Origin of the sequence: Salegentibacter agarivorans, from assembly GCF_900113135.1 — a bacterium.
GTDB lineage: Bacteria > Bacteroidota > Bacteroidia > Flavobacteriales > Flavobacteriaceae > Salegentibacter > Salegentibacter agarivorans.
Window position 1 is genome coordinate 1 of record NZ_FOOH01000003.1, and the last position, 115,343, is coordinate 115,343.

At 37.3% G+C, this 115,343-nt stretch carries 106 protein-coding genes and 1 riboswitch (1 of these 107 running past the window's edge); of the genes, 62 read left to right on the top strand and 44 right to left on the bottom strand.

The genetic code is table 11. The features are described 5' to 3' along the window. Positions 1-480: 480 nt before the first annotated feature. From BM084_RS03330 to BM084_RS03340, 3 genes are all read right to left on the bottom strand, one after another. The gene (locus BM084_RS03330; RefSeq protein ID WP_177195646.1) at positions 481-1,824 is read right to left on the bottom strand and encodes a tyrosine-type recombinase/integrase; all 1,344 of its coding nucleotides are present in this window, start codon (positions 1,822-1,824) and stop codon (positions 481-483) included. Between the two features lie 737 nt (positions 1,825-2,561). Then, positions 2,562-3,824, bottom strand: a complete 1,263-nt coding sequence (locus BM084_RS03335) for a type II toxin-antitoxin system HipA family toxin (protein ID WP_075324861.1) — start codon at positions 3,822-3,824, stop codon at positions 2,562-2,564. 5 nt (positions 3,825-3,829) lie between these two features. Further along, positions 3,830-4,093, bottom strand: coding sequence for a helix-turn-helix domain-containing protein (locus BM084_RS03340; RefSeq protein ID WP_093302765.1), 264 nt, complete (start codon positions 4,091-4,093; stop codon positions 3,830-3,832). Positions 4,094-4,399: 306 nt separating this feature from the next. Here BM084_RS03340 and BM084_RS19655 point away from each other — a divergent pair, with 306 nt between their 5' ends. Then, entirely contained in the window at positions 4,400-4,786 is a 387-nt protein-coding gene (locus tag BM084_RS19655) for a group II intron maturase-specific domain-containing protein (protein ID WP_075327847.1), read from the top strand. Positions 4,787-4,903: 117 nt separating this feature from the next. On the opposite strand, the gene BM084_RS03350 is transcribed toward BM084_RS19655, so the two are convergent. Continuing rightward, a complete protein-coding gene (locus BM084_RS03350; RefSeq protein WP_093302768.1) occupies positions 4,904-6,670 on the bottom strand; it encodes a mechanosensitive ion channel family protein in 1,767 nt (588 codons plus the stop codon). A gap of 155 nt (positions 6,671-6,825) precedes the next feature. Between BM084_RS03350 and BM084_RS03355 the strand changes: the two genes are divergently transcribed. Next, positions 6,826-7,587 (top strand): sterol desaturase family protein, encoded by a 762-nt coding sequence (locus BM084_RS03355; protein ID WP_075324858.1) that lies wholly within the window; start codon positions 6,826-6,828, stop codon positions 7,585-7,587. Between the two features lie 188 nt (positions 7,588-7,775). Next, positions 7,776-10,229 (top strand): zinc-dependent metalloprotease, encoded by a 2,454-nt coding sequence (locus BM084_RS03360; protein WP_093302771.1) that lies wholly within the window; start codon positions 7,776-7,778, stop codon positions 10,227-10,229. Between the two features lie 105 nt (positions 10,230-10,334). Here BM084_RS03360 and BM084_RS03365 read toward each other — a convergent pair whose 3' ends face one another. Further along, positions 10,335-10,733: a hypothetical protein gene (locus tag BM084_RS03365; protein WP_075324856.1), complete on the bottom strand. Its 399-nt coding sequence runs from the start codon at positions 10,731-10,733 to the stop codon at positions 10,335-10,337. Positions 10,734-10,919: 186 nt separating this feature from the next. Here BM084_RS03365 and BM084_RS03370 point away from each other — a divergent pair, with 186 nt between their 5' ends. Next, positions 10,920-11,378, top strand: a complete 459-nt coding sequence (locus BM084_RS03370; RefSeq protein WP_177195647.1) for a response regulator — start codon at positions 10,920-10,922, stop codon at positions 11,376-11,378. Positions 11,379-11,402: 24 nt separating this feature from the next. On the opposite strand, the gene BM084_RS03375 is transcribed toward BM084_RS03370, so the two are convergent. After that, entirely contained in the window at positions 11,403-12,080 is a 678-nt protein-coding gene (locus BM084_RS03375; protein WP_093302776.1) for a M15 family metallopeptidase, read from the bottom strand. A 111-nt stretch (positions 12,081-12,191) separates the two neighbouring features. Here BM084_RS03375 and BM084_RS03380 point away from each other — a divergent pair, with 111 nt between their 5' ends. The 4 genes from BM084_RS03380 to BM084_RS03395 all read left to right on the top strand — a co-directional run bounded on the left by BM084_RS03380 (position 12,192) and on the right by BM084_RS03395 (position 17,023). Beyond that, a complete protein-coding gene (locus BM084_RS03380; protein ID WP_093302778.1) occupies positions 12,192-12,938 on the top strand; it encodes an SDR family NAD(P)-dependent oxidoreductase in 747 nt (248 codons plus the stop codon). Positions 12,939-13,132: 194 nt separating this feature from the next. Continuing rightward, on the top strand, positions 13,133-15,784 hold the full coding sequence (locus BM084_RS03385) for a PAS domain S-box protein (RefSeq protein ID WP_075324852.1): 2,652 nt from the start codon (positions 13,133-13,135) through the stop codon (positions 15,782-15,784). A gap of 9 nt (positions 15,785-15,793) precedes the next feature. Beyond that, positions 15,794-16,171, top strand: a complete 378-nt coding sequence (locus BM084_RS03390) for a response regulator (protein ID WP_093302781.1) — start codon at positions 15,794-15,796, stop codon at positions 16,169-16,171. Between the two features lie 78 nt (positions 16,172-16,249). Further along, complete coding sequence (locus BM084_RS03395; RefSeq protein ID WP_075324850.1) at positions 16,250-17,023, top strand: XRE family transcriptional regulator; 774 nt, start codon at positions 16,250-16,252, stop codon at positions 17,021-17,023. A 63-nt stretch (positions 17,024-17,086) separates the two neighbouring features. On the opposite strand, the gene BM084_RS19085 is transcribed toward BM084_RS03395, so the two are convergent. The 4 genes from BM084_RS19085 to BM084_RS03410 form a co-directional block, all read right to left on the bottom strand. Next, on the bottom strand, positions 17,087-17,248 hold the full coding sequence (locus tag BM084_RS19085) for a Vmc-like lipoprotein signal peptide domain-containing protein (RefSeq protein WP_177195648.1): 162 nt from the start codon (positions 17,246-17,248) through the stop codon (positions 17,087-17,089). Positions 17,249-17,278: 30 nt separating this feature from the next. After that, complete coding sequence (locus BM084_RS03400; RefSeq protein WP_093302783.1) at positions 17,279-17,590, bottom strand: hypothetical protein; 312 nt, start codon at positions 17,588-17,590, stop codon at positions 17,279-17,281. Between the two features lie 129 nt (positions 17,591-17,719). Continuing rightward, the gene (locus BM084_RS03405; protein WP_075324848.1) at positions 17,720-17,953 is read right to left on the bottom strand and encodes a hypothetical protein; all 234 of its coding nucleotides are present in this window, start codon (positions 17,951-17,953) and stop codon (positions 17,720-17,722) included. Between the two features lie 72 nt (positions 17,954-18,025). Beyond that, on the bottom strand, positions 18,026-19,273 hold the full coding sequence (locus BM084_RS03410) for a 3-deoxy-D-manno-octulosonic acid transferase (protein WP_093302789.1): 1,248 nt from the start codon (positions 19,271-19,273) through the stop codon (positions 18,026-18,028). Positions 19,274-19,462: 189 nt separating this feature from the next. Between BM084_RS03410 and BM084_RS03415 the strand changes: the two genes are divergently transcribed. Continuing rightward, entirely contained in the window at positions 19,463-20,596 is a 1,134-nt protein-coding gene (locus BM084_RS03415; protein ID WP_093302792.1) for a DegT/DnrJ/EryC1/StrS family aminotransferase, read from the top strand. A gap of 9 nt (positions 20,597-20,605) precedes the next feature. Then, positions 20,606-21,886, top strand: coding sequence for a metal-dependent hydrolase family protein (locus BM084_RS03420; RefSeq protein ID WP_093302794.1), 1,281 nt, complete (start codon positions 20,606-20,608; stop codon positions 21,884-21,886). 242 nt (positions 21,887-22,128) lie between these two features. Here BM084_RS03420 and fabD read toward each other — a convergent pair whose 3' ends face one another. From fabD to BM084_RS19370, 5 genes are all read right to left on the bottom strand, one after another. Beyond that, a complete protein-coding gene (gene fabD, locus BM084_RS03425; RefSeq protein ID WP_093302797.1) occupies positions 22,129-23,010 on the bottom strand; it encodes an ACP S-malonyltransferase in 882 nt (293 codons plus the stop codon). A 94-nt stretch (positions 23,011-23,104) separates the two neighbouring features. After that, entirely contained in the window at positions 23,105-23,608 is a 504-nt protein-coding gene (locus tag BM084_RS03430) for a pyridoxamine 5'-phosphate oxidase family protein (RefSeq protein ID WP_075324843.1), read from the bottom strand. A 103-nt stretch (positions 23,609-23,711) separates the two neighbouring features. Further along, on the bottom strand, positions 23,712-24,563 hold the full coding sequence (locus BM084_RS03435) for a fructosamine kinase family protein (RefSeq protein WP_093302799.1): 852 nt from the start codon (positions 24,561-24,563) through the stop codon (positions 23,712-23,714). After that, positions 24,550-25,032 carry a dihydrofolate reductase gene (locus BM084_RS19365; RefSeq protein WP_075324841.1) on the bottom strand — a complete coding sequence of 161 codons (483 nt, stop codon included), beginning with the start codon at positions 25,030-25,032 and terminating at the stop codon, positions 24,550-24,552. The genes BM084_RS03435 and BM084_RS19365 overlap by 14 nt, the downstream gene beginning before the upstream one ends. Before the next feature lie 3 nt (positions 25,033-25,035). Further along, positions 25,036-25,533, bottom strand: coding sequence for a 2TM domain-containing protein (locus BM084_RS19370; protein ID WP_075324840.1), 498 nt, complete (start codon positions 25,531-25,533; stop codon positions 25,036-25,038). Between the two features lie 63 nt (positions 25,534-25,596). Between BM084_RS19370 and BM084_RS03445 the strand changes: the two genes are divergently transcribed. After that, positions 25,597-26,682, top strand: a complete 1,086-nt coding sequence (locus BM084_RS03445; protein ID WP_093302801.1) for an aminotransferase class V-fold PLP-dependent enzyme — start codon at positions 25,597-25,599, stop codon at positions 26,680-26,682. A 5-nt stretch (positions 26,683-26,687) separates the two neighbouring features. Here the strand turns inward: BM084_RS03445 and egtD are convergent, their stop codons facing one another. The 9 genes from egtD to BM084_RS03490 all read right to left on the bottom strand — a co-directional run bounded on the left by egtD (position 26,688) and on the right by BM084_RS03490 (position 34,918). Continuing rightward, positions 26,688-27,656: an L-histidine N(alpha)-methyltransferase gene (egtD, locus tag BM084_RS03450; protein ID WP_093302803.1), complete on the bottom strand. Its 969-nt coding sequence runs from the start codon at positions 27,654-27,656 to the stop codon at positions 26,688-26,690. A gap of 13 nt (positions 27,657-27,669) precedes the next feature. Continuing rightward, positions 27,670-28,833: an ergothioneine biosynthesis protein EgtB gene (gene egtB, locus BM084_RS03455; protein WP_093302805.1), complete on the bottom strand. Its 1,164-nt coding sequence runs from the start codon at positions 28,831-28,833 to the stop codon at positions 27,670-27,672. Between the two features lie 102 nt (positions 28,834-28,935). Next, positions 28,936-29,346 (bottom strand): energy transducer TonB, encoded by a 411-nt coding sequence (locus BM084_RS03460; RefSeq protein ID WP_075324836.1) that lies wholly within the window; start codon positions 29,344-29,346, stop codon positions 28,936-28,938. A 33-nt stretch (positions 29,347-29,379) separates the two neighbouring features. Beyond that, complete coding sequence (locus tag BM084_RS03465; protein ID WP_075324835.1) at positions 29,380-29,757, bottom strand: energy transducer TonB; 378 nt, start codon at positions 29,755-29,757, stop codon at positions 29,380-29,382. Positions 29,758-29,789: 32 nt separating this feature from the next. Next, complete coding sequence (locus tag BM084_RS03470) at positions 29,790-30,614, bottom strand: thymidylate synthase (RefSeq protein WP_093302807.1); 825 nt, start codon at positions 30,612-30,614, stop codon at positions 29,790-29,792. A 79-nt stretch (positions 30,615-30,693) separates the two neighbouring features. Then, complete coding sequence (locus BM084_RS03475; RefSeq protein WP_075327846.1) at positions 30,694-32,394, bottom strand: NupC/NupG family nucleoside CNT transporter; 1,701 nt, start codon at positions 32,392-32,394, stop codon at positions 30,694-30,696. Between the two features lie 11 nt (positions 32,395-32,405). After that, on the bottom strand, positions 32,406-33,029 hold the full coding sequence (locus tag BM084_RS03480; protein ID WP_093302808.1) for a bifunctional nuclease family protein: 624 nt from the start codon (positions 33,027-33,029) through the stop codon (positions 32,406-32,408). Positions 33,030-33,112: 83 nt separating this feature from the next. After that, positions 33,113-34,075 carry an electron transfer flavoprotein subunit alpha/FixB family protein gene (locus tag BM084_RS03485; RefSeq protein WP_075324832.1) on the bottom strand — a complete coding sequence of 321 codons (963 nt, stop codon included), beginning with the start codon at positions 34,073-34,075 and terminating at the stop codon, positions 33,113-33,115. 96 nt (positions 34,076-34,171) lie between these two features. Then, a complete protein-coding gene (locus BM084_RS03490) occupies positions 34,172-34,918 on the bottom strand; it encodes an electron transfer flavoprotein subunit beta/FixA family protein (RefSeq protein WP_075324831.1) in 747 nt (248 codons plus the stop codon). Between the two features lie 309 nt (positions 34,919-35,227). Between BM084_RS03490 and BM084_RS03495 the strand changes: the two genes are divergently transcribed. From BM084_RS03495 to BM084_RS03510, 4 genes are all read left to right on the top strand, one after another. Beyond that, positions 35,228-36,208: a pyruvate dehydrogenase complex E1 component subunit beta gene (locus tag BM084_RS03495; protein WP_075324830.1), complete on the top strand. Its 981-nt coding sequence runs from the start codon at positions 35,228-35,230 to the stop codon at positions 36,206-36,208. A 170-nt stretch (positions 36,209-36,378) separates the two neighbouring features. Then, on the top strand, positions 36,379-38,874 hold the full coding sequence (locus BM084_RS03500) for a DUF5686 and carboxypeptidase-like regulatory domain-containing protein (protein ID WP_075324829.1): 2,496 nt from the start codon (positions 36,379-36,381) through the stop codon (positions 38,872-38,874). 65 nt (positions 38,875-38,939) lie between these two features. Further along, complete coding sequence (locus tag BM084_RS03505) at positions 38,940-39,458, top strand: inorganic diphosphatase (protein ID WP_075327845.1); 519 nt, start codon at positions 38,940-38,942, stop codon at positions 39,456-39,458. A gap of 113 nt (positions 39,459-39,571) precedes the next feature. Further along, a complete protein-coding gene (locus BM084_RS03510) occupies positions 39,572-41,995 on the top strand; it encodes a sodium-translocating pyrophosphatase (protein WP_075324828.1) in 2,424 nt (807 codons plus the stop codon). A 187-nt stretch (positions 41,996-42,182) separates the two neighbouring features. Here the strand turns inward: BM084_RS03510 and BM084_RS03515 are convergent, their stop codons facing one another. Beyond that, positions 42,183-42,665, bottom strand: coding sequence for a YciE/YciF ferroxidase family protein (locus BM084_RS03515; RefSeq protein ID WP_075324827.1), 483 nt, complete (start codon positions 42,663-42,665; stop codon positions 42,183-42,185). Between the two features lie 211 nt (positions 42,666-42,876). Between BM084_RS03515 and BM084_RS03520 the strand changes: the two genes are divergently transcribed. The 4 genes from BM084_RS03520 to BM084_RS03535 all read left to right on the top strand — a co-directional run bounded on the left by BM084_RS03520 (position 42,877) and on the right by BM084_RS03535 (position 47,558). After that, positions 42,877-43,125: a DUF7218 family protein gene (locus BM084_RS03520; RefSeq protein ID WP_075324826.1), complete on the top strand. Its 249-nt coding sequence runs from the start codon at positions 42,877-42,879 to the stop codon at positions 43,123-43,125. 1 nt (position 43,126) lies between these two features. Then, on the top strand, positions 43,127-43,903 hold the full coding sequence (gene ku / locus BM084_RS03525; RefSeq protein ID WP_075324825.1) for a non-homologous end joining protein Ku: 777 nt from the start codon (positions 43,127-43,129) through the stop codon (positions 43,901-43,903). A 3-nt stretch (positions 43,904-43,906) separates the two neighbouring features. Further along, positions 43,907-46,366 (top strand): DNA ligase D, encoded by a 2,460-nt coding sequence (gene ligD / locus BM084_RS03530; RefSeq protein ID WP_093302811.1) that lies wholly within the window; start codon positions 43,907-43,909, stop codon positions 46,364-46,366. 157 nt (positions 46,367-46,523) lie between these two features. Beyond that, positions 46,524-47,558, top strand: a complete 1,035-nt coding sequence (locus tag BM084_RS03535) for an App1 family protein (RefSeq protein WP_093302813.1) — start codon at positions 46,524-46,526, stop codon at positions 47,556-47,558. Between the two features lie 12 nt (positions 47,559-47,570). Here BM084_RS03535 and BM084_RS03540 read toward each other — a convergent pair whose 3' ends face one another. Continuing rightward, on the bottom strand, positions 47,571-48,236 hold the full coding sequence (locus BM084_RS03540) for a sterol desaturase family protein (protein WP_075324822.1): 666 nt from the start codon (positions 48,234-48,236) through the stop codon (positions 47,571-47,573). Between the two features lie 11 nt (positions 48,237-48,247). Next, on the bottom strand, positions 48,248-48,862 hold the full coding sequence (locus tag BM084_RS03545; protein WP_075324821.1) for a deoxynucleoside kinase: 615 nt from the start codon (positions 48,860-48,862) through the stop codon (positions 48,248-48,250). A 177-nt stretch (positions 48,863-49,039) separates the two neighbouring features. Here BM084_RS03545 and BM084_RS03550 point away from each other — a divergent pair, with 177 nt between their 5' ends. After that, on the top strand, positions 49,040-49,933 hold the full coding sequence (locus BM084_RS03550) for a DUF302 domain-containing protein (RefSeq protein ID WP_143083616.1): 894 nt from the start codon (positions 49,040-49,042) through the stop codon (positions 49,931-49,933). Here BM084_RS03550 and BM084_RS03555 read toward each other — a convergent pair. Further along, the gene (locus tag BM084_RS03555; protein WP_093302818.1) at positions 49,930-50,847 is read right to left on the bottom strand and encodes an AraC family transcriptional regulator; all 918 of its coding nucleotides are present in this window, start codon (positions 50,845-50,847) and stop codon (positions 49,930-49,932) included. The two genes, BM084_RS03550 and BM084_RS03555, sit on opposite strands and share 4 nt — an antisense overlap. Positions 50,848-50,958: 111 nt before the next feature. Between BM084_RS03555 and BM084_RS03560 the strand changes: the two genes are divergently transcribed. Both BM084_RS03560 and BM084_RS03565 read left to right on the top strand, forming a co-directional pair. After that, on the top strand, positions 50,959-52,458 hold the full coding sequence (locus tag BM084_RS03560; protein WP_093302820.1) for an aldehyde dehydrogenase family protein: 1,500 nt from the start codon (positions 50,959-50,961) through the stop codon (positions 52,456-52,458). Positions 52,459-52,460: 2 nt separating this feature from the next. Further along, entirely contained in the window at positions 52,461-52,820 is a 360-nt protein-coding gene (locus tag BM084_RS03565; protein ID WP_093302822.1) for a DUF779 domain-containing protein, read from the top strand. Positions 52,821-52,955: 135 nt separating this feature from the next. Here BM084_RS03565 and BM084_RS03570 read toward each other — a convergent pair whose 3' ends face one another. The 3 genes from BM084_RS03570 to BM084_RS03580 form a co-directional block, all read right to left on the bottom strand. Then, positions 52,956-53,324, bottom strand: a complete 369-nt coding sequence (locus BM084_RS03570) for a DUF6122 family protein (protein ID WP_075324817.1) — start codon at positions 53,322-53,324, stop codon at positions 52,956-52,958. 63 nt (positions 53,325-53,387) lie between these two features. Continuing rightward, complete coding sequence (locus tag BM084_RS03575; RefSeq protein WP_075324816.1) at positions 53,388-53,729, bottom strand: DUF202 domain-containing protein; 342 nt, start codon at positions 53,727-53,729, stop codon at positions 53,388-53,390. A gap of 115 nt (positions 53,730-53,844) precedes the next feature. After that, a complete protein-coding gene (locus BM084_RS03580; protein ID WP_093302824.1) occupies positions 53,845-57,138 on the bottom strand; it encodes an amidohydrolase family protein in 3,294 nt (1,097 codons plus the stop codon). Positions 57,139-57,287: 149 nt separating this feature from the next. Between BM084_RS03580 and BM084_RS03585 the strand changes: the two genes are divergently transcribed. Beyond that, positions 57,288-57,815 carry a DinB family protein gene (locus BM084_RS03585; RefSeq protein ID WP_093302827.1) on the top strand — a complete coding sequence of 176 codons (528 nt, stop codon included), beginning with the start codon at positions 57,288-57,290 and terminating at the stop codon, positions 57,813-57,815. A 325-nt stretch (positions 57,816-58,140) separates the two neighbouring features. Here the strand turns inward: BM084_RS03585 and BM084_RS03590 are convergent, their stop codons facing one another. The 5 genes from BM084_RS03590 to metK all read right to left on the bottom strand — a co-directional run bounded on the left by BM084_RS03590 (position 58,141) and on the right by metK (position 63,402). Next, positions 58,141-59,079 (bottom strand): pyridoxal-phosphate dependent enzyme, encoded by a 939-nt coding sequence (locus tag BM084_RS03590; RefSeq protein WP_093302829.1) that lies wholly within the window; start codon positions 59,077-59,079, stop codon positions 58,141-58,143. A 141-nt stretch (positions 59,080-59,220) separates the two neighbouring features. Next, positions 59,221-59,673, bottom strand: coding sequence for a universal stress protein (locus BM084_RS03595; protein WP_075324812.1), 453 nt, complete (start codon positions 59,671-59,673; stop codon positions 59,221-59,223). Between the two features lie 15 nt (positions 59,674-59,688). Continuing rightward, positions 59,689-60,618: a 2-hydroxyacid dehydrogenase gene (locus BM084_RS03600; protein WP_075324811.1), complete on the bottom strand. Its 930-nt coding sequence runs from the start codon at positions 60,616-60,618 to the stop codon at positions 59,689-59,691. Between the two features lie 29 nt (positions 60,619-60,647). Further along, the gene (locus tag BM084_RS03605) at positions 60,648-62,012 is read right to left on the bottom strand and encodes an acyl-CoA dehydrogenase family protein (RefSeq protein ID WP_075324810.1); all 1,365 of its coding nucleotides are present in this window, start codon (positions 62,010-62,012) and stop codon (positions 60,648-60,650) included. Positions 62,013-62,145: 133 nt separating this feature from the next. Next, positions 62,146-63,402 carry a methionine adenosyltransferase gene (gene metK, locus BM084_RS03610; RefSeq protein WP_075324809.1) on the bottom strand — a complete coding sequence of 419 codons (1,257 nt, stop codon included), beginning with the start codon at positions 63,400-63,402 and terminating at the stop codon, positions 62,146-62,148. Positions 63,403-64,324: 922 nt separating this feature from the next. Between metK and BM084_RS03615 the strand changes: the two genes are divergently transcribed. From BM084_RS03615 to BM084_RS03665, 11 genes are all read left to right on the top strand, one after another. Then, positions 64,325-65,617, top strand: a complete 1,293-nt coding sequence (locus tag BM084_RS03615) for an O-acetylhomoserine aminocarboxypropyltransferase/cysteine synthase family protein (RefSeq protein ID WP_075324808.1) — start codon at positions 64,325-64,327, stop codon at positions 65,615-65,617. Positions 65,618-65,702: 85 nt separating this feature from the next. After that, the gene (locus tag BM084_RS03620) at positions 65,703-66,716 is read left to right on the top strand and encodes an alpha/beta fold hydrolase (protein WP_075324807.1); all 1,014 of its coding nucleotides are present in this window, start codon (positions 65,703-65,705) and stop codon (positions 66,714-66,716) included. After that, positions 66,679-67,752 carry a homoserine dehydrogenase family protein gene (locus BM084_RS03625; RefSeq protein WP_075324806.1) on the top strand — a complete coding sequence of 358 codons (1,074 nt, stop codon included), beginning with the start codon at positions 66,679-66,681 and terminating at the stop codon, positions 67,750-67,752. The genes BM084_RS03620 and BM084_RS03625 overlap by 38 nt, the downstream gene beginning before the upstream one ends. A 22-nt stretch (positions 67,753-67,774) precedes the next feature. Beyond that, positions 67,775-68,938, top strand: coding sequence for a trans-sulfuration enzyme family protein (locus BM084_RS03630; protein ID WP_075327843.1), 1,164 nt, complete (start codon positions 67,775-67,777; stop codon positions 68,936-68,938). Positions 68,939-69,033: 95 nt separating this feature from the next. After that, complete coding sequence (locus BM084_RS03635; protein WP_075327842.1) at positions 69,034-69,450, top strand: RrF2 family transcriptional regulator; 417 nt, start codon at positions 69,034-69,036, stop codon at positions 69,448-69,450. Between the two features lie 128 nt (positions 69,451-69,578). Then, on the top strand, positions 69,579-69,830 hold the full coding sequence (locus BM084_RS03640; protein WP_075324805.1) for a DUF2061 domain-containing protein: 252 nt from the start codon (positions 69,579-69,581) through the stop codon (positions 69,828-69,830). A gap of 66 nt (positions 69,831-69,896) precedes the next feature. Beyond that, positions 69,897-70,526: a phosphoadenosine phosphosulfate reductase domain-containing protein gene (locus BM084_RS03645; RefSeq protein ID WP_075324804.1), complete on the top strand. Its 630-nt coding sequence runs from the start codon at positions 69,897-69,899 to the stop codon at positions 70,524-70,526. Positions 70,527-70,706: 180 nt separating this feature from the next. After that, positions 70,707-72,800: a HEPN domain-containing protein gene (locus BM084_RS03650; protein ID WP_075324803.1), complete on the top strand. Its 2,094-nt coding sequence runs from the start codon at positions 70,707-70,709 to the stop codon at positions 72,798-72,800. Then, on the top strand, positions 72,793-73,575 hold the full coding sequence (gene cobA / locus BM084_RS03655; protein ID WP_075324802.1) for a uroporphyrinogen-III C-methyltransferase: 783 nt from the start codon (positions 72,793-72,795) through the stop codon (positions 73,573-73,575). Before BM084_RS03650 ends, cobA begins: the two co-directional genes overlap by 8 nt. A 7-nt stretch (positions 73,576-73,582) precedes the next feature. Continuing rightward, positions 73,583-74,176 carry a precorrin-2 dehydrogenase/sirohydrochlorin ferrochelatase family protein gene (locus tag BM084_RS03660; protein ID WP_057480526.1) on the top strand — a complete coding sequence of 198 codons (594 nt, stop codon included), beginning with the start codon at positions 73,583-73,585 and terminating at the stop codon, positions 74,174-74,176. Continuing rightward, positions 74,169-75,233: an NAD(P)/FAD-dependent oxidoreductase gene (locus BM084_RS03665; protein WP_075324801.1), complete on the top strand. Its 1,065-nt coding sequence runs from the start codon at positions 74,169-74,171 to the stop codon at positions 75,231-75,233. The genes BM084_RS03660 and BM084_RS03665 overlap by 8 nt, the downstream gene beginning before the upstream one ends. A 358-nt stretch (positions 75,234-75,591) precedes the next feature. On the opposite strand, the gene BM084_RS03670 is transcribed toward BM084_RS03665, so the two are convergent. Together BM084_RS03670 and BM084_RS03675 are read right to left on the bottom strand one after the other, a co-directional pair. Beyond that, positions 75,592-76,014, bottom strand: coding sequence for a hypothetical protein (locus BM084_RS03670; protein WP_075324800.1), 423 nt, complete (start codon positions 76,012-76,014; stop codon positions 75,592-75,594). Positions 76,015-76,149: 135 nt separating this feature from the next. Next, a complete protein-coding gene (locus BM084_RS03675; protein ID WP_093302831.1) occupies positions 76,150-76,857 on the bottom strand; it encodes a hypothetical protein in 708 nt (235 codons plus the stop codon). A gap of 208 nt (positions 76,858-77,065) precedes the next feature. On the opposite strand from BM084_RS03675, the gene BM084_RS03680 reads away from it, so the two are divergent. The 9 genes from BM084_RS03680 (at position 77,066) to BM084_RS03720 (ending at position 86,979) form a co-directional block, all read left to right on the top strand. Further along, positions 77,066-77,488, top strand: a complete 423-nt coding sequence (locus BM084_RS03680; RefSeq protein WP_075324798.1) for an OsmC family protein — start codon at positions 77,066-77,068, stop codon at positions 77,486-77,488. Further along, positions 77,488-77,994, top strand: a complete 507-nt coding sequence (locus BM084_RS03685) for a hypothetical protein (RefSeq protein ID WP_093302833.1) — start codon at positions 77,488-77,490, stop codon at positions 77,992-77,994. Before BM084_RS03680 ends, BM084_RS03685 begins: the two co-directional genes overlap by 1 nt. Before the next feature lie 193 nt (positions 77,995-78,187). Further along, positions 78,188-78,298, top strand: a riboswitch (SAM riboswitch). A gap of 52 nt (positions 78,299-78,350) precedes the next feature. After that, entirely contained in the window at positions 78,351-79,367 is a 1,017-nt protein-coding gene (locus BM084_RS03690) for a homocysteine S-methyltransferase family protein (protein ID WP_093302836.1), read from the top strand. Beyond that, complete coding sequence (gene metH, locus BM084_RS03695; RefSeq protein ID WP_093302838.1) at positions 79,364-82,099, top strand: methionine synthase; 2,736 nt, start codon at positions 79,364-79,366, stop codon at positions 82,097-82,099. Before BM084_RS03690 ends, metH begins: the two co-directional genes overlap by 4 nt. A gap of 107 nt (positions 82,100-82,206) precedes the next feature. After that, positions 82,207-83,163 (top strand): methylenetetrahydrofolate reductase [NAD(P)H], encoded by a 957-nt coding sequence (gene metF / locus BM084_RS03700; RefSeq protein WP_075324795.1) that lies wholly within the window; start codon positions 82,207-82,209, stop codon positions 83,161-83,163. A gap of 24 nt (positions 83,164-83,187) precedes the next feature. Next, positions 83,188-84,288: an acyloxyacyl hydrolase gene (locus BM084_RS03705; RefSeq protein ID WP_075324794.1), complete on the top strand. Its 1,101-nt coding sequence runs from the start codon at positions 83,188-83,190 to the stop codon at positions 84,286-84,288. Between the two features lie 159 nt (positions 84,289-84,447). Further along, the gene (locus BM084_RS03710) at positions 84,448-85,641 is read left to right on the top strand and encodes an ImmA/IrrE family metallo-endopeptidase (protein ID WP_093302840.1); all 1,194 of its coding nucleotides are present in this window, start codon (positions 84,448-84,450) and stop codon (positions 85,639-85,641) included. Between the two features lie 8 nt (positions 85,642-85,649). Further along, a complete protein-coding gene (locus BM084_RS03715; RefSeq protein ID WP_075324792.1) occupies positions 85,650-86,213 on the top strand; it encodes a hypothetical protein in 564 nt (187 codons plus the stop codon). Beyond that, the gene (locus tag BM084_RS03720) at positions 86,206-86,979 is read left to right on the top strand and encodes a head GIN domain-containing protein (protein ID WP_245764327.1); all 774 of its coding nucleotides are present in this window, start codon (positions 86,206-86,208) and stop codon (positions 86,977-86,979) included. Before BM084_RS03715 ends, BM084_RS03720 begins: the two co-directional genes overlap by 8 nt. Positions 86,980-87,072: 93 nt before the next feature. Here BM084_RS03720 and gldA read toward each other — a convergent pair whose 3' ends face one another. Continuing rightward, positions 87,073-87,999 carry a gliding motility-associated ABC transporter ATP-binding subunit GldA gene (gene gldA / locus BM084_RS03725; RefSeq protein ID WP_075327839.1) on the bottom strand — a complete coding sequence of 309 codons (927 nt, stop codon included), beginning with the start codon at positions 87,997-87,999 and terminating at the stop codon, positions 87,073-87,075. A 419-nt stretch (positions 88,000-88,418) separates the two neighbouring features. On the opposite strand from gldA, the gene BM084_RS03730 reads away from it, so the two are divergent. The 12 genes from BM084_RS03730 (at position 88,419) to BM084_RS03785 (ending at position 99,257) form a co-directional block, all read left to right on the top strand. Beyond that, positions 88,419-89,243 (top strand): prephenate dehydratase, encoded by an 825-nt coding sequence (locus tag BM084_RS03730; protein WP_093302842.1) that lies wholly within the window; start codon positions 88,419-88,421, stop codon positions 89,241-89,243. Continuing rightward, the gene (locus tag BM084_RS03735; protein WP_093302844.1) at positions 89,243-90,391 is read left to right on the top strand and encodes a pyridoxal phosphate-dependent aminotransferase; all 1,149 of its coding nucleotides are present in this window, start codon (positions 89,243-89,245) and stop codon (positions 90,389-90,391) included. The genes BM084_RS03730 and BM084_RS03735 overlap by 1 nt, the downstream gene beginning before the upstream one ends. Continuing rightward, positions 90,388-91,236 (top strand): prephenate dehydrogenase, encoded by an 849-nt coding sequence (locus BM084_RS03740; RefSeq protein WP_177195649.1) that lies wholly within the window; start codon positions 90,388-90,390, stop codon positions 91,234-91,236. Before BM084_RS03735 ends, BM084_RS03740 begins: the two co-directional genes overlap by 4 nt. Positions 91,237-91,259: 23 nt before the next feature. After that, positions 91,260-92,342 carry a bifunctional 3-deoxy-7-phosphoheptulonate synthase/chorismate mutase type II gene (locus BM084_RS03745; protein ID WP_057480513.1) on the top strand — a complete coding sequence of 361 codons (1,083 nt, stop codon included), beginning with the start codon at positions 91,260-91,262 and terminating at the stop codon, positions 92,340-92,342. A 241-nt stretch (positions 92,343-92,583) separates the two neighbouring features. Continuing rightward, positions 92,584-93,534 (top strand): ribosome small subunit-dependent GTPase A, encoded by a 951-nt coding sequence (gene rsgA / locus BM084_RS03750; protein WP_075324789.1) that lies wholly within the window; start codon positions 92,584-92,586, stop codon positions 93,532-93,534. Further along, positions 93,531-93,983 (top strand): D-aminoacyl-tRNA deacylase, encoded by a 453-nt coding sequence (dtd, locus tag BM084_RS03755; RefSeq protein ID WP_075324788.1) that lies wholly within the window; start codon positions 93,531-93,533, stop codon positions 93,981-93,983. The genes rsgA and dtd overlap by 4 nt, the downstream gene beginning before the upstream one ends. A gap of 2 nt (positions 93,984-93,985) precedes the next feature. Next, complete coding sequence (locus BM084_RS03760; protein WP_075324787.1) at positions 93,986-94,312, top strand: nucleotide pyrophosphohydrolase; 327 nt, start codon at positions 93,986-93,988, stop codon at positions 94,310-94,312. Next, entirely contained in the window at positions 94,312-94,575 is a 264-nt protein-coding gene (locus BM084_RS03765; protein ID WP_075324786.1) for a hypothetical protein, read from the top strand. Before BM084_RS03760 ends, BM084_RS03765 begins: the two co-directional genes overlap by 1 nt. Positions 94,576-94,587: 12 nt before the next feature. After that, positions 94,588-95,817 (top strand): 3-phosphoshikimate 1-carboxyvinyltransferase, encoded by a 1,230-nt coding sequence (gene aroA / locus BM084_RS03770; protein WP_093302847.1) that lies wholly within the window; start codon positions 94,588-94,590, stop codon positions 95,815-95,817. An 81-nt stretch (positions 95,818-95,898) separates the two neighbouring features. After that, a complete protein-coding gene (queA, locus tag BM084_RS03775; protein ID WP_177195650.1) occupies positions 95,899-96,954 on the top strand; it encodes a tRNA preQ1(34) S-adenosylmethionine ribosyltransferase-isomerase QueA in 1,056 nt (351 codons plus the stop codon). A 200-nt stretch (positions 96,955-97,154) separates the two neighbouring features. After that, complete coding sequence (gene rlmN / locus BM084_RS03780; RefSeq protein WP_075324784.1) at positions 97,155-98,198, top strand: dual-specificity RNA methyltransferase RlmN; 1,044 nt, start codon at positions 97,155-97,157, stop codon at positions 98,196-98,198. 81 nt (positions 98,199-98,279) lie between these two features. Next, a complete protein-coding gene (locus BM084_RS03785) occupies positions 98,280-99,257 on the top strand; it encodes a polyprenyl synthetase family protein (protein ID WP_075324783.1) in 978 nt (325 codons plus the stop codon). Positions 99,258-99,321: 64 nt separating this feature from the next. On the opposite strand, the gene BM084_RS03790 is transcribed toward BM084_RS03785, so the two are convergent. The 5 genes from BM084_RS03790 to BM084_RS03810 all read right to left on the bottom strand — a co-directional run bounded on the left by BM084_RS03790 (position 99,322) and on the right by BM084_RS03810 (position 103,695). Further along, positions 99,322-99,552 (bottom strand): hypothetical protein, encoded by a 231-nt coding sequence (locus BM084_RS03790; protein WP_075324782.1) that lies wholly within the window; start codon positions 99,550-99,552, stop codon positions 99,322-99,324. Between the two features lie 80 nt (positions 99,553-99,632). Beyond that, positions 99,633-99,869, bottom strand: coding sequence for a hypothetical protein (locus BM084_RS03795; RefSeq protein ID WP_075324781.1), 237 nt, complete (start codon positions 99,867-99,869; stop codon positions 99,633-99,635). A 45-nt stretch (positions 99,870-99,914) separates the two neighbouring features. Further along, positions 99,915-100,697: a TIGR03915 family putative DNA repair protein gene (locus tag BM084_RS03800; protein WP_093302849.1), complete on the bottom strand. Its 783-nt coding sequence runs from the start codon at positions 100,695-100,697 to the stop codon at positions 99,915-99,917. Next, on the bottom strand, positions 100,698-101,957 hold the full coding sequence (locus BM084_RS03805) for a putative DNA modification/repair radical SAM protein (protein WP_075324779.1): 1,260 nt from the start codon (positions 101,955-101,957) through the stop codon (positions 100,698-100,700). Positions 101,958-102,012: 55 nt separating this feature from the next. Beyond that, a complete protein-coding gene (locus BM084_RS03810; protein WP_093302851.1) occupies positions 102,013-103,695 on the bottom strand; it encodes a sulfatase family protein in 1,683 nt (560 codons plus the stop codon). Positions 103,696-103,788: 93 nt separating this feature from the next. Here BM084_RS03810 and BM084_RS03815 point away from each other — a divergent pair, with 93 nt between their 5' ends. The 7 genes from BM084_RS03815 to BM084_RS03845 form a co-directional block, all read left to right on the top strand. Continuing rightward, a complete protein-coding gene (locus tag BM084_RS03815; protein WP_093302853.1) occupies positions 103,789-106,539 on the top strand; it encodes a helix-turn-helix and ligand-binding sensor domain-containing protein in 2,751 nt (916 codons plus the stop codon). A gap of 224 nt (positions 106,540-106,763) precedes the next feature. Next, positions 106,764-109,880 carry a SusC/RagA family TonB-linked outer membrane protein gene (locus BM084_RS03820; RefSeq protein WP_093302855.1) on the top strand — a complete coding sequence of 1,039 codons (3,117 nt, stop codon included), beginning with the start codon at positions 106,764-106,766 and terminating at the stop codon, positions 109,878-109,880. A 19-nt stretch (positions 109,881-109,899) separates the two neighbouring features. Then, positions 109,900-111,354, top strand: coding sequence for a RagB/SusD family nutrient uptake outer membrane protein (locus BM084_RS03825; protein ID WP_075324775.1), 1,455 nt, complete (start codon positions 109,900-109,902; stop codon positions 111,352-111,354). 75 nt (positions 111,355-111,429) lie between these two features. Continuing rightward, a complete protein-coding gene (locus BM084_RS03830; RefSeq protein ID WP_083634111.1) occupies positions 111,430-112,773 on the top strand; it encodes a glucoamylase family protein in 1,344 nt (447 codons plus the stop codon). A gap of 100 nt (positions 112,774-112,873) precedes the next feature. Next, positions 112,874-114,250, top strand: a complete 1,377-nt coding sequence (locus tag BM084_RS03835) for a glucoamylase family protein (RefSeq protein WP_075324773.1) — start codon at positions 112,874-112,876, stop codon at positions 114,248-114,250. 5 nt (positions 114,251-114,255) lie between these two features. Further along, positions 114,256-115,254, top strand: a complete 999-nt coding sequence (locus tag BM084_RS03840) for a metallophosphoesterase family protein (protein ID WP_075324772.1) — start codon at positions 114,256-114,258, stop codon at positions 115,252-115,254. Between the two features lie 21 nt (positions 115,255-115,275). Continuing rightward, positions 115,276-115,343 carry the beginning of a carboxylesterase family protein gene (locus BM084_RS03845; RefSeq protein ID WP_075324771.1) on the top strand. 742 nt of this gene lie beyond the right edge of the window, so the window shows 68 of its 810 coding nt (coding positions 1-68); it begins with the start codon at positions 115,276-115,278; the stop codon falls past the right edge of the window.

A 115,343-nucleotide genomic window follows, 5' to 3' on the forward strand; every position in this document is an offset into this window, starting at 1 on the left:
TAACTTTCAATATTATAATTAGAGATACTTAAAGGTAGTGAATAGTGATTTAGCGATCTCTTGAAGCTACCTTTAGGTTTAGTTCAACAACGTATCCTATAAAAAACAGCGGTTTTGGTATTTAACATAAAGATAATCAATAAAATAAAGGTCTATTGACAAGTACGTGCATAAAATCCGTTACGAGCCATATGTGTGCCGAGAGTAACGACCGGCTGAAAGTCGTTACGCAACTGTCTACAAGATGGTGGAACCAACCCACCGGTGCTGTCCTGCAGGGGAGAGCACCAAACCAACATAAGGTGCTTTGGTAAAGAGCCAAGGTATCGAGCGTTTTGGAAAAGGCTATGCCGAGAGCTAGTCAGGTATGGATAATGGAGACGAATGCAAATGAACCTCTGATGAAGTGTCGAGAAAAAAATAGATTAACAGTGTTTCATATCCATTTAAAGTACGATTAGTCGGGGTGGCGGCAAATTATCAAATAGATTTTTTCACTTCTTCTTTTGCGTAGAAATCCGCAATTTGTTGAGCATAATCCATTGAAGATTTTCCGATGTAGCCAAGGAACATTTTTTCGGTACTGTGGGCTGTTATCTGCATAATTAAAGGGGTTGGCAATTTTCCATAGGTATTTGTAGCGAAAGATCTCCTGCAAACGTGAGAAGTAATAAGTTCATATTTCGGAAAAGTACCAGAAATTTTTCTTTTAACTCCTTTCTTTTTTCTTTTGCCGTTTTTATCTTTAGGAATAACATTTCCCTTTTCATCAACCATTTCAATTTTTTTTGCCTCAATAAGTTGATTTACTTTCGCTTCTTCACAAAGGAGTTTAATCTGATCATTAAATTTTTGAATGGATATTTTGTAAGGAAAACCTTCTTTAAGTATATTTTTTGTTTTGGGTAAAACCGGAATGGTAACCTGCTTCCCTGTTTTTTGTTGTTTTAACTCTATAAGTTCTAATCCATTTCGAACGATAAAGTTTTCTTCTGTGAGATTTAATAAATCACCTCCTCTTTGTCCAATATTACAACCTAATAATAGCCATTTTCGAGTATTTATAAGGGATTGATTTTGTAATTTTGTTTTTTCAATTTTTTCCAGCTCTTGGGGAGTTAGGTAGATTATATGCTCTGTTTTCGCTTTTCCTCCCTTTATTTTTCTGAGTTGATGACTAACTTGAATTCCATTGATTTCAGCATCAGTACAAACAGTTTTAAGGTCGTCAATTTTCTTTTTTGAATAGCCTTCAGAGTAGTTTTGTTTGTTTAACATCCAGTTTAAAAAAGATTTGCCAAATTTGATATCCACATCTTGAACTTTAAGAGACTTTTTTCCCTGATACACCTTAATGATTTTCAGTAAATTTTTATATGAATTCACGCGGCTCTTGGAAAGGCCTAAACCACCCTTAGAATTTTCTCTAATATTGGCAGTGTCAATAACGGTTTGTATGGCTTCTGTTAGTGAGTTTCCCTGTTTCCCTTGGTCCTCTTCTGGAATAAAGTTTCCATTAAAAATATCGATTTGTTTTTGAAGCCAATCGCCGCTAACTTCCCCAGGAGTGGCTTCATCATACATGTCTATTATGTAATTTTTAATATCCCGTAAATTTCGGTTAAGATTCTTCATTTCGGGTGAATTTCTTTTAACACCTTCTAATATTAAGCTCTTTTTACCGTTACCTGCTAAAATACAATTGGAGAGATTTACAATTTTACCAGAGTTTTTGGTATAATCATGTTTTCTACCGTGAATAAAGCGCAGGTAAATTGTTCTAGGATCTTGTTTTCCTCTAATAAAAAGTTTCACTGTAGCCATGCTGAAAGTCTTTAAAGTAAAAATAAATCTTTTCCGACACTTTCCCGACATGTTCCCGACATAATATGTTTTTAAATGAATTCAATTACCATTAAAATTTATTAAAGCACTGATATATAGTAATATATAATAAAACGAAAATAATTTTGAATTGAATATCAAGTCCCGTCCCGAGTACTTAAAGCCTTGTTAATCATCTGATTTTCAAGGCTTTTTTGTTTTTGAAAATTGTATTTGTACGTTAAATTGTACGCAAAATGTTAAAAAATATCAGATTCACTATTTTAACTTTCTCCTGTAAGATTTTTCCGATATTATTGAATCAATCTAACATAAATTGCTTTACTACTTATAAAAACTCACAAATAACATTAAGTAACCACTAATAACAATAAATATTGAAGAATAACACTAAATAATATATTTTATCGATCAGTTATATTTTATGGGTGATTTTAAAAATGATTGGAAATAACCTATATTTTTCTTCTCAATACTTTTAGTTGGTTTTTCTTTTTGGAGTTATATATTCCAGGTTCATTATCGAAGTTTATAAATTACGGAACAACTGAATTTTAAATATTGCGCATCGCGATACGTGATATAAATAATGATGTTTCAGTAGCTTTTTTAAGTTAATGAATTGCCATTAGATTGAAACTGGAATGACAATATTTAATATTGAGTGTGAATTGTATATAAAATTGCATCTTTATTCAAAATCTTTGAAATCTATTTTACGATAAGATTTTGAATTCTTTGGAGATTTTTTCTACTACGTATTCTGGGATATTAAGTTCCTTTGTGAATACCGGCCAATTAGAAATCTGTTCCTGGACTTTCTCAATTATGCCTTTTGGATTTTTTATCGAAAATTCTTCTGCTAACGTAAGCAAATCCTGTAACTGTATGTTCTCTCGCTTATTATTTAAGGAAAGTGCACGACTCACTTTATGATAATTAAAGTCTACGTTTAATGGGTAGGTGAGGTCGTAAGCAGGAGCGAGGTTCCATTTGTCTGTTTTTTTGTCATATATAAAGGAATGATTTTTTAAGTGGTCATCAATATTGGCAAAGACCAAATTGAAAACCATTCGCTTAAAAAGTTCCTGAATCTCATTGTAAGGTACTTTTAAATCCAGAGCTAATTTGAAAAGGTTTTCATAAGATGAGTTCTCTGGTTTTTGAAAGTCCCATCCGGTCAGTCCGCTTGCGGTTAAAACGTGTTGTTTTGTTCCATTTTGCCTATCATATCTCAAGGTGGTGAAATGTTTATCGTTAATCAGTTTAGAAGGCATCATTGTTATTCCTGCAGCGGTAGCCACCTTGTAGTAAGCATATTCTATTACTTCTTTATTATAACTATCTTCATATAGAGAAAGCTTTACCAGGTAATGCTTGTAATCTTTAGAGGAAACGATATCACCCGGAATAATCTCTCCTGTTTCAATGTTTTCGGAAATTAAAAGTTTAGGCCTGGCTCCACCAGCAGAGGTTCCCATTTTAAAAATATTTAATAAAGCAAGATTATCAAATTTCTTTTCTGAAGTTTGCTCTTTTTGATCTATAACTTGCTTTAATACACTAATAATTTCTTCAAGGTCAATTGCTGAAGTTTTTGGGATATTTTGTGCCGGTTCATATTCCAAAGCACCCATACCACGATTAGCTACATAGGTTAACTGCTCCAGTGGGGTGAGTTTAGTTTTATCTTTATTATTGGCTTTAAACCATTCCTTGAAAATGATATTTCCAAACATATCTGGAAGGGAATCAGCTATGGCCGGAGGAAGACCTTTAAAAGTATTTCCTTCAAACTCAGAGAATACCTGTACAGGTTTTATTCGTTTAATGATATATGGAAAAATGTTTCGCAATTCATTGGTTTCTAAAAATTCAGGATTATACTGAAAGAAACTTTTTCGTTGATCCAAATCGTAACCTAACTTTCCAACCTCATAATCAAATAGCTTTACATTTAAGATAGTATTTTTAGCCATAATGGTTAATATAAGGAGCGATTAGTATTTTTTTCATTATAAGCTTTTACACCTTTATAAAACTTCTCCAAATCATCGAAATGGTGGGCAATTTTTAAAATGGTATCAATTGTTGAGTTTTTACCACTTTCAAATTTTTGAATAGTATATCGGGATATTCCCAGTTGATCAGCCAATTCTTGCTGGCTTAATTCAAAACGACCTCTCTGAAGTTTGCACCATTTACCTAGTTCTTCTTTGGTTTGCTTTATAGTGACGAGTTCGAGCATAATGTATGTTATAATAAACAAATATAGCTAAAAATCTTAATATGTGTATTATAATAAACCCAGTAATTAGGTTTATTCTGTCTTTTGCCCCATATCTACCATAACCTTGCGCCGGATCCTATGCTGTTTTTATAGTATACGGGAAGTTAAGCGTTAAGTAAAAACAGCATAGGTCGCATAGGATTGTGGTTCTTTTATTTGATCTATTTAACAGCATTAGCCGCAAACTAAGAATCATTGTTCTTATTTATAAAAATCAGGATGTGTATCAGTAGACTCCGAGCCCATCCAACAAGTATCCGAAAAATGAAACAGCGGTTAAAACAGCTTACATCAAGGAACAATGGATGGGGTGAAGACCAGAGAAAGGAAACACTCAACCACTACGTTAGAGGTTGGATGAACTACTTTAAAATGGCAGATATAAAAAGCCTGCTGAGAAACATAGATCGCTGGTATCGTCGACGTCTAAGGATGTGTATCTGGAAACAATGGAAACGCATTCGCACGAAAGAAAAGATGCTTATCAAGCTTGGCTTGAACAAGTGGAAAGCGTGGGAATATGCCAACACGAGGAGAAGTCACTGGCATATCGCCAACAGCTTTATCCTCACAAGGACCATTACCACGCACAGACTGAGAAAGGCTGGCTACCCTTTTCTGCTGGATTATTATCTTAAAGTTAGAACGTAAATTAGGGAACCGCTCAGTACGGATCCGTACGCTGAGTGGTGTGAGAGGACAGATAGGGAACAATAATCTTAATAAGATAATCCCTATCTTCCTACTCGATTTTGAATGCTGAGTATTCTAAATAGATGTACTCGAACCTTCAGGTGGGTAACTGGATTTGTTTTTTAATGCGTCAATTTGTTCGCGGGTAAATTGCGGAAGTGGCATTTCTCTTTCTTTCTTCAAGTTTTCAACTACGGCTTCTGCTTCAGCAGTTTTTTCTTTAGAAAGTCCCTGGTCTTTTCCGAAGTAAATAGTTTGCGATGGGAAAGCGAAATCGGTACCACTACGGTCTACAACATCCATCATTCGTAGCATGAGATCTTCACGAATTTCCAGGAATCCATTATAATCCTTAGCTTCCAAATAGGCGAAAATTTCAATATCCAGTGAATGGGCTCCAAAACCAATAAACCTAATTCTAGCCGGTTCTTCATAGACCTTAGGGTGCGCATAAAGCACTTTTCTCAATTCGGTAAGTAAATAGCGTAGCTGATCTGGCGATGTTTCGTATCTAAAATTTAAAACACTTATAAATCTAAACCTGTCCCTGTGGGCATAATTCTCAATCGTGTCAGATGAAAATGCTCCATTGGGAATGGTAACTACGGTGCGGTCTAAAGTTCTAATTCTGGTAGATCGAATACCAATCTTTTCAATTGTTCCAGTGATTTGCCCCACCCGGCAAAAATCGCCAACACGAATGGGCCTGTCGGCAATTAGGGTCACACTTCCCACAAAATTTTCTATCGTTTTTTGAGCTCCCAGGGCAAGAGCAATACCACCAATTCCCAGGGCGGCCAAACCGGTAGTTACATCAATGCCAATTGCCCCTAAACTAAATATTATACCAAAAATAACAATTGCGATCTTAGCCGCCCGCTGCAGAAATAATACTATTGAAACTCCCGCCGGATTTCCGCGTAATAACATTTTTTCCTGACTAAATTTTCCTATAAAATCTGATAGTCGCCAGAGGAGAATAAGAACAGCTACAATACCAACTATAATGGTGATAGCACTAAATTTTTGACGCAAAATAATAGATAGTTCCAGGTTTCTTGAAAATGCAACAAAAATCCAGACGGCTACATATAATTTTAAGGGAAGTTTTACCGCGGTAATTATTCCTGAAATGGGTTCTTCTCTAATCCTTTTCCAAAGTTTTTTTAATAGAAAAATTATTGAAGAAATAATCAAAAAAGAAATAAGATAACTTAATCCAATAAGTAATAAGGCCACAATCCATTGTCCGGCAGGTACCCCACCCCAAAGATATTTATTAAGAAATCCCGGAATTATTTGGTCTACAAAAGCCGAATTTTGAAGGCTAACCGAACTTATGGCTTCGACTGTTTCAGCTGAAAAAAGCCAGATTCCATTTCCGGTTTCATCATCGTGCCGTTTTAGAAAAATCTCAATCAATTCATCGTCAGGGCTTACACTTCCTACTTTCTCCAGTTTTGGTTCAAAATCATCATCGGTTTTTCCCTTGGGATCATCGCTTATTAGATAATAGGGGAGCATACTTCCCTTTTGGTCAAATAGGCGTTGCAAAACCAGGACCACCCGTTCTTTCTCTTCTTCAGAAGTAATATTTCCCGGGAAATTGAGGTATCTCGAGGCGCGATTATAATTTTGCCCGGCCACAGCATTTATAAACCCAGTTACCGTACCACGTGGGGTTCTTCTGCCTAAAATATCTTCAGGAATTTCCTGGGCATCAGCTTCATTATTTTGACTATTCCCTAACGGAAACTGGGCGTTAGCAGGTATACTGCTAATGAATAGGAAAGCGATTAAGAATATGAATTTTACATAAAAAGGCTTGAATTCTCTCTTCATAACTGGGAAATTGGCTAAGTTAAACCGAAGATACTAAATTGTAAAGATTATAAGGTTTTACAAACCTTACGGGTAATTAAATTCTTTAAAGTTTAAGAATATTTTCTGAAAAGTTGATTTCCAAATAACGCTCTTATTCGCTACATTCGGTTAATATGGTTTTCTTCGAAATTAATAACCCGGGGCTTTTCTTTATTTGTGTGCTTATCTTTTTTGCCGCGGTTTTTCTAAGATATTTAATTTCCGCGGGAATATTCTACTGGTATTATTATAGACTGAAAAGTGAAAAATTCAGCAATAAAAGGTTAAGTAAACGTGGTTTTAGAAAAGGGCAGTTAAAAAAGGAAATTTACTGGAGCATGTGGTCATCGGTGATTTTTGGCTTTTTTGGCGCGCTTACCTATTTTCTTTGGCAAAAAGGCTTTACTGCAATTTATTTGGAGCTAGATAAATTTGGATTATGGTATTTACCGGCCAGTTTTATTTTACTTTCTCTGCTTCACGAAACTTATTATTATTGGGTGCATCGCTGGATGCACAAGCCAAAAGTTTTTAGGAATATTCATAAAGTGCATCACGATAGTTTAGTGCCCAGCCCATGGACGGCTTTTTCCTTTCATCCGTGGGAATCGCTGCTAGAAGCTATAGTAGTTCCGGTAATTCTACTCTTTCTGCCCGTTCATCCCATTGTGATTGGTGTTTATTTGATTTTTATGACGCTTAGCAGCGTGATAAATCATTTGGATATTGAAATTTATCCTAAAGCTTTTATGAATAGCCGCTTCGGAAAAATGTTTATTGGTGCCACGCACCATCATTTTCATCACGCCGAGTTTAAAACTAATTTCGGACTTTATTTCACTTTCTGGGACAGATGGATGAATACCGAAAGCAACTCAAAAATTTCTTCGGAATAAGGTGCTAAGAACTTTTCCCCGTCATCCTGAACTTGTTTCGGGATCTAAGTTATGGGTATTTTAGTCCTGTTAGAATTTGAAACATGTTCAGTTCAACGGTTGATTTATTTATAAATAACAATTCTTCCTTTCCTATATTTCAAACATTTTCTCAGGTTTCCTTATCTTGAAGCCAAAATAAAAAATTCATGATAAGAAAATTACCTATTCTGGGGTTGGCCGCAATACTTGCAACTGGCTGCGGAAGTGAGAAATCTGTTTTTAGTAGTAAAGAGAAGTCGGCTGAAAACACTTCAAAAAAATCTACAAGCAGACTCAAATCCTACGATGAAGTCATCACTTCAGAAGCTGAATCTGATGAAGGACTTTTTACAACACATTTTGTAGATGATAAACTTTACTTTGAAATTCCTGTAGATTTACTGGAGAAAGATATGCTATTGGTAAGCCGTATCGCCGGTGTGCCCGATGGTTATGGCGGCGGTTATGTGAATGCCGGTTCTAAAGTTAACGAGCAGGTAGTGCGCTGGACGAAACGAAAAGGAAATATTGATGTAAAGGTGATTAGTTTTGAAAATATGAGCGATGAAGAATCGCCTATTTACAAATCGGTGCAGGCCAATAATTATTTCCCGATCCTCTTTAGTTCAGAAATTGAAACTTATAACGCAGATTCCACAAGTGTGGTAATTGAGGTAAGTGATTTGTTTGAAAACGAGGTGCAAGCTATTAATGGACTTTCTTCTTCTCTTCGGAAACGTTATAAAGTAAAGAAACTGGACCAGAGCAGGTCTTATATAGAGTCTGCCAGTTCTTACCCAAAAAACGTAGAGGTAAAACACGTAATGACTTACGAGGCTGAAGAGCCGCCAACACGCGACCAGGCTGGGACTATTTCTATGATGATGAATCAATCTATGATCTTGTTGCCAGACGATAAAATGCAGCCAAGAATTGCAGATCATCGAGTGGGCTGGTTTACTATAGATAAATACGATTATAATTCAGAAGAATTAAAAGCCGATGATTATGAACTGATTCGCCGTTGGGAATTAGTGCCTAAAGATATTGAAGCTTACAAACGTGGTGAACTGGTAGAGCCTGAAGAGCCTATAGTTTATTATTTAGATCCTGCCACGCCTGAAAAATGGCGCCCTTATTTTAAACAGGGAATTGAAGACTGGAATGTGGCTTTTGAAGAAGCAGGATTTAAAAATGCGATTATCGCTAAAGATCCGCCAACCAAAGAAGAAGATCCCGAGTTTAGCCCTGAAGATGTGCGTTACTCGGTGGTGCGTTACGTAGCCAGTACTACCAGGAATGCGGTGGGGCCTTCGGTAACCGATCCGCGAACCGGGGAGATTATTGAAAGTGACATTATTTGGTATCATAATCATTTGCGTTCTTACCGAAACCGGTATATGATTGAAGCCGGAGCGCAAACCGAAGATGCCAGGACTTTAAATACCCCCGAAACTGAAATCGGAGAAATGATGCGTATGGTAATTGCTCACGAAGTTGGCCACGCGCTTGGACTTCCGCATAATATGAAAGCGAGTTCTGCTTACCCAACAGATTCGTTAAGATCGGCTGAGTTTACCCAGAAATATGGTTTAACGCCATCTATCATGGATTATGCAAGGGTAAATTATGTTGCGCAACCGGAAGATGAAGGAGTGAGATATATTAGAATGATGGGACCTTATGATTTATATGCCATCAACTGGGGTTATAGATATTTGCCTGAAGCCGAGTCCGCCGAAGCGGAAAAAGAAAAATTAGATGAATGGATTTTAGAAAAAGCTGGAAATCCATGGTATGAATTTGGAAATGGTTATGGCGGAGTAGATCCACAATCGCAGCGAGAAAGTTTGGGAGATGACCAGGTGAAAGCCAGTGAATACGGATTGGCGAATCTTAAAAGAGTAGTGCCAAACTTAATTGAGTGGACTTCTAAAGACGGTTACGGTTATGACGATCTTGAAGAAGTGTACAGAGAGTTAACTTATATGTGGAGAGGTTATGTATCTCACGTGGTCGCCAATGTTGGCGGGGTTTACGAAACTCGTAAAACCTCTAATCAGGATGGCGTGGTTTATGAAAATGTTCCGAAGGAAAAGCAGGAAGAAGCTGTGAACTTTTTAGTTAAAGAGGCTTTCACAACACCAGATTGGTTGCTTAACCAGGAAATTTTAAACCGAATTGAAGCTTCGGGAGCTATAGAACGAGTGCAGAATTTGCAGACTCGTACCTTAAGTAGTTTGCTGGATGAAGATCGTTTAAACAGAATGATCTCCAATGAAGAAGTAAATGGTGATAAAGCCTATTCCGCGGTGAATTTAATGAGCGATTTACGAAAAGGTATTTTCAGCGAACTTTATAATCGAAATAAGGTTGATGCTTACCGGAGAAACCTTCAGCGTTCTTATGTAGATATTGCTTCAGAATATCTTAAAAAATTAAATGCTGAAGATAACGAAGCTTTATTGAAATCTGATATTTTACCTCTTATGCGCGGTGAAATGCAAACATTAAAGCGTGAGATAAATCGTAGAAAATCTGGAGTGAATCATTCATTGACTCAATATCACTGGGAAGATTTAATCGCCAGGATAGATGCTGCCTTAGATGTAGAATCTTAATTTTTAGCAGCAAAATCCATAGAAACCCCGAAAAGCGTAAACGTTTTTCGGGGTTTTATTTTTTGCTCAATATTCTGTCCCGACGCTTCGGGATCATTTTAGAATCTAAGTTGTTGCTTTCTGTGATGAGTTTATAAATTTCTGAATTTGTTCCATTTCTTTAATCGAATTGGTTGGAATATGTCTTGCTTTGCCGTTTTTAAGTTTTAGGCTTAAGCGTTTTCTTCCGAAGAAATTTTTTAGAATAGGATGCTGAATTTCATCTAAAGGAATCACTTCTTTAGTGCTAAGATTAGTGAAATAATACAATGTAAAAAGCGACACGAGACCAATCGGAATCCAAAGCCAGGTGAGAAAATCCCAGTTGGCTACCGGAGTTTTAAAAACCCGGAGTAACATTTGAAATATATTTGTAAACATCACGAATTTTAGCATCCAATAGGTGATTTTGATATTATCATCAATTTTTAGCTGCCTGTTCTCCTCGTCTAATTTTATCTTCATTGATCCAACAAAAATTTTAGTGAAAATACTAAAATTTCATAATGAATTTTAATTTTATAGGATTACCAATTATTTTTCTTTGGTTAACCTCATAAATATTGCATTTTTCTTATTGCGAAGGAAGCTTTACAGCGTATCTTTATGGCGTTAAAGTTACCTATAAACTTTAGCTCCAAAAGCGAGCATATGCAGAAGCCCCCCAGGTATGAAATTTTACTAGCCGAAGACAATTCACTTATTTTAAAGTTAGAATTAAGAAGTTTAAAGAAATTAGTGAATTGCCCAATAAAAGGCTTCTGGCAGGGTGGCGAATTAATAGATCACCTAAAACAAACTGCAAACTCAGAGCATTTAAAACTTATTTTTTTAGATCTAAATATGCCACGGGTAAATGGCTGGGATGTTTTGGATTTTCTTGAAAATTTTAAATATAAAAATTCTATTTATGTAGTTATACTAAGTGCTTCTATGTATGAACCAGACCAAAATCGAGCTTTAAAATACAGTAGGGTTATTGGTTACTATGATAAATTTTTAGATACTCAGGAGCTTTCCGAAATTTTAGACCAGGAGGTTTTAAGAAACACCTTTAATTTTGAATTTAAGGAAGAATTAGAAGAAGGTGAAAGACCTCATGCGATTTAACTTAAGACTTAATCACCTAAAAATCTATTGTACCGGAAAATCGAAATAAGTTTCAGGATATGGTTCATTTCTCAAGGTATAATGCCACCACTCTTCGGGATAGGGCCGAAAGCCATTTTTAATCATTATTCGCTTCAATAACGAACGGTTAGCTCTTTGTTCTTTAGTGATTTTATTTGTGTTGTGGTGAGAAATATCTCCGAAGAAATCATAACCACTTCCCATATCTAACTCCTCTCCGGTTTGGATATTAATAATAGTAAGATCTACAGTGCTGCCTCGGGAATGCCCCGATTTAGTAGCGATGTAACCTAGCTGAAACAGGTCTTTTTTGGCAACATTTGGATAGAATTTTTGTTTGGTAAGCGTGTCTGCAGGAATTCTAGCCCATTCAATGAAATGGTTAACCGCTGTTTGCGGACGGTATGCATCAAATATTTTGAAACAATAACCTTCTGCCATTAAATCTTTTTGAGCTTTTTGCAGTGCAGTTGCAGCCGCTTCGGTTAAAATGGCTACCGGCTTTTGGTAGGCGTTTACCGGTTTTCCGATAAAATTATTACTTCCGGCATATCGAATGTCAAGCTTAATATCAGGTATTTTCTCTTTGAGGTAAATAAAGCCTTCCGGTAGCTTTTTATCCTGGGCCGTGACGAAATTAAAACTAATTAAAATTAATAAAAGGTAGGTTAAGCTTTTCATTTGTATTCAATTTTAAGCCAAGTTACTTAAAATATTATTCCCTGATATTCCTCATATTATTTTGGTATTTAAAAGGCTAATTTTAAGCTGTTTAATTTAAATAATCAAGCCATGGAATTAAAAGGTAAAGTAGCGCTCATAACTGGAGCAGCGTCGGGAATTGGAGAAAGTACAGCTTTGCTTTTTGCAAAGGAAGGTGCCCGGGTTTTTCTAACCGATATAGATATTGAAAAAGGAGAGAAACTGGCGAAGAAAATTAATGAGGATGGTGGAGAAGCTGTATTTTTTAAGGCAGATATTTCTAAAGCCCAGGACTCTGAAAACAGTGTTATTCAGGCAGTAAAGAAATTCGGTAAATTAGATATTGCAGTGAATAATGCGGGAGTGGGAGGGCCACAACACCCCGTGGGCGAATATCCGGTTGAAGGCTGGGATAAGGTGATTGCTATAAATCTTTCGGGCGTTTTCTACGGGATGAGATATCAAATTCCAGAAATGCTTAAAAATGGTAAAGGTTCAATTATAAATGTGGCTTCTATTTTGGGAAGCGTAGGTTTTGCGAATTCGGCAGCATATGTTGCGGCAAAACACGGGGTGGTAGGTTTAACAAAATCTGCAGCCCTGGAATATTCTGCCAAAGCTATAAGGGTAAATTCTGTTGGCCCTGCGTTTATAAATACCCCAATGTTAAAAGATTTAGATAATGATTTGTTATCGCAGTTGGTAAATGCACATCCAATTGGGAGATTGGGAGAGGCAGATGAAGTAGCCCAGTTATTTTTATGGCTGGCAAGCGAGAAGTCGTCTTTTGCTACTGGCGCTTACTATCCTATTGATGGTGGGTATTTAGCGCAATAATTCTTTTTAAATTAATTGCTTAAGAACCGATGAAAAATTATTTTCGTCGGTTTTTTTATTGAAGTTTGTTTCTCCTTTTTATGAGCTATAACTTTATGATTTTCATAAGAAATAGAAAAGGAAATTGCTGTTTTAAAATAGTAATTTAGTGGCTTTAATTTAGCACATTTAAACTGAAGATTTAGATAATATTTATGGTAGAATCTGACACCTCTAAACTTCCTAAAGAGGAATTAGCCAATCTTAAAAATTATGCCAGCGGATTACTTAAAACCGTTAGAGAACCACTATTGGTATTGACTGTAAACCAAAATGTAGTGGCATACAACGCTAATTTTGAGAAAAAATTTAAAATTAGTGAAAAAGAGGAAGGGGTTTCAGTTTTTAATTTTAATCAGAAACAATTAGATACTGCTGAATTTAGAGAAATTCTGAAAGAGCTTCAAAATGGAGAGAAATCTATTTCTGATAGAATTGTAGCGCTACATTTTTCCGAAAATACAAAAAAGAAATTCTCTGTAAATGCTTCTTTACTTTCACTGCCAGCTACAAATCCGTTAATTCTTATAAGTTTTAAAAGGCTTAAATCAACTGGCAGGTTATCCCGTCAGGAAAAAGTTTTTAATAGAATTGTAGACAATATTCTTTCTAATGCGCCAGCTGCAATTTGTATTCTTAGAGGGCCCGAGCATACTTTTGAGGTAGCAAATGAAAATTATCTTAAATTAATTGGTAACAGGAATATTATAGGGAAAACGGTAAAGGAAGCCCTGCCAGAGGTAGGGAATCAAGGTTTTATAGATCTTTTAGATACCGTATACTCAACAGGCGAACCATATATTGGTAACGAGCTTGCTATTAATCTTCAGGACAAAAAGGGGGAATTTAAAAATTCATTTCTCAATTTTGTTTATGAACCCACCCGGAATAAAAAAGGTAAAATAGATGGTGTTTTTGTCCATGCTATTGATGTGACCGAGCAGGTCCTGGCTCGTAAAAAGATTGAAGAAAATGAAGACCGGTTAAAAGAAGTTATTGATGCCGTTCCTGCAATTATTTGGATTACCAATGATCAAGGAGAAAGTACCTTTTTAAATAAAAATTGGTATTCCTATACTGGTCAAAAAGTGGAAGCTGCAAAGGTTTTTGGTTGGTTGGAAACAATTCATCCTGAAGATTATGATGGAGCTAAAACGAGTTTTCTTGAAGCGCAAAAAGAAAGAAAACCATACAGCTCTACCTTTAGGCTTCAAAGTGCAAAAGGGGATTACCGTTGGGTTATGGATAAAGGAAGCCCCAGGTTTGACGCGAACGGGGAATATGAGGGGATGATAGGTACGGTAATAGATGTGCACGACGAAAAAATAAAAGAAAACCTGGTGCGGGAAAAAGAACACCGCATGCAGGGAATTGTAAAAGAAGCTACGGTAGCAACCGCTATTTATACCGGGATAGACATGAATATTGAGCTGGCTAACGATGCCATGCTTAAACTTTGGGGAAAAGATACTTCGGTTATAGGAAAACGCTTAGCCCAGGCTCTTCCCGAGTTAGACGGACAACCTTTTTTAGAATTACTTAGAAATGTTTATAGAACCGGCGAAACCTATTGGGGAAAAGAAGATAAAGTAGATCTTCTTATAGATGGTGAAATGCAAACCGGTTTTTACAATTTTACTTACAAACCATTGCGGGATAAAAACGGGGAGATCTACGGGATTTTAAATATGGCAATAGATGTAACCGAATCTGTGAAGTCTAAAATGCTATTAAAGGAAAGTGAATTTCATTTTAGGCAAATGGCCGATTTAATGCCTGGAATGGTTTCAAAAACCGATGCCCGTGGAAATGATATTTATTTCAATAAAAACTGGTTAGATTTTACAGGGCAGGCAAGTGAAAGCCTTAAGAAAATTGGCTGGGTAGAATTTATTCATCCCGATGAAAAACAAACGTATTTAGAAGCCTGGGAAAATTGCCTTGACACCGGCTGCGATCTTGAAATGCAACTGCGTTTAAAAAATAAAGAAGGAAAATATATTTGGCATCTAAGCAGGTGTGAAGCGGTTAAGGAAGACGATGGCTCCATAAAAATGTGGATTGCCGCAAATACCGAAATCGATAAAATTAAGGAAGAGGAAAAACGTAAAGAAGAATTCCTTAAAATGGTTAGTCACGAGTTAAAAACCCCGGTTACCTCTATAAAAGGTTATGTACAATTATTATTAAGCTTACTTAAAAAACAGGGGGAAGCAGAAGCTTCTAACCTACCATTAAAACCTTCCTTAGAACGTATAAATCACCAGGTTTCAAGATTAACAAGATTAATTTCAGAAATACTGGATCTTTCCAGAATACGGGAAAATCAGTTGGAATTAAAGAAGGAAGAATTCAATTTAAATGAACTGGTTGCCGAGACTATTCAGGATATAAATTATACCAATACACAGCATAAAATAGACCTGGAAAGTGAAGTGCAGGCTATGGTAGTGGCAGATAGGGATCGTATTGGGCAGGTAATTATTAATTTAATAATAAATGCCATAAAATATTCACCTGGCAGCCTCAATATTAACGTAAAGATCGTAAAGAAAGCCAGCGATAAAATAAAAGTAATTATAAAAGATTACGGTATTGGAATTAGTACCGAAAACCATAAAAAAATCTTTAAAAGATTTTATAGAGTGGGGGTTAAAAGTGAAGAGACTTATTCAGGTTTTGGTATAGGATTATATTTGGCGAATGAAATTATGGAAAGACATAATGGAGAAATAGAAGTGAAAAGCAAATTAGGCGAAGGTTCAGAATTTTCATTCATTCTGGATGCTGCGCAAATTACCTCTTAATATATAAATATGCAGAAAAATACAAAGATTCTGGTTGTAGATGATGATTCGGGAATTGGTGAAATGTTAAAAACATTACTGGAATTTTACGGTTATGAAGTAATTGTAACCGAAAAGCCATTATTGGCTGAAGAATTAATCCAGCGGGAAAATATAGATATCGTACTTTTAGATATGTTAATTTCTGGCGTTGATGGCACCGATGTTTGCGCCGGAATAAGAAAAAATTCCGAGATTGAAAAAACTCCTGTTCTTATGATGTCGGCCTTGCACGATGCCGGTCCAAAATGTAAAGATGCAGGCGCTAACGATTTTATTGCAAAACCTTTTGAAGTAGAAGACCTTACCGAAAAGATAGAAAAAATACTTGGCGCACAAAAAGAATAGAATACATTTCTTTTGTAGATATGGAATTTATCCAATAAATTTGATTAATATTGGATAAATTCCTAAACATTAGAAATTATGGGCCAGCCTCCATCTATAGACATCAAACATTTTAAAGAAGTAAGGGAAGAAAATAACTTTACCCAATCTGAATTTGCCGAGCTTTTAGGGATAAAAAACTCAACAGCCGATATTGAACGCGGACGTACCAAACTTTCTGGAAAAGTGGTCGCCGAGCTTTTAAGTCAGTTTGGAATAAACCCTCTATGGCTATTTGGGCAGAGTGGTCAAAAGTATTTACAGTTAAGCAAAGGCGATGTGAGCCCTAAGGTTGTTACCGTAGATTCTTCAGATAATGAAAATATGGTAATGGTAAACCAAAAAGCGGCTGCCGGTTATCCTCATAACGTTCAGGATGTAGAATGGTACCAGCAATTACCAGCATTTGATATTCCCCTGCCGGAATTTAGAAACGCCACCTATCGTGGGTTTCAAATTGAAGGAGATAGTATGTTGCCCAACTATTATCCCAAAGAATGGGTTTTGGCCAAAGCGGTACCAGATTTAGACCAGGCGAGTAATAATAAAATTTATGTGGTGGTTTTACAGGATTCTGTGCTGGTTAAAAAACTTCAAAAACTGCCCGATGCTTCTAAAATCCTTTTAATTTCATTAAATGAAGAATATCTTCCTATAGAAGTAAATATTAATGAAGTACAGGAACTCTGGCAGGTAAATTCTAAACTTACCTTTAATTTAGACAACCCTTCTGAAAGCGGACTGTTTAGAGAATTAAAGCAATCTATGGAAGATCTTAAACGGGAACTAAAATCGTTTAAAAAGCAAGCATAAAAAAAATCCTTTTTGAATTTAATCAAAAAGGATTTTCTCTTTGGTTGGTTAATTTGTTAGATCCTACATGTCGTCTGTAGCATCTTCTACTTCATCTCCTACGTCTTCTGCAGCGTCTTCAACATCGTCTGCAGCTTGTTCCACACCAGATTTTTCTTCTCTACAAGAAGTAAAAACCGCAGCGGTACTAAAGGTAATAGCGAGCATTAAAATTAATTTTTTCATAGTTCTAAGTTTAGTTAATTATTAATAGAATTAATAGTCGTCGTTACCTTCAACTTCATCCTCAACTTCGTTGGCAGCATCTTCCACTACTTCACCGGTTTCATTAGCTGCATCTTCAACAGCGTCTCCGGCATCGTTAGCGGCATCTTCAATGTCATCTCCAACATTATCCAAATCATCCTCCATCTCGTTCATTTCGCCTTCCATTTCTCTTTCCATTTCTCTTTCCATTTCTTCACCCTCCATTTCCATTTCGTTCTCTTCTTCATTAACCTCACGGCAGGAAGTAAAAGCTGTACTAAGGGTAAAAAACATAGCGAGCATTAAAATTGATCGTTTCATAAATTTGGTTGTTTCTAGTTTATTAAAGCAAAATTAGAAATGTAAAAGTGGATTTTAACAGAAACAATATTAAAATTTTCATAAAAAATAACGAAAACACTTCCTTTAAACCTGTTTTATTGTTTTTGTTTAATTATCGTCAATTTTATCTAACTCTTCGTCTATTTCTTCATTTACTTTGCCGTCTACTTTTTCGCCTGCACGTTCCAGGATTCCTTTACGTTCTTCTTCAGGCTCTGCTGCTTCCTCTTTTTCAACTTCAACTTCCCTAACCACGGTTTCTTTTTCTGTAGTTTCACGGCAGGAGGTAAAGCTCACAGCGGTAAACAGTAAAATTACTCCAGTAATAAGTACTCGTTTCATAATGTTTAGTTTATTAATTTATATGTCGAAATTACAATATAAATGTTAGCTGTATTTATTTTTTAGGAAACTTTAGCTAAACCCGGGTAAACGCTTTAGGTAATTAATTACGGTTTGGGTAGCCCCGGTATTACTATTAATAAAGTGTCCGGCAATCATTCCGGTTTTTTCTCTGTAGTCTTTATTAGCAACTAACTTTACTAATACCTCGTTAAATTCTGAAGAATTTTCTACTGAAAATAAACCGGCAAGCTGCCGTAACCGAATAGCTTCCGGGAAGTTTTTATAATTCTTCCCTATAATAACAGGAATTCCGAAGGTTGCGGGTTCTAAAATATTATGAAGTCCCGAAGTTCCCGCAGCGCCGCCTACATACGCAATACTGGCATAACTGTAAACCTTGCCCAATAAACCTATGGTGTCTAAAATTAATACCTCAAAATTTGCCAGGTCGTGGTTCTCCTTTTTTGAATATCGAATAGTTCTCTTCTTAATTTTTTGCTCCAGCACCTTTATTTTTTCTTCCTTAATCTCGTGAGGTGCGATTATTATCTTTATTTCTGCTGAGGTTTTATTGATAAATGGAAGCAAGATTTCTTCGTCTTCAGGCCAGGTACTTCCAGCAACGAGACAGGTTTCATTATTTATAAATTCTTCGGCAAAATCGAGCTTATTATCATATTGTATTTGCCTTGATACGCGATCAAATCGCGTGTCACCGCTTAGGGTAATATTATTAAAACCAATAGATTTAAGTAATTCTACTGAAGCTTCATTTTGCACAAAAAAATGATCAAATCTTGAGAGGGCTTTCCGCATAAGTCCGCCATAAGGTTTAAAATATATTTGGTTTTCTCTAAAAGCTCCCGAAACCAATAAACTTTTAATATTTCGGTTATCCAATTCGGTTAAGAAATTTGGCCAGATCTCATATTTAATAAAAAATGCAATTTTTGGCTTAACTAGCTCAAGAAATCGATTTGCGTTGCCCGGGGTGTCCAGCGGCAGATAGGTAATTACATCTGCCAGCGGATGGTTTTTCTTGTTTTCGTAACCCGAAGGAGAAAAAAAAGTAATCAATACTTTATACTTGGGAAATTCCTTTTTTACCTCTTCAATAATGGGCAAAGCCTGTTCAAATTCGCCCAGGGAAGCCGCATGAAACCATAAGTATTGAGAAGCAGGATCTATTTCAGCCTCTAATTTATCAAAAACCGATTTTCTGCCCTCGGTAAACAATTTGAGTTTATGATTAAACCTGCCTACCAGCGGTAATGCTTTTCCGGCAATTTTCGTAGCTAAGTTGTAAAGTGACTTCAAAATAACTTGTTTCTTATGCGAAAATAGGCCTTTAATTAAAATTGATTGGCAATAGGGAGCTTATTTCGTATTTTCGTGACTCTAAAAAAACACATGAAACCGGCATTATGCGGGTCCCAAATAATGGCAGTAAATGAACAGAATCATTAGTCCCTGCTAATTTAAATTGGGAAGAAAAAATATAGATAGATGAGAAAGATACAGATGGTTGACCTTAAAGGTCAATATGATGGAATAAAAGATCAGGTAAATTCTTCTTTTCAGGAAGTTATAGAAAATGCGGCATTTATTAATGGTCCTGAAGTTCAGCAATTTCAAAAAGATTTAGAAGAATATCTCCAGGTTAAGCACGTAATTCCCTGTGCCAATGGGACCGATGCTCTACAGATAGCGATGATGGGTCTTGATCTAAAACCGGGAGACGAAGTAATTACTGCCGATTTCACTTTTGCGGCTACCGTTGAGGTGATAGCGCTTCTTCAGTTAACCCCTGTGCTTGTAGATGTTGAACCCGATAGTTTTAATATAGACCCCGAAGCCATAAAAAAGGCAATCACGCCAAAAACCAAGGCCATTGTTCCTGTTCATCTTTTTGGTCAGGCTGCCAATATGGATGCGATTATGGAAATTGCCAAAGAGCACAATCTTTATGTAATTGAAGATAATGCACAGGCCATTGGAGGGAATTATCATTTTAAAAACGGCGAAACTCAAAAAACTGGTGCAATTGGCCATATTGGTGCTACTTCTTTTTTTCCTTCTAAAAATTTAGGGTGTTACGGTGACGGTGGTGCTATTTTTACCAATGATGATGATTTGGCGCACACTATTCGAGGAATTGTAAATCACGGTATGTACGAGCGTTATCATCACGATGTAGTGGGAGTTAATTCCCGGTTAGATAGTTTGCAGGCGGCAGTTTTACGAGCCAAACTTCCAAAATTAGATTCGTATAATGAAGCCAGAAGAAAATCTGCCAATAAATATTCTGAAGCTTTTAAAGGCCAGGAAGATATAATTACACCGGTACTACTAGACAAAGAAGATACTCACGTTTATCACCAATATACCTTGAAAATTAAAAACGGAAAACGTGATGCCCTGGCAAAGCACCTGCAGGAGAAGGGAATTCCATTCGGAATTTATTATCCAATTCCCCTACATAAGCAAAAAGCCTACACAGATTCAAGATATAATGAAGCCGATTTCCCGGTGACCAATCAATTGGTTCAGGAAGTACTTTCCTTACCAATGCATACCGAATTGGATGATGAACAAATTGAGTATATTACCGCTACCATCAAGAATTTTTTAGACACTTAAATTTTTAATATGAAAAAACTTTTAATTTTTTGCTTCGGAATATTCTTATCTGCAGGGCTTCAGGCACAGGATTTCTACATACAGGCCGGGAAATTGGTAGATACAAAATCAGGAAAAGTACTAACTGAAAAAACAATAATTGTTTCTGAAAAAAGGATTAAAAGTATAGAAAACGGATTTGTAAATCCGGAAAGTGAAAATGATTCACTAATAGATCTACGTGATAAAACCGTGCTTCCGGGGCTAACCGATATGCATGTGCATCTGGAAAGTGAAACAAATCCGCAAAAATATATGGAGCGTTTTATAAACGATCCAGAAGATGCGGCATTTAACTCGGTTGGTTTTGCTAAAACCACGCTATTGGCCGGTTTTACTACAGTTAGGGAATTAGGCGGAAGCGGGGTAAATATTGCCCTTCGCGATGCTATAAATAAAGGAAAAATTGACGGTCCTAGAATTTTTACCGCCGGAAAATCTTTAGCAACTACAGGAGGTCACGCCGATCCAAGCAACGGAATGAATAAGGAATTAACCGGAGACCCCGGGCCAAAGGAGGGTGTGGTTAACGGTCCTGAAGATGCTGCAAAAGCAGTTCGGCAACGTTATAAAAATGGTGCCGATTTAATTAAAATTACAGCTACCGGCGGAGTTCTAAGTGTAGCTAAAAGCAGTTCTAATCCGCAGTTTACCGAAGACGAAATAAGAACAATCGTAGAAACTGCAAATGATTATGATTTTCACGTGGCAGCGCACGCTCACGGCGATGAGGGGATGCAGCGCGCCATTAGAGCCGGTGTAAAAACCATTGAGCATGGTACAAAGATGAGCAAAGAAACAATGGATTTAATGAAAGAACACGATGCTTACCTGGTACCAACAATTACAGCCGGGAAAGAGGTGACTCAAAATGCCGAAATTGAAAATTACTATCCTGAGCTTGTAGTACCAAAGGCAAAGGAAATTGGACCTCAAATTCAGGATATGTTTGCGCGCGCCTATAAAAGGGGAGTAGGTATTGCTTTTGGTACTGATGCCGGAGTTTTTAAGCACGGTGAAAATGCGCGGGAGTTTGTTTATATGACAGAAGCCGGAATGCCGGCAATAGAAGCAATTCAAAGTGCTACAATTACGGCAGCTAAAATTTTAAAAATGGAGGATGAAATTGGTCAGATTGCCGAAGGCTTTTATGCCGATATTATTGCAGTAGACGAAGATCCAACCGAAAATATTGAGACTTTAAAAGAAGTGAAATTCGTAATGAAAGAAGGAAAGATTTATAAAAAATAAATTCCTTTATCACTTCCAGCGGAGTTGTGAAGTTTTTTCTGTAAACAGATAGAAATAAAAAATCCTGAAGTTCACAACTTCAGGATTTTTTACTTTCAGGAATTTCTTCTGTCTCTTGGAATCCAAGTTTCTACCGTCACGCTGAATTTATTTCAGGATCTAACGTATTAGAAGCTGAAACGCGTTCAGCTTGACGAAAGATTGTTATTCAGAAAGCCTACTTTAATTCTGATTTTTCAGTCCTAGATAGAAGCCGAAGCGGTTTCCATTTGTCGGTCTATTTTTTTAACTAACCCCTGTAAAACTTTTCCGGGGCCTACTTCGGTAAAATTAGTAGCACCGTCCTTAATCATATTTTGAACACTTTGTGTCCATTTCACTGGGGCGGTTAATTGAAAAACCAGGTTTTTCTTAATCTCTTCTGGGTCGGTTACAGCAAAAGTGCTCACGTTCTGATAGATTGGACAGGTTGGGGTATTAAATGTTGTGTTTTCTATTGCAGCAGCAAGTTCTTTTCGGGCTGGTTCCATTAATGGCGAGTGGAAAGCACCGCCTACAGGTAAGATCATTGCTCTTTTGGCACCGCGTTCTTTTAAAGTTTCACAAGCAGCTTCAACCGCTTTTATATCTCCAGAAATCACTAATTGCCCCGGGCAGTTATAATTGGCAGCTACTACAATTCCATCTGTTTCGGCGCAAACAGCTTCAACAACTTCATCTTCCAGGCCTAAAACAGCGGCCATAGTAGAAGGTTCTAATTCGCAGGCTTCCTGCATTGCCATAGCACGTTTATAAACCAGCTTTAATCCGTCTTCAAAAGAAAGGGTGTTATTGGCCACGAGTGCAGAAAGTTCACCCAGAGAATGTCCGGCAACCATATCTGGTTTAAAATCTTCGCCTAAAACCTTGCTTAAAATAACCGAGTGTAAAAATACGGCTGGTTGTGTAACTTTGGTTTGCTTTAGGTCTTCAGCAGTACCTTCAAACATAATATCGGTAATTGAAAAACCTAAAATTGCGTTGGCTTTTTTAAATAGATCCTGTGCTTTAGTAGATTTTTCAAAAAGGTCTAATCCCATTCCTGAAAACTGGGCTCCCTGACCGGGAAAAATATATGCGTTCATAATATTCAATTTAGATTCGGCTAAAATAGAAATAATAAAAAAGACCTCATAACAAATGCGCTGTTACGAGGTCTTTCCTTGAGAATTTCTAAATCTAAAGATTCAATTTTCCTTTTTCTCCAATATCTCCTTTTTTGTCACCGGTTACTGCTGCCGCTCCTATTTTTAAAAAGGTTACAAATTTATTTTGCTTGTTATCCCAAAAATAAGCTTCTTTTGGAACTACTTTTATTGCGGTTAAATTAGGATCATCTACCCCATTAAACCAGGCATCATCCATTTTTCCGTAGAATTCTTCTAAAACATTTTTATTGGTTTCTATAGTAGCTTTCCCGTAAATGCTTATAAATTCCATATCTGAGGTATCACTATATAGAAGTTGAACATCATTATCTTTGGCGATATCTCCATTATGGTCGCTATCCAGCCTGCTAAAGAACCAGATATTTCCTTCTTTATCTACCTCTTTGGTAGTCATTGGTACGGCACTTAAGGGTTTGTTGCCAAAATCTGTAACAAACATACAGGTTTTAATGTCTTTTACCATTGACTTCATTTTATCTAAAGCCTCGTCTTTATTCAAATTTTCAGTACTCATTTTTTTTAAGTTTAAGTTGGAAGTTTGAATTTAATGAGTATCCACGCCTATCTGCGCTAATAAACTCCTAAAAGAATAAAGTGTCCTGTTAAGAATTGTGAAATTAGCTGAATTGCTTAATAATACTGGTAACCTGAGCTTTATATCCGGCACCAAAAAGATTAAGATGAACCAATAAATAGTAAAGTTGCCAAAGCCGAATTCGTTCTTCGAAACCCGATACTAAAGGAAAATCCTTTTTGTAGCTATTAAATAATTCCTTATCAAATCCGCCAAAAAGTTGCATCATTGAAAGGTCCATTTCACGTGGAGCAAAAGCTGTGGCAGGATCTATAAGGCAGGGATCGCCATTTCCATTAACCAGATAATTACCACCCCAAAGATCACCGTGAATTAGCGAGGGTTTTTCATCTGGAATTATTGCTGAAATATTGCTGAAAAACGATCTAGTGACACCAAGGTCATAACCTCTATCTTTCGCTATCTTTAGTTGAGGTTCCAGTCGTTCAGAAATATAGAAGTTGGCTGCTGAGGCTGCAGCATTGTTTTGTTGCGGAAGACTACCAATATAATTATCCTGGTGAAATCCGAATTCCTCTGAAGTGGTTCTATGCAAAGCGGCCATTTGCTTTCCAAAATCTTCCCAGAAAGTGGAGGATTTGGCGGTACTCTCTTTGTATTCCAAAAGTAAATATGAAGTATTTTCAATTTTACCAATTCCCAGAATATTGGGAACATCAATTACTTTTGGTTTTTGAAGAGCTTCCAGGCCGGCTTTTTCGGCTTCAAACATTCCCGGGAACTTTTCAGCATTATTTATTTTTACTACCTGCTTTTTCTCTTCCGAAGTAATTAGGAAAACATCATTGATATCTCCACCGGTTAGTCGGTTAAATTTTGCGTTGTTTAGGTTATGTTCTTCAGCTATTTTATTTAGAATGTTATTTTCTAACATAGGTAAGGTAAGTAAAGGCGTAATCGTGTTTTTCGTCTTTCGGGTGAAAGTCTTCGGCTATTAACTTCCATTTTTCTTCATCTATTTCCGGAAAAAAAGTATCGGCTTCAAAAGTACCGTGCACTCTTGTTAGTTCAATTTTATCGGCCACGTCCATTCCTAATTCATAAATTTCACCGCCACCAATTATAAAAGGCTGTTCATCTTTTCTGGCAAATTCCAGCCCTTTTTCTAAAGAAGAAACCACGGTGGCATCTTTGTGCAGATAATTATCTTTTCGGGTAATTACAATATGGGTGCGATTTGGAAGTGGTTTCGGGAAAGTTTCAAAAGTTTTTCTTCCCATAATAATGTGATGCCCGGTAGTAAGTCTTTTAAAACGCTTAAAATCGTCTGGCAGGTGCCACACTAAATCCTGATCTTTTCCCAGCGCATTATTTTCCGCGGCAGCGGCAATCATTGTTATCATATTTTAAGTATTGTATGGTTGATCTGGCTTTTCGGGATCGTTAGTCTTTGGTTTAAAACGCTCGTTTCCGCTTTTTAATTCCGGCGTATTTTCTGGTTTTTGGGTAGTTTCTTTTTGCGGCGGATTTGCAGGAAAATCTTTCTCAACCTGCGTTTGCATTTTCGCAATTTTTTCTTTTTGTTTCTGTACTAATTTTGCCATTTGCTTATCCTGCCATTCTTTACCCAGGAATTTATTGGTGATAAAAACATTAAATACGTGAACCAAAAAGATAAACGCCCAAAGTAAAATGGCCCATACAAACCAGTTATAGCCCAATGGCATAAAATTCTCCTGATAGCCAATAACCACATTTAAAACGATGAGAAATACGGCCCCGATTAGAAATATTATAAAATGCTGAAATAATCTCTTTTTTTGCAGGGTGCGTTTACGTGCGTGTTCATAGAGTTCACGCTGTTCTGCATCGAGTTTGGAAGTGTTTTTCTTTTTAGAAAACATAATTAGAATTACTTTAGTGTCTATTCCAAATTTACAGTTTTTGTTAACAATTCGTAGAGGAAAATGGAGAATTTAAGAAAAGGCTTTCCGGTTTTAGAACAATATACCTATTTAAATACCGCGGCTTCGGGATTATTGCCGGAAGCGGTTTGGGAATTCAGGCAAAATCACGATTTAGATTTTCTTCTTGGAGCAAGCGTTTTTAAAGAGAAGCAAGCCGGGATTTTAAGCAAAACCCGGGAGCTTGTTGGCGAAACTTTTGTATGCCCACATACACAGGTGGCTTTAGTGCCCAATTTCTCTTACGGATTTAATACTTTGCTGGAAGGGCTTGAAAAACCTCAAAAAGCACTACTGGTTAAAAATGATTATCCGTCGCTAAACTGGGCCGTAGAATCCAGGGATTTTGAAATATCTTATGCTGAAATTAATGAAAGTCTAGAGAAAAATATCGCTGAAGCTTTCGAGAAACAGCAACCCGATTTCTTTGCTTTTAGCGTCGTACAATACATTAACGGAATTAAAATAGACCTGGAATTTCTTCAAAATCTAAAAAAGGAATATCCTGAAACATTATTTATAGCCGATGGAACCCAGTTTTGCGGCACTGAAGCTTATAATTTTAATGAGAGTGCTATTGATATTCTAATTTGCAGCACCTATAAATGGCTAAACGCCGGGTATGGAAATGCATTTATGCTCTTTAAAAAAGAAGTGGAAGGAAAGATTGCTCCAAAAGCTTTAGGTTTTGGTTCTTTACAGGGAAAATACAAAGCTCACGAGGGAAATTTTATAGGAAAGTTTGAGCCCGGCCACCAGGATACGCTGAATTATGGAAGTTTGGCCGAAGCTTTAAAACTGATTAAAAAGATAGGAATAGGTGAAATTTCATCGAGAATTAAGGCTTTAAGCAGGAAAGCTAAATCTGAATTTACCAAAATGAATCTCCTGGAAGAAAGCGTGGTAAATCGCGCTGAACATTCTTCTATCTTTAATATAAAAGGCAACAATAAATTGTTTGAATACCTAAGAAGCAAACAAATTATTACATCACAACGCGGAGAAGGAATACGCGTGAGTTTTCATTATTTTAATACTGAAAAGGAGCTGAATTTGCTTTTAAAGGAATTGAGGAATTTTGGGATCTGAATTTTTTATACTTTTTTCCTGAAAATATAATTTTTATAATATTTATTACTATCCTCAAAACTGGTTTGGATTTCTAATCCGGCTTCTTTTGCCAGCCACTCGACCACTGCATCATCGTATTTTTGTGAAATTTCGGTATGAATACTTTCCCAGGCATCAAAACTTACTTCTAAATCCAGTTTATTTATAGCCACTTTTTGATTCTCCTTGCTAACCAGGTAGCTTTTTGCAGTACCACTTTCAGGATCGTAAGTTTCCCAGTGAATAAAATTATCAGGATTAAAATTTGCATCTAATTCTTTATTGATTCGGTTCAATAAATTTTTATTAAAAGCTTCCGTAATTCCGGCTGCGTCGTTATAAGCATCTAATATTTTCTGAGGGTCTTTTTTCTGATCAAAGCCCATAAAAAGCATATCTTCTGATGACATTGCTTCCTGAATATTCCGAAGAAATTCAATGGCGTTTTCGTGTAAAAGATTACCAATATTAGAGCCTAAAACTAAAATTATCTTCCTGCGGCTACTATAATCGGCCAGGTTTTCCAGGGTTTTAAAATAGGTGCCCTGTTGGATTTTAACACTCACTTCTGGTATTTCGTTTTTTAAAGAGTTTTCCAGCTCCTTCAAAACACTTTGGCTAATATCAATAGGTAAATAATTAAAATCGTATTCCTTGTCTACCAGTTCTTTCAATAAAACTTTGGTTTTCTTGCCGTCTCCGGCGCCGAGTTCAATAAGGTCAAATCCGCCTTTTTTATTGATGATTTCAGCAATAGCCGACTTATGTTTTTTCAGAATATTTAACTCGCAATTAGTGAGATAATATTCTGGCATTGCCATTATTTGCTGAAAAAGTTTATCTCCTTTTTCATCATAAATATATTTTGAAAGTAAATATTTTGGAAAGCTGGTTAGGCCTTTGTACACGTCTTCTTCAAAAGCCGACTGAAATGTGGTTGGTGTGGTTTTCATTTAAATTTGTTGGTTATTTAGCCAATCTTAAGCCGGTGAATTGCCAGCGTAAATGTGGATGAAAAAAATTGCGATAAGTAGGGCGGGAATGATTTGGTGATGTGGCAACTGAAGAACCGCGAAGCACTTTTTGGCTTACCATGAATTTACCATTGTATTCGCCAAGTGCACCTTTGGGTTTAGTGTAATTAGGGTAGGGGGAATAAGCGCTCTCTGTCCATTCCCAGCGGGTGCCCCAGTTAAAATATTGCTGTGCGGTTTCCCATTCAAATTCGGTTGGTAATCTTAAATTTTTCCATTGGGCAAATGCAAAAGCTTCAAAATATGAAATGTGACTTAGTGGGGCTTCAGGCACCAGTTTTGTAAGTCCGTTTAATGTATATTGATGCCACTCTCCATCTATTTTATGCCAGTAAAATGGCGCTTCAATATTGTTATTGTTTACCCAATCCCAACCTTCGGCGTGCCAAAGCAAAACATCTTTATAAGCTCCGGCTTCTATAAATTCTATAAACTCGGCATTGGTAACCAATTTGTTCGAAATCTGGTAATCGTTTAAATAAACCTTGTGAACGCCCTGTTCATTGTCGTAGCAGAAATCATCGGTTTTATGGCCAACTTCGTAAACGCCTTCAGAAATCGAAATCCATTCTTGTTTAAAATCCTGGATAGGATTCTCTTTAAATTGATCGTTATATTCAGGAAATAATGGATTATTCCCGAGGATATATTTAATATCGGTTAATAAAAGTTCCTGGTGTTGTTTTTCGTGGTGGCAACCAATTTCTACTACCCCGCAAAGTTCTTCTGAAATTTTCTCTTCTTTTAAAAATTTCTGCATTGCCTTTGATACATAGTTTCGGTACTCATAAACCCAGGCAACGGTGGGACGTGATAAATTTCCCCGATTGGTACGAATTACCTTATCGCCAACACTTTCGTAATAACTATTAAAAACGTAGGCTGAATTCTTATCAAAAAGTTTATAATTCTTAACATTGGGTTTTAAAACAAATTCTTCAAAAAACCATGTGGTATGGCCAAGGTGCCATTTGGGGGGAGAAACATCTTCTATAGGTTGTACCACATAATCTTCGGTTTCCAGAAAGGAACAAATCAATTCAGAATGTGCCCTGGTTTTCTTAAAAAAATCGAGTAATTGTTCTTGTGACAGCATAAAAAAGAGTGGTACTTTTTTGGGTACCACTCAAATTTACAATTTTTTCTTTCGGTCTGAAACCAACGCTAGTTAAGGCCAAGTTAAAGTATAACTTGCTTACTATAGATTTAATGGAAGGGTGTAACTTATTTTTGTAGGTTTTCCTCCACGGGTTCCCGGTTTCATTTCGGGAATCTTTTTCAGCATATTTTCTACAGCTGCGATTACCGGTTTTTGATCACCTTTTACAGAATTTACCACCGTTTTCCCTTCTTCGTCTACGTGCATTTTTACTACAACCTTTCCTCTTATAAATTCCCCTTTATCATTTCTTGGGTATTTATAATTGTTTTTAACGTGTTCCATTAATTTTTGGTTGAAACAGTTTTTTAGGTCTTCACTGCTTTCACACCCAGGCCATACCGGTGCTTTTTCTCGTACGGTAACCGTATTTCCTTCTACATTTACATCGTCTTGAGCAAATGCAAAACTGCCGGTTAAAAGAAAGAAGCAAAACATTAATTTTTTCATAGCTTGGGGGATGTGGGTTTCCTTACTGTTTTTCTAGAAATTAAAAGGAACGGTAAAATTGCGGTCGTCTGGTTCGCCCTGTAAAGTTCCCGGTTCCATATCAGGAATTTTTTCTATCATTTTCTTAGCGGCAGCGTTTACTTTAGGTTCAGGACCGTCAACCGAATTTACTACTGCTTTACCTTCTTCAGTAATTGTAAAAGAGATCTTTACTTTTCCGCGAATATAATCACCGTCCTCGGTTTGCGGGTATTCGTAATTTTCTCTCACGTGTTGTGATAGTTTTTGATTAAAACAGGCTTTTACGTCTTCGGCGTCTTCACAACCGGGCCAAACCGGCGAAGTTTGTTGTGCCTGGGCACTGGTTAAGCCTCCAATTACAAAACATGCGATAAGCATTAACTTTTTCATAAACTTTAAAATTTTAATTAAATTATTTTGGGTTATACCGCCACCTTTGCTTTTATGCCAGGATGCGGATTATAATCTTCTAATTTAAAATCTTTATAGTCGAAATCAAAAATATTTTTTATTTCAGGATTTATTTTCATTGTTGGTAAGGCTCTTGGCTCCCTGGAAAGCTGCAATTTTACCTGATCCATATGATTGCTGTAAATATGAACATCCCCAAAGGTGTGAATAAAATCGCCTGCTTCATAACCGCAAACCTGCGCCATCATCATTGTTAAAAGCGCGTAAGAAGCTATATTGAAAGGTACCCCAAGGAAAACATCGGCGCTTCTTTGATAAAGCTGAAGGGATAATTTTCCATCTGCTACATAAAACTGGAAAAACGCGTGGCAGGGCGGAAGTGCTGCTTTTCCGTTAACTACATTTTCTGAAAAAGATTTTGAAGAATCTGGCAGTACAGAAGGATTCCAGGCAGAAACCAACATTCTCCTGCTATTGGGATTCTTTTTCAGGGTTTCAATAATTTCTTTAATCTGGTCTATTTCTTCGCCATTCCAATTACGCCATTGCTTACCGTAAACAGGGCCTAAATCACCATTTTCATCGGCCCATTCATTCCAAATTCTAACGCCGTTTTCCTGCAAATACTCAACGTTGGTATCGCCTTTTAAAAACCACAGTAATTCATAAATAATAGATTTAAGATGTAGTTTTTTGGTGGTAACCATTGGGAAACCTTCGCCAAGGTCAAACCTTAATTGATGACCAAAAATACTCCTTGTGCCCGTGCCGGTTCTATCGCCTTTATCGGTTCCGTTATCTAAAATATGTTGTAAAAGCTCGTGATATTGTTTCATAAGTTTAGGGTGCAGAAGATTAGTTTTGCTAAAATAGCAAAAGCTTCTTAAATAAAATTCTGAAAGGTATTTTTATAAATTATCCAATAATCATTCCGGCGATTGTTGCCGAAAGTAGCGATGCAATAGTTCCGCCAATTAAAGCTTTCATCCCAAATTCAGATAAAGTTTTTCTTTGCCCCGGTGCCAGCGAGCCAATCCCTCCAATTTGGATTCCTATTGATGCAAAGTTTGCAAATCCGCATAGCATATATGTCGCCATAATTACCGATTTTTCGTAGGTAAGGCTAAGCGCGTTTGCGGTATTTTTAAGATCGGCCAGTTGAACGTAGCCTACAAATTCACTTGCTGCCAGTTTAATTCCCAGCAATTGCCCCATAAGCATCATATCTTCTTTTGCAACGCCAATAAGCCACATTAAAGGAGCGAAAATAGTTCCTAAAATAGCTTCCAGGGAAAACCCTGAATATGGGGTGTTTTCAGCTAAAAATGCATTTATACCCGTCCAGGAACCTGTCCAGTTCAGTATATAATTAATCATTGCGATAAATGCAATAAATACTAAAAGCATTGCTGCTACATTGGCGGCAAGTTTTAAACCTTCTGTAGTTCCATTGGCAATGGCATCAAGAATATTGGAGCCAATTTTATCTGAAGAAACATCAACGTTAGTATTAATTTTATTCTGTTGCGGGTATAATATTTTGGAAACTACAATCGCTCCCGGCGCCGCCATTACTGATGCTGCCAATAGGTGTTTTGCAAATTGAAGTCTAAGTTCGGGATCGTCACCACCTAGAAAACCAATATACGCGGCGAGTACACCACCGGCAACTGTTGCCATACCACCAATCATTACCAGCAAAATTTCAGAACGGTTCATTCGTTCCAGGTAAGCTTTAATCATAAGTGGTGCTTCGGTTTGTCCCAGGAAGATATTCCCGGCCACACTTAAACTTTCGGCTCCCGAAATTCCTAATAATCGGGTAAGGATCATCGCCATTCCCTTTACTACAATCTGGATAACGCCCAGGTAAAATAGCACCGAGGTTAATGCTGAAAAGAAAATAATGGTGGGTAAAACCTGGAAAAGGAAAATAAAGCCGAAACTATCAACATCCATCATTCCCCCGAGAAGAAATTCACTTCCTGCCGCGGTAAAATCAAGGATTAGCACGAAGATATTTCCTACGAATTCAAATATATTCTGGATAAAAGTAATTTTTAGAACTCCAATTGCTAATAATAATTGGGCTCCAAGACCAATACCAATCGTTTTCCAGTTTATGGCTTTACGATTATTACTGAATAAAAAAGCGATAATAAGCAAGGTGAGCATTCCTAAAGCTCCACGGGCAATACTGCTAACTGAAAGTCCCGCACTGGGAATCATTTCTTTTACCATTGGTGCCGGAATTACCTCTTTTGGATCATTAAATGAGGTATCCTTAAAATGAAATTCTTTATTGGCGTGGTTAATTGCCAGGCTAGAATCTGTAAGAGTAGAAACACGATAATTTACAATACTATCCTTAGGAGTGTTGTAAAATAATACGAGCAGTTTATTTTGAAAAATATAATTTCCCCTGGCAAGCGTATCATCGGTTTTAATGATGCTAAATATTCCCTCGTCTAAGTTTAAGGTGTTGCCATTAATAAAGTTTTCCTGTGCAGATTCCTGCTGGTCCTGGTCTAAAGTCCAGGTTTTTGAAATGTCTTGAGAAAAAGTGCTGGTCACACTAAATAGAACTAAAATCAGGCAAAACCAGGTTTTATTCATAAAGTCGGGCATTATTTGCGTTTGGAGATTTCGTCCCGTATACGTGCCGCTTTTTCGTAATCTTCATTATTTACGGCCTGGGAGAGCAAAGTTTTTAGTTCGTCTAAAGATAATTTTTTGTAATTGGTGTCGTCAGATTTTATATCAATATCATCTGGAAGTAATTCTTCTGAAATTATTTCTTCTTCCTGCTTTTCGGCGGCTTCCTGTTCTGCTTCATCTCCTTTCAGGAAGATTCCAGCTTTATCAAGAATGTTTTTATAAGTAAAAATAGGAGCATCAAACCTTAGCGCTAAAGCAATAGCATCGCTGGTACGCGCATCAATAATTTCTTCAATCTTATCGCGTTCGCAAATAAGGCTGGAGTAAAAAACTCCATCTACCAGTTTATGAATAATTACCTGTTTAACGGTGATCTCAAACCTGTCGGCAAAATTTTTAAAAAGGTCGTGGGTTAAGGGGCGGGGAGGTTTAATCTCTTTTTCCAGGGCAATCGCGATAGATTGCGCTTCAAAAGCTCCAATAACAATGGGGAGTTTACGTTCTCCCTCTACCTCGCTTAAGATTAAAGCGTAAGCTCCGTTCTGGGTTTGACTATAAGAAATTCCTTTTATATTAAGGCGCACTAAACTCATATATCATCAATTAAAAAAGGCTGTCTAAAGCAGGACTTTCACCGTATTTAGACAGCCCTTTTAAGGGGTGCAAGTTATAAAAATTATGCGTTTTTCGCTTTAAATTCCTTTAGTTTTTCGTTTAGCTTAGGTACGATCTCAAAAGCATCACCAACTACCCCGTAATCTGCGGCCTTAAAGAAAGGTGCTTCAGGATCGTTGTTAATCACTACTTTAGTCTTGGCAGCGTTAATTCCGGCTAAATGTTGAATAGCGCCAGAAATTCCCACAGCAATATAAAGGTTAGAAGCTACAGGTTTTCCTGTTTGCCCAACGTGTTCGCTGTGCGGTCTCCAACCCATATCACTAACAGGTTTAGAACAAGCGGTAGCTGCGCCAAGAATATCGGCCATTTCTTCTATCATTCCCCAGTTTTCCGGACCTTTAAGTCCGCGGCCACCAGAAACTACGATCTCCGCATCGGCAATTGTTACCTTGTCTTTTGCTTTATCTACCGATTCTACATTTACAGTAAAGTCACCTTCTTTTAATTCTGGTGAAAAATCTTCAACAGTAGCATCTCCTGCATTTTCTTTTAAGCCGAAAGCATTTTGAGATAATCCCACGATCTTAATATCTGTAGTGATTTTGGTAAAGTTGAAAGCTTTATTGGTAAAAGCACTTCTTTTTACTGTAAAAGGATCTGTGCTTTCTGGTGCTGCCATTACGTTAGAAGCATAACCAGCTTCTAAATGCACGGCTAAAAGTGGAGCCACATATTTGCTGTTCGCGCTTTGGCTTACCACAACTATTTTGCTTCCTTCTTTCTTTGCGGCTTGTGTCAAGGCATCAGCATAAGCTTCAGCATTGAATTTGCTTAATTTATCGTTTTGGATGTTAAGCACTTTGCTAACACCATATTTTCCAAGTTCAGAAGCATCAGTAGCGTTAAAACTTACTGCAACTACTTCATCACCGCCGGCTACTTCTTTTGCGTAAGAAGCAACTTCAAAAGCAGCTTTTTTAAACTTGCCATCTTCGGTTTCTGTATATACTAAAACTGACATATTATTTATTTTTTTGTCATTCCCACGCAGGCGGAAATCTATTTTATACTCCTTTCCACATTTATTTCAGTAAAGGCGGAAATCTTATTTTCTAATTTATATCGCTTTGGCTTCGTTGTGAAGTAAATCTATCAATTCATCAAGATTTTCAGGATCTACCAGTTTTACATCTCCTTTTGGAGCTGGTTTTTCAAACTTCACAGCTTCGGTGTGAGTAGTTGCCTCATCGGGTTCTACAACATTAAGCGGCTTTTTACGGGCCTGCATAATTCCACGCATATTTGGAATCTTAAGATCGCTCTCTTCAACCAAACCTTTTTGTCCTCCAATTACTAATGGAAGGGAAGCGGTTAAGGTTTCTTTACCACCATCTATTTCTCTAATTGCTGTAGCTTTATCACCTTCAACTTCCAAACTTATACAGGTATTAATGAAGTTAGCGTCAAGAATTGCAGCAAGCATTCCCGGTACCATTCCACCATTATAGTCAATAGATTCGCGGCCGGCGATTATAAGATCGTAACCACCTTCTTTAGCAACTTTTGCCAATTGTTTTGCTACCTGAAAACCATCGGTTGCAGGAGTATTTACTCTTATAGCATTATCGGCTCCAATAGCCAGGGCTTTTCTTAAAGTTGGTTCAGTTTCAGCGCCACCTACATTTACTACATCTACACTTGCGCCTTGTTTTTCTTTAAACCACATGGCACGGGTAAGTCCGAATTCATCATTTGGGTTAATTACAAAATTCACTCCGTTGGTATCGAATTTTGAATCGCCTTCGGTAAAATTGATTTTTGAGGTAGTATCAGGAACATGACTAATACATACTAATATTTTCATTATAGCGAGTTTTTAAAATTTATAACGATTTCGTTTACGAAGTTACATAATTTAATTCAGAAAATGCTATGCACGCATAATAAATTTCAGGAATTTTAGTTCTTTAAATTTTATTGAATTCTTAAATAAACAGCAAATAATATAATTTAACAGCATAAAATAATAGTAAAATTCCTTATTTATTAATTGAAAGGCGTGTATTTTTAATTGATATAGCCTGTTTGCAAATTTTTGTGGATTATTAGTGGTGAAAACTTTATTGAATTACTATTTTTGTTCTTTCAAGATATATAAATAGTATAGCATATAATGAAGACAATTCAATTTAGGGAAGCCGTTCAGCAAGCGATGAGCGAAGAGATGCGAAAAGACGAGTCTATTTATTTAATGGGCGAGGAAGTAGCAGAATATAATGGTGCTTACAAAGCCTCTAAAGGTATGTTGGACGAGTTTGGCCCTGAGCGCGTGATAGATACCCCAATTGCTGAACTTGGATTTTCGGGAATTGGAGTAGGTTCAGCAATGAATGGTAACAGACCAATCATTGAATTTATGACCTTTAACTTCTCTTTAGTTGGAATTGACCAGATAATAAACAATGCGGCCAAAATGCGCCAAATGAGTGGTGGGCAGTTTAATATTCCTATTGTTTTTAGGGGACCAACTGCTTCTGCAGGACAATTGGGTGCAACGCACTCCCAGGCTTTTGAAAGCTGGTTTGCTAATTGTCCGGGTTTAAAAGTTATTGTTCCTTCAAACCCTTACGATGCTAAAGGTTTGCTAAAAGCCGCAATTAGAGATGACGATCCTGTGATCTTTATGGAAAGTGAGCAAATGTATGGCGATAAAGGGGAGGTGCCGGAAGAAGAATATGTTATCGAAATTGGGAAAGCCGATATTAAAAGGGAAGGTAGTGATGTAACTATTGTTTCTTTCGGAAAAATTATAAAAGAAGCCTACAAGGCAGCTGATAAATTGGCTGAAGACGATATTTCTTGCGAGATTATAGATCTTAGAACAATTCGCCCAATGGATCACGAGACCATTTTAGAGTCGGTTAAGAAAACCAATCGTTTGGTGATTTTAGAAGAAGCCTGGCCTTTTGGAAATATTGCTACTGAAATTACTTACCAGGTGCAATCCAAAGCTTTTGATTATTTAGATGCGCCAATTGTAAAAATTAACACTGCCGATACCCCGGCACCTTATTCTCCTGTATTGCTTAAAGAATGGTTGCCAAACAGCGACGATGTAATTAAAGCAGTGAAACAGGTTATGTATATTGACTAAACCAGCATGATGCTGGACGCAAAAATTAGTAATAAACAGTCATTTAATTATAAGTCTGTGAGTAATTCCATTTTTGGAACAAACTTACAAATAGATAGAAAATCCTTATAAATTTGAAACTTCATCGGATGCTGATTCGGTGAAGTTTTTTTTTGCCCTGAAGAATGAAGATGACGAAAGCAAATTTTCTTTCCCTATTCTTATTAATGTGCTGTACCATGCTTATGGCACAAACCAAAGTTGGCGGCGTGGTTAAAGACCAAAACGGCGAAGCACTTCCATTTGTAAATGTGATCTTTAATAATTCTTCGGAAGGAACAACTTCTGGTGAAAACGGGAAGTTCTATTTACAAAGTGAAAATAACCACACCGAACTCAAAATTTCTTTTATCGGTTATAAAACCGAAATAATCCCGCTTCAGCAAAAAACCAATCTGTCTCTTGAAATTGAATTACAGGAAGAGGCTTCCAGTCTTGCAGAGGTTAAAATTGTCAGGGGAAAAACTTCAAAAAAGAATAATCCCGCTATAGATATTTTAAAAAAGATATGGGAAAATAAACGCGATAATGGGGTTTCTGCTTTTAAACAATATGAGTATAAAAAATACGAAAAACTGGAATTCGATTTAGACGGGATTGATAGCTCTGTAGTGAAAAACCCGGTTTTTAATGGTATGGAATTCATTTTTGACTATTCTGATACCAATAGAATTTCGGGAAAAACCATTCTTCCAGTTTTTATTAACGAATCGGTTTCTAAGGTTTATGGCGATAATATTGAAAATGAAGAACGCGAAGATCTCTTGGGAAATAAGAATTCTGGTTTTGAGCAAAATCAAAACCTAATTGCTGCGGTAAAAGATGTGTATGATGAATATAATGTCTACAACAACTATATCAAGGTTTTTGATAAAAGTTTTGTAAGTCCGCTTTCTACAACAGGCATCAACAACTACAATTATGTATTGAGCGATAGTACGTATATAGAAGATAAATGGTGTTACAATATAATTTATTATCCGCGTCGTGAGAACGAATTAACTTTTAAAGGAGATTTTTGGGTAAACGATACTACCTGGGCGGTGAAGAAAATAAATCTTGAAGCTTCCCGCGATGCCAATATAAACTGGGTAAAGGAGCTGTATATAGAGCAGGAATTTGAGGTGCTTAACGATTCGGTTTTTCTGATTTCTAAAGATTATTTCCAGGCTAATTTCTCATTAACCAAAAAAGAAAGTTCAAAAGGAGTTTACGCAAAACGCACCCGGGTTTTTGAAGAGTATCAATTCAACATAAAGAAAGCAGAAGATTTTTACGATAAACGAGCTTATAAATTTAACGAAGAGGTCTATAAACGGGATCAGAAATTTTGGAAAGAAAACCGTTTGGAAGAGCTAAATAAGGAAGAGGAAGATATTTATGTGATGCTGGATAGCTTAACCAATGTCCCCGCCTTTAATAGAATTTACGATATCGCAACCATCGCAGAATCTGGTTATGTAGAATTTAACGGTTGGGATTTTGGCCCTGTGTATTCTTTGTTCGACTATAATCAGGTAGAAGGATTTAGAACCCGTGTGGGCGGTAGAACTTATTTTGGGCAGCACGATCCCTGGCGAATTGAAGGTTATTTAGCCTATGGTTTTAAAGATGATAAATTTAAATATGGAATTTCAGGGAAATGGCTTTTAGATTCCAGGTCGCGTTTAATTATTTCTGGCGGAAAAAGAAGGGATATAGAACAACTGGGCGCAAGTTTAACCAATAATACTACAGATGTTTTGGGGCGTAGCTTAGCATCATCTGGTTTGGTAAGCGTGGGCGATAATAATAAATTGAGTAATATAGATTTAAGTACCGTAAATCTTGAAATTGAGCCATGGTATAATTTTAATGTTCGGTTTGGTGCTTCTTACCGCGAGTTAAGTTCGGCCTCCCCGGCGTTTAGTTTAGATTATTATACTAATGAAGCTCGAACCGAAACTGCTTCAACCATAAAACAAACCGAAATTTCTACCATTTTCACTTATACTCCCGGCAGGCAAACTTCTGGATTTGGAGTTGAACGAAATGTAGTGAACGAAGAAGAATTTCCTACCTTTTTCCTTAATTACACCCTGGGTTTAAAAAACGTATTAAATAGCGATTTTAATTACAAGAAGGTGCAGTTTTTTTACGATCAGCCACTTAAAATTGGCGGATTTGGAAGGGCAAATGCCAGTTTAGAAGCCGGAAAAACCTTTGGGGAAGTTCCATTGGGACTTTTAAACGTGGTGCCGGGAAACCAAACTTATTTCGCTATGTATAATTCATTTCCGGTGCTTAATTTCTATGAATTTGTAACCGATACTTATATTTCAGCGCATTTTGATCATAATTTCAATGGACGATTATTTGCCCGAATTCCGCTTTTACGAGAATTAAATTTACGGGAATTGGTAGGCGCCAGAGCTGTTTGGGGAGAGATTTCAGAAGAAAATAAAGCTTTAAATGCGTCCGGAATTCCGCTGAGAGCACCAAGTAAAGCACCATATTACGAGTATAGTGTAGGAGTAGGAAATATTCTTAAATTTCTAAGTATTGAAGCCCATTTTAGAGGAAATTATTTTGATGTTCCAGAGTCGCGGTCTTTTGCGGTAACAGCTTCCTTTGGTTTTCACTTCTAAATACGCCGAATTAATATTGATTTTCACTATATTTGCCGCCCTTAAATGAGAAAAAAGAAAGAAAAATGTCAGAAAGTTTTGATGTATTAATAGAGATCCCAAAGGGGAGTAGAAACAAATATGAGTACGATTTTGAGCTAAAGAAAGTCCGTTACGACAGGATGATCTTTTCTTCTATGATGTACCCGGCCGATTACGGTTTTATACCAAACACCCTTGCGCAGGATAGTGATCCATTAGACGTCCTGGTGTTGGTTAGTGAACCAACTTTCCCAGGAGTAGTAATGGAAGTTAAGCCAATTGGTGTTTTCCATATGGCCGATGAAAAAGGACCCGATGAGAAAATTATTTGTGTACCGGTTTCAGATCCTATTTGGAATAGATTGAATGATCTAAATGAATTGAACGGTCACATGGTTAAAGAAATTGAACATTTCTTTAAAGTTTATAAAGATCTTGAGAAGAAAAAAGTAGATGTTGGTGGTTGGGGAGATGCAAAAGAAGCTCGAGAAATTATAAAACAATGTGTAGAGCGCTTTGAGAATTTTGATGGTGATAAAGGTCAGTTTGGAATACAACCTTAATTTCAGTCATATAATTTTGATGATTTAAAAGCAATAACCTTAAAAAGTTATTGCTTTTTTAATTATCATTGATTTACTACATTAGCCATATTAACTAAAACTTAACAATTAATATGGAATCAATGATGATTTATATGCCTGCAATACTTGCAGTCGTTGGCCTCGTTTTTATGTGGGCCAAACGTTCCTGGGTATTAAAACAGGATGCCGGAGACGGCAAGATGAAAGATATTTCTTCACACATCTACGAAGGGGCGCTCGCCTTTTTAAATGCAGAATATAAATTACTTAGTTTTTTTGTAGTAGGAGCCAGTATTGCACTAGCTGCTATTGCTTATGTAGTGCCAACCACGCATTACCTGATTATCGTTGCTTTTATTTTTGGTGCGTTTTTCTCTGCCCTTGCCGGAAACATGGGAATGAAAATCGCTACCAAAACTAATGTTAGAACCACCCAGGCGGCCAGAACAAGTCTACCGCAAGCATTAAAAGTTTCTTTTGGTGGCGGTACCGTTATGGGGCTTGGCGTTGCCGGTCTCGCCGTATTGGGACTTACCGGTTTTTTTATTCTTTTCTTTCATTATTTCATGGGGGGCGAATGGACAGATACTACACAAATGACGGTAGTCCTGGAAACTCTTGCCGGTTTCTCTTTGGGTGCCGAATCTATAGCCTTATTTGCCCGTGTGGGTGGCGGAATTTACACTAAAGCGGCCGATGTTGGTGCCGATTTAGTAGGTAAAGTTGAAGCAGGAATTCCTGAAGACGATCCTCGAAATCCAGCCACCATTGCTGATAATGTAGGTGATAACGTTGGGGATGTAGCCGGAATGGGTGCCGATCTCTTTGGAAGTTATGTAGCTACCGTTCTTGCGGCGATGGTTTTAGGAAACTATATTATTGAAGATATGGGCGGAAATATCGTTGATTCCGGATTTGGTGGAATTGGCCCTATTTTACTGCCTATGGCTATTGCCGGTGCCGGAATTATCATTTCTATAATCGGAACTTTATTAGTGAAAATTAGCAGTAACTCGGCTAAAGAAGCTGAGGTTCAAAAAGCATTAAATATTGGGAACTGGACAGCTATAATTCTTGTAGCTGTGGCCAGTTATTTTCTGGTAACCTGGATGCTTCCTGAAGAAACCCTAACTATGGGCTTTTTTGTTGGCGGGGCCGAAGGTTTTGAATATATGGATATCTCATCTATCAGGGTGTTTTACGCTTGTTTAGTAGGAATTGTTGTTGGGGGTGTGATTTCAGCAGTAACCGAATATTATACAGGTCTTGGTAAAAAACCGGTGCTTTCTATCGTACAAAACTCAAGTACGGGTGCCGGAACCAATATTATTGCCGGTTTAGCTACCGGGATGATCTCAACATTTCTTTCCGTATTATTATTTGCAATTGCAATTTGGGCATCTTACGCTTTTGCAGGCTTCTACGGTGTTGCGCTAGCAGCTTCAGCAATGATGGCCACTACGGCAATGCAGTTGGCAATTGATGCTTTTGGCCCTATTGCCGATAATGCCGGTGGAATTGCTGAAATGAGTGAACTTCCGGCTGAGGTTAGAGAACGTACAGATATCCTGGATTCCGTAGGAAACACTACCGCGGCTACAGGGAAAGGTTTTGCGATTGCTTCAGCAGCGCTTACTTCTCTGGCGCTTTTTGCCGCGTATGTAACTTTTACCGGAATTGACGGAATCAATATTTTTAAGGCTCCTGTTTTAGCGATGTTGTTTATTGGCGGTATGGTGCCGGTCGTATTTTCCGCATTAGCAATGAAATCTGTTGGGAAAGCAGCGATGAAAATGGTAGAAGAAGTTAGACGACAGTTTAAAAGTATTCCCGGGATTATGGAAGGAACCGCGAAACCTGAATATGATAAATGTGTGGCGATTTCTACTGAAGCGGCTTTAAAAGAAATGTTGTTGCCGGGAGTTTTAACCATTGGTTTCCCTATCGCGATCGCCCTTATCCCGATGCTTTTTGGATATGAAAATGTATTGATTGCTGAAATGCTTGGAGGTTATATGGCCGGAGTGACGGTAAGCGGAGTGCTTTGGGCAATTTTTCAGAATAACGCAGGTGGTGCCTGGGATAATGCTAAAAAATCTTTTGAAGCAGGAGTAATGATTAATGGAGAAATGACGTACAAAGGTTCTGAGGCACATAAAGCGGCAGTAACCGGAGATACCGTTGGTGATCCTTTTAAAGATACTTCAGGACCTTCGATGAATATTCTAATAAAATTAACCTGTTTAATTGGTTTGGTAATCGCCCCCATTCTTGGAGGCCATACCGAAGGCGATATTCCTAACGAAGGGGCTTCTATAGAAATGGAAGAAAGTATAAATGCTGAAGATCTTTCAGAAGAAATTCAAGTAAATATGACTTCGGAAGGAAATAAAACCATCGCTAAAGTAAGAATCACCACTACCAAAAAAGGGAAAACCACAGTTCAGCAAAAAACCTTTACAGGTACTAAAGCTGAAGTTGAAAAACAAGTACAGGATTTAAAAGATAAAGCCTAGTATTTTAAGGTTTTTAGAAAATAAAAAGGCTGTTTGATTTTTTCTGTTTTCGTCAAGCTGTCCCGATGCTTCGGGATTGTTTCAGCTTCTAACATGAAATAAATTATAATCATGTTAGATCCTGAAATAAATTCAGGATGACGTTTTAATAGGATGTCAAACAGCCTCTTTTCTTTAAAATACAGACTTATTTAGCCTTTTTATTTACGCGTTTTTCAGCGAGTTTATTTAGGTCTTCATCTGCGGTGTATTCCTCATCAAGAGTTTTCTGCAATGTTTTTGCTGCATCCTTATGGCCTAATTCTTTGGCATATCTCACCAAAGTACCGTATCCGGAAATTTCATAGTGTTCCACCCGCTGGGCATCTGCAATAAGACCGGCATCCCTTACATCATCTTCTGCATCTTCTTTTAGAAATGACTCTGCTTCTTCAATAAGGCCTTTCATCGCTTTGCATTCTTCACCGGTAGGTTTAAACCCTAAGTCTTTACTTACTTCTTCCAAACGTTTTTTGTGCTCTTTAGTTTCTTCCAAATGGTCTTCAAAAGCTTTCTTCAGTTTTTCATCGTTCGCAGCTTTTGCCATTTTTGGTAAGGCTTTTACTAACTGGCTTTCGGCACTATAAAGGTCCTTTAATTGGTGTTCGAATAGATCTTCTAACTTTTTCATAATTAAATATTTAATGGTTAAAATTGTTAGATAAAATTATAAGCAAACTGAACTAAAGCAAGTTAAATGAGTGATAAAGCTTTGTTGTTTATTCCTTAAAATTTTTTAAGCGGAAGTTTACCTTTTTAATTTTAACAAAGCTACAACTAAGCTTCCGCAGTAATTCCCTTAATTTTAATTAGAAACTTTTTATTAACCAAAATTGAATGTTATGGCTAAAGATCACGGACCATCAATTAAGAATGATGAACAGTATGAGGAACTTCGCGATAAAGGAATGAGTAAATCTAAAGCCGCGAGAATTGCAAACGATTCTAAGTCTGGTGAAAAAGGCGGAAAAGCCGATAAATATGAAGAACGCTCTAAAGAAGAACTCTATGAGAAAGCCCAGGAGGTTGGTATTGAAGGCCGAAGCGATATGACCAAGGATGAGTTAATTAAAGCTCTTAGAAACCACTAGAATGAGATCTATCTGGAACGGCTCTATTAGCTTCGGACTGGTTTCCATACCGGTAAAATTATATTCTGCTTCAGAAAGTAGAAAACTCGATTTAGATATGCTTGATAAGCACGATAATGCCCGAATAAGGTATAAACGTGTGAATGAAGATACCGGGAAAGAAGTGGAGTGGAAAGATATTGTAAAGGGTTTTAAAAAGGATGAAGATTATATTGTGCTCGAGAAAGAGGATTTTGAAAATGCAAACCTTAAAAAGAGTAAAACCATAGATATTGAAGAATTTGTGGCCGAAGATGATGTGGCCGAGGTGCTTTATAAAAAACCCTACTTTCTCGAACCACAAAAAGAAGGAGGAAAATCTTATAATCTACTCCGAGATGCATTAAAAAAAACCGGGAAACTGGGTGTGGCTACTTTTGTGATGCGCCAAAAAGAGCATTTAAGCCTGGTTGGCGTTTATGATAAAGCCCTGGTACTTCATGTAATAAGGTTTTCAGATGAAATCAGGGAAACCAAAGACCTGAAATTGCCAAAAACAAAAGTCGCCAAAAAAGAGGTAGATATGGCTATTTCTCTTATAGAACAATACACTACAGAGTTTGATCCAGATAAGTTTAAAGATGTTTATAACGATCAATTAATGAAGATCATTGAATCTAAGAGCACCGGTAAAAAGCCGAAGCCGCAAAAATTTAAAGATGAACCTACCCAGGCCAAAGATCTTATGGCTAAACTAAAAGCCAGTTTAGATAAAAAGAAAAAATCTAAAGCATCCTAAGCGATGGGTTTAGAAGATTATAAAAAGAAACGTAACTTTAATAACACACCAGAACCCGGTGCCGATTTTTCTACCGAAAACCGGGGAAGGTTTGTTATTCAGCGGCACGAGGCTACGCGCCTGCACTACGATCTACGCCTGGAAATGGAAGGCGTTTTAAAAAGTTGGGCTGTTCCTAAAGGTCCCTCCATGAATCCTAAAGACAAACGTCTTGCCATAGAAACCGAAGATCACCCCGTAAAATATTTACATTTTGAAGGTACAATTCCTAAAGGAAATTATGGTGCAGGGGAGATGCAAATTTGGGATAAAGGCACGTTTAAAGCTGCGGCAAAAACCAATGATAATCTTGAAGAACAATGGGAAGATGGTAACCTGAAAATCGTCTTTAGTGGCAGCAAAATTAAAGGTGAATTTGCGTTAGTGAAAACTAAGCGAGGTGATAAAAAGAACCAGTGGTTGTTGATTAAAAAGAAAGACGATTTTTCTACCGATCTGGATTACGATGCGGAAGTTTTTACTGAAAAATCTTCTAAAAGCAAGGATTCCGATAAATCTAAAGGAAAAGTCAGGAAAATAAAACCTTCAGAATTTATAAAGCCCATGCTCGCTACCACGGGCAAAAGAATATTTAACGATCCCGATTGGATTTACGAGTTAAAATGGGACGGTTACCGCGCGCTGGCCAATATTGAAGACGGCAAAGTAGATCTTTATTCCCGCAATGGGATTTCCTTTAATTCTAAGTTTTCAAAATTGGTTAAAGATTTAGAACAGATTGAGCACGATGTGATTTTAGATGGTGAAATCGTGGTATTGAATAAAGAGGGAATTCCGCAGTTCCAGGCTTTGCAAAATTATAATGAAAACACGCCGGGAGCCTTGCGTTTTTATGTTTTTGATATGCTTTTTCTCAATGGCCATTCTATGCTGGATTTACCACTTTTAGAACGCAAAAGTTTAATCCCTGAAGTTTTGGAAGATCTGGACATGGTTCAATATTGCGATCATATAGAAGGAATGGGCACCGCATTTTATAATAAAGCCATAGACCTTGGATTGGAAGGGGTGATCGCCAAAAAAGCCGATGCTACCTATTCTCCCGGGTATAGAACTGAAAAATGGCTAAAGTTAAAAGGTGAAAACACCCGGGAAGTGCTTATTTGCGGTTACACCACTTCAGAAGGTGCTGTTTTTGGTTCCTTAATTATGGGCGCTTATGAAGATGAAGATTTAAAATATATTGGAAATTGCGGCACCGGTTTTTCGAACGACGAACAGAAAGCATTGCTAAAAAAGTTTAAAAGTCGTGAGCGTAAAACCTCTCCTTTTTCAGAAAAAATAAATTTAAAAGGAAGAGAACCGGTTTGGATGCGCCCCGATTTGATTGCTGAAGTAAAGTTTTCAGAAATTACAAAAACCGGTAAATTAAGGCATCCGGTTTTTAAGGCTTTGCGAAAAGATAAAGAACCGGAAGAAATTTTAGCCGAAGACATTGTTGAAAATAAAGTTTCCGAAGAAAAGAAATCAACAAAATCATCTTCTATAAGGAAGTCAGGAGAAAGCCTGGAAATAGATGGGATAGATGTTCCGTTTACTAATCTGGACAAAGTATACTGGCCTGATTCCGGGTTCAGGAAATACGATTTAATAGATTATTACATCCAGGTTTCAGAAGTGATGTTACCCTACTTAAAAGATCGTCCCCAAAATTTACATCGGCATCCTAACGGCATTAAAAAACAGGGATTTTACCAGAAAGACAACGAAGGAAATTTACCCGATTGGATAGCAACCACAGAAATTTATTCGGAATCTTCTGAAAAGGATATTGAGTATTTGCTTTGCCAAAATGAACCCACGCTTTTATATATGGCTAATTTGGGTTGTATAGAGATCAATCCGTGGAATTCCCGGGTGAAGAATCTTGATTCACCAGATTATACGGTAATAGATTTAGACCCTTCAGATAAAAATACTTTTGAAGAGGTTATTGAAGTTGCCCAGGCTGCAAAAGAAGTGATGGATTTGGCTAAAATTGAGGGTTATTGCAAGACTTCAGGTTCAAGTGGACTTCATATTTATATTCCGCTGGGCGGAAATTATTCGTATGATGAAGCACGGGATTTTACCAAATTGCTGTGTTATTATATCGCAGATAAAGTTCCAAAATTAACCAGTATGGATCGTGCTAAAAAGAAGCGAAAAGACAAGATCTACCTGGATTATTTACAAAACCGAAGAGGCCAAACTTTAGCTTCTGCCTATTGTGCACGCCCAAAACCCGGTGCGCCTGTTTCCGCTCCTTTAGAATGGAAAGAAGTGAAAAGCGGACTTAAAATTCTCGATTTTACCATTACAGATATGCCGCAGCGAATTCAGAAAAAAGGAGATCTATTTACCAAAGTACTGGAAGAGGGGATTGATATGGAGAAGGCCATGCAAAACCTGGAATCTTCCTAAAGTTTATTTAAAAGCAGGGCCAGGCTTCTTTATAATTTTTAAATTGACTGGATAATCGAGTCTTGATAGCTCCAGGTTTACCTCGAAATTTAAATATATTTTCTATAAATACTCCCTTGAGCTTGCTCGGGGGGTAATTTATGTAAAGTGCAAATTAATGAAGAAAAGATTACGCAAACTTGCTGGCCGGTATAAGCTTATAGACCAGGTTTTAATTACGCCCTATAGAAGCTATGGAACCCATTCACACCTTTATATAAAAGGGCGCGTGTTGGATAATGAACCCTTAAAAATCACCCAGGATGCGAATATTTTTAAAACGATAAAAACCACTTATAAACAATTTGATACGTTTGAAATTCCTGATGCGCAGGTAGATTTAAGTCTTCCGGGAAAAGTACAGGCCACCACACAAACTGATGACGAAGGTTTCTTTTTATTTGATAATACAATAGAACAAAACCTGGCAGAACACGCCGACGAAGAGGGCTGGCTGGATTATGATATTTTTTATAAAGGTCCGTTAGGAAAAAAGACAGAATTGTTGGAAGATCCTTTTAAGGGAGATTTTTTAATTCCCGATCCAAATGCTGAATATGGAGTAATTAGCGATATAGACGATACTATTTTGCACACCGGCGTAACTTCATTTTTAAAACTGCGGTTGCTGAAAAATTCACTGCTTACCAATGCTTATAATAGAATCCCACTAAAGGGTGCAGCTGAATTTTACCAAAAACTGCACACCGGTAGAGATGGTACGCCTAATAATCCTATTTTTTATTTAAGTAACAGTCCGTGGAATTTATACGAATATCTCAAACTATTTTTAGATCACAATGCTTTCCCGAAAGGGCCAATTTTGCTTCGAAAATTCAGAACGCCTTTTGATGGGAGTATAAAACCTGAAAAACCGCACAAACAAAAAGAGATCGCAAATATTTTAAAGACTTATCCTGAAATGAATTTTATTCTTATTGGTGATAGTGGCGAGCACGATGCATCTATTTACACGGAAATCGCTGCCCAGTATCCAGATAGAATTCTGGCAATTTATTTAAGAAGCGTAAAGCATAAAAAACAAATGAGCCGCGTGCGCAGTATCATAGATAATTTTGAAACCACGCCTGTACTAATGGTTGAGACCTCTCAAGAAGCCGTAGAACATGCCAGGGAACACGGTTTTATTTAGAAAACTAAAAATTTAATCGTCTATACTTTGCCCAACTGCTGTTTTTCTACTTGCAGGCGCTTTTCTTGGCATTGTTCTAAATATATGATCCCATAACGGAGAGGAAACCCCAAAGGCCCTGTCTGATTCGCGATAATGGTGAATACTGTGATGGTGCCATAAAGTTTTCAGGAAATTATTGGGCACTTTAAAAGCGTGTACCGAATAATGCACAGCCAGGTAACCCGCGTATCCTATTAAAAATCCGGCTAAAAATCCGAATACATAATCGCCTAAAACTGCCCGGTAAATTATAAAAAGTACTGTAGCGATTATAAGGCTTAAAACCGGAGGCATTGCCAATCGTGATTTATCTTTAGGATAATCGTGGTGCACCCCGTGCATAGTATAAGAAATTTTCTTTTTACGTTCACTAGTTGCGGGAATATGATACAAATACCGGTGCATTATATATTCTACAAAAGTGAAAAAGAAAAGTCCGGCTACGAAGAGGCCTACCATTATTGGTGTTTCAAACCCTTTTTCGATAATTCCGTAGTAAATTAATGCCACTGCAATTACTCCAAAAATAATCAACGGAAAAGAAATATGCGTGTGCGTAAGTTTTTCTAAAATTGGGTTGTCAAATAACTTTGGAGAACCCTTATGTTTTGGTCTTTTAAGTTTTGTTGATTCCATTTTTATTAGATTTAAAATAAACCATGAATTTCAGCGTCAATACGGTTGATAATATCTCCCAAATCTTCGGGGTTATCTACAAAATTAATATTGTCTACGTCTATTATTAACAAATTTCCTTTGATATAATTGTGTACCCAGGCTTCATATCTTTCATTTAACCTGCTTAAATAATCTATTGAAATCGAGTTTTCGTAGTCCCGACCTCGTTTATGTATCTGCGACACCAAATTAGGAATACTACTTCTTAAATAAATAAGAAGATCGGGTCCCTGCACCACGCTTTCCATAAGGTCAAAAAGCGAACTGTAATTTTTAAAATCCCTATTGGTCATTAAACCCATTGCATGTAGGTTTGGTGCAAAAATATGGGCATCCTCATAAATAGTTCTGTCCTGTATTATCTTTTTTCCGCTTTCACGAATTTGTAAGATTTGCCTAAACCTGCTATTTAAAAAATAGATCTGCAGGTTAAAAGACCAGCGTTCCATTTTATTATAAAAATCTTCGAGATAGGGATTCTCCAATACATCTTCATACTGCGCTTCCCAGTTGTAATGTTTTGCCAATAATTTAGTAAGCGTGGTTTTACCTGCTCCTATATTCCCTGCAATCGCTACGTGCATAAATTCATTAAATTAGATAGTTATTTGGGGCGCTAAAAAAGCGCGGGTGTAAAGATACAAGAATTAAGGCGGCCTGTATTTTACACCCTGTCAAAATACTCATAAATCTTGAAAAGCTAAAGGATTTGAATCTATATCTCCCTAAATTTGATTAAATTAAAACAAGAATTACGGCTTATGACATCAATGTTAAAATTTATTTTCTTTTTATTTTTCTTCGGAATTTTTATCGGTTCGGCGCAGGAAAAGCAAAACGACCATCTTATGATTACTGAAAGTAAGTATGGTTTTGAAAGTACCGTATCAAGATTAGAATCGGTGGTGAAGCAAAATGAAGCCCTTTCACTTTTTGCTAAAATAGATCATTCTGCAAATGCCGAAAATGCGAATTTAGAACTTAACAAAGCCAGTGTTCTAATTTTTGGAAACCCTAAGCAGGGAAGTTTACTTATACAGAAAGATCAGCTTGCCGGTTTGGATCTTCCGCTTAAAATGTTGGTGTATAATAATGCTGATATAACCGAAGTAACATACTGCAGTATAAATTACCTGAAATCAAGGTTTGAATTTAAAGGAGTCAGGAATCTATCTAAGGTGAAAAAAGGGCTTAAAGATATGGCTTCAAAAGCTTCAGGCGGAAAGGTTAAGAAATCGGGAAAATTTAAAGTAGATACCCATGAAGGCATTATTTCAGAAATAAGCGAATTTGATTTTAAAACTACTTACGACCGACTGATCACTGCTATTGAAGAAAATCCTAATCTAAAAATTTTTTCAGAAATAGATCATTTTAAAAATGCAGAGCAGGTGGGTGTGGGATTGCGTTCTACCAGGTTAATCATTTTTGGCAATCCTAAAGTTGGTACACCAATTATGCAGGAGAACTCCAGAATTGCCCTGGAGTTTCCGGTTAAATTTCTGGTTTGGCGGGACGAGGCCGGGATAGTAAAGATTTCTTATAACGATCCTGCTTTTTTAGCCAAAAGGTTTAAACTAACCCAAAATATTTCGCAGTTGGAAACTATGAAAAATGCTTTAGAGAATTTGAGTAAAAATGCAGCGAAATATTAAGTGAGATTATCTTTAACCAGTTTTCTGTATTGATTTGGAGTTATTTTCTCGAAACGTTTAAATTGACGGTTAAAATAGCTGGTATTGTTAAATCCGCTCTTATAAGCGATATCGGCAAACTTGCTATTTGTTCTTTGGATTAGTTTCTTCGCAAATTTAATTCGTTCCCCGTTTAGATAATCTATAGGACTTTCACCAAGCGTATTTTTAAAACTTCGGTAAAAATTTGAAGTACTCATGCAGGCTTTATCTGCCAGTTTATCTACCTGAATGTTTTCGGTAAGATGTTCCCGCATATATTTTACGATAAACGCCATTCTATTATTATCAAAAAGCGTTTCATTATCCAGCAGCATTACTTTTGCTTTAGTTTGAAGTAACCTGATAATAAGTTCCTTTACCATTAAATCTAACAACGCATCTTTAGCTTTACCATCTTCCAGGAAAGTGCTAAAAATGCGGTCTAGCACAAATTGAACCTGATGATTATTAGCTAAATGAACAGCGCTGGCATCAAAGCTATGATGATCATTTTCGAAATCTATTCGAGTATTTTCATTAAAGATTTCTACGGTTTCTTTTATTTTATCGGGATCAATTCCCAGGGCGAGGCAACGTGTAGGATTTTTTGAATTGGCAAGGGGAAAATCTATTAGCATTTTTTTATCTGAAGGTAACACCACCGATTCTCCCGGGAAAAAATCAAAAGATTTCATTCCTTCCAGGTGCATTATTTTTTTGCCCGTAAGCATACTCGCAATAATCGGAAAACCAAACTGAAGGTTTACACTTTCTGCTACCTGCCGGGTTTCAAAAACATTTAATTCAGCATAATCAGCACTGTAGATCGTCCTGTTTTCAATAGAAGTATTCAGCTTTAAATTGCGATTATAGTTTGATATATTGGTATTCAAAACCCGTTTAATTTAATAAGTTAATAGTAATGTAATACTTATTTGTAGAAAAGTTCAATTATTTACTCTTAAAATTAGGGATATTAGGAATGTAATTTAAAAAATATTTCTATGAGCTATTCAGCACCAAAATTTAAAGAAAAATATGGCAATTTTATTAACGGGAAATTTCAGGATCCCATAGATGGGAAATACTTTGAGAACCATTCGCCGGTAGATAATAAATTACTAGCCAAATATCCAAGATCTAACGATAAGGATGTAAAAAGCGCGATAGAAGCTGCTAACAATGCTAAAGATGAATGGGTCAAAACTTCGGCCTCAGAACGGGCTGCGATTTTGCATAAAATAGCCGATGTGATACAGGAAAACCTGGAAACTTTCGCGCAAATGGAAACCGCCGATAACGGGAAGTCTATACGCGAAACAATGAATGCTGATGTTCCCCTGGCGGTAGATCATTTTAGATATTTTGCTTCAGCTATTAGAGCAGAAGAAGGATCGGCTACAGAACTTAACGAAAATACCCTTTCCTTAATTATCAACGAGCCACTTGGCGTGGTTGCTCAAATTATTCCCTGGAATTTTCCACTATTAATGCTTGCCTGGAAAGTGGCACCCGCATTAGCTTCTGGAAACTGCGTAGTTTTAAAACCTGCAGAACAAACGCCTGCTTCTGCAACATTTTTAGCTGAAAAAATTGCAGATCTTTTACCTCCGGGAGTTTTTAATGTTATTCACGGTTTTGGTCCTGAAGCAGGGAAACCTTTGGCTTCCAGCCCAAATGTAGATAAAGTGGCCTTTACAGGAGAAACCACTACCGGGCAGTTAATTATGCAATATGCTTCAAAAAACCTGCACCCGGTAACCATGGAGCTTGGAGGGAAATCGCCTAATGTCTTTTTCAATAGTATTATGGATCACGACGATGCTTTCCTTGATAAATGTATTGAAGGCGCTGTGCTTTTCGCGTTTAACCAGGGTGAAGTTTGTACCGCACCATCCAGGATTTTAATCCAGGAAGATATTTATGATGAATTCATTAAAAGGGTGATAGAGCGCACCAAAGCTATAAAAATGGGTAATCCGTTTGAGGAGTCTACGATGATGGGCGCACAGGCTTCCAGTGATCAGCATCAGAAAATCCTGGAATATATTAAAATAGGAAAGGATGAAGGCGCTGAGGTTTTAGCCGGTGGTGATGCAGCAAAACTTGAGGGAAATTTAGCCAACGGATTTTATATTCAGCCGACTATTTTAAAAGGCCATAATAAAATGAGGGTTTTTCAGGAAGAAATTTTTGGACCTGTGGTAGCGGTTTGCACCTTTAAAGATGAAGCCGAAGCCATTGAAATTGCAAATGATACGATGTATGGTTTGGGTGCCGGAGTTTGGACGCGAGATGCGCATCAATTATATCAAATTCCACGTGCAATAAAAGCCGGGCGGGTTTGGGTAAATTGCTATCACGATTATCCTGCACACGCGCCATTTGGAGGTTACAAAAAATCTGGTTTCGGAAGGGAAAATCACTTAATGATGCTGAATCATTATAGACAAAGCAAAAATATGCTAATTTCTTATGATAAGAATAAATTAGGATTCTTTTAGAAATGGACTATAAAAGAGTAGAAATAACTCCTGAAGCAGAAAAACTACTGCAAGAACTTAAGCAACAGCACGGTGAGGTGATTTTTCACCAAAGCGGTGGCTGTTGCGACGGGTCTTCACCTATGTTACTGCCAAAAGAGGATTTTTATATTGATGATAATGATTTTCTACTGGGGGAAGTTGGCGGTGTAAATTTTTATATGAGCCACGACCAATTTGAATATTGGAAACATACCCATTTAACTGTAGATATTGTAAAAGGTAGAGGTGGCAGTTTTTCGCTTGATATTCCTACCGGTTATCGTTTTCTAATAAAATCAAGAATGCTGAATGATGAAGAAAACAAGAATTTAAACCCTTAAATTGTTGCTTAAGCAATGCCTGAAAACTGTTTATACCCTAAATATTCAGTTTTTCAGGTTTTTTTACTCGATAATCGAGATTTAATGCTCCGAGGCTTGACTCTAAAATTTGATGTCTTAATTTTTCTGAAAAATTTAATTAAACCACTTATAAATTTCAGAAGAAGTATAGCATTCATTGCATTTAGAAAACATCCACAGGCAGTCTATAAAATCGGTAAGCATATGAAAGAGCAAACCGATGAATATTAACTTCAGAAGCTTATTTTTAATAAAAAGAACCCCTAAAACATAGCCGATAATTGCAAAATGAGAATGTAAAGGATGATAGCCAATTCCACAGCGCATGGGGTCAAATAGAGGATTGGCAAAAACATGGTCCAGATCTACGGCCATAGTGGCGAGTAAGATAAGCCAGTTCCTTTTCCAGTTCTTTTTGTCGTAAAACCAGGCAATAGCGGCAATAGCTATAAAATGAAGAAAATAATGGGTGAATGTTTGCAATTGAAGTTTTTAAAAAATTGAAGCTTCTAAAAAAATATCAAACCCTGGACCTCAGTAAAATTATTAATTATTTTCAGGCTCTTCTTCCTCTTCAGCTGAAGACTCTATTTTGCCCTTTAAAAGATCCTTCATCTTATTTTTTAGTACGATGAATCGCCATATACCGATAGTAAGAAACAATACAGAAATGACCAGGGCCAGATAGCCAATATAATGCATCTCTTCGTATTCCTTTAGCTGAATTAATGCCAAACCACCCAAAAGAAAATACATAGCCGCTTGGGTATAGGATAACAACGTACGTTCATTGGCAAGCTTAGTTCTTTCCAGCGCCAGATGTTCGCGAATGATGCTTTCATCTATCTTTCTGTGAGTGAAAAGCTTTCCAAATTTAACCCTTCTCATAAAATTTCATATTTCAGCATAGAAACTGGATAGTTAATTTGCTTTAAAAGTTACCAAATTCGGTTTGTTTAAGCAAGACTTAAATTTAACTATCCAGTTTGTGTTTTTTGGTTTTTTAATTAGTCAACCTATGGCAAGTACAACCGGGAGCGGTAAAGCTCTGGGTGCTTTCGTGCCACGGGAAAGCTGCATTGTATTTGTTGTCTTCCCAATAGAATTCACCGCGTTCTTTCGGGTTATTTCCAATTTCGTTCATCGTTTCAGCATCATATAATCTGCCGTTTACCATCGTGTAAATAACCGATTCAGAATTACGAATATCTTCTAATGGGTTTTCTTCCAAAACAATCAGGTCCGCTAGTTTTCCTTCTTCTAAAGATCCAATTTCGCTACCCATTCCAATATATTCGGCACCGTTAATTGTAGCTGCCTGTAAAGCTTCCATATTGGTCATTCCGCCCATTTGCAGTAACCAAAGTTCCCAGTGAGCGCCAAGTCCCTGTAGCTGTCCGTGTGCACCAAGGTTTACCTTTACGCCAATATCAGAAAGTTCTTTGGCGGTTTCTGAAACCAAAATAGGTCCGTTTTTATATTCTTCTTCAGGAAGTTTGGTACGATGTCTTGATCTGGAATCTACAATTTGTCGCGGTGTGAAATTGAGCAAACGTTCATTTTCCCAAACGTTATCTTTTTGATAGAAGTAATACTCACCGTTTATTCCGCCATAATTTACAATCAGTGTTGGCGTATAGCCAGTATTGCTGTTTCCCCAAAGCGTTTTTACATCTTTATAAACCGGAACCACGGGAATATTATGTTCTATCCCGGTATGCCCGTCTACAATCATATTCATATTATGTAAGAAGGTGCTTCCGCCTTCGGGAACCACATTCATCTCCAGTTCTTTTGCCGCCTGCATTATTTGCTGGCGCTGTTCACGGCGAGGCTGGTTATAACTTTTTACCGAAGTCGCACCAAAGGCTTTCGTTCTCCTTAAAGCCGATTTAGCATCTTCCAGGCTATTAATTACTGCTTTAAAATCGCCTTCAGCACCGTAAAGAATAATTCCTGTTGAATAAATTCGTGGGCCTACCATTTCACCGGCTTTTACCATTTCAGCCATACTAAAAATGCTTTCACTTAAAGCCGAAGGATCGTGCACGGTGGTAACTCCAAATGCCATATTTGCATATAAAGGCCAGTGCTTTTCTGGCGTTAAGCCATATCTAAAAGCGCCAATATGCGCGTGGGCATCAACAATTCCAGGCATTATTGTTTTTCCTTCCAGGTCATAAACTTTCGCATTATTCGGAATATTTACTTCAGAAGTTTCACCTACAGAAACAATTTTATTTTCTTTAATTACAATGCTTCCATTTTCAATAACCTTATCACCATTCATAGTAATAATCCTGGCGTTGGTAAAAGCAATTTGCCCTTCCGGAATATCGGTTTTTAGTTTAAGTCCGATTTTGGTTCCTTCCTCGGTAATATCAGGAATAGAATCAGGAGAACTCTCCAGGAAAGTAAAACGCTCTGAAACTTTATTAGTGAAATATTCGTCACCTAAAGTCCAGTGTACATTTTGGCTGTTGTTCGACCAGTGCAGGTTCATCCCCGCATCTTTAGTGATTTGTGTTACCGGGATAGTTTTGGTGTTATTGTCTAAATCCAATGGTCGCCCCGTCATAGTAAGCGGTGCCAAATAAGCCTGGTGCAAATGACTAAAAACAACCCATTTATTATCTGGGCTTGGCACTAATCTATTGGCGTGTTTTGAATTGATATGCGTACGCTCGTCGTTTCCGCTTAGATCAATACTTTTTAAACTTTTTTCCAGACTGCCCATAAGCGCGCCACCGGTTTGAAAGAAAATTCGGGAATCGTCTTTACTGAATATTGGGAAATCTCCGGAATCATAGATCTTCTTTTTATTTTCTCCGGAAGCACTAATCGTATAAATACCCGGTTCTTTACTAAAAGTTTGTCCCTGGTCACTGTTACCGCGCTCCTTTACAAAAACGATTTGTTCGCCATCGTTGGAAAAAGCAGGGTTTCTATAAATACCTTTTTCTGAAGTGAGTTTTTGCGGATTTCTACCACTCAAACCTACTTTCATTAAAGCGCCCATTTTGGAGTCACTCCAGGTAACGTAAACGATCTCTTTTCCGTCAGGAGAAAAAGCGGGCTCAAATTCAAAATTTTCGCCGTTGGTGATTCGCTGAGGTTTTCCGTTTGGTAAGGATTTTTTCCATAAATAACCTACCGCGTTAAAAACAAGGGTTTTCCCATCTGGCGAAGTTACCGCGTGACGAATCACTTTAGGATTAAATTCTTCCGAAAATACCTGGTGTTCGCTTCTATGGGTTTCTGCAATCTCTATGGTGTTTTCAACTTCAAAAGGAATAATTTCAGAGGAATAATCTTCAATATTTACTTTATTGATCTTTCCTTCACTCCAAAAAACGATTTCTTCTCCCGAAGGCATCCAGCTAAATCCGGGATAAACCCCGAAAATCGCCCAGGCCTCCTGTTGGTCTTTACTCAATTTATCATAAACCGGCCATTCTTCGCCGGTTTCCAGGTCGTGAATAAATAAAACCGATTTTGTTCTCACTCTTTTTATAAAAGCAAGCTTCTTCCCATCAGGTGAAACTTGTGGTCTTGCTGCTCCGCCGGGACCACCTGTAATAGTAGTGTTTTCACCGGTTTCAAAATCGTATCTTTTTATAACATAGATTTGCTTGTTAGGATCTTTATTGTACTGAAACATTCCGCCAGGGTACATATCTTCGCTGTAATAAAGGTAGCGCCCATCTGGAGAAATGCTGGGTTCGTTTACATCCTGTTGGTCGTTTTTACGTTCGGTAAGTTGTAAACCTCCTTCGCCACCAATGTGGTATAGCCACATTTCTCCGGCCCCAAGAGAACGGCCAGAAGTAAAATGTTTCCTGGCTACAATGGCATTTCCGTCTGGAGTCCAAACCGCATTGTTTAGCAATCTAAAATTTTCTTTAGTAAGTTGGCTGGCATTTTCTCCATCGGCATCCATAATCCAAATGTTATCGCCTCCACCGGCATCGCTGGTAAAAGAGATCTTAGAACCATTTGGGCTAAATCGCGGCTGAACTTCATAAGCCATTCCGCTTCTTAAAAGTGTTGCTTTTCCACCACTAACTGGCATTTTATAGATATCACCTAAAAGATCGAAAACTATGGTTTTTCCGTCGGGAGAGACATCAAGATTCATCCAGGTGCCTTCATCAGTTTTAAGCGGAACTTCTTTAATGTTCCAGTCATCAGAATAAGGATCATTTACGTCCCATTTCTTTTCTTCTTCTTTTTCTTGTGAAAATAGGTTTGGAGCAGCCAATAAAATAAATAAGGCCGGGAGGAATTTTTTAAACATAGTGTGATTTTTTAACGAGGCTAAATATACTATGAAAAGCTCAAAAGCTCTAATTGCATTAAGGGATTTAATATTTGGAGATTATTTTATCTAATTCCGTCTTTTAAGTAAGTTTGATTTAAGATTTTCTAAACTTTAATTCTTGAAAAATGAATAAAAATAGACCTGAAGTGTGGTTACGGGGAAAAATTCCTGATGTTCCAGATTTACTACAACCTGCTGCGCACGCTCTCTTGCAATCGGCGGAAGAAGTGGAGAAATATATGATCGGTTTTCCTGAAGAATTGCTTTGGAAAAAGCCTGCAGGAAGAGCTTCGGTTGGATTTCATTTACAGCATTTAACAGGAGTAACCGATAGAATGCTAACCTATGCTAAAGCCAAAAAATTATCTGAATCTCAATTTCGGTATTTAAAAGATGAAGGAAAACCAAATGACGATATTTCTGTAGAATTTCTTGTTCAGAAATTTCAGGAAAAAGTAAATGAAGCAATCGATTTTCTTAAAAATACACCTGAAAATATTTTAACCGAATATAGACCGGTAGGAAGAAAGGAACTGCCTTCAACGATAATCGGATTGCTTTTTCACGCTGCAGAACATAGTCAGCGACACGTGGGGCAACTTTTGGTAACGGTGAGTGTTTTGAAAGATAGTTCAGATTCGTTACAGTCCTAAATAATATATACTTGTTCTTTTTCCATTGATAAAAAAGAACCAAAAAATCTAGGCTTACGAAACTGTATCTAAATTTATCGTTCGTCACCTAAATTTTAGGAACTCGCAAGAGGAATTAAAGTAAATTAAGGAATTCATTTAGCTCAAACAGCCTAAAATTTTACGGTGCCATCACTTCAAATTTCACGATAAATTTTCGGTATGCCGCTATTGATTCGGCATTTTAATTTTCTACAAGGTTTAGCAAGCCTTGTAGGTCTTTGGTTAATTAGAAATTATACCTGCGATGTATAAAAAACTCGCAGAAAAAGCAATTCAATGATGATTAAAAAGGCAAATTACTTAAATCTACATTCCCACCGGAGATAATAATTCCAACTTTTTTATTTCGAAATTTCTCTTTTTCGCGTAAAATCGCAGCAAAAGCCACCGCACTGGAAGGTTCTACTACAATTTTCATACGTTCCCAGATGAGTTTCATAGCATTGATAATTTCCTCCTCTTCAACTCGTATAATTTCAGAAACAAACTTTTGAATTATAGGGAAATTCTTATCTCCAAGCTGGGTTTTTAATCCATCGGCAATTGTATTGGTGCTGGAATTGGTTTCGATTTTTCCAGTTTTCAGAGATCGATAAGCATCGTCAACTTCAAAAGGTTCGGCACCAATGGTTTTGCATTTTTTAGTATAAAAATCTACTGCCAGCGCGGTTCCGGCTATAAGTCCACCGCCACCAACGGGTGTAATAATTATATCCAGATCAGGGAAATCTTCAAGGAGTTCTTTTGCCCCGGTTCCCTGGCCATAAATTACATTCAGGTCATTTGAAGGATGGAGAAAAGTAGCACCGGTTTCTTTTTGAATCTTTTCGGCCGCGGTTTCGCGAGCTTTTATGTTGGGTTCACACTCGGTAATCTGGCCGCCGTAAGTTTTTACCGCATCTTTTTTAACCTGTGGAGCCGAAGAAGGCATCACGATATAAGCCGGGATTCCCAAATTTTTAGCCGATAACGAAACTGCCTGCGCAAAGTTACCAGACGAATGTGTTACCACGCCTTTCGCTCGTTCCTTTTTGCTTAAAGCCAGGATTGCAGCGGTTGCACCTCGCATTTTAAAAGCACCCATTTTCTGAAAATTCTCACACTTAAAGTAAATTTCAGTTTTGGCTAATTTGTTTAATAAATCTGAAGTTAATACCGGGGTGCGGTGTGTGTATGGTGAAATTTCTAAATGTAGTTTGGTAAAATCTTCTTTACTGATCATTGTGACTTATTTCAATCAATAAAATTAAAAGAAATTAATTCAGTAAAAAAGTATAATCCAGCTGAGTAATCTATCCTGAAGTGATTTAATAAAAAATTTAGTGCTTAATTTCAGAAGCAAGATTTTGAATTATAGAGAAAATTATTTTTCTTCTTCAATAGGAATGGACAGCACAGGGATTTCGGCATTTTTAAACAATTCTACCGAAACACTTTCGGCAAAAAGATTATAGAAGAAACTGTGTTTGTGGGTACCTACAATTAGAATATCGGCTTTAAGCTTTTTGGCTTCCTGCAATACGGTTTCCACAGTAGAGCCCTGAATTAAAAGCGCATCAGATTCTATATTTTTATCAATAAACATATCGCGAATTTGCTGTAATTCTTTGTGCTCGTCTCTTAATTCATCGGCTCGCATATCTCTAATATATTGCGGGCCGGCATCAAAACCGGCAAAATCGGGATCTGGGGCGGCTACGTGAACCACCCAGATCTTAGCCCCGAATTTTTCTGCTATACTTTCAGCGTATGCCATAAGTTCTCCAACGGCATCATTAAAATCTACTGCAACCAAAATGTTTTTGAAAGTTTTCATACGCTGATATTTTAATTAATAACCTCTATCTCGTTCTACCACGTTCTTAAGTTCTTCTTCATCCTGCAATCTTTCATAATTCTCAATAATTTGCGGCACTACAGAGTTTGGATGAGTAACGCTGGCAATATGCGGTGTTATCCTTATTTTTGGATGTTTCCAAAATGGATGCTCGTCTCTTATTGGCTCTTCCCAAAATACATCTAATGCCGCACCAGAAAGATGGCCATCGTCTACTTTTGCCAGTAAATCCTGCTCCACTAAATGTTCACCACGGGCAACATTAATTACGTATGCGCCTTTGGGTAATTTTTCGAATAATTCTTTATTGAGTATTTTTTCGGTATCGGGAGTTAAAGGAAGCATATTTACCAGGATATCAGACTGCTCCAAAAACTCATCAAATTCATCTTCTCCGGCAAAGCTTTCTACGTTTTCAAATTCTTTTTTATGCCTGGAAAATCCTATTACCTGGAAGCCATTTTTTAATAAATTATTGGCCACGCTTTGTCCAAGGTTACCTATCCCCAAGATCCCAACTTTTACATCGTTATTGCGAGTATAAGAAACAGGTTCCCATTTTTCGTTTATTTGGCTTTCCCTGTAATGGAGTAAATTTCTTTGGTGCGCAAGAATAAGGGTAAGTACAAAGGTTCCCATATCTTGTTCCAGCCGATCGTCTACCACTTTAGTGATTTTTATATTTTCGGGAAGTTCCTGATCGCTGGTAATATGATCTACCCCGGCGCCCATAGAAGCAACGACTTTTAAATTGGGATAATTTTGAAAGATTCCACGGGGATGATTCCAGGTTAAGGCAAATTCTACCTCTTCTTTATCGTGATCTTCTGGATACACGTAAATATTTAAACCCGGATGTTGATTTTTTAAAGCTTCAACCCAAGCTTTCGGGTCTTTACCCGGACTAACAATTAATAATGACATTCTATTCTTTATTTTTGAATGGTTAATATTTAACTTACAAAAGCACTGTATCCCGTAATGGCACGGCCTACAATTAGCGAATTAATTTCTTTTGTTCCTTCGTAACTATAAATGGCTTCGGCATCGGCTACAAAACGGGCAACATCGTGTTCTAGTAGAATACCATTGCCGCCCATAACTTCGCGGGCACGGCTTACCACATCCCTGGTACGCATACTACAAAAAACCTTCGCCAAAGATGCGTGTTCATCTGTTAGTAAGTCGGCATCCTGCATTTCAGAAAGCCTAAAAACCAGTGTTTGCATTGCGGTAAGATTGGAAACCATTTCTACTAAATGATTTTGAATTAACTGGTAAGAAGCAATTGGTCTCCCAAACTGTTCTCTTTTCCTGGTGTATTTTAAAGCGCTTTCATACGCGCCCCGGGCGCAACCAACCGCCTGCCAGGCTACTCCAGCACGAGTCATTCTAAGTACTTTTGCAGTATCTTTAAAGGAATCTGCTTTTTGTAACCTGTCACTTTCGGGTATTACACAATCGGTTAAAGTTATAATGGCATTCTGCACAATTCGCAAGGCCATTTTATCTTCCATTTTTTCTGCTTTATAACCAGGATTTCCTTTTCTTACCAGGAATCCTTTAACCTGGTTGCTGTCTACATCCCGCGCCCAAATAATAATTACATCAGCAAAAGTGGCGTTCCCAATCCATTTTTTCTGTCCGTTTAAAATCCAGTTTTCACCGTCAAACTTGCATGTAGTTTCAAGTCCGCCGGCCACACCAGAGCCAACATTGGGTTCTGTTAATCCAAAGGCACCAATAGCATCTAATTTTTGCATCTTCGGAAGCCATTCCTGCTTTTGTTCTTCACTTCCGCATAGGTAGATAGATCCCATTGCCAGGCCGCTATGTACGCCGAAAAAAGTTGAAATAGAAACATCTACACGTGCAATTTCCTGTGCTATAATACCTTCCATTAAAAAAGGAAGATTTGGGCAGCCATAACCTTCGTAAGGCACACCGGTAATATTTAGTTTCTTGAATTTCTCAATAATTTCGTGAGGAAATTTAGCACGATTCCAATGGTCGTTTACCAACGGCCTAACTTCATCTTCCATAAAATTTCGCACCTCCATTTGGAGCTTGCGCTGCTCCTCGGTAAGTTTAAGGTCTAAATTGTAAAAATCGCCGGTAATGGGAGGAAGGTCACTCTGGCCTTTTTTCTGCTTGGTTTTTAACATTTTCATCAAACCCTTGAGTTGACGCTCATCTAACTGGCCTAAACTTTTCATCGCTTCTGAAAGGTCTATCTGCTTATTAATTTTCGCTAATTGATCCATATCAACCGACTTTAATAGGTTGATGGTGTTTCTTACTTTTCTAAAAACGGACATAAGGTGTTTGATTGGTGGAATTCTAAAATTAGGAATTAAAACTGCGTCCGGTTGTTAAAGCTTTCCGAAGAAAACGTCAAAAAAAAATACCGCTGAATGCAGCGGTATTTAAGTAATAATTATGGCTTAGAATTTAGAGACTAAAGGCTTCCTTCACCTTGTCTACATAATCCAGTTTTTCCCAGGTAAAAAGTTCTACTTCCTTTTTTACTTCCCCAGAATATGGACTTTTAAAGATTTTAGTGACCGTTCTTGGTTCTTTCCCCATATGCCCGTAAGCAGCAGTTTCACGATAGATAGGACTCCTAAGTTTTAGACGATTTTCTATGGCCCAGGGGCGCATATCAAATATCTGGGCTACTTTTTTTGCAATTTCCCCATCCTTCATATCCACTTTGGAAGTACCATAAGTTTCTACTGAAATTGAAGTAGGTTCTACCACCCCAATCGCATAAGAAACCTGTACTAAAACTTCGTCTGCAAGCCCGGCGGCAACCAGGTTTTTGGCAACGTGACGCGATGCATAAGCAGCCGATCGGTCGACTTTACTTGGGTCTTTTCCCGAGAATGCACCACCACCGTGCGCGCCTTTTCCGCCGTAGGTGTCTACAATAATTTTTCTTCCGGTAAGTCCCGCGTCCCCGTGAGGCCCCCCAATAACAAACTTTCCGGTAGGATTTATATGATAAGTAATATCATCATTAAAAAGTTTCTGAACATAATCTGGTAATTGTTGTTTTACCCGCGGAATAAGAATTTCAAGAATATCTTTCTTGATCTTTTTCAACATAGCATCATCATCTTCATCAAAATCGTCGTGCTGGGTAGAAACCACAATAGCCACAATTTTTTGCGGCACATTATCGTCACTATATTCTATAGTAACCTGGCTTTTAGAATCGGGACGTAAGTAGGGGATATCTTTGCCTTCGCGTCTTAATTTTGCCAGCTCAATAAGTATTTTGTGAGAAATATCTAAAGCCAGCGGCATATAGTTTTCGGTTTCGTTGGTGGCGTAACCAAACATCATTCCCTGGTCTCCGGCGCCCTGTTCCTCCTTATTTTCACGATCTACACCCTGGTAAATTTCCTGGGATTGTTCGTGGATTAAAGAGATTACGCCACAAGAATCACCACTAAATTTGTATGCTCCTTTAGTATAACCAATATCATTAATTACTTCCCGGGCAATGTTTTGAACGTCTAAATAAGTGTCGCTTCTTACTTCACCGGCAAGCACCACCTGGCCGGTAGTTACTAAAGTTTCGCAGGCGACTTTAGAATTTTCATCAAAAGCAAGGAAATTATCGAGTAAGGTATCGCTAATCTGATCGGCGATTTTATCGGGGTGTCCTTCAGAAACACTTTCTGAAGTAAATAAATAAGCCATATTTTTAATTTATTTTAAAAAATACGGGTTGAATTTGACGAAAAGCTAAGGGAGTAGTGATACTGCTTTAGCATTTTTCTTATACTTTAAAAAGCATAAAAGGGTTGCAATCAGTCAAATCCTTCCCTTTAATAATTCGGTTACAAATGTATAAAAATAACCCAAACTCATACTTTCTTTAACTTTCTTTTTTATAGGGTTGAAGACTTTAAAATTTCGACTTCAATTTATAGCGTATAAAATTATAGTTTTATACTTCTGAAATATAGCTAATTAGGTTTGTGTTTTAGATAAAAATAGATAATAAATAATTTTACAGCCATTAAATTATTGATTAATCAGTTTAAAGGAATAAAAATTTATTTTTCGTAAAAGTGAAGTTTGGATTTGGTTATTAAAAATTTCTGCCCTTATCTTTGTAACCAACAAAACAACGAAATGTACCAGATAATTTGCAATATGATGCGTATGATGATGTGGAAAACTTCCGCAGCGCGCTCAATTGCTTAATTCTGAAAAGAGATAAATTGCAAAAAGCCGCTGCCAATCGCAGCGGCTTTTTTTTTATTTAAAACTTAGTCATTTCCGCGGAGGCGGAAATCCAGATTAAGAAAATAGGTTAGTAAAAATTAGATTCCCATCGGTATGGGAATTACAAAAACAAATATGATGATTAAGGCAATAAATAAAATGATGATGCGCACTATGATGATGTGTATGTGTATGCAACACATGAATTGCTATTGCCAAAACCGAATGTAACTTAGTTTGTTTAGAGTTCAATTAAAAGGTCCCCTTGGTAATAGCTACTTAAGGGGACTTTTTTATTTAAAACACCGTCATTTCCGTGAAGGCGGAAATCCATAACAAAAACATAATCAAGCTTTCAAAATAGAAGCAAAACTTTAAAAAATTAGAAATTATGAGTACTCAAAAATTTTCAACAAACGCATTACACGCAGGTCACGATACAAAAAAAAACGGAGGAACAAGGGCAGTACCAATTTACCAAACAACTTCTTATGTTTTTAATAATTCAGATCACGCTGCCAATCTCTTTTCCCTGGCAGAACCCGGTTATATCTACACCCGATTAAATAATCCTACTAACGATATTTTAGAACAACGTCTTGCAGCACTGGAAGGCGGGATAGCAGCTGTAGTTACAGCTTCAGGCACAGCTGCAATTAATACCACGCTTTTAACGCTTTTAAAATCTGGAGATCATATTGTAGCATCCAGTAGTTTATATGGAGGAACTTATAATCTACTAAGTGTAACTTTACCAAGATTTGGAATTACAACCACCTTTGTAGACCCTGAATATCCAGAAAATTTTAAAAAGGCTGCAAAAGAAAACACGCGTGCCATTTTTGTAGAATCGCTTGGAAACCCGAAGCTTGATGTTCTGGACCTTAAAGCAATTTCTGCTGAAGCCAACGCGCTCAAGGTTCCATTTATAGTGGATAATACCGTGGCTACACCTTCTTTGCTAAAACCTATAGAGCACGGCGCCGATATTGTAATTGAATCGCTTACCAAATATATTAGCGGTAACGGAACTTCACTTGGAGGTGCCATTATAGACGCCGGTAATTTTAACTGGGCAAATGGGAAATTCCCCGAATTCACTGAACCTTCACCGGGTTATCACGGGCTAGTTTACCACGAAGCCTTAAAAGAAGCCGCATTTATTGCAAAAGTGAGAATTGAAGGGCTTCGAGATCACGGCGCGGCTTTAAGTCCGTACAATGCTTTTCAGATTTTACAGGGTTTAGAAACTCTTGAAATAAGGATAAAGCAGCATAGTCAGAATGCTTTGGAACTGGCCACCTGGCTGGAACAGCAAAAAGAAGTAAAATGGGTAAACTACCCTGGGCTGGAGAGCAGTAAATACAATAAACTCGCTAAAGAGTATCTTTCTAAAGGGCAAAGCGGCGTAGTGACTTTTGGAGTTGAAGGAGGTTTTGAATCGGCTAAAGTTGTAGCCGATGAAACCAAACTTTTCTCCCTCGTTGCCAATATTGGAGATACGAAATCACTAATTATTCATCCGGCAAGTACTACACACCAGCAACTGGACGAAAAACAACAGGCTACTGCTGGAGTTACACAAGACCTTATTCGTATATCGGTTGGGCTGGAAGATGTTGAAGATTTAAAAACAGATTTAAAAGAAGCTTTTGCTAAAATTGAGAAAAAAGCTCTGGTATAATTTATTGTTGGTGGAAAGGCAAAGGAAAAAGCAGCCAGGTTAAGTCTTTTTCCTTTTGCTCTTTCTAAATCAAAAAACGAAAAAAATGCTTCAGGAACTCTGTTTAAAAGATTTTGAAAATTCCGCGGGAACGGTTCAGGATATTTATTTGAGCTTTCAGCAGTTTGGGAAAAACCCAGAAACGGCGCCGGTGGTTTTAATAAATCATGCGCTTACGGGTAACTCTCAAATTACGGGAAAGCTTGGCTGGTGGACCAAAATTGTGGGGCCTCAAAAATGTATTGATACCGAAAAATTCAGCATTCTGGCTTTTAATATTCCGGGTAATGGTTTCAACGGAAAAAAAGAACATTTAATTGAAAATTATAAAGAATTTACGCTTAGAGATATTGCAAGAATCCAGGTTTTAGCACTTCAGCAATTAAAAATTGAGAAACTTTTTGCCATAATTGGAGGCTCAATAGGCGGCGCACTCGCCTGGGAACTAGCCGCTTTAAAACCTGATCTAGCTGAAAATATTATTCCTATTGCCACAGATTATAAAGCCACAGATTGGGTTTTGGCAAACTGTAAAGTGCAGGAGCAAATTCTTAATAACTCTAAAGAGCCGGTGAAAGATGCAAGAATGCATGCAATGACCTTTTATCGTACTCCGCAATCTTTAAGTAAGAAATTTAACAGAACAAAAGAAGAAATAAAACCTTGCTATAAAGTAGAAGGCTGGTTGCAATATCATGGTGTTAAACTGGAAGAACGTTTTCAACTCGCTTCCTATAAATTTATGAACCACTTGCTAACTACTATAGACATTAGCAAAGGCAGCGGTAATTACCTGGAAGTCGCAAAGAAAATTGAGGGAAATATTCATATTGTAACAGTGAATTCTGACTGGTTTTTCCTGGCCGATGAGAATTGGGAAACTTATGTAAACCTTTCCCTGATTAAAAATAATGTAAGTATTCACGAAATAAGATCAATTCACGGGCACGATGCTTTTTTAATAGAAGCCTCGCAACTGTCCAGATTTTTAAAACCCGTATTTAAAACCAACAATATAAAAAATGAAAAAAGTGAACATCATCTTGTTTGGAATAGGTAATGTAGGAAGTACCTTAATTCAGCAATTACTCGACGCAAAAAAACAATGGGAAAAGCATTCGGGGGTTTCTGTAAATATTCCTGTGATTGCCAATTCAAAAAAAGCGCTTTTTAATGCTGAAGGTATTTCAGAAAACTGGAAAAAAGATTTTAAAAAATCTTCCGAAAAGTACAAACTGGAAGATATCCTGGATTTCACCAAAGAAAATGACCTGGAACATCTTATAGCAATAGATGCCACGGCCAGCAAGGAATTTGTTGAAATTTATATTCGGTTAATACAAAATGGCTTTAACCTGGTAGCCGCCAATAAAGTTGCGAACACACTTTCTGCCGATTTCTACAACAAATTACGAAAAGAATTAGATTACCACGGCAAGTATTTTTATTATGAAACCAATGTGGGCGCAGGATTGCCAATTGTACAAACCGTACAGGGCTTGCACCAGGCGGGAGAAAAGGTTACCAAAATTCGAGGGGTCTTTTCCGGTTCGCTGAGCTTCATTTTTAATACTTATTCTGAAAATAAAGAGAAGTTTTCAGATGTATTGCGAAAAGCCGGAAGATTGGGATATACCGAGCCTGATGCCCGCGAAGATCTTTCAGGAAATGATGTGGGAAGAAAATTATTGATTCTGGCTCGTGAGCTTCAGTTAGAAAAAGAATTTCAGGAGATTAAAATTCAATCTTTAATTCCCGAAAAATTAAACGGACAAACTTCCGCAGAAGAATTTCAGCGAAGAATAGGGGAGCTGGATGAAATATTTTTTCAGCATAAAAAGGAACAAAACAAAGATCATGTGCTACGATACATTGGGGAAATTGAAGTAGAGAGCGCCAACCTGGAGGCAAAACTTATTTCTGAACCAAAAAGTACCGCTCTGGGTCAAATTAAAGGCGCCGATAATATTTTTGAAATTTATACCGAGTCTTATGGCGACCAGCCACTGGTAATCCAGGGAGCCGGCGCAGGAGCAGCGGTAACCGCTCGCGGTGTAGTTAGCGATGTGCTTAGATTATCGCAAAGACTTAATTAAAAATCCAACAAAACCAACAATTATGCATTTTGAAACCGAAGCCATTAGAACACAAAACGAACGTACACAGTTCCAGGAGCATTCCACGCCCCTGTACCTAACGTCCAGTTATGTTTTTGATGATGCCGAAGATATGAGAGCTTCATTTTCTGAAGAAAAGGAACGCAATATTTACAGCCGATTTACCAATCCCAATACTTCAGAATTTACTGAGAAAATAGCGAAGATGGAAGGGGCAGAGGCAGGTTTTGCTTTTGCCACGGGAATGAGTGCTGTTTTTTCAAGTTTGGCGGCTCTTTTAAATAGTGGAGATCATATCATTTCGGCTAGATCGGTTTTTGGTTCTACGCATAGTTTGTTTACCAAGTTTTTTCCAAAATGGAATATTTCGCATTCCTATTTTAATGTGAATGAAGTTGATAAAATTGAAAGTTTAATAAAGCCCGAAACCAAAATTATTTTTGCCGAAACACCTACTAATCCAGGTGTAGATGTATTGGATTTAGAAGTTTTGGGTGAAATAGCCAAAAAGCACAATCTTATATTAATTATAGATAATTGTTTTGCCACGCCCTGGCTTCAGAATCCTATAAAATTCGGGGCGCATTTGGTAATACATTCGGCTACAAAATTAATAGACGGTCAGGGCCGCGTTTTGGGTGGTGTAACAGTAGGAAATGCCGATTTAATAAGGGAAATATACCTGTTCTCAAGAAATACGGGACCGGCTTTGTCGCCTTTTAACGCCTGGGTACTTTCTAAAAGTTTGGAAACTTTAGCGGTACGTTTAGATAAACATTGTGAAAACGCAGAAAAAGTTGCTCTATTCCTGGAAACCGAAGCCAATGCTGAAAATGTGAAATACCCTTTTTTAAAGTCGCATCCGCAATATGAAATTGCTAAAAAACAGATGAAAAAAGGTGGGAATATTGTTTCATTTGAGATTAAAGGAGGGATTGAAGCGGGTAGAAAGTTTATAGATGCTATAAAACTTTGTTCAAGATCGGCAAATCTTGGCGATACACGCAGTATTGTTACGCATCCAGCATCTACAACACATAGTAAATTAAGTGAAGAAGACAGGTTAGAAGCCGGGATAAAGCCAGGATTGGTAAGAGTTTCAGTAGGATTGGAACATGCAGATGATGTAATAGCAGATTTAAAACAGGCTCTAAATTCAATTTAGTTATGGTAATTTCAGCAGACATAGGGCTTTTTGATTTTTCCGTAGAGAATTCAATAATAAATGCGAAAAAGTCAATATTTAAGTATATTCGCAGTATGCTTTCTAAAAAGACTAAATACGGTATTAAAGCCCTGGCGTTTATCGCAAAAAAAGGGGATAGAAAACCGGTGCAAACTTCTGAAATCTCAAAAAGTGAAAATATCTCGCAAAAATTCCTTGAAAGCATACTTCTGGAATTGCGTAAATCGGGATTTTTGGGGTCTAAAAAAGGTAAAGGCGGTGGCTATTATTTAATCAAGGAACCGGAAGATATCCGAATGACTTCGGTAATTAGAGTACTGGAAGGTCCTATAGCGATGGTGCCCTGTGTGAGCCTAAATTATTACGAAAAGTGCGACGATTGCCCCAGTGAAGAAGCCTGTTCTGTTCATAGTTTAATGATTCAGGTTAGGGATAGCACATTAAAAGTGCTGGGCGATAACACTTTAGCTGATATTTCTGCGAAAAAATAAGAATTCAAAAATTAAATGTTAAATACTGAAATTTAGGCCTTTAATAGTTGGTCTGATAAAAAAACAAAGTTACTTTTGTTTTATAACCTACTAATCCGATAGGTTAATAGAATTTAAACGAAGAGAGTATGATACTGGATCAGGCAAAATCTAAAACCACTTATAAAAAAGACAGGACTTCAGAAAAACCCTTACGCAGTATTTTAAAAACAGTGAGTTGGAGAATTGTAGGAACCGTAGATACCATAGTTATTTCGTGGGTTCTAACAGGAGAAATTGAAACTGCACTGGCCATTGGGTCGGTAGAATTGGTCACTAAAATGATCCTGTATTTTGGCCACGAGCGGCTTTGGAATATGATAAGTTTTGGAAAAGAATAGGAATATTTTTTAGAAAAGAATATAGAGTATAGTTAGGCTCGGGCAGGGCCAAAAAATTTATAAAAGATGAAACGGTACAGCGAAAAAGAATTAAAAATCCTCAACCAGCAGTTTAAGGGAATTACGCCGGCTGAGATTGTACAGTGGGTAGTATCCAACTCGGCCAGGCCGGTGATTACCACTAATTTTAGACCTTATGAAGCTGCAATTTTACACGCAGTTTCAGAGATAGATCCGGTAATAAAAGTAATTTGGTGCGATACCGGTTACAATACTCCTCAAACTTATAAGCACGCAAAGCAGGTGATAGACCAGTTGTCACTTAATGTTAAGCTTTACACCCCAAAGCAAACCGCTGCTTATCGTGATGCACTGTTTGGAGGAATCCCCGATATTAATAATCCGCAACACGAAGAATTTACCAAACAGGTAAAACTGGAACCTTTTTTACGCGCTATGCGCCAGCAAAATCCGGATGTTTGGTTTACAAATCTTAGAAAGGGCCAAACCAGTTTTAGAGATAGTATAGATATTTTAAGCTATAGCAAAGACGGAATTTTAAAAGTGAGTCCGTTTTACCACTGGAGTGACGAAAAACTGGATGCCTATTTAGAAAAACATGAACTGCCAAACGAATTTAAATATTTTGATCCCACCAAAGTTTTAGAAAACCGTGAATGTGGCCTCCACGCTTAATGAATCCCAATGAAAAAAGAGCAGAGTTATACCGAGATGTACCGTTCAAAAATGTGTATTCGCTGCACTTAAAGGAAACTTTTTATAAAAAAATATAGGAAGTCCTTTTAAATGAAAAATCAAAAAAGGACTTTTTTATTAATACCTGTTTTTCAGGTTTCAATTTAAAAATTATCGATAATGCAAAGTTTTAGAACCGAAATAGAAAACCCAATCGTAGAGCAGGATATTCTTGATTTAGAAAAGAAAATCAGGTTGTTTCGTGAGGGAAAAGCAGATGAAGAGAAATTCCGAAGCCTTCGTTTAGCGCGTGGGGTATACGGGCAACGACAGGCGGGAGTACAAATGGTTCGAATAAAACTGCCATTTGGAAAAGTAACTTCAGAACAGCTGCACAGAATAGCCGATGTTTCTGATGAATATTCCAAAGGCCGTTTGCATATCACTACGCGCCAGGATATCCAGATTCACCACGTGAGTTTAGACAGAACACCGGAGCTTTGGGCGCAGCTGGAAAGAGATGATATCACTTTGCGTGAAGCCTGCGGAAACACGGTAAGAAACGTAACCGCTTCGCCAACCGCGGGAATTGATGTAAACGAACCTTTTGATGTTTCTCCATACGCACATGGGACTTTTCAGTTTTTCCTTCGGAATCCAATTTGCCAGGAAATGGGAAGAAAATTTAAAATTTCTTTCTCTTCTTCAGATGAAGATACTGCGCTGAGTTACATTCATGATCTTGGTTTTATCGCCAAGTTGAAAGACGGAAAACGCGGATTTAAAGTGATGCTAGGCGGCGGGCTCGGTTCTCAACCAAGACACGCCGATGAACTCTATGATTTTCTTCCTGTGGAAGAAACCCTTCCTTTAATTGAGGGTGTACTTCGGGTTTTTGATCGGTACGGCGAACGTGCAAAACGATTAAAAGCAAGGATGAAATTTCTTGTAAAAGATATAGGAAAAGAGGCTTTTATGGAACTTGTAGCCGAACAAAACACGGCGCTTTCAAAAAACCATCCTAAATTTGAAGTTGAAAAATTTGAAACTGCACCGCCGCTTCAGGATGTTGAGGTGCCTGCAGTAACAATTGAAGATAAGAAGGATTTTGAAACCTGGAAAAACACCAATGTTCTTCCGCAGAAACAGGAAGGCTTATTTGCGGTTGGAATCAGGGTTCCGTTAGGGGATTTTTATACCGGTGGCGCAAGAAAACTTGCCGATTTGGTAAAGAAATACGCCGGAAATGAGATCAGACTGAGTTTAAGACAGGATATTTTAATTCGTCACGTTCGGGAAGAATTTTTGCCATTTTTCTATTCAGAATTAAAAAAACTGGGCTATGCTGATACCGGTTACGATAAAACCGTAGACATCACGGCCTGCCCCGGTACCGATACCTGTAACCTGGGGATTGCCAGTAGTACGGGAATTGCCGATGTACTGGAAGATGTTTTAAAAGAAGAGTATCCGCAGTTTATAAACGGAAAAGATATCACTATAAAAATAAGCGGTTGTATGAATGCCTGCGGGCAGCATAATATGGCGGAGATCGGTTTCCAGGGAATGTCGGTTAAAGTTGGCAAAACCGTGGCACCGGCACTTCAGGTTTTACTTGGTGGCGGAACCCTTGGGGACGGCCAGGGCCGTTTTGCTGATAAGGTGGTGAAAGTGCCCAGTAAACGCGGGCCAGAAGCTTTGCGATTCTTGCTAAACGACTTTGAAGCAAATGCCAATTCCGAAGAAAAATTTGCGGAATATTATGACAGGCAGGGCAAAACTTATTTCTATGATTTATTAAAAGAACTGGCCGATACTTCAAACCTAACAGAAAACGAATTTGTAGATTGGGGCCACGAAGAACCTTATATAAAAGCAGTAGGAGTAGGCGAATGTGCCGGCGTGGTTATAGACCTTATCGCAACACTTTTATTTGAAAGTGAAGAGAAAATTGATAACGCAAAAAGTGCACTGGAAAGAAAAGCCTGGGCCGATAGTATTTATCATTCCTATACCTCAATCGTAAATTCTGCTAAGGCTTTATTACTTGCTGAGGATGTAAAAACCAATACCCAGGCGGGAATTATTTCTCAGTTTGATGAGCTTTTTGTAGACACCGGTAAAATTGAATTATCGACTTCCTTCAAAGAATTCGCTTATCAAATGAACGAGCACGAGCCAACCGAAGCTTTTGCCAATAAATATTTAGAAGACGCGCATTTGTTTTTAAAAAGAGTGGATGCATTTAGAACAAAGGAGGTACAAAATGTATAATTCACCAAAATTAAGTGTGGTTGGTGCCGGGCCGGGAGATCCGGAACTAATCACCCTAAAGGCTTTAAATACTTTAAAAGATGCGAAAGTAGTGCTTTTTGATGCGCTTATAAACCGTGATCTTTTGGAATATGCACCGCAGGCTGAACATATTTTTGTTGGCAAACGAAAAGATAAACATAGATATTCTCAGGACGAAATAAATGAGCTTATTGTAAAATATGCCTTGGAAAGAGGTCACGTGGTTCGGTTAAAAGGAGGAGATCCTTTTATTTTCGGAAGGGGATCTGAAGAAATCAATTACGCTAAAAGTAAAGGTTTGGAAACTGCAGTTGTTTCCGGGATTACTTCTTCTATTGCGGTACCAGCCAATGTTGGAATTCCGCTAACCCAACGGGGAACTTCCGAGAGTTTTTGGGTTATAACAGGAACCACAACTCAAAAGAAACTTTCAGAAGATGTTCGGCTGGCCGCACAATCTACCGCTACGGTGGTGATACTGATGGGAATGGCGAAACTCGCTGAAATCGTGAACATTTTTAGCTACTACGGCAAAGAAGATACTCCGGTGGGGATTATTCAAAATGGAACTACCGATAATGAAAAATCTGGTTTTGGGACCATTATAAGTATAGAAAAAGTAGTTGCCGAAAAACAACTTACCGCCCCGGCAATTATCGTGATTGGCGAAGTAGTAAAAGAAAGCGGACAGCTTAAAGCAGTTTTTGAAAACGTCAAGGAGTTTGAATTTAAAAATTCCCCCATTGGGGGCTAGGGGGCCTATGGAAGAAAGAAACGAATTATACCCGGTCTTTTTAAAGGTCAATAAGCTGAATATTCTGGTCGTTGGCGGCGGACAGGTGGGACACGAAAAATTGCATTTCCTGTTTAAATCGAGTCCTAATGCTAAGGTGGAAGTGGTCGCAAAATGGTTTTTACCGGAAACAGAAGAACTGGCAAAAAAACACGGCGCAAAATTAACAAAAGGCAGGTATAGAAGAAAATACCTTAAAAACCGTCATTTTGTAATTGCGGCTACGAACGATGCAAAATTGAATAAACGAGTTTACAAACATGCCAAAAAGCGTTATTTACTGGCTAATATAGCCGATACGCCCGAACTCTGCGATTTCTATATGGGCGGCATTGTAAATAAAGGCCACGTAAAAATCGCGATTTCCACCAACGGTAAATCGCCTACCGCGGCAAAACGTTTACGGCAATTTTTTGAAGAAGTAATTCCCGAAAATGTAAACCAGATGGTAGAAAATTTAAATGAATACCGAAGTAATATAAAAGGTGATTTTGAGGCGAAAGTTGATCAAATGAATTCTATAACCGAATCTTTAAAAGTTAAAAACAAGAGTGATGATTAAAACAGATATCCTGATAATTGGGGCTGGCCCAACCGGTTTGTTTACCGTTTTTGAAGCGGGATTATTAAAACTAAAAACGCATTTAATAGACGCGCTGCCACAACCCGGCGGGCAATGTTCTGAGATTTATCCTAAAAAACCAATTTATGATATTCCGGCATTTCCTGAAATTTTAGCGGGAGATTTGGTTGGAAATCTAATGGAACAAATAAAACCTTTTGAACCAGGCTTCACTTTGGGAGAACGCGCCGAAACTTTGGAAAAACTGGACGACGGTACTTTTATAGTAACTACCAATAAAGGCACAAAACACCACGCGCCGGTAGTAGCAATTGCGGGTGGATTAGGTTCTTTTGAGCCAAGAAAACCCCCAATCGCTAATATTACCGATTTTGAAGATAAAGGCGTTTCTTATTTTATTAAAGATCCGGAAGTTTACCGCGATAAAAAAGTAGTGATTGCCGGTGGAGGGGATTCTGCATTAGACTGGGCCATTTACCTGGCCGATGTTGCTGCGGAAGTTGCCCTGGTGCACCGTAGAGCAGAGTTCCGTGGCGCATTGGATTCTGTGGAAAGGGTTTCAGAATTGGCTAAACTCGGTAAGATTGAAATGATTACCAATGCTGAAGTTGTTGGCCTTAGAGGTGAAGATCAATTGGAACAGGTGGTAATTAGGCATAAAGATGAAGCCCGCGGAGAGGAATTTAAAGATGTGGATGATTTTATTCCACTTTTCGGATTGTCTCCAAAACTGGGCCCGATTGGAAGCTGGGGACTGGAAATAGAGAAAAACGCGATTAAAGTTGATAATTCTTACGATTATCAAACCAATATTCCCGGCGTTTATGCTATTGGTGATGTAAACACCTATAAAGGAAAATTAAAACTGATCCTTTCCGGTTTTCACGAAGCCGCGATTATGTGTCAAAGTGCTTACCAGCGAATTTTCCCTGATAAAAAATATGTACTTAAATACACCACCGTTGGCGGCGTGACCGGATTTGACGGTAGTAAAAAAGAAGCCAAAAAAGAAGTGGTACAGAGTATTGGCATGTAAGCCACCTGGCGCCGAAGGGGGAATTAATTAGAATAAAATACAATGATTTTTAAAGCTTATTAAGCTCCCCTCCTTTTAAGGAGGGGTGGCCTATAGGCCGGGGTGGTTGAAGCATTTCGTCATTCCTTATTTTAAGTCTTCTATTTTTTGCCGAGAGCCCCTATCATATTCTATTCCACCCTTAATATTAAATTTATGTAAATTTTCTCTGGAATAGAAAATTTTATAATCTCTTGTTTGCATTATCTATTCCGTAAATCTTTATTTTTCCTGAGGTTAAATTTTTCTATTTTCTTCTTTGCAAGAGCTTAAAATTATTAAAGCAATTAATATGATTTGGAGTCTTTTCATTTCAAGTTTATTCAATACACATTCTACCATCTAGCCTTTGTTCCTCTCCTTCAATGCTTAAAGTTGAAAGGAAATAGAAACATCCATCTTCTATCTTTTTCATTTTTACTTTAATTCCACCATTGCTATTTACGAAATGTTGAAATTCTGTTAATTCCATTTTAGTTCCATCATATTTTCCAATGTAAGAACAATCATTAATCCACTTGAGGTTGATAAATTCTGCTTTCTTGTTTTTGTCTGGTAAGCCTTCTTCATTTAAAGGTATTTCAATTTGATAATTCCCGTTTCTTTCGATCCGGACACTTGAAAATCCATCTTCTGCCGGCATAATAAAGTTTCCATTTCTAAAGTCTTCACAATTTAATTCCTGGGCTGTAGAATTTAAAAATGTAAATATTAGTGCGGTAAATAGATATAGTGTTTTCATTGATATTGGTTATGGAAAAGTAGCGGAAATAGGGAGACGGGCTTGTCGGATTAATGCTTTCTTTCCTGGTTTCTAAAATTACACTTTTTCGGCAAAAAGGGTTATTTACGATGAAACGACTTGGCAATTGTTTATTTAGTTCGAACTATAATGGGATAATACAAAATCTATATAGGAAATCATTGAAATTACTTTTAATGAATTAGTTTCATTTCCATATTGAATATCAACACCGTGTAAAATTTCATGACGGTTTAATCGAATTGGGAATTTTTCAATTTCCTTTTCCCAACTATTAATACTTGCTTTTTTAATTATAGGAGATAATATAAAGTCTGAATATTTTAGATTTTTACTCTCTAATTTTTCTTTAATCTGTGGCAAGTAATTCTTATTTATAAAAAATTTAGCATCTAAAACATCATTACAAATTCCATCAATTTGAGTTAATAATATACAAATAGAAGCGTGGTAAAGTCCTTTATTATGAGCATCAAAAGCTTCATTTAAAATTTGTTTTCTGTTTGAATATTTCTCAGTTAACATTTTTCTAATCTCATCAATTTTACCTCTGTAATAATCTGAAAAATAAAGATCAAGTTTTTCGGGAAGATTATTATAGATATGTTTAAGGCAAGTGTTTATTTTTAATTCACTGTTTTTTGAGAAATCATCTACATACCATCCATATGTTGCAGTTTTGTAGATGACCATTTCAACTTTTTCAGTGTTTAAATGCTTATATTGATCAAATAATCTATTAACCTCATATAGCCTGATTAAAGCTTTAACGAGTGTTTCAGATCCTTCTTTAATTTCACTATGATTTACAGAATATTTCATTAATAAATTGTTGTCAAATCCTTGTATTCCTATTTTTACAATCACACGTAAATTACTAGGATAAAATCAGATTCATTTCCAAGCTTCCCTGTAAATCTATTAAAAATTTGTTAATATCGTTTACGGAAAACCCTAACCCGGTATAAGCTTTAGAACTTTGAGGTTTTTTAATAAGCTTTAGCTAAATTTGTTTAAAACAAGATTTATTATGAAGATCAACCTTAAAAGACTTAATAAAGATTATCATTTTGAAACCGTAAACGAGCGTGGAGACATTGTTCATTTAGATAATAAAACCGATGCCGAACCAAAGGGAGCCAGCCCAATGGATTTATTACTGCGAGCCATTGCCGGTTGTAGCAGTATTGATATCGTAATGATTCTAAAAAAGCAACATCTGGAACTGGAAGATCTCCAGGTGGAAGTTGAAGGCTTTAGAGAAGATGGCGCAGTGCCTAATGTTTTTAAGAAAATTCAGCTTAATTTTCTTTTAAAAGGAGATGTGCCTGCGGCGAAAGCCAAACGTGCCGTAGATCTTTCTATGGAAAAATATTGTTCGGTTTCTAAAATGCTGGAAAAAGCAGCTGAAATCAATTATGCGATCACTTTAAATGGCGAGCTTATCAATTAATGAACTCTTTTGAAACCAGGATAGTTAAAACCTGGAAGCCTTCGGTGTTTTTAAGGATTGTTTTTATTATTCTCCTTCTGGGAGGTAGTGCGCTCACATCGATTTTCGAGGTAGAGGAAAAGTGGCTTCGGCTTACCGGTAGTTTTGCTTTTATGCTGGGAATGTTTGGAGCTTTAAGTCAGTCGTTTGTTAAACCCAAATATCTTGGGGATATGGAGATAGATGAAACCAGGGTTAAAATAGATTTAGCCAATTTCGGGAAAGAATTTTTAATTTCCGAGCTGCAGGAAATCGGTTTCAAATATGGAGGTTACGCCAGTTTCTGGAAGTATACTTTATACGGAAATAAAAATCATATTTATTTTACTACGCTTTCAGGTGAAAAATATAATTACGAAATAATTCTTCAGAATAAACAGAAGAAAGAAGAGCTGAAATCTTTTCTAAACGAATTAAATACCACTGATACTATTCAAATTAAGAAGTTTGGTAATTCGGCTTTTTAAGTCAATAGAAACTTTGGAAATTAAAGCAGTATTTGGAAGTAATCTTTAATTTTTATCCCTTCTTTTTCCTGTTTTATTAAAAATATAATTCAGTAAATCATATAAAATACATTATCCATAAAAATTACTCTTAGCCCTTGCATTTAAATGGCTGTGCCGTATATTTGCTGGTTCAAGTTCATTGTTTATAACATCGTTATCAAGAAAGGTTGAGGGAATAGACCCGTTGAAACCTTGGCAACCCTCCTGTAATGGGAGAAGGTGCTACATTCTACTTCGCTTCTTTGGCGCAGATAGATAACAAGAAAGAATTCTTTCCCGCTTCTTTTTTTGATAGTGATTTTAGATAAAATTATATGTCAAAATTAGAAGAACAACTTCAAAAAAATATACTCATTTTAGACGGTGCCATGGGCACGATGCTTCAGGATTATAAATTTTCTGAAGAAGACTTCCGTGGAAAACGTTTTGGAGATTGGCCGGTTTCCGTACAGGGAAATAACGACCTGTTATCCATTACCCAGCCTGAAGCAATCGCTACCATTCATCGTAAATATTTTGAAGCCGGTGCCGATATTGTAGAAACCAATACGTTTTCTGCAACCACAATCGCCATGGCCGATTATAAAATGGAAGAACTGGTAGATGAGCTCAATTATGAGTCGGCCAGGATTGCCAAAGAAGTCGCCGTAAAAATGACTGAAGAAAATCCGGAAAAACCTCGGTTTGTGGCCGGCGCGATTGGGCCCACCAATAAAACCGCCAGTATGAGCCCCGATGTTAACGATCCCGGATTTCGTGCAATTTCCTTTGAAGAATTGCGGGTAGCTTATAAGCAACAAGCCAGCGCTTTAATAAAAGGCGGCGTGGATATTCTTCTGGTAGAAACTGTTTTTGATACCCTAAACGCTAAAGCCGCGCTTTTTGCCATTGATGAACTTAAAGAAGAATTACAGCTAGATATTCCCATAATGGTAAGTGGAACGATTACCGATGCTTCCGGGAGAACGCTTTCGGGGCAAACCGCGGAAGCTTTTCTTATTTCGGTATCGCATATTCCCCTGTTAAGTGTTGGTTTTAACTGTGCTTTGGGTGCTAAACAACTAACACCGCACCTCGAGGTTTTAAACCGTTTTGCAAGTTGTGGTGTGTCAGCTTATCCTAATGCAGGGTTGCCAAATGCTTTTGGAGAATACGACCAGGATGCTGAAGAAATGGCAAGACAGATTAGGGAATATTTAGAAAAGGGTTTGGTGAATATTCTTGGTGGTTGCTGTGGTACCACACCAGAGCATATTAGCGCTATTGCTGAAATTGCCAAAGATTATAGTCCAAGAAAAATAGTGAAACCTGAATTTTCCACCGCGTTATGATAGAAACAGTGAATCAAGAAAATATACAGGAAGAAATTTCCCCGGAAAAAGAACAACAAGAGACTAGGCCTTTAAAATTATCTGGTCTCGAACCGCTTATAATTACCCCCGATAGCAATTTTGTAAATGTTGGGGAAAGGACTAATGTAGCCGGTTCCAAAAAATTCCTTCGCCTAATTAAAGAGGAGAATTTTGAGGAAGCCCTGGAAGTAGCAAGAGATCAGGTAGACGGTGGTGCCCAGATCATCGATATTAATATGGACGATGGTCTTATTGAAGGCAAAGAGGCGATGGTAAAATTCCTTAACCTTATTGTTGCCGAGCCCGATATTGCCCGTGTACCCATCATGATAGATAGTTCTAAATGGGAAATTATAGAAGCCGGTTTACAGGTGGTGCAGGGGAAATGTGTTGTGAATTCTATAAGCCTTAAAGAAGGCGAAGCAGAATTTATTGAACACGCTAAAAAAATAAAGCGTTACGGTGCTGCGGTAATCGTTATGGCTTTTGACGAAGTTGGGCAGGCCGATAATTTTGAACGTAGAATTGAAATAGCAAAGCGTTCTTATGATATCCTGGTTAATACAGTAAAACTACCACCAGAAGACATCATTTTTGACCTGAATATTTTCCCGGTAGGTACGGGGATGGACGAGCATAAACGCAATGCCATAGATTTTATTGAAGGAACCCGTTGGGTAAAAGAAAATCTTCCGCATTGCAGTATTAGTGGTGGTGTGAGTAATGTTTCATTTTCTTTCCGCGGAAATAATCCGGTGCGGGAAGCGATGCATTCGGTGTTTTTATATTATGCGATTAAAGCGGGAATGAATATCGGGATCGTAAACCCCGCACTTCTGGAAGTGTATGATAATATTCCCAAAGATCTTTTAGAACACGTAGAAGATGTAATTCTTGACAGAAGAGAAGATGCCACAGAGCGCTTGCTTGAATTTGCTGAAACCGTAGTGGGCTCTAAAAAGGCAAGCAAAGTAGACCTTTCCTGGAGGGAAAATCCGCTTCAGGACAGGATTACCCACGCTTTGGTTAAAGGAATTGACGCTTATATTTTAGAGGATATAGAACAGGCCCGCCAGGAAGCTGACAAACCTATTGAAGTAATTGAAGGTCATTTAATGATTGGAATGAATGTGGTAGGCGATCTCTTTGGAAGCGGAAAAATGTTTCTTCCGCAGGTAGTAAAATCGGCCAGGGTAATGAAGAAAGCAGTGGCCTACCTTCTTCCTTATATTGAAGCAGATAAGTCCAGTAAGCGCTCCTCGGCTGGAAAAGTTCTTATGGCTACGGTTAAAGGAGATGTGCACGATATTGGGAAGAATATTGTAAGTGTGGTTTTGGGCTGTAATAATTACGAAATTATTGACCTGGGCGTAATGGTGCCTCCGGAAAAAATTATAGAAACTGCAAAAGCTGAAGGTGTTGATGCCATTGGTCTCAGCGGATTAATAACACCTTCTTTAGACGAGATGGTGTTTTTAGCCAAGGAAATGGAACGCCAGAATTTTGACGTGCCTTTACTTATTGGTGGCGCCACAACTTCAAAAGCGCATACGGCGGTAAAAATAGACCCGCAGTATAAAAATGCGGTTGCTCATGTGAATGATGCATCGCGTGCAGTGACGGTAATTGGGGATCTTTTAAAGGAAGAAACACGCACTAAATATATGAGCGATCTTAAAGCCGAATATGATAAATTCAGGCTTAATTTTAAGAAAAGAAGTAAAGTGAAATCTTTTCTTCCAATTGGAGAAGCGCGAAAAAATAAGTATTCCATAGACTGGAAATCAACCCAGATTACAGAGCCAAACAAAATAGGAATTCAGCAAATAGATAATTTCGATTTAAAGGAACTGGAAGCTTTTATAGACTGGAGCCCATTTTTTAGAAGCTGGGATCTCCACGGGCGTTATCCGGATATTTTAACCGATAAAGTGGTGGGGGAACAGGCAACTTCTTTGTTCAAAGATGCAAAAGTTTTACTGAAAAGAATTCTGGATGAAAAGTTACTAAAAGCGAAAGCTGTCTACGGATTATTTCCGGCGAATACGGTTAATGATGATGATATTGAAGTGGAATATGAAGAAAATTCCGAAGAAAAAAAGATGCTTTTCAGAACGCTTCGGCAGCAATTAAAAAAACACGGCGGAAAGCCAAATTTTGCACTTTCCGACTTTATTGCGCCAAAGGAAAGCGGAATCCAGGATTATATAGGTTGTTTTTGTGTGACTACAGGTTTTGGTACTGCAGAATTAGCTAAAAAGTTTGAGGAAGATTTTGACGATTATAATTCAATAATGATAAAAGCCCTTGCCGATCGTCTCGCAGAAGCTTTTGCTGAATATTTACACAAAAAAATAAGACGGGAAGACTGGGGCTACGCGCCCGAAGAGAATTTAAGCAACCAGGAATTAATAAAAGAAACTTATAAAGGAATTCGCCCGGCTCCGGGTTATCCTGCCTGCCCAGATCATTTAGAGAAAATAAGTATTTGGGAAATTTTAAAGGTAAAGGAACGAATTGGAGTTGAACTTACCGAAAGTTTAGCGATGTGGCCGGCTGCGAGTGTAAGCGGATATTATTTTGCCAATCCCGAAGCGCGTTATTTTGGCCTGGGAAAAATTAAAGATGACCAGGTGAAAGATTTTGCTGAAAGAAAAGGAATTCCGCTGAAAAAGGCCGAAAAATGGCTTAATCCAAATATTGCAGATTAAGAGCTCTTGCTAGCCTCCCCAAAGGGAAGGAATCGGAAAAAATAAATTTAGATTAATTAATAATCCAACCAATATTTTCCTATTGGATAAAGAACTGGGAAGTATTTATGAAAGTAACAGAACATATAAACCGGGCAAAAGGAGAAACATTGTTTTCTTTTGAAATTGTTCCGCCGCAAAAAGGAAGAAGTATACAGGATCTTTATAATAATATAGATCCACTAATGGAATTTAATCCGCCGTTTATAGATGTAACTACCTCGCGGGAAGAACACGTTTACATTAAAAAAGATGATGGTTTACTGGAAAGAAAGATTACCCGTATGCGCCCGGGTACGGTTGGTATTTGTGCTGCAATAAAGCAAAAATATAATGTAGACACCATTCCGCATGTGCTCTGTGGAGGGTTTACCCGTGAAGAAACCGAGTATTTACTGGTAGACTGTCACTATTTGGGGATTGAAAATGTAATGGCACTTCGCGGGGATGCTATGAAACACCAACGCTATTTTGAACCAACCCACGGGGGGAATTGTTTTGCCAGTGAATTGGTAACCCAAATTAAAGATTTGGGAGAAGGAAAATATTTAAACGAAGTTATTGAATCTAATAACAATGCCGATTTTTGTATTGGCGTGGCCGGTTATCCTGAGAAGCACCTGGAAGCTCCTTCTTTACAAACAGATCTAAAACGCCTTAAGGAGAAAATTAATGCAGGCGCAGATTATGTGGTTACACAAATGTTTTTTAATAATAAAGCTTACTTTGATTTTGTAGAACAGGCAAGGGAAGCAGGAATTACTGTTCCCATTATTCCCGGTATTAAACCCATAGCCGTTAAGAGGCATTTGCAATTATTACCACAGGTTTTCAGCATAGATATACCCGAGGATTTAATTAAAAATGTAGAAGCCTGTAAAGATAATAAAGAGGTAAGAGAAGTGGGTATTGAATGGGCTATAGCACAATCTAAGGAGCTTAAAGCTTCCGGTGTTCCGGTTTTACATTATTATTCAATGGGAAAAAGCACCAATATTCAAAAAATTGCGAAAGCGGTTTTTTAAAATATTAGGCTACATTTGCGGGTAATGAAGAAAATTACCGCCCTTATTTTTCTTTTCAGCATTTTTAATAGTTCTGCCCAGGAGTTCGGGAAGAACTATTATTCTTTTGATGCCAGTTATTTCTACGGAACCATTGCCGAACATAATCCTGATATTGCCCATTTAATTACCGGGCATCCAACAGGTTTAATTCTTGGTTTTAATAAAAAAAGTTTCGGATTTGAAGATTGGGAAAAGCGCTATAATTATCCCGATGTTGGCGCTTCTTTTACCTATCAGGATATGAAAAATCCCAGTTTAGGTGAAAATTACGGACTCTATGCGCATATGAATTTCTACCTTTTTAAAAGAAATTTAATGTTTAGAATAGGGCAGGGCCTGGCGTATGCTTCCAATCCATATCATCCAGATGATAATTATAAGAATAATGCCTACGGTTCGCGCTTGCTAAGTTCTACTTACTTAATGGCGAATTACAAAAAAGAAAACATTTTTGAAGGTTTGGGACTACAGGCCGGGCTTTCCCTGATTCATTATTCCAACGCCGATTTTAAATCGCCGAATGCCAGTACAAATACCATCACTTTTAACCTGGGAGTGAATTATGCTTTAGATCATCAAAATCTGCCCAATTATATTCCAAAAGGGCCAAGAGAAAAATATACAGAACCCATTCATTTTAATTTTGTGTTGCGAAGTGGCGTAAATACTATGGGGATTATTGGTTCTAAACAATATCCATTCTTAACCTTTTCAGCTTATGCCGATAAGGTGCTTAATCATAAAAGTACTCTGCAGGCAGGAACTGAAGTTTTCTTTTCCAAAGCTATGGAAGAACGAATTTATTATCAATCGGTAGCTTTTCCTTCCGGAAATACCACTGGGGAAGAAGATTCCAAACGAGTAGGCGTTTTCGTTGGCCATCAGCTAAACTTCGATAAATTATCGGTAATTACGCATTTAGGTTATTATGCGTATTTTCCCTACGAGCATTTTGTAGATCAGTTATATAACAGGGTTGGTCTGCAAAGAAAAATCACCGAAGATCTTTGGGCATCCCTTACTGTTCGCTCTCATTATGCGAATGCCGAAGCCGTAGAATTTTCAATTGGCTATCGTTTATGAGTAGCTTGAGCGGAAGTTTGTAGTTGGGGCAAGCGGAATTGTATCCTTAGAAGCTTGTGGAATAATAATTTCCTTTAAATATTTTTTGAGGGTAATCACCCTTTTTTATCTATTATATGAATTAAATAACATATATTTACAGGGTAAATTCTCTTTTTTATGAATGAGTCAAGTTTAGATAATCTATTGAAGTCAATTTTCTCTGACAGCGAAGACCTTGATGTCAGAGGGGAATTTGAGCAGAAATTAAATGAGTATAATATAAGTAAAACAAAAGCACTAAAACTGCTGAAAATTGATAAGGATGTTTTTGAACAGATTATCTCAGGTACTGCGAAACAACCTAATTTAATTCATGTTATTAAACTTGCTGAGTTTTTAGATATTGAAATTAATCGATTCGTTCAAGTGGTTTTAAAAAATCAAAATGAAGAGAATATAACCTCGATTGATAACGCCAGAAAGACCACTTTCTTGTTGAAGAATTTTGATGTTAAAATGTTAACAAAATTAGGCTTTTTTGAATCTGATTATGGAACGGATGAACTTATACGAAAAGTTTTAGATTTTTTCGGATACGAGTCTATTCAAGAATATGAGCAGCAGTTAGAAGAACCTCTATACAGCCAAACTAAAAGAAATTTTTCGGATAGAATGAAAGATTTCTGGGTAAAATCAGCTTATCAAACCTTTAAAATCATTGATAATCCTAATGAATATGACAGGGGGAAATTAAAAGATTTAATAATAAAATTAAAACCTTACTCACAAAATGTTCAGAATGGGTTATTTACTGTGTGTAAAGCTTTATATAACATTGGAATTACGGTAATCTTTCAAGATTACTTATCTACCACACAAGTTAGAGGTGGGACATTTATAATAAACGGTAAACCTTGCGTAGTAATTACAGATTTTAATAAAAAATATTCAACAATCTGGTTTACACTTATGCATGAACTGCATCACGTTTTATTTGATTTTGATCTGATTGAGAAGAATAGTTTTCATCTAACAGGAGACGATGATTTATTTCTTATAGAGGAAAAGGCAGACTCTTTTGCAAGAGATTACTTTTTATCTGTAGATAAATTCAAGTATATCAAAAAGTACATTAATAACCCTTTTTTAGTTTCAAAATTTGCAAATGAAAATGAAATTCATGAGTCATTAGTGTACACATTCTTTACTTGGTACATGAATAAGCTATACGGTAAAAGTTATCACGGAGCGTTTCGCGAGTTTTATCCAAATTATAAAAATGCAGTGGGTAAGTTAAATCCAATCGCTTGGAATGATGATAGTATAAAAGTAGCAAGCGAAAGAATTAAAAATATATTAGAAATTAAATAAAGGATAGCATGGCTAAAGAGAATAACAAAAAAAGGAAAAAAGATAAGTTATCCGAAGCGGATATTGAGCGAATGGAATTACTGCAAAGGGCGAACGAAAAAGTCGGTAAACAGTTATCTATAAATACTGAAAAAGGTAATCTTGAGGAAGTAGATGAATTGAGGGAACTTATTGGTAAAGAGTTTGAAGATCCTGAGGAAAAGTATAATATTTATTACAGAGGTATAAGAAGACTTTTGATGGACTTTTTGCCTAAGGGTCAAGAATTTAAAGAAGCAAGAGATATTATTTATGACGAAAAAAATATCTTTTTAAATCTGGGTAAAAAGAAATCAGATAATAATGGTATTAGAAAGTCAGATGGGCGTATGACATTTCAACCTGTTATGAATGAAATCCTGGATGTTATCGTTCAATGGGTGTCTGAATCTCAGAATCCATTTGATCTTTACAGAGAATTTTATGAACTAAACGAAAGACATGGTTATGGCCATGAAAAATACGATAAAACTTCTCTTAGTATAGCAAAATCCATGTATAACTTAAGTGAAAAGGATCAGGATCTTGATTAAAAATTGCATCAAGCAGGTTTTAGGAATAGCGATATTGATTTTTGTCTTTTTAGGATGTGATTCTGAAGAAGCGCCGACTTGTGTAAAGACTTCCGGAGAAATTATTTCTGAAGAATTTAGCGTTGATGCATTTGAAGAAATTATCGTTTATGAACGTGTAAAATTGTTTATTGAACAGGGCGATGAATATAAAGTGGAGATCGTAACCGGGGAGAACCTTAAAGAAAATGTTTATGCTGAAGTTGTAGATAACCGACTTGAACTGAGAAATGAAAATTCCTGTAATCTTTTTCGTGATTACGAGATCACAAAAATCTATGTGACTACACCAACTTTAAACTGGTTACAGAATAGCAGTGGCAGCGCGATTGAAAGCTTAGGAACGCTTGACTTTCCTGAACTTTGGTTGCGGTCTTTTAACCAGGAACGAGATCCCGATATTCATACCAATGGAGATTTTATCCTTGATCTTGAAGTTGAAAACCTAAGAATTACCAACGACAATATTTCTAATTATTTCCTAACCGGAAACGCCGAAAATGTAAATCTGTTTTTTGCAAATGGTGACGGCAGGCTGGAAGCCGAAGAGCTGATCGTTCAGCATTACGATATTTTGCATCGAGGAACCAACAAATTAATTATCAATCCGCTGCAGTCTTTAAAAGGTGATATTTTTGGTTTTGGAGATATAATTTCAAAAAACCGACCACCAGAGGTCGATATTGAAGAACACTACACCGGCCGACTAATATTTGAAGCCCCCTAACCCCCGAAGGGGGAACTCTCAGCGCTTCGGAAATGATTCCCTGAAAAATAAATACTTCAAACTTTAAAAGAAATCTTTGCAGGTAAGAACAAACTAAACTCCCCCTTTGGGGGCCTGGGGGGCTGTGAGTTCCGCGAACAGGCTTTCTAAATTCTTTGTTTTTTGATTTAGCTGTAAAGTTTTTAATCCATTATCGTGGGCGAAATCGAATACTGCGGGGCGCATATCTTTTTTGGTGTCGAACGTGAGTTCATAGGCAAATCCGCCTACATTTTTAGCTGAAATTAGGTTTGGAATTTTCTGAATGGCCACTTGCTCCACCCTGTAATCGAATTCCACTAAAATAACCTGTTCATTTTCTTCCCTTAAATCTTTTAAATTTTTATCGGCAACTACCTTTCCTTTATTAATAATAATCACACGGTCACAAACGGCTTCAACTTCCTGCATAATATGAGTAGAAAGAAATATGGTTTTTCCAGATTTTTCCTTTCCAATATTTTTAATAAGGTTCCTGATTTCCACCAATTGATTTGGGTCCAATCCAGTGGTAGGTTCGTCTAAAATCAAAACCTGGGGATCGTGCAGCAGGGCAGTGGCAAGGCCAACACGTTGGCGATAACCTTTAGAAAGCTGCTCTATTTTTTTATTGGCTTCGGGTTTTAGCCCTGTGAGTTCTATTACTTGCTCAATTCGGGATTTATCGGTTTTAAAGATCCTGGAATTAAATTCCAAATATTCCCGAACGTACATTTCAGTATATAATGGATTGTGTTCTGGCAAATACCCAATTTGCTGTTGAATTTTATGTAAATCGTCTTCAAGGGAAATTCCGTTTACTTCCGCTTTTCCTTCCGAAGCAGTTAAATAACCGGTAAGGATTTTCATTAAAGTGGATTTTCCGGCGCCGTTTGGCCCCAAAAAGCCAACAATCTCTCCTTTGTTCAGCTTAAAAGAAACGGAGTCCAGCGCTTTTTGTTCACCATAAAACTTTGAAATTCCTTCAACATAAATAGACATAGCAAGCATTTTTTCAAAAGTAAGGATTTTTAACGCGCCAATAATAGTTCAAATTTAGATATAAAGGGTTTCAGAAAAGTCATCTCGTTAGGAATTTCGGAATTACTAAGTGATTATTTTGAAAGCTATTATAAATCTTTCGATGAATCTTTATAAAAAAAATAAAGTCTGTAAAAAGCTTATGAAAGCTTAAAAAAATCTAAAAAATGGTTTTTGTTTAGGTAATAATATTCTAATTTAGCCCCATAACAACGAAACAATGAATCACTTAATTAGCTGGAACGCATTTTACTTTTTTTATTTCTATTTCAGAGATAGGAACGGGAATGCTATGTAATTAAGTAAGAAATTATATAAAAAAGTCCCGATAAACATCGGGACTTTTTTTTTACTCGATAATCGAGATTAATTAGAAATTAATGGATAAAATTATCGCAATTCAGGGAGTGCAAGGCTCATTTCACCATTTGGTGGCCCAGGAATATTACCACCAGGAGGTTGAGGTTTTAGAGTGCATGTCTTTTGCTGAACTTACTAAAAGCCTTTTAAACGGTGATGCTACCGAAGGGGTGATGGCTATAGAAAACTCTATCGCCGGATCAATTTTGCCGAATTATGCACTTATAGATGAGAATAATCTAAAAGTGGTTGGCGAGCATTATATCCCGATAGATATGAATTTTATGGCTATGCCGGGACAAAAAATAGAGAATATTAAAAAGGTCCATTCGCACCCTATGGCACTTTTGCAGTGCAAGGAATTCTTTAAAAAACACCCACATATTAAGTTAATTGAAGACAGTGATACGGCCGAAGTAGCGCGAAGAATTTCAGAAAAAGGAAGTACAAAAGTTGCGGCGGTAGCGAGTAAAGCAGCGGCACAACTATTCGGACTGGAAATTCTTGCAGAAAGTATTCATACCAAGAAAAGCAATGCGACTCGTTTTTTGATTATCAGTACTAAGAAAAAAGAGCCAAATGGCGATAAAATAGATAAAGCTTCTTTAAAATTTGAATTGGAAAGTAGGCGTGGTAGCCTGGTTTCAGTATTGAATATTTTACGGGATTTCAATCTGGATATGACCAAAATACAGAGTATGCCCATTATAGAATTTCCGTGGAAATATTCATTTTTTATCGATGTGACTTTTGAAGATTATTCCGAATTCCAGAAAGCGATGGATATTCTAGAAGTAATGACCGAGCGATTAACAATTTTAGGAACCTACAAAAACAGTTTGTAATGATAGAGCAGGCAAAAAGGTTGAGCAACGTAAAAGAGTACTATTTTTCTACAAAATTGAAGGAAGTGCGTGCAATGGCAGCTGCCGGAAAAGATATTATTAATCTTGGTATTGGTAGCCCAGATTTGGCGCCACCGCAACAGGTTATCTCAGCTTTAAACTCAGCTTTGGTAAATACCGGTGCTCACCAATATCAGCCGTATAAAGGCACGCCAGATTTTAGAAATGCCATTGCTGAATTTTACCAAAATCATTACCAGGTTTCCCTGGATGCTGAAACTGAGATCCTTCCGCTTATGGGAAGTAAAGAGGGAATCACCCATATTTCTATGGCTTTTTTAAATGAAGGCGATGAGGTATTAATTCCAAATCCCGGATATCCAACTTATTCTTCGGTTACTGAACTTGTAGGCGCCAAAGCAGTTTATTACGATCTAAATGCTGAAGGAAACTGGTTGCCGAATTTGGAAGAATTGATCCAAAAAGATTTGAGCAAAGTAAAACTTATGTGGGTTAATTATCCGCATATGCCAACCGGAGCTTCTGCGAATGAAAAGCTTTTTGCTGATTTGGTAAAGTTTGGAAAGGAAAACAACATCTTAATTGTCAATGATAATCCGTACAGTTTTATCCTGAACGATAACCCAAAAAGTATTTTAAAGGCTGAAGGAGCTAAAGACATAGTTTTAGAACTGAACTCTTTAAGCAAAAGCTTTAATATGGCCGGCTGGCGAATAGGAATGCTCTGCGGAAGCGAAAAAAACCTAAATACGGTTTTAAAAGTAAAAACCAATATGGATAGCGGAATGTTCTATCCGCTTCAGGCGGGTGCTGCAGCGGCATTGCGCTTAAACGGAGAATGGTTTTCTGCCCAAAATGAGGTTTATCAAAGCAGAAAAGAAAAAGTATTGAAATTAGCTGAAGCTTTGCAGTGTAAACCTGAAAAAGACCAAACCGGAATGTTCGTTTGGGCCAGGGTTCCGAAGGGAACAAACGCAGAAGCTTTTGTAGATTTTCTACTGAATAAATATCACATTTTTACCGCGCCGGGTTTTATTTTTGGAAGTAATGGCGAAGGTTATATAAGATTTTCACTTTGCGCTACGGAAGAGAATATTCAACGAGCTATAAAAAGAGTTACATCATGAAAGTTCAAATAATAGGAATAGGACTTATAGGCGGATCTTTTGCACTTGATATTAAATCGGCTTTTCCCGAAGCTGAAATCTACGGAAGCGATGCTGATGAAAAGAATTTAAAAAAAGCGAAGGAACTCGGTATTATAGATCACTTGGCTCATATTGAAGATGTTCAGCACGCTGATGTTGTTTTGGTGGCAGTTCCCGTAGATGTTGCAAATAAAGTGGTGACAGAAGTTTTAGACCTGGTGAATGAGAATACGCTGGTTTTTGATGCCGGGTCTACAAAATCGGGGCTTTGTAAAGAGATCGCTAATCATCAAAACCGTAGAAATTTTTTAGCGGCTCACCCTATTGCAGGAACCGAGTTTTCCGGGCCTGAAGCGGCAATTTCTAACCTGTATAGGAATAAAACAAATATAATTTGTGAAGTTGAAAAAACAGCTTTTAAACTTCAGGAAAGAGCGCTAAACATCTTTCAGAAACTGGGAATGCGAATTCGATATATGGATCCGGTTTCGCACGACAGGCATATTGCCTACGTCTCGCATCTATCACATATAAGTTCATTTATGCTTGGAAAAACGGTTTTGGAAAAAGAACGTAACGAGCGCGATATTTTTGATTTGGCGGGCAGTGGATTTGCTTCTACGGTAAGACTTGCCAAAAGTTCGCCGGCAATGTGGTCGCCAATATTCAGGGAAAATAAGGAGAATGTGCTGGAAACTTTAACTGAATATATTAATAACCTTACGCATTTTAAAGACTTGCTGGAAAATGATGATTTCCAGGAAGTTTATAATGAAATGCAACGCACCAATCATATTAAATCAATTTTAAACGGAATAAATTAAAAATCAGGATTAAATTTTAAATTATGGAAAACAACAAAGAACAAAGAAAGTGGCTTGACGATTTCGGATTAGATCATCCGTTAGTAATCGCAGGACCTTGCAGCGCTGAAACCGAAGAACAGGTTTTAAAGATCGCTCACCAGTTAAAAGATACCGATGCCACGGTTTTACGTGCCGGAATTTGGAAACCCAGAACCAGACCGGGAAATTTTGAAGGAGTTGGAGCGCTAGGTTTAAAATGGTTAAAAAAGGCCAAAGAAGAAACCGGAATGCTAACCACTACTGAAGTTGCGAATGCACACCACGTAGACCTTGCTTTAGAAAACGATGTGGATATTCTTTGGATTGGCGCCAGAACAACGGTTTCACCGTTTATTGTTCAGGATATCGCTGATGCTCTTAAGGGCACCGATAAAACTGTATTGGTGAAAAACCCGGTAAATCCAGATCTTTCACTTTGGTTGGGAGCTGTGGAAAGATTTCATACTGCCGATATCAAAAATTTAGGAGTAATTCACCGTGGATTTTCTGCTTACGAAAAAACCAAGTACAGAAATAACCCTGAATGGCAGATCGCTATTGAGCTTCAGAATAAATTTCCAGATCTTCCTTTAATTTTAGATCCGTCACATATTGCAGGACGTAGAGACATTATTTTTGATCTTTGCCAGACTGCTTTAGACCTGAATTACGACGGACTTATGGTTGAGACCCACCACACTCCCGATGATGCCTGGAGTGACGCTGCACAGCAAATCACCCCCGCAACACTTGTTCAGATTATGAAAGATTTGAAAATTAGAAAAGAGGTTTCAGAAAGTGAAGAATTTCAGAATAAATTAAGCACTTTAAGAGCTAAAATTGATGTAGCCGATAATCAATTGATCGAGCTGCTTTCAAAAAGGATGAAAATTTCTGATGAAATTGGCCAGGTGAAAAAAGCACAGAACGTTTCGGTTTTACAAACCAAAAGATGGAATGAAATTCTTGGGAATATGGTTTTGGAAGGAGAGCAACACGGATTAAGTGAAGAATTTATTCTGCGTTTATTTAAAGCGGTTCACCAGGAATCTATTAACCACCAGGAGAAAATTATGAAAGCTTAAGAATCTTGTTTTCCATGATTTTTGGTTTAAAGGCAAGTAGTAAATGTTGCATTTGCTATTTTAGCAAAGTGGTTGTTTGAAAAAAATTAAAGGACGTCATCCTGTCCCGAGACTTCGGGATTGTTTCCGTCAAGCTGAACTTGTTTCAGCTTCTAATAGGTTAACAACTTAGATCCTGAAACGAGTTCAGGATGACGGTTTAAGAAAACTTTCAAACAGCCACTTAAAAATCATAATGTGAATGAAAGGAACCGTTTATAAATCTACCGGAAGCTGGTATCAGGTGAAAAGTGAAGCGGGAACGTTTTATGACTGCCGAATTAAAGGAAAATTCAGGATTAAAGGTATTAAAAGTACCAATCCTGTGGCCGTTGGCGATAAGGTAGAATTTGATATTGAAGATAAGGAAGGTGCAGAGCAAGGAGTGATCAAAAAGATTGAAAAGCGGGAGAATTATATTATTCGAAAATCGGTTAATCTTTCTAAGCAAACCCATATCATTGCCTCCAATATAGACCAGGTTTTTTTACTGGTTACGCTTAATAATCCTCCTACACTTACCACTTTTATAGATCGTTTTTTAGTTACTGCGGAAGCTTACCACGTAAAAGCGGTTTTGCTTTTCAATAAAGTTGATAGCTATAATGAAGATGAATTGGTAGAGGTGAAATACCTGGCGGCCATGTATAGAAATGCAGGTTACGATTGTATAGGAATTTCAGCCACTACCGGAAAAAATGTAGATAAAGTTAAGGAGATGATGCTGGGTAAAACCAGTATGTTTGCCGGCCATAGCGGTACTGGAAAATCAACTTTAATTAATGCCATAGAACCCGGTTTAAATTTAAAAACTTCCCGGATTTCTGAACAGCATAAACAGGGGCAGCATACTACTACTTTTGCTGAAATGTTTGACCTTTCTTTTGATGCAAGAATTATTGATACCCCGGGAATTAAAGGTTTTGGGGTGGTAGAAATTGAGCGTGAAGAATTGGGTGACTATTTTCCTGAATTTTTCAGAATAAAACAAGATTGTAAATTTCATAATTGTTTACACCTGGAGGAACCAAAATGCGCTGTAAAAGACGCCCTGGAAGAAGGTGAAATTGCCTGGAGCCGTTATAAAAGTTATTTACAGATTTTGGAAGGAGAAGAAGACAATTACAGAACAGATATTTATCCAAAGAAATGAGAGTAGTTTTACAGCGGGTTTCTAAAGCCTCCGTGCAAATAAACCACGAAATTAATGCGGTAATGCGCACCGGTTTATTGATTTTATTAGGAATAGAAAATGAAGACTCGCAGGAAGATATTGACTGGCTTTGCAATAAAATAGTGAAAATGCGCATTTTTAGCGATGATAATAACGCGATGAATCTGTCTTTGTTAGATGTTGACGGCGATGCCATTGTAGTAAGTCAGTTTACCTTACATGCTTCTACCAAAAAAGGGAACAGACCCAGTTTTATAAAAGCGGCCAAACCTGATGTTGCGGTTCCACTCTATGAAAAATTTATTGAAAAATTTGAAGAAACTTTAGGAAAACCAGTGGGAACCGGAGAATTTGGTGCAGATATGAAGGTGGAACTAATTAATGATGGGCCAGTGACAATAATTGTAGATTCTAAACAAAGGGAATAAAAATGAACATAGAAAACGCGCAAAAAGCGGTAGACGATTGGATAAATGAACACGGAGTTCGGTATTTTAACGAGCTTACCAATATGGCGCAACTTACCGAAGAAGTAGGTGAAGTTGCCCGAATTATTGCACGCCGTTATGGTGAGCAAAGTGAAAAAGAATCTGATAAAGATAAAGATTTAGGAGAAGAGCTGGCAGATGTAATTTTTGTAGTGCTTTGTCTTGCCAATCAAACCGGGGTTGATCTCCAGGAAGCTTTTGATAAAAAACTGGATTTAAAAACTAAAAGAGATCACGACAGGCATCATAACAACGAAAAGTTAAAATAATGAAATTCAAAGAGATGATTTCGCAAAAAGCCTTCTGGAAATCGGTTTTATTCCTCGGCCTGGGCTTTCTAATTGTGTATGATATTGTAAGTATGCTGTTTGAATACGGCGGATTTCATTTTGAAGCCTATTTCACTGAACGTACAGAAGATGGGAAGTTATTTCGCTTTATTGTGGGCCAATTTCTTGCAGCTTTTGTTTATGGATTCATCATTTCGTTTGGGCAATTCAGGGCAAAAAGAAAGAAGGATGCTGAAAATTAATATAAGCAATTAATGAACTTAGAAATTTCAAATACAAAGAAGCACCTTAGCGGCACTATAAAAGTTACCGGTTCTAAAAGTGAATCTAACCGTTTACTAATTTTACAGGCTTTATATCCAAACTTAAAGATTAGTAATCTTTCTAATAGTGACGATACCCATTATTTGCGAAAAGCTTTAAAATCTGAAGATGAATTAGTTGACATTCATCACGCGGGTACGGCAATGAGATTTCTAACCGCTTATTTTTCAAGTCTGGAAGGTAGGGAAGTAGTTTTAACCGGAAGTAAAAGAATGACCGAGCGCCCTGTTAAACTCCTCGTAGATGCACTAAAACAAATGGGAGCCGATATTTCTTATGAAAACAACGATGGCTACCCTCCAATTAGGATTAAAGGAAAAAAACTTACCGCAAATCGTGTTTCTTTACAGGCTAATATTAGTAGTCAGTATATTTCGGCCTTAATGCTTATTGCACCTTCACTTCCCAACGGTCTCGAAATAAATTTGGAAGGTGAAATTACTTCTAGCCCTTATATTAAAATGACATTAGAAATCTTGCAACGTGCAGGAATTAAAGGGGTTTTTCAAGGAAAAACGATTAAAATTGAACCTACTCAGGATGTAGAAAAGCAGACTCTGGCTGTTGAATCAGATTGGAGTTCAGCTTCATATTATTATAGTTTAGCTGCGATTAGCGATTCTGCCGATTTAAAATTAAGCACTTATAGAAAAACCAGTTTACAGGGAGATTCCTGCCTGGCTAAAATTTATAAGCAATTTGGTGTAACCACCAGGTTTGAAAATGATCATATTATTTTAGAAAAACGTCCTGGTACTAAACCAAAACATATTGAAGAAAACCTTCAAAATTCGCCAGATATCGCCCAAACAATTGCAGTAAGCTGTTTGGCCTTAAATGTACCCTGCCACCTTACCGGTTTACATACACTAAAAATTAAAGAAACCGATAGGCTGGTAGCTCTAAAAACCGAAATTGAAAAATTTGGCAGTCAGGTAAAAGTGACCAACAACAGTTTAGAACTTCTTCCGAAGCAAAATTTCTCTCAAAATGTTTCAGTAGGTACCTATAACGATCATCGTATGGCAATGGCTTTTGCGCCTTTAGGGCTTAAAATTCCTTTTGAAATTGAAGATGCTGAAGTGGTTTCAAAATCCTATCCCGGGTTTTGGGAAGATTTTGAAAAACTCGGTTTTAAGATTGAAAAAACTTCAATTTAAAAGCTTTTTTTAAATAAACCGTTAATTACTTGACAACCCCTATCTTGAGATTGTATATTTGCCGCTTCTAAAAATGCAATTATGGGAATGAAACTTTCACACTTCAATTTTGAACTTCCGGATGAACTTCTGGCAGAGTACCCTTCAGAAAACAGGGACGAAGCCAGGCTAATGGTTCTAAACAGGAAAGAACAAACAATTGAACATAAACAATTTAAAGATATTCTAGATTATTTCGAGCCTGAAGATGTTATGGTATTGAACAATACCAAAGTATTTCCGGCACGTTTATATGGTAATAAAGAAAAAACCGGTGCGAGAATCGAAGTTTTTCTTTTAAGGGAATTAAATCCTGAAACCAAACTTTGGGATGTTCTTGTAGATCCTGCGAGAAAAATTAGAATCGGGAATAAACTTTATTTTGGAGATGACGAAAGTTTAGTTGCTGAGGTTATAGACAACACTACTTCCCGTGGAAGAACACTTCGTTTTCTTTACGATGGTTCTTACGAAGATTTCAGAAAAAAATTAAAGGAATTGGGAGAAACTCCACTTCCAAAATATATTAAGCGTAATGTTGAACCTGAAGATCAGGAGCGTTACCAAACTATCTATGCAAAAGAAGAAGGGGCTGTAGCAGCACCAACTGCCGGGCTTCATTTTTCTAAACACCTTTTAAAGCGTTTGGAAATTAAAGGAGTAGATTTTGCTGAAGTTACATTACACGTAGGTTTGGGAACGTTTAGTCCGGTTGAGGTAGAAGATCTTAGCAAACATAAAATGGATAGTGAAGAAGCTTTTATTGAAAAGAAAGCTACACAAACCATTAACAAAGCAAAACTGGAAAACAGGCGGGTTTGTGCTGTGGGTACTACGGTAATGCGTGTTCTGGAAAGCTCGGTTTCTTCAAACCATACTTTGAATGAGTTTGGTGGATGGACCAATAAATTTATCTTTCCTCCTTACGATTTTAGTATAGCGAACTGTATGATTACTAATTTCCATACTCCAAAATCTACGCTGCTTATGATGATCTCGGCTTTTGCCGGTCACGATTTTATGAAGCGAGCTTACGAAGAGGCGGTAAAAGAGAAATACCGTTTCTATACTTATGGAGACGCCATGTTGATTATCTAGTTTTTAATTTGATATAATCTTAAGCCACGAATTCATTAATGTTAGTGAATTCGTGGCTCTTTTATTTTTTAGAAAAAAGGATATTTTTCGTGTACGTCTTTAAGTAGTTTTTTAACTTCAAATTTTTCTTATCATCACCATTTAAAACACTTAGCTTCAGCTTAACTTAAAAATCCTTTAATTCTTAGTACTTTTGCAGCGTGAAAAACAAGAAGAAAGACATACGGGCACTTACCAAAGCACAACTGCAGGAATTTTTTGTAGCCAATGGCGATAAATCTTTCCGCGGAAGCCAGGTATATGAATGGCTTTGGAATAAAGGTGCGCACAGTTTTGAGGCGATGACCAATATCTCTAAGGCTACCCGCGAAATGCTGGACGAGAATTTTGTGATTAATCATATTCGTGTAGATCAAATGCAGCGCAGCAGTGACGGTACCATTAAAAATGCCGTAAAATTACACGATCAACTTACGGTAGAATCGGTTTTAATTCCTACAGCTAACCGAACCACGGCCTGCGTTTCTTCGCAAGTAGGCTGCAGCTTAGATTGCCAGTTTTGTGCTACCGCAAAGTTAAAAAGAATGCGAAACCTTAATCCTGATGAAATTTACGATCAGGTGGTTGCTATAGATAATGAAAGTCGTTTGTATTTTGACAGGCCGCTGAGCAATATTGTTTTTATGGGAATGGGTGAGCCGCTTATGAACTACAATAATGTAATGAAGGCGGTAGAAAAGATCACTTCCCCCGAAGGTTTAGGAATGTCCCCAAAGCGAATTACTATTTCTACCTCGGGCGTTCCAAAAATGATTAAAAAACTGGCTGACGATGAAGCGAAGATTAAGCTCGCTGTTTCCCTTCACTCTGCTATAGATGAAGTGCGAACCCAAATAATGCCTTTTAATGAAACCTTTCCTTTAAAAGATCTTCGGGAAGCTTTAGAATATTGGTATTCTAAAACTAAAAGCCGAATTACTTACGAATACATTGTTTGGAAAGATATTAACGACACTCGAAAAGATGCCGAAGCCTTGCTGCGCTTCTGTCAATATGTGCCGTGCAAGGTGAATTTAATTGAATACAATCCTATAGACGATGGTAATTTTCAACAGGCTTCTTCCCGGGCTACAGATATGTACCAGCAAATTCTAGAAAGCAATGGGATTACGGTAACTGTAAGGCGCTCCCGCGGAAAAGATATAGATGCTGCCTGTGGTCAATTAGCTAATAAATCGGCTTAATTTACGCTTTAAAATTACTTAATCTTTGAAAGAAAAACCACTGATGAATATTCTCTATAAATAATTATCTTTGGTGGCTTAATGAAAGTAATTTCCCAAATAAAACTTCCGGTTGAGAAAGAGATGGAGCTTTTTGAAAAAAAGTTCCTGGAATCAATGTCCTCCAAAGTTGCACTGCTCAATAGGATAACGCATTATATTGTTAACCGCAAAGGAAAGCAGATGCGACCTATGTTTGTTTTCCTGGTTGCCAAAATGGTTTCGGACGGGAGCGTGAACGAGCGTACTTATCGCGGTGCATCGGTAATAGAGCTTATTCATACCGCTACTTTGGTTCACGATGATGTGGTAGACGATTCTAATCGCCGCCGTGGATTCTTCAGCATAAATGCATTATGGAAGAACAAGATTGCCGTTTTAGTAGGCGATTATTTACTTTCTAAAGGTTTACTACTTTCTATAGATAATAATGATTTTGACCTGCTTAAAATTATTTCAGTCGCGGTTCGGGAAATGAGTGAAGGTGAATTGCTTCAAATAGAAAAAGCTAGGCGTTTAGATATTACTGAAGCTGTTTATTACGATATTATTCGACAAAAAACCGCTACTCTTATTGCTGCTTGTTGCAGTTTGGGAGCGGCCTCGGTGAAACCAGATTCTGATGCGATTGCTAAAATGAGACGATTTGGCGAATTAATAGGGATGGCATTTCAGATTAAAGATGACCTTTTTGATTATGGCGATGAGCAAATTGGTAAACCCACAGGAATTGATATTAAAGAACAAAAAATGACTTTGCCTTTAATTTACGCCCTTAATAATTCGACTAAAAAAGAGAAGGATTGGGTGATTAATTCGGTTAAAAATCGCAATAAAGATAAGAAGCGGGTAAAAGAAGTAATCCAGTTTGTAAAAGACAAAAACGGTCTTGATTACGCAGTAAAGCGTATGGAAGAATTTCAACGGGAAGCTTTATTAATCCTGGAAGATTACCCGTCATCACCTTATCGCGAATCGCTGGAACTCATGGTAAATTACGTGATAGAGCGTAAAAAATAAGGCTGTTCGTTAGGTTTAATGAAGTAACGAAACAGCCTTAAATAGTTCTTAGAGAAATTATAGATTAGTTATCGTCTTCGTGAATTTCTTCATCTATTTCTCTTTCTACTTTTTCTGCACCTTCTTCAACTTTTTTGGCGCCTTCTTTCACTTTTTCTCCGGCTTTATTCACATTGTCTTCAATGTCTTTGCCTATTGCTTCTACGGCATCTTCTGTTTTTTCCTGGGTAGTTTCACGGCAGGAATATAAACTAAGCGTAAAAATGCTAATTAATAATAAAACTAACTTTTTCATTGAAATTTGATTTTGGTTTAAACTAAAAAAAGCCACTTTCTATTACAAAAGTGGCTTTAGAATTTCTTAGAAAGAAACGATTACATGTTATCGTCTTCGTTCATTTCTTCTTCCATTTCTTGCTCAGCTTCATTAGCTTCAGCTTCTATTTCGTTACCAGCTTCTTCCATCTCGTTTCCTGCTTCATCAGCAGCGTTTTCGATGTCTTCACCAGCAGACTCTATAGCGTCTTCTGTGTTTTCTTCAGTAGTTTCTCTACAAGAGTAGATAGAAAGTGACATTGTTGCAACAGCAAAAAGTAAAAATAATTTTTTCATTTTAGAATATGTTAATTAGTTGAAGGAACAAATTTAAACTATTTTTTAATTGTGCAAGGGATTCTTTTCAATCAAATATTTCCAATATCTTTTGGGGACGTGTTGGTGATGAAGCCTAATGTTTATGCGGGATTTGATGGTAGTGGCTTCAAAATAATTCTTCCATAATTTCTGAAAATCCTGTTCGTGGGAATCAAAGAAATAATCATTTTCTTCTGAAGAACCCGAATTTTTAGCAAAATCAATATTGATAATATTGGTGGTAGTTAGATTATAATAGAGACCGAATTTACGTTTCAAGTCATAAATTATCCATTCCTGGTCGCTATAGCGGGAGGTAAAATGATGCTTTATAACCGGAAGCACATTAAAATCGGGTTCAATCGTTGCAAAATAGATACTGTCTTTTGTAAGTTGAAATCTTACAAAAGCTTCCATACGGTGTTTTTCCCGGCTTACCTTTTTAGCCGTTTGCGCAATTTTAAGCACGTGCGAATTGGCGAAATCCCCGTCTATACTCTCTTTACGCTGAAATGTATGCTGAAAATATTTTAAAATTTCTAATTCAATTCCCGGTTCTTCACTTAAATAAGCGAAATATATGTTTTTTACACCGCGAGCTGTTGCAATTTTTTTAAAAGCTTTCCAAACCCTTTCAGCCTTTGGTTTTTCAGTTATTACTTCAAGGTGGTTGCTAAATAATTCTTCACTGGCTATCCCGGGAGGATGTATTGCCACTACCTGCAATTTTTCCTCATAATTAAGGAATATGCAGGTAAGTAATCCATTCAAACTACCATCGTAACTTAATGAAGTTGTAGAATTCATTTAAAATAAACTTAACTGGCTGCTATATTCTTTCCTGAATTTCCCAACCGAATTTCGAAGAATAAGCGATTTGATTTTTGCTGAACCCAGATCTTTTGTTTCCCAACCGCGGGAATCACAAATTATAAAATATTTCGCCCGGTTAAGGGCAACGCCAATTGCCTTTAAATGATCATAGTTCAATTTGCGGTATTTTCTTGCGTTTAAAATCTTGCTTACCGATTTTAAACCAACTCCTGGAATTCTCAACAAAGTTTCTTTTTCAGCCCGATTAATATCTACTGGGAAATGCTGCGGATTTCTTAAAGCCCAGCTTAATTTTGGATCTACTTCTACATCTAAATTTGGAAACTGCGGGTTTAATAATTCGTTTACTTCAAACCCGTAAAAACGCATTAGCCAATCGGTTTGATAGAGCCGATTTTCCCTAAGCATTGGTACTTGCGAGCCAAGCGAAGGTAACCGCGGATCGTTTCTAATTGGCACATAACCGGAATAATAGACCCGCTTCATATTATAATTCTTATAATAATGATTTGCCGAAAGCATAATCTCCCGGTCACTTTCTCCCGTGGCTCCCACAATCATTTGTGTGCTCTGGCCGGCCGGGGCATATTTTGGTGTGCTTTTAATTAATTTTTTCTCAGAATTATATTGAATAATTTCATTCTTCACCTTTTCCATAGGTTTTATAAAATCGGCGTGATCTTTTTCGGGAGCAAGTTTTTTTAATCCCGACACTGTTGGAATTTCAATATTTACACTTAACCTATCAGCGTAAAGTCCGGCTTCGTGCATAAGCTCGTCGCTGGCTCCAGGAATTGATTTTAAATGAATATAGCCGTTAAAATTTTCTTCCAGTCGAAGTTTTTTTGCCACCTGGATTAGACGTTCCATCGTAAAATCGGCATCTTTAAAAATTCCTGAACTAAGAAATAATCCTTCAATATAATTACGCCTGTAAAAATTGATGGTGAGATCTACCACTTCCTGAACTTTAAAAGCTGCTCGTTTAATATCGTTACTGCGGCGGGTTACACAATAAGCGCAATCAAAAATACAATGATTGGTAAGCAAAATTTTAAGCAGAGACACGCAACGACCATCTTCGGTATAGGAATGGCAAATTCCCATTCCGTCAGAATTTCCAAGGCCTTTATTTTTATTTGAGCGCTTACTGCCACTACTGGAACAGGAAACATCGTATTTTGCAGCATCAGCCAGAATTTCCAGTTTTTCCTTAATTCGGTCGAACATCATACTATTCGAAGTTTGAGTCAAAAATAGGAAAAAATCCGATAAATTGGAATAAATACTAATTTTTAAAATCCGGATAATTTTCAGGATCTTCCCCCGCCAGTTTCGCGAAATTACGATAAGCCCGTTCTACCTGTTCTTCTGGAGTTGTATTAAATTCTTCCTCGGTAACATTATATTTTTGCTGAAGGGAATCCAGGCTTTGGTGCATTTCTTCCCTAACTTCGGCATAATCTGGATGGTTATATAGGTTGGTCATTTCTGTTGGATCTTCTTTGAGGTCGTATAATTCCCATTCATCTATATCATCATAAAAATGTATTAATTTAAAGCGATTGGTTCTAATACCGTAGTGTCTTTTCACCATATGAAAGGCCGGGAAATCGTAATAATGATAATAAATTGCATTCCTAAAATCTTTATCTGAAACTGAATTATTCATTAAAGTGCGTAAAGATTTTCCCTGCATATCTTGGGGAATTTCTGCATTCGCAAAATCGAGAAAAGTTGGCGCAAAATCCAGGTTTTGCGTTAGCGCATTTATTTCGCTTCCTGCTTCAATTTCGCCTGGAAGTTGCATTAACATAGGCATCGCCAAAGATTCTTCGTACATAAACCGCTTGTCAAAAAATCCTTTTTCACCTAAATAAAAGCCCTGGTCTGTGGTATAAACAATTAGGGTATTTTCATCTAAACCCGATTCTTCAAGATAATCTAAGATTTCCCCAACCCCTTCGTCTACCGAAGCAACAGTGGCAAGATAATCTCTTAAATAACGCTGGCCTTTCCATTTTGCTAATTCTTTCCCGGTCAAATTAGCTTCGTGAAAAGCATCATTTTTAGGTCGGTAAGCTGCATTCCAGGTATCGCGTTGTTCTTTCGTCATTCTGCCAAAATCTGTTTTCCAGGGATTATGCCTTAAAGAATCGCTACCTTTCTCTACACTCATTTTTAGATCGTGACCTTCGTACATATCTTCATAAATGGTTTGCAGCTGTTGTTGTGCGGCTACCTGGCCCTTGTGATCTGAAAAATAACTATCGGGTAAAGGGAATTCAATAGAATCATATTTATTTAAATGCCTTAAAGCAGGCATCCAGTTTCTGTGGGGAGCCTTATGTTGCACCATAAGCATAAAGGGTTTGTCTTTTGCACGGTTATTTTTTAACCAGTCCAGGCCCATTTCGGTAATAATATCGGTAGCATAACCTTCAATCCTGGTCGTATCTTTTCCTTTAATGAAATCTGGATTATAATAATTTCCCTGATCTACAAGTATATTCCAGTGGTCAAAACCTTCAGGTAAACCATGAAGATGCCATTTTCCTACCAGGGCGGTTTGATAGCCCACTTCTTTTAGGAATTTTGGTAGGGTAGGTTGGGAACCATCAAACACTTCCCCATTCATTCTAAATCCGTTTTCGTGGCTATGTTTTCCTGTTAAGATTACAGCGCGGCTGGGCCCGCAAATGGAATTAGTGCAAAAGTTATTATTAAATTTTACGCCATTTTGGGCAATTCTATCAATATTAGGCGTAGGAGCTAATTTACTAACGGGATGACCGTATGCACTAATCGCCTGTGCAGCATGATCATCGGTCATTATAAAAACTATATTGGGTCGTTTTGTTTCAAATTTTTTGTCTTCTTCTTTTTCTGAATTATTGTTCTTACAGGAAATCAAAGAAATACTTAGTAGAAAAAAGCTTAAAAATTGAAGAGAAATTTTGTTAGAAAACATAAAGGAAGATTTTGGTGAGGAAGAACTAATGTACAAAAAGTATGTAATTTTGTTTTAAATTAGACCTATACAAGAACTGCTCAATTGGATTTTATGAAGTTTTTTCAACTGAAAATATTATTTATTTTATTATTTGGTTTTCAGTGCTATAGCTTGCTTTCACAACAGCTTACGCCTCCCATACATAATTATTCTTCTACCACGTATGAAGCGGCCAGCCAGAACTGGGATATTGATGTAGACGAAGAAGGTGTGATTTACGCGGCGAATAATCAGGGCCTACTAAGTTTTGATGGTCAAACCTGGGAATTGTCTTCTTTGCCCAATGGTAGTATTATTCGTTCGGTTTTTGTTTATGAGGATAAAATCTTTACGGGATCTTATAAGGAATTTGGATATTGGAAGAAGGATGATACGGGAGAATTGTTCTATACTTCCCTTATCCCAAAGCTTGGAAAATACGCAATGCAAAGTGAAGAATTTTGGGAAATCCTGGAGTTTAACGGTGATATCTATTTTCGATCTTTTGGAGCAATTTATAAATATGATAATAAGACTATAAAACCTATTCAGAATATTGTAAGTAATAAGATGTTGGTTTATAGAGATAAGCTCCTGTTCGCGGTGAGAAAGAATGGGATACATTTTTTAGATGAGAATAACGAATTACAAAAGCTTCCAAATCAGGAAATTTTAAATGATGAAGTAATCGTAGATATGGCAATCCAGGGAGAAAACCTCATTATTGGAACCAGGGAGAAGCTATTTAAGTATAACGCCACTGGCTGCAAATTGTTGAAGGATACTAAATTGATGAATGAGTTGGAAAGTTCTGAACTTAATCACATCATGACCTTAGATAACCAAAGAATACTTTTAGGTACTGTTAAGAACGGAATAATAAACTATGATGAAGCAACGCAATCTTACACTATTTTTAACCGAAATAGCGGACTTCAGAATAATACCGTCCTGGGCTTTGTAGAGAAACATGGTAATATTTGGTTAGGCCTGGATAACGGAATAGACCGGATAGAAATTGACTCTCCAGTAGAGTTTTACACCGATGATACCGGCGAATTAGGAGCAGTTTATGATCTTGTTTTTTATAATGATAAAATGTTCCTGGCCAGTAATACCGGCGTTTATACTTTTAATAATAATCAGCTTGAAATTATTAAAGGTGCAGAGGGCCATACCTGGAACCTCGAGATCCTGAACGATACATTATATGTAAACCATAATACGGGCACTTATTACTTAATTCAGGATAGACTGATGCCTGTAGAAACTTCTACAGGAAGTTTTAAAATTAGTGCGGTACCCTACAGCAGAAATGAATATTTAATTAGCAGTTATACCGGAATTCGAAATTTTAGCAGAAAAGATGACAGCATCCATAATCTTGACAGTTTAAATTTTCCGGTTAAAAATGTTGTTTTTGAAAATGAAACCAGCCTTTGGGCAGCACACCCTTACGAAGGTCTTTACAGGGTAGGATTAAAAAATAACTTCAAGGAAACTCAGTTTATAGATAAAATCAAAATCCCCGACTGCGGCAACAGTATTAATACAAATGTTTTTGTAATTAATAATCAAATAGCTGTTTTTAATGGCGACCAATGGTTTAAATACAATTCTTTTAAAGATTCATTATTTGTTTTTGAAGAATTACAGGCTTTTAGAAAACATAAAATGTTACTGAAAGATGAAGGTTCATATTGGTTTAGCCATACCGAAAACAATTCGCTTAAATTAACCAATTTTGATGATGAAAATATTGTAATTGCTCCCGGAAACCTCAATAACAGGCTGGTAAAGAATTATGAGGAAATATTAAAAAATGGAGATTCGCTCTACTATATTGCCTTAAATGATGGTTTCGCAAGATTAGACCTGGCCAGATATGTAAAAAATTTAGATGATGTTCATATTAGCACGCCTACAGTTAAGGGTTTTCTTAATATTAATGGCCGCCATTCTCTGGAAAATAATATTGAGATTCCTTATAAAAGTTCAAGGGACCTAAATATATATACTTCTTTTCCGGTTTCTGAAGCTATGGGATTACGGTATCGTTTAAGGGGAGAAGATACGCTAAGCGGGGAAGTTAAAAATGGAGTGATAAATCTGCAAAACCTTAATCATGGCGATTATGAGTTACAACTTCTGGCCGTAGGTCCGCAAGCTAAAATAGCAAAAAAGAACAGTTTTAATTTTAGTATTCAGCCCCCGTGGTATCTATCTAAATTAATGAAACTGGTTTATATGCTTATTATTCTTTCTTTGGTGGTTTTGGTGTATTGGTATAACCAGCTGAAACTTAGAAAACACCAACGAGTTTTAGAAGAAAAATTTGAAAAGGAACACCAGGAACGTCTCAATAATCTTGAAAAAGAAAGATTAAAGAATCAAATAAACTTAAAAAGAAAAGAGTTGGCTAATACTACTATGGTGGCGGCAAAGAAAAATGAAATGTTGATGGAAATTCAAAATGAATTGAATAAAGATAAAAGTAATTTTCCCAATCAATTTAAAATGAAGCATATATTAAATAAGATAAACCGTGCTATTAAAAATAAGGATGAATGGCAGGTATTTGAAACTAATTTTAATGAATTGCACCAGGATTTTTTTAAAGATATTCTGGATAGTTACCCTCATCTTACTAGCAAAGATTTAAAGCTTTGCTCTTATCTTAAAATGAACCTTACTTCAAAAGAAATTGCCCCATTAATGGGTATTTCTGTGCGCGGTGTAGAAGTACATCGTTATCGCCTTCGAAAGAAAATGGATCTGGATAAAAAGGAGAATTTGACAAATTTTCTGATTAAAAATTTCTAAGTTCTCAAATTAAGCCTATTTAATTAACATAAAATAACTACGTCATTACTACATCAGCCCTTTAAGTCTTTGTTAAATAATTACTTCAAATAGTTAGTAAAAAACTGTTAATCAGTAATTTAAAGGCTTAATTTTTTTGATGTAGCAGTAGTGTACTATATCGTTTGCGTGAACACTAAGCTTGGTTGTATCTTTCTGTTAAAATTCAGTAAAAATTCAACCGTATGAAATTAAAATTATTTGCCTTTTGTATGGTCATATTTTCCAGTTTTGGATTTGCACAGGAAACCAAATCTATTACCGGAATAATAACTGACCAGAATGATATGCCTTTACCGGGAGCCGAAGTGAAGGTTATTGACAAAGAGATTTTTGATGTAACCGACTTTGATGGGAATTTCAGTCTAGAGAATGTTGAAGTGGGTGATGCCGTAAGAGTAACCTTCCTTGGTTTTTTACCTCAGGAATTTACAGTGGCAGGAAGTAATCAATATACAATAGCATTGGAAGAAGATACCGATCAACTTGATGAAGTTGTGGTTGTTGGTTATGGTAGACAACGTAAACAAGATCTAACCGGTGCCATTAGCCAGGTCTCTTCGCAGGAAATTATGAAACAACCTGCTTCTACTGCTACTCAGGCCTTGCAAGGTAAAGTTGCCGGTGTAAACATAATAAATAGTGATGCACCTGGTTCCACACCCACTGTAGCAATTAGGGGGTTAGGAACCGCACTTGGAGGACGTGATCCTCTATATGTAGTAGATGGTGTTCCAGTTAATGACATTCAAAATATTAGTCCTTCTAATATTGAATCCATGGACTTCCTTAAAGATGCCTCTTCTGCGGCTATTTATGGTGTAAGAGCGGCTAACGGGGTGGTAATCGTTACTACTAAACAGGGTGAGTCTGGTAAGCCTAAAATGAATATTAGAAGTTTTTATGGTGTAAAGCCTATATTAAATGAAGTAGACATGGCAAATGCCAGCCAGTACATTACTTATTTTAATGAGGAAAATGCTGCAATTGGCGGGGATCAATTAAATCAAACCCAACAATATAATACCGATTGGTATGATGAAATTGTTCAAACAGGTTTTGTAAATAATACTGTTTTTGATATTAATGGTGGAGGAGACAATATTAATTATTTTTTCAGTTATGATTATTACGAAGAAGGCGGATTATTGGAAGATCAGAAATTTAGGAGATCTACAATCACCAGTAATAATACTTTTGATCTTTTTGATGATCGTCTCAAGATTATTCAAAACTTAAATGTTTCTATTAGGGATGAAAATCGTAAACCCTTTGGTGCCTTCAATACGGCTTACCGTCAATCTCCTTTAGTTCCTGTTTTTTACCCCAATGGAAGATACGGGGGATCATATTACAACAGAACAACTGGGGAAGCTACATATATTGCGGGACCTGATGAAAGTATTGGCAACTTAACCAGTCACGGAAACCCGGTTTCTGCCGTAGACTTTGAAAATCAAATTTTCAACGCTGTCAGATTACAGGGTAGCGTAACTGCAGAGCTAAGTATTACTGATGATATTACCTTCACCTCTCGATTTGGTGCAAGAAAGGAATTTACCAGTGGTAGAACATACAATCCTATTCAGCAGCGTTGGTTAAATAGTGACCCTACTCGAACCGTAGAGCAATTTGAGAGTTTAAAAGCTCAAAACCCTGAACAATTGCAATATGCTTATAATCAGTTGTCCTTTGAATCAAGTGAGAACTACAAATACAACTGGGATAATTTTATAAACTATAATACCAATTTCGGTGACCATAACCTTGATGTTACTTTAGGTGGATCTAAAGAACAAATTGGAATTGGTATGAGAGACGATTATCAAACCTGGGATGTTCCCGAACAGGAACAATATTGGAGCTTAAAACATGCCAGTGACCAATATGATAAACAGGTTAATCAAACCTATTTAACCCCTACAAATTTCTTGTCTTACTTCGGAAGGGTTCAGTATAACTTTAATAGCAAGTATTATTTTACCGGTACTTTGCGTCGTGATGGGTCCAGCACCTTTCAAAATAATGCTAATTACTGGGGAACATTTCCAGCATTGGGTGTAGGTTGGACTTTGACCGAAGAAGAATTTCTGGCAGATAATGAAAGCATAAACTTTTTGAAATTAAGAGGTTCCTGGGGGGAATTAGGAAATGCTAATGTACCTATAAATACTACTCAAATCCTTACCGAACCAAACAGCGGTAACCAAAACTATGTATTTGGTCCCGGTCAGGATCTTATCTTTGGAGCATATATAGGTTCTCCGGCTCAAAACCTTAGCTGGGAAGTAGTTAGTGAATATAGTGCAGGTCTAGACTATGAATTATTTGATTATAAATTAACAGGTAGTTTCGATTATTATATTCGAACCACGGAAAACACCATTCTTCAGGTTCAACCTTTACTGAACTCTACATTCTCTACAGATTTTTATGATCACGGAGCAGAGGTAGTTAACGAAGGTTTTGAATTGGCTATAAACTGGAGTGATGAGTTTTCAGATGATTTCAGCTATAATATTGGAACTAATTTTTCTTTTAATGAAAATACAGTTAAAAATGTTCAACAAAACTATGAAGGACAGCTAGGTGGAAGTCTTGGGAATGGTCAAATTACAAAACGTCTTGCCGAGGGCCAACCCTTAGGCGCCTGGTGGTTATTTGAAACCGAAGGTGTATGGCAAACACAGCAAGAGATAGATAATAATGCCGCTATTGGAGGAGCAAGACCCGGCCACCTAAGATATACGGATCAGAATAACGATGGTGTCATAGATGATCGTGACAAGATTTATCACGGTTCATACATTCCAAAATATAATTATGGTGTTAATATTGGACTTAACTATAGAAATTGGGACTTCAGTTTAGATGGTTATGGCGTAGGAGGCAATAAAGTCTATAATGCATTACTGAACACCAGAATTGGAGGCGAGAATGTGCCGGTAGACGTTTTTAATGAGAGATGGACCGGACCTGGAACTTCTAATACAAATCCGGGAGCCGATCGTGATGCCAGATCTTCTGATTACTATTTGGAAGATGGAGATTTCTTCAGGATAAATAATATTACTTTGGGATATACATTGCCAGAGATGACGGAGTTTATTTCTCAAGCGCGAGTTTATGTGTCTGCCCAAAACCCGTTTATATTCACAAAGTATTCAGGTTTTACTCCAGAAATATCAGGTTACGATCCAAATGATACCAATGCACAAGGTCCTTACAGAACCACAGGTGTGGAACTTTCAGCATATCCATTAACCAGCACATTCCTGCTTGGAGTTAATATTCAATTATAAAATTTTAAATATATACTGTATGAAACGAATATATAAAATAGCAGTTTTCACATTTACATCCCTATTTATTTTAGGGTGTAGTGAAGATTTTCTGGAAGTAGACTCCAGGGAAAATATAGAGGCAGAGGACAGGGATGAAAACTTTTCTCCGGAAGATTTTGTAACCGGAGTCTATGGTCAGTTTACCGATTTTAATTATGCCTTTTCTTATTTAGGAATTACTGAAATTATTTCAGATAATGCCGATAAAGGTAGTGCGCCTACCGATACAGGAACGGACAAGCATTTGCTAGACGATTTGGAATTTACAAGTACTGCACCATCGGTTTCCAATATGTGGGAGCATTGGTATAAAACCATTGGCCGGGCCAATTATGCTATAGCTTATGCTGAAGAAGAAGGTGGGCCAGATACAGGTCGACTCATTGCCGAAGCCAAATTTTTAAGAGCGTATACCTATTTCTTTTTAGTGCGCGGTTTCGGTGGTGTTACTATTCAAGGTGAAGTTGAGTTTGTAGATGGAGAACCTATTATAGATCCAGATGTAGATCTTTCTGCCAGAAACACTCAAGAAGAAGTATATACCTATATTGAGCAAGATTTGATGGATGCTATAAGTGTTTTACCTGCCAAAAGTGAATACCCTCCCCAAGATTTGGGTAGAGCTACACGTGGTGCAGCTCAGGCATTACTCTCAAAGGTTCACTTATACCAGGAAGAATGGAGCGAAGCCTTAGAACAGGCCAACGCTGTCATCTCTTCTGGTGAGTATGGGCTTGAACCAAACTATGAAGATGTCTGGAGAGAATATTCTGAAAATGGAATAGAGTCTATTTTTGAAATTCAGGGTCGTGGAGAACCTATTGTTCACGGTGTTCAGCAATATTCCACCACTCAAGGTGCCAGAGGTACCAGTGGATGGGGATGGGGTTTTAACACACCATCAGAAAGTCTTGTAGATGCATTTGATGCTGAAGGAGATTCTATAAGAAAAGATGCCACTATTATTTTTGCTGGCGAGACATTATGGGATGGTCGTGAAGTTAGTTCTTCCGTAGAAAATCCACGTTATAATGAAAAAGCATATTCGAGTGCAAATGCCGGTGATGGTGATGGTGATAAGAATATTCGCGTTTTGAGATATGCTGAAATTCTTTTAATCAAAGCTGAAGCTGAGGCTCAATTAGGCAACCTGGCAGCTGCTATGGATGCCCTTAATGAAGTTAGAGAGCGAGTAGATCTTGATCCTGTAAGTGGCCTGGGCCAACAGGAATTACTTGAGAAGATATGGAACGAAAGAAGGCTAGAACTTGCCTTTGAGCACGATCGTTGGTTTGATCTTACCCGTACAGGGCAGGCTCCGGAAGCTATGGCTGCACACGGAAAAGATTTTCAGGAGAGACACTATTTATTTCCAATCCCTGAGAATCAAAGAATTCAAACACCAGGTATGGAGCAGAATCCAGGCTGGTAATAGCATTTAATTTTAAAAGTTCCGCAGTCATTTGAGACTCGCGGAACTTTTTCCATCATTTAAATTCATTTTCTTTTGAATATTAAATTTCTATACATACTTATTTTTTCAATTTTTGTAATAAGCTGTAGTTCATCTGGTAACGAAGCTGATGATTTTTCTGATGATGCACCTAAAGAAATTCCAGATGAAGAAAACTCTGAAGAACCCGTTGAAGAATTCCCTTCGCTTACTGACCAAGAGCTACTTGATGAGGTTCAGGAAAAAACTTTTAATTATTTCTGGGAATTTGCTGGTACCAATTCAGGCCTAGCTAAAGAAAGATCAAGTGATAATACTACGATCACCACAGGAGGTTCCGGTTTTGGTCTTGCATCTTTTCCTGCAGCGGTAGAACGGGGCTGGATAAGTAGAACTGATGCTTTACAGCGCTTAGATAAAATACTTACTTATCTTGAAAATATAGAAACCTACCATGGAGCTTTTGCGCATTGGTATCGGGACGATACTGGTGCAACGTTGCCTTTCTCAGCAAATGATGATGGTGGGGATATTGTAGAAACAGCTTTTTTAATTCAAGGCTTGTTAATTAACAGAAGCTATTTTTCCAAAGAAACGGAAATAAAAAACAGGATTACCCATATTTGGGAAGATGTAGAATGGGATTGGTATACTCAAGGCGAAAATGTAATTTATTGGCATTGGTCACCAAATTTTGAATTTGAGAAGAATCTGCAGGTAAAAGGCTGGAATGAGTCGCTTATGGTATACGTACTTGCAGCTTCATCTCCCACCCATCCCGTAGATGCTGATGTGTACCACCAAGGTTGGGCTTCTAATGGAAATATGCAGACGGGCCGAAGTTATTATGGAAATCAGTTGCCTTTAGGTTCAGAACTGGGAGGGCCTTTGTTTTTTGCCCATTATTCATTTATTGGTTTAGACCCCAGAAATCTAAGTGACCAATATGCCGATTATTGGCAACAAAATACCTCGCACAGCTTTATTAATTATGAATATGCGGTGAGCAATCCCAATAATTATGAAGGTTATAGCGAAGATTCCTGGGGTTTAACAGCAAGTACCGGTTACGACGGATACGCTGCTCACAGTCCTACAAATGATAAAGGGATAATTGCACCAACAGCTTCTCTATCCTCTTTCCCTTATACGCCGGATAAATCTATGCGTGCCTTACGTTATTTTTATGAAGATTTAGGAGAAAATCTTTGGGGGGAATATGGCTTTTACGATGCGTTTTCGCAAGAAGTGGGTTGGTTTTCTGATAGCTATCTAGCAATAGATCAGGGTCCCATTGTCGCAATGATAGAAAACTATCGAACTGGTTTACTATGGGATCTTTTTATGCAGGATGAAGAAATTAAAGCTGGATTAGATAAACTGGATTTTAAATACTAATTCTTGAATGTACTTTATATTAATCTCACTGTCCTATCATAGGAGGTTTTTTCAATTCCAGGCATAAAATAATTTTGAACCGAAAATTAAATTATATAAAATGACATCAATTAAATCAACCATCTTTGTTTTAATCCTTTTAATTAGCGTAGGCTGCAAGAATGAGAATAACAAGGAAGCTACAAATAGAAATAAAGAAATTAAGGCTTCTTTAATCTCAGAAGAAGCTTTATTAGATACAGTTCAAAAGCAAAGCCTCAAATATTTTTGGGAGTATGCCGAACCTAATTCAGGAATGGCGCGAGAACGCTATCATCCTGATGGGGAGTATCCGAAAAACGATGCCCACGTGGTAACCACAGGAGGCTCTGGATTCGGACTTATGGCTATAGTTTCCGGAATGGAACGCCAATGGATTCCCCGCGATTCGGCCGTGGCTCGTTTAAACAAAATCGCAGATTTTTTAGATAATGCACCAAGATTTCACGGGGTATGGCCACACTGGTTAAATGGCGAGACAGGTGAGGTCCAGGCCTTCAGCGATAAGGATAATGGTGGAGACCTAGTGGAAACTTCATTTTTGGCGCAGGGCTTTATTGTCGTTCGTGAATATTTAAAAAATGGAAACCAAGATGAACAGGCGGTTGCAGCAAAGTACGATGAGCTTTGGAAAGGTATAGAATGGGAATGGTACACCAACAATAAAAACGGACTTTACTGGCACTGGTCGCCAGATTACCAGTGGGAAATGGACTTTATGATAGAAGGCTATAACGAATGTTTGATCACTTACGTAATGGCTGCTTCTTCTCCAGATCACGCGATTGATGCTAAAGCTTATCACGAAGGTTGGGCTCGTAGCGGTAATATTGTAAGCGATAAAGAAGCTTATGGAATTCCGTTAATTCTAAAGCATAACACCCGTGGCGATAAAGCCGGACCGCTTTTTTGGGCGCATTATTCTTATTTAGGGTTGAATCCGAAGGGACTTGAAGACAAATATGCTAATTACTGGGATTTGAATGTAAATCATACCCGAATTAACTATGAGTATACCCAGGAAAATCCGAAGGATTTTGAAACCTATTCAGAAAATTCCTGGGGTCTAACCGCAAGCTATACCCGAAATGAAGATAATGGCATTGGCTATACCGCCCATTCCCCAGATGATGACAAGGGAGTGGTATCACCAACTGCGGCGATCAGTTCTATCCCTTATACACCAGAACTTTCTTTGAATGCGATGAGGTATTTCTTTGAAGATCAAAACGAATTGCTATGGGGACCAGCCGGATTTTATGATGCTTATAGCCTTGAAGGGGAGGATTGGGTAGCTCCAAAATACCTGGCAATAGACCAGGGGCCACAGGTAGTAATGATAGAAAATTACAGATCAGGCTTGATATGGGATCTATTTATGGGCGCTCCCGAAGTGCAAAATGGTCTCGAAAAATTAGGATTTAATACTTCTGATTAATTTTTATGAATTACCATCTAACATATTTTAACCGTATTCGAAGTCTTATTCTGATTCTTGTAGCAGTAATGATTACAGGGTCTTCTCTGGCTCAACAAAAGTCTTTTGAATTTGTAGTACTGCCAGATACCCAGACTTATGTTGAAGAATATCCAGAAATCTATTTGCATCAAATGCGTTGGTTGGCCAATAATAAAGATAGATTTTCCTTTGCCCTGCACGTGGGAGACATTACCCAGAATAACAATGGGAAAGAATGGGATATTGCTAAAAAAGGATTCAATATAATTGAAGGGAAGCTGCCTTATTCTTTTGCTTTGGGAAATCACGATATGGGAAGTGCCAGCGGTAAATTTGCCGATACCCGGAATACCGCTATGGCCAATGCCTACTTTTCACCAAATGAGATTCCTAATCTTGTAGCTTCATTCCCTGAAGGAAAAATTGATAATCTTTTAAGTGAGTTTAAGATCGGGGATCAAAATTGGATGGTATTGTCCTTAGAGTTTGGCCCCAGGAATAAAACGATTAAGTGGGCAGATGGGATGATAGAAAAATATTCTCAGCATAATTTCATCATTGTAACCCACGCTTATGTTTACGAAGATAGCACGCTGCATAACGGTGAGGACTGGTGGCTTCCTGAAAACTACGGAATAGGGAAAGATACCGGAGAAGAAGCTCCAAATAACGGTGGTCAGCTTTGGGAAAAGCTAATTAAAAAGCACGATAATATTTCCATGGTATTTTCTGGACATATACTTAAATCTGGCGTTGGAACTTTAGTAAGCGAAGGTGAAAATGGAAATAAGGTTTACCAGATGCTCGCCAACTATCAAAAAGGGGTAGAAGGCTCAGAGAATGGCGGAAATGGTATTTTAAGAATTATTAAAGTTAATCCAGAAAAACAAAGAATTGAAGTAAAAACTTACTCGCCATGGCTTGATGAGTTTAAGACAGAAAAAGAGCATAATTTTACATTTGAAAATATTCAATTAAAATAACAGCATCAAAAAAAAACAATTATGAAAAAAAGATTTTTATACATCTTAGCAGTTTTACTGTTCATTTTACTTATCGTACCAGCTTCAGT

Excerpts from the sequence above, each read along its gene's own strand:
- BM084_RS03470 (WP_093302807.1), bottom strand. The coding sequence starts at position 30,614 with ATGAAACAATATCACGAGCTTTTACAACATATTTTAGATAACGGAACC.
- BM084_RS03505 (WP_075327845.1), top strand. The coding sequence starts at position 38,940 with ATGTCAGAAAGTTTTGATGTATTAATAGAGATCCCAAAGGGGAGTAGA.
- metF (WP_075324795.1), top strand. The coding sequence starts at position 82,207 with ATGAAAGTAACAGAACATATAAACCGGGCAAAAGGAGAAACATTGTTT.
- BM084_RS03615 (WP_075324808.1), top strand. The coding sequence starts at position 64,325 with ATGAGTACTCAAAAATTTTCAACAAACGCATTACACGCAGGTCACGAT.
- BM084_RS03675 (WP_093302831.1), bottom strand. The coding sequence starts at position 76,857 with ATGAAATATTCTGTAAATCATAGTGAAATTAAAGAAGGATCTGAAACA.
- BM084_RS03815 (WP_093302853.1), top strand. The coding sequence starts at position 103,789 with ATGAAGTTTTTTCAACTGAAAATATTATTTATTTTATTATTTGGTTTT.
- BM084_RS03405 (WP_075324848.1), bottom strand. The coding sequence starts at position 17,953 with ATGAAACGAGTACTTATTACTGGAGTAATTTTACTGTTTACCGCTGTG.
- BM084_RS03625 (WP_075324806.1), top strand. The coding sequence starts at position 66,679 with ATGAAAAAAGTGAACATCATCTTGTTTGGAATAGGTAATGTAGGAAGT.
- BM084_RS03795 (WP_075324781.1), bottom strand. The coding sequence starts at position 99,869 with ATGAAAAAATTATTTTTACTTTTTGCTGTTGCAACAATGTCACTTTCT.
- BM084_RS03685 (WP_093302833.1), top strand. The coding sequence starts at position 77,488 with ATGAACTCTTTTGAAACCAGGATAGTTAAAACCTGGAAGCCTTCGGTG.
- BM084_RS03810 (WP_093302851.1), bottom strand. The coding sequence starts at position 103,695 with ATGTTTTCTAACAAAATTTCTCTTCAATTTTTAAGCTTTTTTCTACTA.
- BM084_RS03800 (WP_093302849.1), bottom strand. The coding sequence starts at position 100,697 with ATGAATTCTACAACTTCATTAAGTTACGATGGTAGTTTGAATGGATTA.
- BM084_RS03350 (WP_093302768.1), bottom strand. The coding sequence starts at position 6,670 with ATGAAGAGAGAATTCAAGCCTTTTTATGTAAAATTCATATTCTTAATC.
- BM084_RS03705 (WP_075324794.1), top strand. The coding sequence starts at position 83,188 with ATGAAGAAAATTACCGCCCTTATTTTTCTTTTCAGCATTTTTAATAGT.
- BM084_RS03745 (WP_057480513.1), top strand. The coding sequence starts at position 91,260 with ATGGAAAACAACAAAGAACAAAGAAAGTGGCTTGACGATTTCGGATTA.
- BM084_RS03630 (WP_075327843.1), top strand. The coding sequence starts at position 67,775 with ATGCATTTTGAAACCGAAGCCATTAGAACACAAAACGAACGTACACAG.
- BM084_RS03710 (WP_093302840.1), top strand. The coding sequence starts at position 84,448 with ATGAATGAGTCAAGTTTAGATAATCTATTGAAGTCAATTTTCTCTGAC.
- BM084_RS03330 (WP_177195646.1), bottom strand. The coding sequence starts at position 1,824 with ATGGCTACAGTGAAACTTTTTATTAGAGGAAAACAAGATCCTAGAACA.
- BM084_RS03715 (WP_075324792.1), top strand. The coding sequence starts at position 85,650 with ATGGCTAAAGAGAATAACAAAAAAAGGAAAAAAGATAAGTTATCCGAA.
- BM084_RS03550 (WP_143083616.1), top strand. The coding sequence starts at position 49,040 with ATGACATCAATGTTAAAATTTATTTTCTTTTTATTTTTCTTCGGAATT.
- BM084_RS03355 (WP_075324858.1), top strand. The coding sequence starts at position 6,826 with ATGGTTTTCTTCGAAATTAATAACCCGGGGCTTTTCTTTATTTGTGTG.
- BM084_RS19370 (WP_075324840.1), bottom strand. The coding sequence starts at position 25,533 with ATGTTTTCTAAAAAGAAAAACACTTCCAAACTCGATGCAGAACAGCGT.
- BM084_RS03495 (WP_075324830.1), top strand. The coding sequence starts at position 35,228 with ATGAAGACAATTCAATTTAGGGAAGCCGTTCAGCAAGCGATGAGCGAA.
- BM084_RS03635 (WP_075327842.1), top strand. The coding sequence starts at position 69,034 with ATGCTTTCTAAAAAGACTAAATACGGTATTAAAGCCCTGGCGTTTATC.
- BM084_RS03395 (WP_075324850.1), top strand. The coding sequence starts at position 16,250 with ATGGGCCAGCCTCCATCTATAGACATCAAACATTTTAAAGAAGTAAGG.
- BM084_RS03825 (WP_075324775.1), top strand. The coding sequence starts at position 109,900 with ATGAAACGAATATATAAAATAGCAGTTTTCACATTTACATCCCTATTT.
- egtD (WP_093302803.1), bottom strand. The coding sequence starts at position 27,656 with ATGAAAACCACACCAACCACATTTCAGTCGGCTTTTGAAGAAGACGTG.
- BM084_RS03730 (WP_093302842.1), top strand. The coding sequence starts at position 88,419 with ATGGATAAAATTATCGCAATTCAGGGAGTGCAAGGCTCATTTCACCAT.
- BM084_RS03490 (WP_075324831.1), bottom strand. The coding sequence starts at position 34,918 with ATGAAAATATTAGTATGTATTAGTCATGTTCCTGATACTACCTCAAAA.
- ku (WP_075324825.1), top strand. The coding sequence starts at position 43,127 with ATGAGATCTATCTGGAACGGCTCTATTAGCTTCGGACTGGTTTCCATA.
- BM084_RS03805 (WP_075324779.1), bottom strand. The coding sequence starts at position 101,957 with ATGATGTTCGACCGAATTAAGGAAAAACTGGAAATTCTGGCTGATGCT.
- BM084_RS03520 (WP_075324826.1), top strand. The coding sequence starts at position 42,877 with ATGGCTAAAGATCACGGACCATCAATTAAGAATGATGAACAGTATGAG.
- BM084_RS03620 (WP_075324807.1), top strand. The coding sequence starts at position 65,703 with ATGCTTCAGGAACTCTGTTTAAAAGATTTTGAAAATTCCGCGGGAACG.
- BM084_RS03375 (WP_093302776.1), bottom strand. The coding sequence starts at position 12,080 with ATGAAAAGCTTAACCTACCTTTTATTAATTTTAATTAGTTTTAATTTC.
- metH (WP_093302838.1), top strand. The coding sequence starts at position 79,364 with ATGATAGAAACAGTGAATCAAGAAAATATACAGGAAGAAATTTCCCCG.
- BM084_RS03485 (WP_075324832.1), bottom strand. The coding sequence starts at position 34,075 with ATGTCAGTTTTAGTATATACAGAAACCGAAGATGGCAAGTTTAAAAAA.
- BM084_RS03380 (WP_093302778.1), top strand. The coding sequence starts at position 12,192 with ATGGAATTAAAAGGTAAAGTAGCGCTCATAACTGGAGCAGCGTCGGGA.
- BM084_RS03585 (WP_093302827.1), top strand. The coding sequence starts at position 57,288 with ATGAATAAAAATAGACCTGAAGTGTGGTTACGGGGAAAAATTCCTGAT.
- BM084_RS03515 (WP_075324827.1), bottom strand. The coding sequence starts at position 42,665 with ATGAAAAAGTTAGAAGATCTATTCGAACACCAATTAAAGGACCTTTAT.
- BM084_RS03360 (WP_093302771.1), top strand. The coding sequence starts at position 7,776 with ATGATAAGAAAATTACCTATTCTGGGGTTGGCCGCAATACTTGCAACT.
- BM084_RS03420 (WP_093302794.1), top strand. The coding sequence starts at position 20,606 with ATGAAAAAACTTTTAATTTTTTGCTTCGGAATATTCTTATCTGCAGGG.
- BM084_RS03430 (WP_075324843.1), bottom strand. The coding sequence starts at position 23,608 with ATGAGTACTGAAAATTTGAATAAAGACGAGGCTTTAGATAAAATGAAG.
- BM084_RS03740 (WP_177195649.1), top strand. The coding sequence starts at position 90,388 with ATGAAAGTTCAAATAATAGGAATAGGACTTATAGGCGGATCTTTTGCA.
- ligD (WP_093302811.1), top strand. The coding sequence starts at position 43,907 with ATGGGTTTAGAAGATTATAAAAAGAAACGTAACTTTAATAACACACCA.
- BM084_RS03475 (WP_075327846.1), bottom strand. The coding sequence starts at position 32,394 with ATGAATAAAACCTGGTTTTGCCTGATTTTAGTTCTATTTAGTGTGACC.
- BM084_RS03435 (WP_093302799.1), bottom strand. The coding sequence starts at position 24,563 with ATGTTAGAAAATAACATTCTAAATAAAATAGCTGAAGAACATAACCTA.
- BM084_RS03735 (WP_093302844.1), top strand. The coding sequence starts at position 89,243 with ATGATAGAGCAGGCAAAAAGGTTGAGCAACGTAAAAGAGTACTATTTT.
- BM084_RS03840 (WP_075324772.1), top strand. The coding sequence starts at position 114,256 with ATGAATTACCATCTAACATATTTTAACCGTATTCGAAGTCTTATTCTG.
- BM084_RS19085 (WP_177195648.1), bottom strand. The coding sequence starts at position 17,248 with ATGAAAAAATTAATTTTAATGCTCGCTATTACCTTTAGTACCGCTGCG.
- BM084_RS03460 (WP_075324836.1), bottom strand. The coding sequence starts at position 29,346 with ATGAAAAAATTAATGTTTTGCTTCTTTCTTTTAACCGGCAGTTTTGCA.
- BM084_RS03565 (WP_093302822.1), top strand. The coding sequence starts at position 52,461 with ATGGACTATAAAAGAGTAGAAATAACTCCTGAAGCAGAAAAACTACTG.
- BM084_RS03650 (WP_075324803.1), top strand. The coding sequence starts at position 70,707 with ATGCAAAGTTTTAGAACCGAAATAGAAAACCCAATCGTAGAGCAGGAT.
- BM084_RS03660 (WP_057480526.1), top strand. The coding sequence starts at position 73,583 with ATGGAAGAAAGAAACGAATTATACCCGGTCTTTTTAAAGGTCAATAAG.
- BM084_RS03595 (WP_075324812.1), bottom strand. The coding sequence starts at position 59,673 with ATGAAAACTTTCAAAAACATTTTGGTTGCAGTAGATTTTAATGATGCC.
- BM084_RS03545 (WP_075324821.1), bottom strand. The coding sequence starts at position 48,862 with ATGCACGTAGCGATTGCAGGGAATATAGGAGCAGGTAAAACCACGCTT.
- BM084_RS03370 (WP_177195647.1), top strand. The coding sequence starts at position 10,920 with ATGCAGAAGCCCCCCAGGTATGAAATTTTACTAGCCGAAGACAATTCA.
- BM084_RS03600 (WP_075324811.1), bottom strand. The coding sequence starts at position 60,618 with ATGTCATTATTAATTGTTAGTCCGGGTAAAGACCCGAAAGCTTGGGTT.
- BM084_RS03500 (WP_075324829.1), top strand. The coding sequence starts at position 36,379 with ATGACGAAAGCAAATTTTCTTTCCCTATTCTTATTAATGTGCTGTACC.
- BM084_RS03465 (WP_075324835.1), bottom strand. The coding sequence starts at position 29,757 with ATGAAAAAGTTAATGCTTATCGCATGTTTTGTAATTGGAGGCTTAACC.
- BM084_RS19655 (WP_075327847.1), top strand. The coding sequence starts at position 4,400 with ATGAAACAGCGGTTAAAACAGCTTACATCAAGGAACAATGGATGGGGT.
- BM084_RS03785 (WP_075324783.1), top strand. The coding sequence starts at position 98,280 with ATGAAAGTAATTTCCCAAATAAAACTTCCGGTTGAGAAAGAGATGGAG.
- BM084_RS03340 (WP_093302765.1), bottom strand. The coding sequence starts at position 4,093 with ATGCTCGAACTCGTCACTATAAAGCAAACCAAAGAAGAACTAGGTAAA.
- BM084_RS03365 (WP_075324856.1), bottom strand. The coding sequence starts at position 10,733 with ATGAAGATAAAATTAGACGAGGAGAACAGGCAGCTAAAAATTGATGAT.
- BM084_RS03820 (WP_093302855.1), top strand. The coding sequence starts at position 106,764 with ATGAAATTAAAATTATTTGCCTTTTGTATGGTCATATTTTCCAGTTTT.
- BM084_RS03540 (WP_075324822.1), bottom strand. The coding sequence starts at position 48,236 with ATGGAATCAACAAAACTTAAAAGACCAAAACATAAGGGTTCTCCAAAG.
- BM084_RS03560 (WP_093302820.1), top strand. The coding sequence starts at position 50,959 with ATGAGCTATTCAGCACCAAAATTTAAAGAAAAATATGGCAATTTTATT.
- BM084_RS03680 (WP_075324798.1), top strand. The coding sequence starts at position 77,066 with ATGAAGATCAACCTTAAAAGACTTAATAAAGATTATCATTTTGAAACC.
- BM084_RS03580 (WP_093302824.1), bottom strand. The coding sequence starts at position 57,138 with ATGTTTAAAAAATTCCTCCCGGCCTTATTTATTTTATTGGCTGCTCCA.
- egtB (WP_093302805.1), bottom strand. The coding sequence starts at position 28,833 with ATGCTGTCACAAGAACAATTACTCGATTTTTTTAAGAAAACCAGGGCA.
- metK (WP_075324809.1), bottom strand. The coding sequence starts at position 63,402 with ATGGCTTATTTATTTACTTCAGAAAGTGTTTCTGAAGGACACCCCGAT.
- rsgA (WP_075324789.1), top strand. The coding sequence starts at position 92,584 with ATGAAAGGAACCGTTTATAAATCTACCGGAAGCTGGTATCAGGTGAAA.
- BM084_RS03385 (WP_075324852.1), top strand. The coding sequence starts at position 13,133 with ATGGTAGAATCTGACACCTCTAAACTTCCTAAAGAGGAATTAGCCAAT.
- queA (WP_177195650.1), top strand. The coding sequence starts at position 95,899 with ATGGGAATGAAACTTTCACACTTCAATTTTGAACTTCCGGATGAACTT.
- BM084_RS03760 (WP_075324787.1), top strand. The coding sequence starts at position 93,986 with ATGAACATAGAAAACGCGCAAAAAGCGGTAGACGATTGGATAAATGAA.
- BM084_RS03645 (WP_075324804.1), top strand. The coding sequence starts at position 69,897 with ATGAAACGGTACAGCGAAAAAGAATTAAAAATCCTCAACCAGCAGTTT.
- fabD (WP_093302797.1), bottom strand. The coding sequence starts at position 23,010 with ATGAACGCATATATTTTTCCCGGTCAGGGAGCCCAGTTTTCAGGAATG.
- aroA (WP_093302847.1), top strand. The coding sequence starts at position 94,588 with ATGAACTTAGAAATTTCAAATACAAAGAAGCACCTTAGCGGCACTATA.
- BM084_RS03400 (WP_093302783.1), bottom strand. The coding sequence starts at position 17,590 with ATGAAACGATCAATTTTAATGCTCGCTATGTTTTTTACCCTTAGTACA.
- BM084_RS03415 (WP_093302792.1), top strand. The coding sequence starts at position 19,463 with ATGAGAAAGATACAGATGGTTGACCTTAAAGGTCAATATGATGGAATA.
- cobA (WP_075324802.1), top strand. The coding sequence starts at position 72,793 with ATGTATAATTCACCAAAATTAAGTGTGGTTGGTGCCGGGCCGGGAGAT.
- BM084_RS03335 (WP_075324861.1), bottom strand. The coding sequence starts at position 3,824 with ATGGCTAAAAATACTATCTTAAATGTAAAGCTATTTGATTATGAGGTT.
- BM084_RS03480 (WP_093302808.1), bottom strand. The coding sequence starts at position 33,029 with ATGAGTTTAGTGCGCCTTAATATAAAAGGAATTTCTTATAGTCAAACC.
- BM084_RS19365 (WP_075324841.1), bottom strand. The coding sequence starts at position 25,032 with ATGATAACAATGATTGCCGCTGCCGCGGAAAATAATGCGCTGGGAAAA.
- BM084_RS03790 (WP_075324782.1), bottom strand. The coding sequence starts at position 99,552 with ATGAAAAAGTTAGTTTTATTATTAATTAGCATTTTTACGCTTAGTTTA.
- BM084_RS03690 (WP_093302836.1), top strand. The coding sequence starts at position 78,351 with ATGTCAAAATTAGAAGAACAACTTCAAAAAAATATACTCATTTTAGAC.
- BM084_RS03640 (WP_075324805.1), top strand. The coding sequence starts at position 69,579 with ATGATACTGGATCAGGCAAAATCTAAAACCACTTATAAAAAAGACAGG.
- BM084_RS03665 (WP_075324801.1), top strand. The coding sequence starts at position 74,169 with ATGATTAAAACAGATATCCTGATAATTGGGGCTGGCCCAACCGGTTTG.
- BM084_RS03590 (WP_093302829.1), bottom strand. The coding sequence starts at position 59,079 with ATGATCAGTAAAGAAGATTTTACCAAACTACATTTAGAAATTTCACCA.
- BM084_RS03445 (WP_093302801.1), top strand. The coding sequence starts at position 25,597 with ATGGAGAATTTAAGAAAAGGCTTTCCGGTTTTAGAACAATATACCTAT.
- BM084_RS03605 (WP_075324810.1), bottom strand. The coding sequence starts at position 62,012 with ATGTCCGTTTTTAGAAAAGTAAGAAACACCATCAACCTATTAAAGTCG.
- BM084_RS03575 (WP_075324816.1), bottom strand. The coding sequence starts at position 53,729 with ATGAGAAGGGTTAAATTTGGAAAGCTTTTCACTCACAGAAAGATAGAT.
- BM084_RS03535 (WP_093302813.1), top strand. The coding sequence starts at position 46,524 with ATGAAGAAAAGATTACGCAAACTTGCTGGCCGGTATAAGCTTATAGAC.
- BM084_RS03765 (WP_075324786.1), top strand. The coding sequence starts at position 94,312 with ATGAAATTCAAAGAGATGATTTCGCAAAAAGCCTTCTGGAAATCGGTT.
- BM084_RS03390 (WP_093302781.1), top strand. The coding sequence starts at position 15,794 with ATGCAGAAAAATACAAAGATTCTGGTTGTAGATGATGATTCGGGAATT.
- gldA (WP_075327839.1), bottom strand. The coding sequence starts at position 87,999 with ATGTCTATTTATGTTGAAGGAATTTCAAAGTTTTATGGTGAACAAAAA.
- BM084_RS03670 (WP_075324800.1), bottom strand. The coding sequence starts at position 76,014 with ATGAAAACACTATATCTATTTACCGCACTAATATTTACATTTTTAAAT.
- BM084_RS03835 (WP_075324773.1), top strand. The coding sequence starts at position 112,874 with ATGACATCAATTAAATCAACCATCTTTGTTTTAATCCTTTTAATTAGC.
- BM084_RS03510 (WP_075324828.1), top strand. The coding sequence starts at position 39,572 with ATGGAATCAATGATGATTTATATGCCTGCAATACTTGCAGTCGTTGGC.
- dtd (WP_075324788.1), top strand. The coding sequence starts at position 93,531 with ATGAGAGTAGTTTTACAGCGGGTTTCTAAAGCCTCCGTGCAAATAAAC.